The organism is Rhizobium sp. TH135 (assembly GCF_002855515.1).
Lineage (GTDB): Bacteria > Pseudomonadota > Alphaproteobacteria > Rhizobiales > Rhizobiaceae > Allorhizobium.
In genome coordinates, this window is record NZ_PKRP01000001.1 from 335,334 (window position 1) to 447,314 (window position 111,981).

Sequence of the window (111,981 nt, forward strand, 5' to 3'; positions counted from 1 at the left end):
ACTTGGGAAGAGCTCGAGGATGGCGATTGCATCTTGCGCTGGCGCGAAAATGGCGGTCCAACGGTTGGGCCGATTGGACGCAAGGGTTTCGGAACGGCACTGATCGAGAGAAGCATCCCTTACGATCTTGGCGGCACGAGCAGTCTCGACTACCGACCGGAAGGCCTCTATGCAGAGTTTCGTCTGCCCGGCCGGTTTTTGACTTGGGAAAACGAACCAACGCGTTCGGGGAAGGGTCAGGCCATGGATAGCCAGGCAGCGGTTGAACCCGTCAGCATTGCAGGTCTGCCGGTCCTGCTCGTGGAGGATCAGGTGCTGATCGCCATGGACGCGGAGATGATGCTTGCCGACGCTGGCATCGACGTCATCGTGACGGCAAGTTCGAGCACCGACGCGCTGAACCGCCTGAAGACCTTCACGCCCTCGATTGCCATTCTCGACATCAATCTCGGACGCGACACCTCAGTCCCGGTGGCCGAGGAACTGCAGCGACGCGGAATCCCCTTCGTCTTTGCCACCGGTTACGATGACCGGTCGGTGGTGCCCGACGAGCTTTTGTCGATCCCGGTCGTGCGCAAGCCCTATGACGCAAACGCCCTCGTCAAGGCGCTGTCGGACCGCCTGGCGGCAACAGACCCCGCGCACTGAAGGCACGAACTCGACGTCAAACCCTTGGATTGACAGGGTTGTCACCAACCAACATAAACCCTACGTTCTCTTTACGTTCCAGAACAGGAGGGAAACATGGAGGCGTTGGAGATCTTCATCGTCGAGGCCAAGGCCGTCACCTATGTGAGCGGCAAGCATCAGGCCTCCGTATCCACCCGTCCCGGTGCCTGCGACATCGCCTATGAGCGGGGCCGGTTTCGCTATCTCGACAGCTATTTCGGCGGAACGGACTTTCTCGGCCAGGAAGTCATTTGGGAAGACGCGACCCCGGTCTGGGCTATGAACTGTTACGGCCGCATCCTCGATCCGCAAAACTTCGATGGCGAACGCGCCGGCACCGTTATAAAGCAGGCGCTCAGCGCCCTTTATCAGGAAAAGCGCTTCCTCGGCGGCTTCGCCTACCAGCATGCTCTCGGGGAATATGTCGATCAATCCGTGGGCGACTACAGCAGTTTCCTCGGTGTCGAGCGCATTCTGGTCAACGACCGGGTCGTCTATCAGCTCGACTATCAGGGAGGCCTGATCAAGCCCTGACGGCCCTTGCTATTCTGGACAATCCCGTGAAAATGCCTAAAGGAAAGCCAATCCAACAAAGGCGCTAGATTTTAGGCATGCCGGCACGCCAACGCATCATCCCCGTCCGTCGCGAATACAATCGCTGGGTTGCGAACCAGACGCTGGAAGACTATGCGCTGCGCTTTACCGCCAAGAGCGCCCGCAAGTTTTCCTCAAGCCGGATCTCCCAGACCGCGATCGGCGCCATCTCGTTTCTCGCGCTGGAGGCGATCGGCGGCACGATCACCATTGCCTATGGCACGACCAACGCCTTCTTCGCCATCATCGTCGCCGCCATCCTGATGCTGCTGGTCGGGATCCCGATCAGCAAATACGCGATCCGCCACGGCGTCGACATCGACCTTCTGACCCGCGGCGCCGGCTTCGGCTATATCGGCTCGACCATTACTTCGCTGATCTATGCCGCCTTCACCTTCATGCTCTTTGCCATCGAGGCATCGATCATGACCAAGGCGCTGGAGCTCGCCTTCGGCATTCCGCTCTGGCTTGGCTACATCATCTCGGCGATCGTCGTCCTGCCGCTAGTCACCTACGGCATCCGGATGATCTCGAAGTTCCAGCTGCTCACCCAGCCCTTCTGGATCGTGCTGAACATCCTGCCTTTCGTCTTCATCGCCTTCCTGGACTGGGAAAAGATCGATCTCTGGCGCGCCTTTGCCGGCATCAACCATTCCAACGCCCATCTTGGTCAGGCGGCTCCCTTCGACCTCCTGGAATTCGGCGCCGCCTCCGCCGTGATCCTGGCGCTCATGCCGCAGATCGGCGAGCAGGTCGACTTCCTGCGCTTCCTGCCGCCCGAGGGTGCGCGCAAGCTGCACCACCGCATCGCGATCTTCCTCGCCGGCTCGGGCTGGGTAGTGCTCGGCGTGCCGAAACTGCTCGCCGGTTCCTTCCTCGCGGTCCTCACGCTCTCGACCGGCGTGCCCATCAGCGAGGCAGCCGACCCAGCACACATGTATGTGGCCGCATTCGGCTACATGCTGCCGAACGAGACCGCGGCCATGCTGCTGATGGCCGGCTTCGTGGTCATCTCGCAGCTCAAGATCAACGTGATGAACGCCTATGCGGGGTCGCTCGCCTGGTCGAACTTCTTCTCGCGCCTGACCCACAGCCATCCGGGCCGCGTTGTCTGGCTCGTCTTCAATGTGGCGATCGCCCTTCTGTTGATGGAACTCGGCATCTACGGCCTGCTCGAAGAGACGCTTGGCATCTTCTCGATCATCGCCATGAGCTGGCTCTGCGCCATCTCGGCCGATCTCTTTATCAATAAGAAGCTTGGCCTTTCACCACCGGGCATCGAGTTCAAGCGGGCCCATCTTTACGACATCAACCCGGTCGGCTGCGGCACCATGGCGCTTTCGGCTGGCCTTGCGCTCGCCGCCCATTTCGGCGCCTTCGGCGACCTCATGGCGTCGCTCTCGACCTATGTGACCCTGGTCGCCTTCCTCATTTCACCGCTCATCGCCTGGTGGACGGAAGGCAAGTTCTACCTCGCCCGCAAACCGCGCCACAGCTGGAAGAACCAGACCGGCATCACCTGCTCGATCTGCGAACATCCTTTCGAGCCGGAGGACATGGCCTGGTGCCCCGCCTATGCAGCACCGATCTGTTCGCTCTGCTGCACGCTCGACAGCCGCTGCCACGACATGTGCAAGCCGCATGCAAAGATCAACGCACAGGCCGCGACCGTGGCGCGCGCCTTCCTGCCCGAGGCGATGCTCGAAACCTTCTCGACCCGTCTCGGACGCTACGCGCTGACCGCCATGGTCTCGATCTCCGTCATCGGCGGCATCCTGGCGCTGATCGCCCATCAGGTGAATGCCGCGACGCCCGACATGACCGACGTGGTCAACCGCACGGTCACCGTCGTCTTTTTCATCTTCGCCATCATCGCCGGCATCGTCTCCTGGTTCTACGTGCTCGCCCATGACAGCCGCGTCGTGGCCGAAGAGGAATCCTCCCGTCAGAACACGCTGCTGCTCAAGGAAATCGCTGCCCATCGCAAGACCGACGCAGCACTGCAGAACGCCAAGGAGACCGCCGAGGCCGCCAACCGCGCAAAGAGCCGCTATGTCGTCGGCTTGAGCCACGAGCTGCGCACACCGCTCAATGCCGTGCTCGGTTACGCCCAGATCCTCGAGCGCGACGAGACGATCCCCGTGCCACGCCAGTCGGCGATCAAGGTTATCCGCCGCTCCGCCGACCACTTGTCGGGTCTCATCGACGGGCTCCTTGATATCTCCAAGATCGAGGCCGGCCGCCTGCAGGTCTTTTCCAACGAGGTCAACATCCAGGATTTCCTCGACCAGCTGATCGACATGTTCGCCCCCCAGGCCGCGGCCAAGGGCATTCTGTTCGAGCACCAGCGCTCCCGGAACTTGCCGCTTTATGTCCGGACCGACGAACGCCGGCTGCGACAGATCCTCGTCAACCTGCTCTCCAATGCGATCAAGTTCACCGATGAAGGCACGATCCGCTTCGGCGTCGACTATCGCAGCCAGGTCGCAACCTTCACGGTCAGCGACACCGGTCGCGGCATTTCGGAAAAGGACCTGAACCGCATCTACGAACCCTTCCAGCGCGGCGAGGCCGACAATGTTCGCCCGATGCCGGGGCTGGGCCTAGGTCTCACGATCACCAAGCTCTTGACCAACACGCTTGGCGGCGAGATCTCGGTCACCAGCGAGCGCGACAAGGGCTCGACTTTCAAGATCCGTCTGATGCTCTCGACCATCGACCGTCCGAACACGGCGCCGGCCCCGGAGCGAAAGATCGTCTCCTATACCGGCCCGCGGCGCACCATCATGGTCGTCGACGACAACGAGGACCACCGCGAACTGATGCGGGAGGTTTTGGCCCCACTGGATTTCGTCGTGCTGACCGCCGCTGGCGGCCCGGAATGCCTGACCCTCATCGAAGGTGTGAAGGCAGACCTCTTCCTCGTCGATATCTCGATGCCGGGGATGAACGGCTGGCAACTGGTCGAGAAGCTCCGCGATGCCGGCCAGAAGGCACCGATCCTGATGCTGTCCGCCAATGTCGGCGATGCCCCTGCCCCAGGCGGCGAAGGTCATGATGACGCAATCACCAAACCCGTCGACATCACCCGGCTGCGCGACAAGCTCGCCCGCTTCCTCGGGCTGGACTGGATCTATGCCGACGATCCGCGCCTGCTGATGCCGGCAACGCTGCCCGACAAGCCGGTATCTCCGGGCGCCGGGCATATCGAGGAGTTGATCAGCCTTTGCGATATCGGCTATGTGCGCGGGATCGAGGCAAAACTCGCCGAACTCGGCGGGCTGGGAAACAACACGGCCTTCGTCGACGCGGCCCGCGCTCATGTGCAGGCCTTCGATCTTGCAGGCCTTCGCGGTTTCCTGACCTCCTTTGAAACCGGCAGGGAGCCGATCCATGGCTGAGGCGAACCGCCGCGATATCGTGCTTCTCGTGGACGACAGTCCCGATGCGCTCGGCTTTCTCACCGAAGCCTTGGAAGCATCAGGCTATTCCGTGCTGATTGCGACCTCCGGCCACGGTGCCCTCTCGATCGTCGCCCGCATCAGCCCGGATCTCATCCTGCTCGATGCCGTCATGCCCGGCATGGACGGCTTTGAGACCTGCCGTACATTGAAGGCCGATCCGATCGTCGCCCAGGTGCCAGTCATCTTCATGACGGGCCTGACGGAAACCGAACACGTCGTCAAAGCACTGGAATCCGGCGGCGTCGATTATCTCACCAAGCCGATCAATATCGACGAGCTGCGCGCCCGCATCCGCGTTCATCTGTCCAATGCCCGCTCGGCCCAAAGCGCCCGCGTGGCGCTTGATGCTGCGGGTCGCCACCTGCTCGCCATCCGTGGCGACGGCCAGGTGCATTGGACCACGCCCCAGGCAAACCGGCTGATCGAGACCGCGACGGGCCACGCAGACGGTATCGGGGATGTCGCGAAGGCCGCCGCCGCATGGCTCTCCGTCCGCCGTGCCGGCAGCCCTGCTCAGGGCGAGTCGAGCTTCGCCTTCGCAGGCGCCACCGGCCTGCCGCTGACGCTCTCCCTGCTTGGCACGATCGGCGCCGACGAATATCTCTTCCGCCTCACCTCCGCCAACCGGCAGAGCGAGGACGAGATGCTGCGCGAACGCTTCGGCCTCACCCATCGCGAAAGCGAGGTCCTCTTGTGGATCGCCAAGGGCAAGGCCAACCGCGACATCGGCGAAATCCTGGGCTTGTCGTCACGTACGGTGAACAAGCATCTGGAGCAGATCTACTCCAAGCTCGGCGTGGAAAACCGCGCCTCTGCCGCCGTAAAGGCAGCGAATGTGCTGCGCGAGACGTAACCGTCCAAAGCACTGACGCGCCCATACCTTCACCACAGAACTCGACCTGACACCGTCGCTCCGCCGACGGGTGAGCAAACGGCGAGACGCTGATGAAGGCCGCTTTCGGCCAATCACAAAACTTGGAAACCAGAGGAGGCATGACCATGGACAACTTCGTTGTCATCACCGGTTGTTCTGGTAGCGGCAAGTCCACGCTCGTCGGGGAACTGCAGCGCCGAGGCTTCAACATCGTAGAAGAGCCGGGGCGCAGAATAGTGGCGCAGCAGTTGCCCGACGGCGGCAGAGCTCTGCCGTGGATCGACCTCGCCGCTTTCGCCGAAGAGGCAATCAAACTCGCGACCGAAGATCTTGAGCGGATGGCCGCCAAGCAGGAGTGGGTCTTCTTCGACCGCGGCCTGAACGATGCCGCATCCGCCTACGCAGTCGCGGCCGGGGATGAGGGACCGCTTGATCGCCTGATCAAGAAACACCGATATCATCCGCGTATCTTTGCTCTCGAACCATGGCCCGAGATCTACGTTCAGAACGCAGAGCGTCGGCATGGCATCGAGCAAGCAATGGAAGAATACGATCGCCTGGCCAGTCTCTATCCAAGGCTTGGCTATGAGTGGATCATTGTGCCCAAGTTACCGGTTGATGCACGCGTCGACTTCATCCTGCAGGTTTTGTCGACTTGATCGCCCAAAACGCAGAAAACCCGGCGCAAGGCCGGGCTTTCCGTCGTTCCAGGACTGGATCGATTAGTTCTGGAAGTACGAGTACTTGCCGTCCTCGCCCTTCTTCCAGGTGTACATCACGTAGTCCGGACGGGTGATGTCGCCCTTGGCGTCGAAGCCGAGTTCGCCGATTACGGTCGTGTACGGACCCTTTTCCTTCAGAGCCGTAGCAACGGTTTCCGGGTCGGAAGAAGCAGCAGCCTTGGCAGCTTCTGCGATAACCTGCAGAGCAGCGTAGGAGTACAGCGTGTAAGCTTCCGGCTCGAAGCCAGCGTCGCGGAACTTCTTCACGGCGTCGGCAGCGTTCGGGTTCTGGCGCGGATCCGGCGGGAAGGTCATCAGCGTGCCGTCAACTGCGTCACCGGCGATCGAAGCAAGTTCGTTCGAGGTGATGCCGTCGCCGGACATCAGGGTTGCTTCCAGACCCTGGCTGTCCATCTGACGCATGATCAGGCCAGCTTCGGTGTGCAGACCGCCGAAGTAGACGACCGATACGCCAGCTTCCTTCATCTTGGCGATGAGGGCCGAGTAGTCCTTTTCGCCGGCAGTGATGCCTTCGTAGATGACTTCGGTAACGCCGAGTTCGTTCATTGCCTTCTTGGTTTCGTCGGCAAGACCCTGGCCGTAAGGTGTCTTGTCATGAACGACAGCAACCTTGGCGTCCTTGAAGTTGTCGGAAATGTACTTGCCGGCAACTGCACCCTGCTGGTCGTCACGACCGCAGGTGCGGAAGGTGTTCCACAGGCCGCGCTCGGTGAAGTTCGGGTTGGTCGAAGCAGGCGTGATCTGCAGGATGCCGTTTTCGGCATAGACTTCAGAAGCCGGGATCGAAACGCCCGAGTTGAAGTGACCGACGACGAACTTGACGCCGTCAGCGACGAACTTGTTGGCGACCGAAACGCCCTGCTTGGCGTCCGAGACGTCGTCGCCGAGAACGATCTTGATCGGCTCGCCGTTGATGCCGCCGGCGGCATTGATGTCGGCAGCAGCCTGCTCGGCACCCTTCTGGAGCTGAGCGCCGAACGCAGCGTTCGGGCCAGTCAGCGGGCCGGCAACGCCAACGAGGATTTCGGCGTAAGCGTTGCCGCTGAAGGCAACCATGGCCGTCAGCGCAACTGCCGAAAGAAGAGACTTCTTCATATTGTGACTCCCAAGTTTTTTATGCGGGTTAGGATTGAAAACCCTGCGCAATACCCGCTGTGACTGCGCCGGAAAACTGTTCCACTCTTTGTATACGGCCGAGGCCTTGTCTTATTGCAAGTCGACGCCCTCTGTCGTCAATCTGCGACAGAAAACAACAGCTTGTCAATCTTTGTTCTTCCACGAGAAATACGAGGTTCTCTCATAGAGCCAGTAGTAGTTGTCGACCATCTGCGTGGTGCGGCGGGACTGGAAACCAGCCACGGCAAACACCATCAGGATGACCACGTCGAGGACGTAGAAGAAGGGGCTGACGAACGGTCCTGCAAACAGCGAATAATGCAGGAAACGCATCGCGAACCCCAAGCCCAGCACGTAGACGAACACCGTGCCATAGCCGTTCCAGCCCTCGGCTGCGGCCTTGCCGGTCCGCCATGCGGTCCAGAAACCCAGCAGCATCACGAGGAACCGCAGCACGAGCCGAACGGTGGTGTCGCTTTCGAAAAACAAACCTTGCATGTCAAATTCTCCCCGCGCTCAGTGATGGCCGCCTTCGAGATAAGCCGCGCGGACCGACGGATCGGCCAGCAGTTCCTTACCCGTGCCACTCATCGTCACCTTGCCGTTGACCATGACATAGGCACGGTCCGACAGTTTCAGTGCGGCGAAAGCGTTCTGCTCGACGAGGAAGACGGTCAGCCCCTCTTCCTGGTTGAGCCGCTTGATCTGTTCGAAGATGCCTTTGACGATCAGCGGCGCAAGGCCGAGCGAAGGCTCGTCGAGGAGAAGCAGCTTCGGGCGCGACATTAGCGCACGACCGATGGAGAGCATCTGCTGCTCGCCACCCGACAGTGTGCCGCCGCGCTGGCTCTGGCGCTCCTTCAAGCGTGGGAACATCGTGAAGATCTTCTCCACGTCTTCCTTGAAGTATTTCAGGTCATCAAGGCCGGCACCCATCTGCAGGTTTTCGAGCACCGTCATGCGGGGGAAGATGCGGCGACCTTCCGGCGACTGAGCGATGCGGCGACGGGCGATCAGATGGGTTGGGATCTTGGTGATGTCTTCACCGTCGAAGATGACTTGTCCGGAGCGCGCCTGTGGGCTGCCGCAGATGGTCATCATCAGCGTCGACTTGCCGGCACCGTTGGCACCGATAAGCGATACGATCTCGCCCTTGTGGACCTCGACGTCGACACCGGCGAGCGCACGGATATTGCCGTAGTAGGTTTCGACATTGGAAACCTTGAGAAGCGGTTCAGAGGACATCAGGCTTCCCCTCCGGCAATCGCTTCGACTTCGTGGATCACTTCTTCCAATTCTTCATCCTCGACACCCAGATAGGCCGCGATGACCTTCGGGTCGTTCTTCACGTGATCAGGCGTGCCATCAGAGATCTTCTGGCCATATTCCAGAACCACGACGTGGTCGGAAATCTGCATGACGACGGACATGTCGTGCTCGATCAGGAGCAGCGACGTGCCTTCATCGCGAATGCTGCGCAACAGCGTGTTGAGCGCCAGGGATTCCTTCGGGTTCAGACCGGCTGCCGGTTCGTCGAGGCACAGGAGTTCCGGCCCCGTGCACATGGCGCGGCAGATTTCCAGACGACGCTGTGCGCCGTAAGGCAGGTCGCCTGCCGGGTCATCGGCACGATCGGTGAGATCCGCCTTGTCGAGCCAGTAGCGAGCCTTCTCGATCGCATCGTTTGCCGCCTTCTTGTAGGCCGGCAGGCCGAGGAGACCGAGAACGGTGTAGCCCGACGCCTTCATCAGCGCATTGTGCTGAGCAACCAGCAGGTTTTCGAGAACGGTCAGACCCGAGAAGAGCCGGATGTTCTGGAAGGTACGCGCCACCTTTGCCTTCTTCGGGATTTCGAAATCCGGCAGGCGTTCCAGCAGGAACTGGTCGCCGGACTTCTGGGTCAGCGTGATCATACCCATCGTCGGCCGATAGAAGCCGGTGATGCAGTTGAAGACGGTGGTTTTGCCGGCACCGTTGGGGCCGATCAGCGCGGTGATCTCGCCGCGCTTGGCTTCGAAAGAGAAGTCGTTGATGGCCATCAGACCACCAAATCGCATCGACAGATGCTCGACCTTCAGGATGGTGTCATTGCTCATTGTCGTGTTCCCGGAAGTCATCAGCCGTGACCTTCCTTGGTAAAGCTGCCCGAGACGGCCTTGCGCTCCTTGAGGAAGGCCGTCGGCTCTCTGCTGCCGACGAAGCCGCGCGGCTTGAACAGCATGACGACGACCATGGCGAGGCCGAAGAGGATCATGCGGTACAGTTCAGGCGTGAAGTCGGGGCCGAAGATGTGCTTGAGGAACTCCATTTCGCGCAGCGCTTCCGTGCCGCCGATCATGACAATCGCCGCAATCGCGATACCCGTCAGCGAACCCATGCCGCCGAGAACGACGATGGCGAGGATAACCGCGGATTCGAGGAAGACGAAGCTTTCCGGCGAGACGAAGCCCTGGCGGGCAGCGAAGAACGAGCCGGCAAAACCACCGAACATCGCACCGATCGCAAAGGCGGTCAGCTTGGTCGTCACGGTGTTGATGCCAAGCGAACGGCAGGCGATCTCGTCTTCACGCAGCGCTTCCCACGCACGGCCGATCGGCATGCGGCGAAGCTTGATCGTGACATAGGCCGTCAGGCAGCACAGCGCCAGGATCACGTAGAAGAGGTAGATCTTGTAGTAGGCGGACGACATCGGCAGGCCGAATGTCTTGGCAAAGCCGTCAGCCGAGGCATTGAACTCGATGCCGAAGAAGGTGGCCTTCGGAATGCTCGAGATACCGAAGGTACCCTTGGTGACGTCCTGCCAGTTGATCAGCACCAATCGGATGATTTCCCCGAAGGCGAGCGTCACGATGGCAAGATAGTCACCCCTGAGCCTCAGAACCGGGAAGCCAAGGATGATGCCCCAGAAGGCAGCCAGAATGCCGGCGAGCGGCAGAAGCAGCCAGAAGGACAGGCCGAAGTTCTGTGCGAGCAGCGCGTAGGAATAGGCACCGACCGCGTAGAAGGCGACGTAACCGAGGTCGAGCAGGCCGGCGAGACCGACGACGATGTTCAGACCCCAGGCCAGCATGACGTAGATCAGGATCTGGATGCCGAAGTTGTCGACATATTTCAGCGAACCCTGAACGCCTGTGAGAGCGAGAATCACCGGCGGGTAGAGAATGAGCGCCAAGAGCGCGATCTTCAGGAAATGCGTCTTGAAGAAGGACGGCTTGGCATCGATGTCGTGCACCGGCACCGCCGCCGACTTCTTCTCCTTGCGGGCGGCGAACCACGGCGCAATGAAGGCGACCATGGCGAAGCGACCGAAGGCGGCGATAAGGACGAAAATCGCCAGCAGGCCGGGACGCGTGTACCAGACCAGCTCGTTCGCCATGTTCTGATCGGTCTTGATGCCGATGTAGAGGACGAAGAGACCGAGCGAGATGACACCTGCGAAGATGCCTTCCTTGATGGCGCGCGCGAGCGTGCCGGACGAAGCGGCACCGTTTACGTTTGCAGAAGTGGTCATGGGATCAAACCTTCTCGACTTCCGGACGTCCGAGGATGCCGGTGGGCTTGAAGATCAGCACGAAGGCCAGGATGCCGAAAGTCGCGACGTCCTTGTAGGCGATGCTGAAATAAGCGGACCAGAGCGACTCGATGAGGCCGATCAACAGGCCACCGAGAACAGCGCCCGGGAGCGAGCCGATACCACCGAGAACCGCGGCCGTGAAAGCCTTGACGCCCGGGATGAAGCCGTCGTGGAACGAGGCAACACCATAATACATCAGGTACATCGTACCGGCGACGGCGGCGAGTGCTGCACCCATCACGAAGGTGATGGAGATGGTGCGGTCGACGTCGACGCCGAGCAAAGCTGCCATCTTGCGGTCCTGTTCGGTCGCGCGCTGGGCACGTCCGAGCGGCGTCTTGTTGACGAGGTACCAGAAGGCGGCAAGCAGGATGGCGGTGATGACGACGATGATGACCTGCTTCACGGCGATGGTGACATTGCCGAAATGCAGGACGTCGCTGACCAGCGGCGGGATCGGCTTGTTGCGCGGACCCTGCGAGATCTGGATGAAGTTGGACAGAACGATCGACATGCCGATCGCGGTGATCAGCGGCGCGAGGCGGAACGAACCGCGCAACGGCCGATAGGCCACACGCTCGATCGTCCAGTTCCACAGACCCGTCATCAGCATGGCAATGATCAGCATGATCAGCAGCGCGAGCGCCACTGGAATGCCGGCAAAGAAGGATGTCAGGATGAGGAAGACGATAAGAGCGGCGAAGCCGCCAAGCATGAAGATATCGCCGTGGGCGAAGTTGATCATGCCGATGATGCCGTAGACCATCGTATAGCCGATAGCCACGAGGCCATAGATGGATCCAAGAGTCAGCCCGTTAATGAGCTGCTGGATGAAGTACTCCATATATTATCCCCCGGACGCGCCTGATTGATGCGTCTCATTTTGTTGTCCCTTTCGGGCATAGGCGTCGGAGGATTCCATATCGCTTTGTCCGAAAATGTGAAGCCAAAAAGGCATCCGTCAGACAAAATGTTACTGTTAACAGGCGCTTTGACCCGGGAAATGACAGGTCACACAAAAAAGAAGCAGAAAAAGCTTAGGAAATCAGCAGGTCGCGCGAGGCGACCCGCCGTTCATTCTCGGGAACTAATGCAAGCCCACTTTTGTGGAAAACGGTTCAGTTTCTCATTCGCGACCCGTTCGCGTCAAAAAGCGACTGAGGCTGCAGACGGGCGGGCAGGATTTCCCCAAGAATTTCCACGCCCCAGCCATCGATTTCGTCGGCAATCTCCTTCGGAACATAGCCGATGGCGACCGACACGCCGCTCGGATGGGCAAAGCCGCCCGAGGTGACCCAGCCGCGCACCTCGCCGTTGAACGAGATCGGTTCGTCGCCGATGACGTCGGCATCCTTGGCCTCGACGATGAAGGTGCGGAGCCGAAGCGTGCCGCCCGAAAGCTTCTCTTCCAGAGCCGCCTGCTTGCCGATGAAGCTCGCTTCTTTCTTGAGCGCCACGAAACGCGACAGCCCGGCTTCGAGCGGCCCGTAGAGCGGGCGATATTCGCGCGACCAGCTGCCGAAGCTTTTCTCCAGTCGGAGCGCATTGAGGGCTCGCAGACCGAACAGCGAGATGTTGAATTCGGCACCCGCCTCCATCAGCGTATCGAACACATAGCGCTGATATTCGGGCCGCATCCAGATCTCATAACCGAGATCACCGGTATAGCTCACGCGGCCGAGCATGACAGGCGCCATGCCGAGATCCATCTCGCGGATCGCCATGAAAGGCAGAGCCTCGTCCGAGACATCGAGATGGGTGAGCTTGGCGAGCACCTCGCGCGACTTCGGCCCGGCAATCGACAAGCCGACGAGGCTGAGGTTGAGGGCCTCGACATCGACCGAACCATCCTCCGGCAGATGGCTCTCGAACCAGCGCATGTGATAGTCCTCGGCAATGCCGGAACCGATGATCAGGAAATCCTCGTCGTCGAGATTGGCAACGGTGAAGTCGCCGATCAGCTTGCCGGCCTCGTTCAGCATGGGTGCCAGCGCCATGCGCCCGACTTCAGGCAGCTTGCAGGCAAGCATCCGGTCGAGCCAGGCCCGAGCCCCCTCCCCGCTCACCATGTATTTGGCAAAGCCCGAGGTCTCCATCAGGCCGACGCTCTCGCGCACGGCCTTGGCCTCACGGCCGACCGCCTCGAAATCCGTTGACCGGCGCCAGGAAAAGGCGTCTTCGACACCTTCAGGCGCAAACCAGAGCGGCGTTTCCAGACCATAGGATGCACCGAAGACGGCACCGGCCGCCTTTAGCTTATCATAGACAGGCGTGGTCAGCAGCGGACGTGCGCCCGGAAGCTCTTCGTTTGGATAGCGGATCGAGAAGCGGCGGGAATAGTTCTCGCGCACCTTGGCATTGGTATAGGCGAGCGTCGCATAGTCGCCGTAACGGCAGACATCCATGGCGAAGACATCGAAGCCCGGATCGCCCTCGATGATCCAGTTGGCAAGCGCCAGACCCACGCCACCGCCCTGAGAGAAGCCGGCCATGACCGCGCAGGCCGACCAGTAATTGGTCATGCCGCGCACGGGACCGACCAGCGGATTGCCGTCAGGCGAGAAGGTGAAGGGGCCGTTGATGATCTTCTTGATGCCGGCATTGTTGAAGGCCGGGAAATGTCGGAAGCCGATTTCAAGCTCGTTGGTGATGCGCTCCAAATCTTCCGCCAGCAGTTCATGGCCGAAGGTCCAGGGCGTCTCGATCGGCGACCAGGGACGGCAATCCTTTTCATAGGTACCCATCAGCATGCCGTTGCGCTCCTGGCGGATATAGATCTCGCCGTCGAAGTCGACGCAATGCATGAGTTCCTTGCCGGTCGTCTTATTGAACTCGATGACCTCGGGCATGTCCTCGGTGATCAGATACATGTGCTCCATGGCAAGCACGGGCAGCTCCAGCCCGACCATGCGCCCGACTTCGCGCGCCCAGAGGCCGGCGGCGTTGACCACATGCTCAGCCCGGATTTCGCCCTTGTCGGTGATCACCCGCCAGGTGCCGTCTTCCAGCTGCACCAGATCCTCGACCTTGGTGTGCAGATAGATCTCGGCGCCATTCTTCTTGGCTGATTTCGCATAGGCGTGGGTCGTGCCGTAAGGGTCGAGATGCCCCTCATGCGGATCGAAGACCGCACCTACGAACTGCTTGGGATCAAGCAGCGGCATCATCTCATAGGCTTCCTGCGCCGAAATGAGCGTCGCCTCGCCGCCTGCATACTTGCCCTTGGCCAGCAGCGACTTCATCCAGTCGAAGCGCTCCTTGGTGGCAGCCAGCATCAGGCCCGATGTCATATGCAAGCCGATGTCCTGGCCGGAATACTCCTCGATCTCCTTGTAGAGCTCGACCGTGTATTTCTGCAGCTTGGCAACATTCGGATCGCCATTGATCGTGTGCATGCCGCCGGCCGCATGCCAGGTGGAGCCGGAGGTCAGCTCCGAACGCTCCAGAAGCACCACATCGGTCCAGCCGAACTTGGTCAGGTGATAGAGGACCGAACACCCGACGACACCCCCGCCGATGACGACGACACGCGCATGGCTCTTCATGGAAAACGCTCCCTTGGCGGCAAAGATTGATCCGACAAAGCTAGATTGCCCGCATGAAAGCCAGAAGACCATGCTGCGACGAAACATGTCGCATGAGTGACAGGCAGTGTTCTCTCGGCGGCGTCGCGGTTGCGACTTTTGTGTCAATCAAACACGACACGCGGCTGTCATTTTAAGAGTTCAGTAAGTTAGCAAATATAATCATATCATATCGGCCCATTTCCCCCGCCGCCGCCCCAAATCAGAGATCCGCATGTCATTTTTCGCCTTCGGCAGCGATGCCCGCTCTATTCTGAACGCCCTCGAAAAATCCCAGGCCATCATCGAGTTCGACCTCGAGGGCCGCATCCTTCATGCCAACGACAACTTTCTGAAAGCCATCGGATATCAGCTGAGCGAAATCGTCGGCCGGCATCACCGCATGTTCGTCACCCAGACCGAAGCCAACTCTCCCGAGTACCAGCAGTTCTGGCGCCATCTGGCCGCCGGAAACTTCGACCAGCGCCAGTACAAGCGCATCGCCAAGGGCGGCCGCGAGATCTGGATCGAAGCGACCTACAATCCCGTCTGCAAGGGCGATCGCCCCTATAAGGTCGTCAAGTTCGCGACCGACATTACGGCGATGAAGCTGAAGTCTTTGGACGCCGAGGGCAAACTCACGGCTCTCGACCGGGCACAGGCCATCATCGAGTTTTCGCCCACCGGCGAGATTCTGCATGCCAACGAGAACTTCCTCGGCGCCATGGGCTACGCGCTGTCCGAGATCGTCGGGCGCCACCATCAGATCTTCTGCGACGCGGACTACGCTTCATCGGCAGAGTATCGCGACTTCTGGCGCGAACTGGGACAGGGCCGTTTCGTCTCCGACCAGTTCACCCGCTTCGGCAAGGGCGGCAAGAAGATCCACATCCAGGCCTCCTACAACCCGATCATGGATGCAGACGGCAAGGTGCTGAAGGTCGTCAAGTTCGCAAGCGACGTCACCGAACGCTTCCGGGTCATCGAAGAACTCGGCGCAGGCCTCGGCCGCCTTGCGGACAGCAATATCCGCATCACGCTCGACGAGCCCTTCGGCGCGGAGTTCGAACCGCTGCGGCGGGACTTCAACGCCTCGATCGGCGCCTTTCAGCAGACCCTGTCCGGCGTCCTCGACCAGACGCATGAACTGGCACGCAATGGCAGCGCGATGAAGAATTCTGCCGAAGAACTGTCCGACAGAACCCATCAGCAGGTCGTCGCACTTGAGCAGACGGCAGCGGCCTTGTCGGAAGCAACCACCAAGCTTCGGGCGGCAACCGAGCGAACGCGCGAAACCCGCCAGATGGCAACGGATGCCCGTGCCGCCGCAACCTCCTCTGTCGCCGTCGTCCGCGACACGGTCAGCGCCATGGAGCGCATCGAGGGTGCCTCCAACGAAATCGGCAAGATCATTGGCGTGATCGATGAGATTGCCTTCCAGACCAACCTGCTCGCGCTGAATGCTGGTGTCGAGGCAGCACGTGCCGGCGAGGCCGGCAAGGGCTTTGCCGTCGTTGCCCAGGAAGTGCGCGAGCTTGCCCAGCGCTCGGCCAATGCGGCGAAGGAAATCAAGGCATTGGTGAGCACCTCTGCTAATGAGGTGCAGGAAGGCGTACGCCTCGTTGGTGAGACGGGCCGCGTGCTGGAAGAGATCGAGAAATTCGTCTCGGCCATCGACAAAAATGTCGACCGCATTGCGACCTCCGCCGCTGAAGAGACGGCAGCGTTGGAAGCAATCAACGGTGCCGTGACCGATGTCGATGGCATGACCAAGGCGAACGCCGCCATGGTCGCCCAGTCGACCGAAATCAGCCGGGCGGTCTCCGATGGAGCAACCGTACTCGCTGATCTCGTAAACCGCTTCAAGCTCAACCGGCGCAACGGTATCCGCGAGGATGGCAAGGAGGTCTGGACGCCGGCCGAGAGGGCAGCCCGTCTGCGCATGCCCTACCGCGCCGCATCCTGACGCCTGCAGCGCAAAGCCTTCGCCACGGAAAACGCCTCCGTTGAAACTCCAAATCGCCCGCGCTTCCCAGTGCGGGCGGTTCTCATCTCCCCTGCCCGCGGCTCAGCGCGCCGGCAAGCTCCGGACAATCAGATCCATCACCAGCGGCACCCGCCCGCGCAATTCCTCCTCCAGGGCTTCACGGGACAGGTTGAGCATCAGAGCGCGCAGATGGATCGAGCCGAGCAGCGTCGAGACGAGCATGTCGGCGAAAGTCTTGTTATCGAGGCCAGGCGGCAGGCGGAGTGACGGATCGCTGGCCAGAGCCTGTGCAACATGGCTCATCGTCTTCTCGACGCAATCCCGATAGAAGCGCTGCGCAAGCTCCGGATATTTTATCGACTCCGCGATCACCAGCCGTGTCAGCGTGATCTGCCGGGGCGACAGGATCGCCGCCGCGACATCCTCCAGGAGCCGGATCAGACGCACCTCCGACTGCTCTTCACCAGTCGCAGCGCGGCTGTCGATGACGGCCACATCATGGCTGTCGACCAGCGCGCCGAAGAGCGAGGCCTTGTCCGGGAAGAACTTGTAAACCGTCTTCTTAGCCATGCCGCAGGCGCGCGCCACCTCTTCCATGGTTGCATCGCCGTAGCCGAGACTGTCGAAAACGGTTTCCGCCGCCTGCAATATCAAGGCCTTGCGATCATCGTCCGCGAGGCTTGGGGGCCGTCCCACCGTTGCTGAAGCCGTCGTCATGCCTGCCATCCCAAAAGATTCCGGTTGACAATAAGAAACGATTGCGTTTCCTATCTCCTCAAGGAAACGATAGCGTTTCCAATTCCGCGTTTCAACCCCTCGCCGCTGAAGAGACAAGGACCATGCAGAACAAGAACACCACACTTGCGATCGCGCTGGGAGCCGTCTGTGCTCTCGGCCCTTTCGCCACCGACATGTATGTCGCCGCCATGCCCCGCATGGCAGAAGACCTCGCCACAACGGATGCCAACATCCAGCTGAGCATGATGACCTATTTCACTGGCTTCACGCTCGGCCAGCTGTTCTACGGTCCCGTCTCCGACAAGACCGGTCGCAAGCCGATGATCTATCTGGCGCTGGTGATCTTCGTTCTCGCCTCGATCGGCTGCGTGCTCTCCACCGGCGCCACGGAACTGCTTATCTTCCGCTTCCTCCAGGGCATCGGCGGCTCGATCGGCATGGTCATCGCCACCGCCTCGATCCGTGACGTGCATACCGGACAGGCTGCCGCCCGTCTGATGTCCATGGTCGTGCTTGTGCTCGGCATCGCCCCGGTGCTGGCGCCCCTGCTCGGCAGCCTCGTGCTGCAGATGGGCGACTGGCGCATGATCTTCGCGCTCCTCGGGAGCCTCGGCGTAATCGTCGCGGTCATCACCGTCACCATGCTGCCGGAAACCCGCATGCCCGAACTGCGCGCCATGAGCCGCCCAGGCGACGCCCTGCACTGGTATGGTCGCCTGCTCTTCACCCGCAGCTTCATTCCCTATGCCGGCGCACTCGCGCTCGCCCAGGGCGGCTTCTTCGCCTATATCGCCGGCTCGTCCTTCGTGCTGATCAATGTCTATGGCCTCTCGCCGCTCGCCTATTCGGTCATCTTCAGCCTGAACGCCATCGGCATCGGCATCGGCGCGCAGCTCGCCCCGCGCCTGGCAGAGCGGATCGGCGTACGTGGCGTGGTCAAGCTGAGCGCCACCATCTACGCGGCCGCCGGCCTCATTCTGCTCGGCCTGCAGCTGGCCGGCATCGCCTCGCTGGTCCCGGTCTGCATCCTGCTGTTCATCATGGTCATGGGCGTCGGCGGCATCATGCCAACCTGCAACATCCTAGCAATGGAATCCCATGGCGCGATCTCGGGCACGGCAGCGGCCTTGATGGGTGCCCTCGGCTTCGGCGCCGGCGCGCTCGGCAGCTTCGCAATCGGCGTGCTCGATGATGGGACAGCCCTTCCCATGATTGGCGTCATGGCTGCCTGCGCCGTGGCAACAGCCGCGATCGCCATCGTCACCTTCGGCCCGTCCAACGTGACCAAAGCGGCGGCAGCTGTCTGACACGACCTCCGAAAAGCATCAGCCGCCAGTCAAAAGCCGGCGGCTGATGCTTTTTCGTTGTAATTGTGGATGGCCTACATCGGCCTGAGCGTGAATTCCGTCAGCTCCGCCGGCACCCCTATCCTGAGCGCAAAGCCCGGCCAGAGGCCCGTGCCATTGTTGACATAGAGCTTCATGTCACCGACCTGGTAGAAGCCGGAGACATAGCCATTGTTCGCCCGGGCGACGATCTGGTCGAGGCCGCGCACCATACCACCATGAGTGTGGCCGGAGAGCTGGAGCGCCACACCCTTTTCGGCAGCCCGCTGCGCAAGCCGCGGCTGGTGATCGAGAAGGATGATCGGCGCGCCCGCAGGCGCGTTGCGCAGGGCAGCCCCGAGATCCGGCTCGAGCGAACCCGTCGAGCGCGCCGAAAGATCGGTGACACCTGCAATAACCAGCCGGCCCTCGCCGCGCTCGATCACCGCATGCTCATTGGCGAGGATGCGCATGTTGAGTACGGGGAAGTGCTTAAGCCACCGATCGACCTCGAAGAAGTATTCGTGATTGCCAGGCACGGTCAGCACGCCGTCACGGGCGCTCAGACCCGCAAGCGGCGCGACGTCCTCCCGTCGGATATCGAGACTGCCGTCGATCAGGTCACCGGTGATGACAATGAGGTCTGCATCGAGCGCATTGGCTTTCTCGACGACGGCACTCGCCCATCGTCCGGTGAACAGACGGCTGATATGCAGGTCGGTCAGCTGCACCATTCGGTAGCCGTCGAATTCAGGTGCGAGCCCGGGGATCGCCACCTCAATCCTCTTGATCGGCGGCACGCGGATTGCCTGGCTGATGCCGAAAGCGGCGAGGACCAGCGCCGCAACTCCCATCGTATATCGCACTTCGGCCGGCACCGCCGGAAACGACCATTTGACGGCGAGAATCAGGATGCTGACGAGATCCAGCACCACCTGCATTGCGGCCAAGAGCACGATCGCCCCGAAGAACAGGTTGAACCCGATCACCAGCGGACGCGGGAACTCCGGCGCAAAGACCGACCCGGACGTGAACCGGCTGAACAGATGATATTGCGAGGCCAACAGCAGGAAGGCGGCAAGCAACAGCTTTACCATCCAAGGCCATGGCAAAGGGGCGATGAAGCGGGTTGCCACGATGAGCCATGGCAGGGAAAACATCAGATGAAACATGCGGGCGGGGGATCCTTTGCTTCGATAACGCCAAAAAGTCCCTGCCGGTTCACATCTAAAGCGATCACTGCACGGAGAAGGTCAGGCAAACCCCGCCGTCAGCGCAAACTCCCGCCCCATCTCGCGGATCTCGTCGAACAGGAAGCCCGCGAAACTGCGCATGACGATGATCTCGAACGTGTCCTGCCCAGTGCGGGCAAGGTTGGCGGCGACATGGCAGATCTGGCAGTTGGTAGATTGGCCGATTTCGAACAGGTCGGCATACAGGTCGAGCGCCGTGCATTTGGCAAGGATCGCCCGCACCTTTGGTCCCTGAATACGCAGCACCACGCGACCGTCGCTCTGGTCGACGAACGACGCGCAGGTCGCCCCGAGGTCTGCCAGCTGCCGAGCAATCGTGTCAGTTGCGACCGTCTCGCTGAGCAGGAGCCACTCGCCGGGCCCGCAGACGCGAACATGCACATCTTCGAGATTGGTCAGCGCCTCATCGATATCAGCCTCGTGCCCCGGATGGGCAAGCACGGAGAAGACAGACACTGCCCGCAGAATGGCGAGATGATGCGGATTGGGCGTCGCTTCGAAACCGGAAATGTGGTCCTCGAGCACGTGACGGGCGGCATAGGTCACCGGCATGGCAGGATCCTCACAGGTTCAGTTTCTTGTTGTCGGGGTCGTAGAAGACGGGGCTGACGACTTCCGCCAGCACTTCCGAACCGCGCAAGCCGTCCCAGACGACGATCTTCTCGCCCAGCCGCTCGCGGCCGGATTTGAGGAAGGCAAGCCCGATCATATGCCCGAGCGTCGGCGAGTGGCAGACAGAGGACACCCAGCCCTGGTCGTTCAGCGTCGACGGCTTGATGTTTTCCTTCAGAAGATGCGCACCGGCAGCGAAACTCTTGTCGCGGTCGACAGGCTTTAGGCCGACAAGCTGCGGACGGTCGGCAGCGGTCAGGCCGAAGCGACTCGACAGCCGCTTGCCGATGAAGTCGGGCTTCTGGGTCGAGAACATTTTGCCGAGGCCCACATCGTCGGGCGTCGTGCGGCCGTCGATTTCGCTATGGGTGATGAAGCCCTTTTCGATGCGCAGCACGTTGAGCGCCTCGACGCCGTAAGCGCAGATGCCATGCGGCTTGCCGGCCGCCATGATCGCATCGGCGACCGCTTCGCCATAGTTGGCGGGCACTGCGACTTCGAAGGCGAGTTCGCCGGAGAAGGAAATGCGGAAGAGCCGCGCCTTCAAGCCACCCTTGAGCAGCACTTCGCGCGCCGACAGGAAGGGGAAGGCCTCGTCGGAGATATCGTCTTCGATGATCTGCTCGAGGATGATCCGCGCCTTGGGTCCCGCGACCGACATCTGCGCCCACTGATCGCTGGAGGAGACGAAGCGCACATCGAGATCCGGCCAGAGAACCTGGGAGCAGAATTCCAGATGCGTCATCACCTCGCCGGCATAGGCCGTCGTGGTGGTCATGAAGAAATGCTCGTCCGACAGCCGGCTCGTCGTGCCGTCATCGTAGATCATCCCGTCTTCGCGCAGCATCAAGCCATAACGCGCCTTGCCGACAGGAAGCTTGAGGAAGGCGTTGGAATAGACCCGGTTGAGGAATTCCGCGGCATCCTTGCCAAAAATCTCGATCTTGCCGAGCGTCGAGACATCGCAGAGACCGGCATTGGCCCTGACGTTCAGCACTTCCCGGTCGACCGCTTCGCGCCAGGTCTTCTCGCCATCGCGCGGGAACCAGGAGGAGCGATACCAGAGGCCGGATTCGACGAAGACCGCACCGTTCTTCTTCGCCCAGCCATGCAGCGGCGAGGTGCGCACGGGCCGAGAATGTTCGCCCCGCGAAGTGCCCGCCATCGCCCCGAAGGAGACGGGCGTGTAGAACGGTCGGAAGGTCGTCGTGCCGATTTCGGCGGGCGACACGCCGCGCATGCCGGCCATAATGCCGATGGTGGCGACATTGCCGAGCTTGCCCTGGTCGGTTGCCATGCCGCCGGTCGTGTAGCGCTTGGTATGCTCGACATGGCCCATGGCCTCGCGCTGGGCAAGGCTCAGGTCCTTCACATGCACGTCGTTCTGGAAGTCGACAAAGGCCTTGGACTTGGCGCCCGGCACATACCAAAGCGGCGCAAAGCTCGCGTCGAATTCACCTTCGACTTCCGGCACGTCGACCGTGCCGACGAGCCGACCGAGATCGCCGATCGCCTCATGCGCCTTGTCGGCGCCGTCACGCAGAACAGCAGCAAGCGCGGCATGACCGGCAGCAGAGCCGGCAATCCGCAGCCCCTGCCCCACATCGGGCGCCAGGAAAGCCTGATACTCCTCCGACCAATATGGCTTGGCGCCGCGCTGGCAGGCGAGATGCACGATCGGGCTATAGCCGCCGCTCATCGCCAGCGCATCGCAGGCAATCTCCTCCTGGTGGCCGACGCGTTCGGCGATCAGCCCCTTGATCCGGAAATACCCCTTGGTGTCGATGACGGAGCCGCCACGAATGACCCGCACGCCTGATGGAGCAACATCCGAAGACTGTGTCCGCCCGTCGATGATGGCCGCAACGCCAACCCCGGCAGCGACCAGATCGGCCGCCGTGCGATAACCCGCACCGCCATTGGTGAAAATCGCGACGTTCTGGCCGGCGGCCACACCGTAGCGATTGACATAGGTCCTGACAGCGCCTGAGGTCATCACACCCGGCTTGTCATTGCCGCCGAACACCAGCGGCCGCTCTTCCGCACCCGAAGCTAGGATCGCCCGCCTTGCGACGATGCGCCAGACGCGTTCGACCGGCAGCTCGCCCGACGGCTGCGCGACATGCTTCTGCACCTTTTCGACGGCACCGAAGACATTGTCGTCATACCAGCCGAACACGGTGGTGCGCGGCATCAGCGTGACATTGGAAAGGCTCTTCAGCTCCTCGACGACGGAGGCGGCATACTCGGCTGCCGACACACCGCCAACGGTGACGCGCTCGGACAGCAGCGATCCGCCAAGCCGGAAACCTTCATCCGCCAGAATGACGCGGAGCCCGGCGCGCGCCGCAGCCCGCGCCGCCATCAGGCCGGCAGGGCCAGAGCCGATGACCAGCAGGTCACAATGCGCCCAGGCCTTTTCGTAGCGATCGGGATCGGCGATGAACGGTGTCTTGCCGAGGCCGGCGGCTTTCCGGATGATCGGCTCATAGAGCTTTTCCCAGAAGGCCTTCGGCCACATGAAAGTCTTGTAGTAGAAGCCGGCCGAGAGGAACGGCGACAACAAGCTGTTGACCGCGCCGATATCGTATTTCAGCGACGGCCAGCGGTTCTGGCTATTGGCTTGAAGCCCCTGATAGAGCTCGGCGACGGTGGCGCGCGTATTCGGCTCGGTGCGGCCTTCGCTGCCGATCGTGACAAGCGCATTCGGCTCGGCCGCACCTGCCGTAACGATACCGCGCGGGCGGTGATATTTGAACGAGCGCCCGACCAGCAGTTGGTCGTTGGCGATCAGCGCAGACGCCAGCGTATCGCCTTCATAGCCCGTATAGGTCTCGCCATCGAACGAGAAGGAGATGGTGCGCGCGCGGTTGACGAGCCCGCCGGAAGACAGCCTGAAGCCACTCATCGTGCGGCCTCCTTCGCGTAATCGCTGGCATCCGTCACGCTATAGACCTCGTGGCTCGCGGCATTGTCGCGCTCGACGACCAGCCAGCGACGGCAGCCAGCCGAATGGTGCCAGTGCTCGGTAATCCGGCCCTTCGGATTGTCGCGGATGAAAACGTAACGATACCACGCATCGTCAGGCGCGCCGGCGGCCGGGCGGACCGGGCTGGCATCACCGCGAATGCTGAACTCTTCCTTGGGGCGAACGCCGCAATGCGGACAGGTGATCAGGCTTGCCATGGCGATGTCTCAATGCAGGTTCGGTTGGGGACCCTTGCCGCCTTCGTCGACGGCGAAGCCGCGTTCGAAGCGATCAAGGCGCAAGAGGCGAGCCACGGGATGGGCCTCGTTCTTGGCGATCAGATGGGCAAAACAGAAGCCGGACGCCGGCGTCGCCTTAAAGCCGCCGTAACACCAGCCGCAGTTCAGGTAGAGATTGTCGATCGGGGTGCGGTCGATGATCGGCGAGCCGTCCATCGACATGTCCATGGCGCCACCCCAGGACCGCAGCACCCGGACGCGCGAGAGACCGGGGATCAGCGACACGCCCTCCTCGATCGTATGCTCGACTGTCGCGAGATTGCCCCGCTGGGCATAGGACGAATAGTAGTCGATGTCGGCACCGAAGACCAAGCCACCCTTGTCGGACTGCGAGATATAGAAGTGCCCCGCGCCATAGGTGATGACATTGTCGATCACGGGCTTGATGCCTTCCGACACAAAGGCCTGCAGCACATGCGTCTCGATCGGCAGATCAAGCCCCGCCATCTTGCCGGTGACGGAGGTGTGGCCGGCGGTCGCCAGCGCCAGCTTGTTGCAGCCGATGAAGCCCTTGGTCGTTTCGACGCCGGTCACCTGGCCGAGTTCGTCGCGGCGGATGCCGGTCACTTCGCAATGCTGGATGAGATCGACGCCGCGCTCGTCCGCACCGCGCCCATAACCCCAGGCAACCGCATCATGGCGGGCCGTGCCGCCGCGCTTCTGCAAGAGGCCACCGAGGATCGGGAAGCGCGCGTGGTCGAAGTTGAGATAGGGCATCATCGTGCGCACCTGCTCGCGGTCGAGCAGTTCGGCAGCCACCCCATGCATCATCATCGCATTGCCACGCCGTGCATAGGCATCGCGCTGGCCGTCGGTGTGGAAGAGATTGACGATGCCACGCTGCGAAACCATGGCATTGTAGTTGAAGTCCTGCTCGAGGCCTTCCCACAGCTTCATCGACAGCTCGTAGAAGGGCTCGTTGCCCTCCAGCATGTAATTCGAGCGGATGATCGTGGTGTTGCGCCCGACGTTGCCACCGCCGAGATAGCCCTTCTCAATCACGGCGACATTGGTGATGCCGAATTCCTTGGCGAGGTAATAGGCAGTGGAAAGACCATGCCCGCCGCCCCCGACGATAACAACGTCGTAATGCGGTTTCGGCTGCGGCTCACGCCACATCGGCGCCCAGTTCCGGTTGCCGGAAAGCGCCTGGCGGAAGATCGAAAGGGCGGAATAACGCATCGAACAACCTCTGCAAATGTCGCGTCACATTCGCATAGGCGTCACAAAGAGCAAGCGCGATCAGGACAAAATCTATGCTGTTTGAGACATGCAACACAGGTTTGATCGCAGTGCAGCACAGAAACATCAGCCGGCATTCCCATGCTGCGGCAAGGCGCACTTCCAAACGGCGGGCCATGGCAGTAAACCGGAGTGTGACATGATCGGGAGCCCGGTTCAGGTGCATCAGACGACAGACATTCTGAGACTGTTCGAGGAAAGCGCGATTGCCGCTGGCCGCGTCATTCTCGACATCTACCGCGCCGGCGCAAAGGTGCGCATCAAGGGTGACAAGTCACCGGTGACGGAAGCCGACGAGGCCGCCGAATGGCTGATCCTCGAAGCGCTCGCCCGCGATTTGCCTGATGTGCCCGTGGTCGCAGAGGAAGAAGTCGCCGCCGGCCGTATCCCCGATGTCAGCGGCGGGCGCTTCATCCTGGTCGATCCGCTCGACGGCACCCGTGAATTCATCGGCGGCCATGACGACTTCACGGTCAACATCGCGCTGATCGAAAACGGCACCCCCACCCTCGGCGTGGTCCATGCGCCCGCGCTCTCCACGCTCTATCTCGGCGGTGACGGCAAGGCCGAGAAACTGGTGATAGACGATGAGGACCGCGTCTCCGCCCGCTATCCCATTGCGGTGAGGCAAAAGCACGCCTCGCCCTCGGCACTCGTCTCCCGCTCCCACAATTGCGATGCGACCGACGCCTATATCAAGAAGGCAGAGATCCTGGAGCGCAAGGCGGTCGGCTCTTCGCTCAAGTTCTGCCTCGTCGCCGAAGGCGTGGCCGACATCTATCCCCGCTTCAGCCCCACCATGGAATGGGATACGGCAGCCGGTGATGCCGTGTTGCGGGCTGCAGGCGGCATGGTGGCGACCGAGGACGGCGCACCGCTCACCTATGGCAAGCGCCTGATGGGCCTGCGCCCCTTCGAGAATCCGGCCTTCATCGCAACAGGACGCCCGCAAGAGCGGGGATGACTTCCAAGAAAGAGGGAGCAAATTCAACGGGGGCCTGCGATTTTCATCCCCCGCCTTCAGGCATGTCCGAGACTTCTCCCTTCGAACCCGCGCTGCACCTGGCAGCCAAACGAGAAGGAGAGACCATGCCCGATACGACCACCAAGCTCGCTTTGCCCTTCATCATGCCTGCACAGGCGCAGAAGCATGTGACCCACAATGAAGCGCTGCTGCGCCTCGACGCGCTCGTGCAGCTCGTCATCACCAGCGGCCTCTCAAGTCCGCCGACAGATCCCCTCGACGGCCAGATCCATTCGGTCATCACTCCCGGGACTGGTGCCTGGAGCGGCCACGAAGGCACACTGGCCCTTTTCCAGGATGGCATCTGGGTTTTCATCACACCGCGTGCGGGCTGGACCGCCGTCTTCCTGGATGAAGAGAGACTGAAACTCTTCGACGGCACCGACTGGATCGAGCTGCCCCTCCCCTCTGGGGCTCAGTTCGAGCGGCTGGGCATCGCCGCCATGCCGGACAGCTATAACCGGCTCTCCCTCTCCTCGCCTGCCAGCCTCTTCAACCATGCCGGCGACAGCCACCGGCTGACGATCAACAAATCAGGCACGGCTGAGACCGCGAGCCTGATCTTCCAGTCGAACTGGCAGGGGCGTGCCGAAATGGGGCTTGCGGGGGAAGACCGCTTCTCGCTCAAGGTGAACGGCGACGTGACCGGCTGGCGTCAGGCCGTCAGCATCACGCCGGAGGGTTATGTCCGCCACGACCAGCGCCCTCACGCCCGCGCCTCGCTCAATACAGCAACACTCACCCCGGCTGCCGGCAGCTTCACCGGCTTCGATGTCCTGCATCTCTCGGGCGGCGATGTGGCGCTCGGCTCTCCGCTTGCCTCCGGCAATGGGCGTCCCCTCGTGGTATCCGCGTCTGGTCTCTATGTTCTGTCGCTGACCGTAGACGCCAACAGCACCGGCACTCACACCGTCCATGTCAGCCGCAATGGCTCGATCGATGTTGCAAGCCATATCGGCGGCGCTGGAGTATCAAGCACGGTGGCTCTGGTCTGGCTCGACGCAGGCGACACCCTGGCGCTGCGCCACCTCGGCACGATCCAGTATGACTTCGGCTACGGGAAGACAGAGCTCAGCCTGACCTTGCTTTGAGACCATAAACGATAAAAGGCGCCACAGCTCGTGTGGCGCCTTTTGTCAAATACAGAGATCCGCTCTCAGAGCAGCCTGTAACGACAGGCACGGGCCACCGCCTGCATCCGGTTGACCGCTTCGAGCTTGCGCATGGCGCTCTTGAGGTAGCTGACGACGGTATGGCTAGAAATGTCGAGAATGATTGCGATCTCGTCGCTGCTCTTGCCCGCCGCCGACCAGCGCAGACATTCGATTTCGCGCGCGGAAAGCTTTTCCTTCGGGCCGAGCCGTGGAACGAGCGCCTCGACGCCGGCATCGAGCAGCTCCATCAAGCTCAACTGCAGTTCTGCAATCTCTCTGCGGTCGGGCGCGCTGGCACGTCCGGAAAGCACCAAAACATACTGGGTCTGGTTCCGGTCATGCAGGCTGTAGACCAGGAGAGCGCCAAGCTCGAACTGCTGGAACACCGGCGCCACAGGCTGCCGCGCTTCCGAGCCTGGCGTGCCGAGAAAGAGGTTGTCCTCTGTGTAGATCGGCAGGATCGACTGCTTGATGCGCGCAACGAGCTGGCTTCCGGCGTAGACTTCGGCTGCCTCATAAGCCAATCGCAGCTCGTCTGGCCAGGTGCAGACGATCAGATTGGCCGCAAATTCCGGGCTGTCAGCCTTCGGAAACCTGGCAAGAAGACAGTGCCGAAACCCGTGAGCACGACCCAGCGAAAAGAGGTCACGCCCCCACGACCCCGTGGAGAGCGCTTCGCTCTGAAAAACGGCAGCGCCGTCACCAAGATTGTGACTGTGCGTCACATCGGTTGGCCTGAACATACAACTCCTTTCGACCGAACATTCCGTCCGATCGGGATCTGAATATTTATGGACATTGAGTCGTTCCATGAAGGAACGGGTATCAGCTGGGCCTGTCGCCGATCTTGCGGCTCAAAAAGAGAGCCGACTTGCGCGACATCTGCCCTTCTGGACGACGGATCGTCCTCGGCATGGATATTGATGAGCGCCCAATGCCACAGATGCGCGACGCGCACCAGTCGCGCCGTTCGCATAACTCCTATGCAATTGCCGCAAGTTTACTCAAGTTGCAGCAAAAAGGGCGAATCCCGGCGCGGCTTCGTCGCTAAAATTATTATCAAATGCTTACAATGGGCTTAGGCAAATTTTAAAGCATCGGTCCTAGTATGCGGGTGTGTGGTCTTGAGTTTGTATAGAGAGTCCAATGACCGAAATGATCCGCCCACGAGTGAAATATGTCATCGGCCCCGATGGCAGCCCCCTGACGATTGCCGATCTTCCGCCGGCCAATACACGCCGCTGGGTGATCCGCCGCAAGGCTGAGGTTGTCGCGGCAGTGCGTGGCGGCCTGTTGAGCCTGGAAGAGGCCTGTGAACGTTACACGCTGACGGTCGAGGAGTTCCTCTCCTGGCAGTCTTCGATCAGCGACCATGGCCTGCCGGGCCTGCGCACCACCCGAATCCAGCAGTATCGCCATTAGTACCTTTGGTGCCGGTTCGCCGGCACACTAAGTTTTTTGACAAGACCCATCCTGAACCGGCACGGCCCAGCCTGCCGGTTTCATGCTTTCTGGGGCACAGCCCTTCGGCCAAGAGCACTCAAGGCAACTACCGCCAAGCTCGATCCCGCATAAAACCAGAGTCCCGGCTGGGTAAACGCCTGCGCCAGCCCGCTCGTTTTCGTCGCAAAGATGACGATGGCAACAAGCAGCACATCCATCATCGACCACTTCGATAGCACCGGCACCAGACGATCGAGAAACCCGGTCTGCTGAAGGCTATCCTCTGCCACCTGTTCGGCAGCGACAAGCAGAAGCTTGGCGAGCGGAAAGACGATGGAAACCAGGCCGACGAGCACGGCAAGCGCCGCATCCCCGCCCGTCCACAGAGACACAATGACCTCGGCCAGGGAGGCATCGGTGGAAAAAACGTAAAAGCTCTCGAACCGCATGAGCGGAAGCGTCACCCCAAGGGCGAAAAATGCCGGGGCACCGACAAGGAGAAGCGCCTTCAACCAGACCAGCAACGAGGTTCCCCTTGCGATATCGAACACTGCGTGTCCGGCTCTATCGTTGCCGGTTCGCAAGCGCCGATGTTAAGCAGAAGCACGAAACGACGGCAACAGGAGGCCAGGATGCACATCACCAGTGAGGAAGCAGGGTCCGGCGGACGCTATATGGGCCGCGTCGATGGCATAGCAGAACCCGCGCTCATGACCTTCTCCCGCGCCTCCCCCACTCTGATCATCATCGATCATACCGAGGTGCCGGGCGAGATGCGCGGAACCGGCGCCGGTCAGACGCTTGCCGAGCATGCGGTCGCAGAGGCGCGCAAGGGCGGCTGGAAGATCATCCCGCTCTGTCCCTTCATGAAGGCGCAGATGGACCGCCACCCGGACTGGAATGACGTTCGACAGGGGTGATCCCTAGGCTATAAACGAACAAAGGCGGACGCGAGAGTAACCCGCGACCGCCTTCCTTTTCGAAATCTCAACCAGACTGAATAGCGTTATTCAGGCCCGGACACGCATCTGGCCATCGCGCTCTTCGAGAGCCGCCGCCTTCTGGTATTCCGCTTCTGCCTCTTCCAACGCCAGTTCTGCTGCTTCCTGCTGGACCTTCAGTTCCCGAATGGAGACCTGAAGATTATCCGCGCGCTGGCGAGCTGCCTTGGCGAAGGTGGGATAGGCGAAATGATTGGGATCAGAGATACCCGACTTCTTTTCCTCGATGCCGATCTGAGCTTCGAGCTCCTTCGCCATCCGTTCGAACTCGGACATCATCGACTGCAACTGCTGCAATTGCCGACGCTTTTCGGTAACCTGAAAACCCTTCAGGCGTACCAGGCTCTCACGCGACTTCATACGCAATACTCCCGTGATGCGAGATCCCCCGCCACACTTGCTACTCAACACGCCCGCCACCGATTCGTCCAAAAAAAGTCCGCGGCGTTAACAAAAAGCTACCTTTGGTAACCTTTCGTTTACGGGCATCGTTAATGATAAGGCCGATCACTTAAGGGTCAGTAAATGCCAGAGCCCGAAAAGAGCTCCCGACAATGATGAGTCAAATGAATCGGTTACAGGGTTTTCCTGAGGCGCAGATTCAGGTGTGGCGATGACCGAAACACATGAAGAATCAGGAGGCTGAAATCTTTGCTTAATAAATTCGATACACCTTGCCAGAGGGAATCAGAATTTGTTAACCAATTGGTGGCAGCCTTCAAATCAGGCAACGACTGGATCCGTATCGCGTAGGGGGCCATCTTGACCTTTCGGCGGCGGTAAAGGGGATAAATATGCGGGTTCTACTCATTGAAGACGATAGCGCGACGGCGCAGAGCATCGAACTGATGCTCAAGTCCGAGAGCTTCAACGTCTACACCACCGATCTCGGCGAAGAAGGTGTCGACCTCGGTAAGCTCTACGACTACGACATCATTCTGCTCGACCTGAACCTGCCCGACATGTCCGGTTACGAGGTGCTGCGTACCCTTCGCCTGTCCAAGGTGAAGACGCCGATCTTGATCCTGTCCGGCATGGCAGGCATTGAAGACAAGGTGCGGGGCCTCGGCTTCGGCGCCGACGACTACATGACCAAGCCGTTCCACAAGGACGAGCTGGTTGCCCGCATCCATGCGATCGTCCGCCGTTCCAAGGGCCACGCCCAGTCAATCATCATCACGGGCGAGCTGATCGTGAACCTGGATGCCAAGACGGTCGAAGTCGGTGGCCAGCGCGTTCACCTGACGGGCAAGGAATACCAGATGCTGGAGCTTCTCTCGCTCCGCAAGGGTACGACACTGACCAAGGAAATGTTCCTGAACCATCTCTATGGTGGCATGGACGAGCCAGAACTGAAGATCATCGACGTCTTCATCTGCAAGCTGCGCAAGAAGCTCGCAAATGCCGCCGGTGGCGCAAACTACATCGAAACCGTCTGGGGCCGCGGCTACGTGCTGCGCGAGCCGGATGGCGCTGAATACATGGAAACGGCATAAGCCTTTTCCCAATCCCCTTGCCGGAGGCCCGCGTTCATGACGCGGGCCTTTTGCGTTCTAGACTTTACCCGCCCCACGCGGGCGTCCCGGATTGCGGCCACGAAAAAAGGCGGCACCGATGGCACCGCCTTTTTGATATTGGCTTCAGTTCCTGGCAGATCAGGCAGCGATCGCCTTGTCGCCGAACGTCTTGGTCAGGATTTCGCGATCGAAGGGCTTGAGCAGGAAGTCGTTGGCACCCGCACGCTTGCCGGCCATCATCACCTTCAGCTCGGCCTCGACGACGCAATAGTAGATCTTTACGGCCTTGCCGTCGGGAAGTGCGCGTACGTTGGAAATCAGATCGAGCGCGTCGTCCATGCCGGCATCCACAATCATGACATCGGGAAGCTCCCGTTCGCAACGCGTCAGACCCTCACGCCCGGAACCAGCTTCCGTCACCTGGTAGCCAAGCTCCGACAGGATCTTCTTGCCGACCTTGCGAACGATGTCCGAGCCGTCTGCGATCATCAAGCGCTTCATGGTCAACTCCCCTCCCCTCAAACCGGGGAATACAATTTTAACCGCCATGATACCGGGCCTGACCTAAGGAAAGGTTACCGGTTGTAACAGCCCATAGTCCCGGATTGGGACAGTTCACGCGGTCAGTTCTGCGGTGAAAGCGATCTCGCCTTCGCTCGGCACACATTTCAGTTCCATGCCGCATTCATCCGCGAGCAGCACCGTGTAATAGGGCTGGATGGTATGGGCATCGACCGCCTCTTCCAGGTGGCCGGACAGGATTTCCTGATACTTCGGCGGCACGCGCAGCATGCGGCCCTTGGCGACGATCTTGAACTTGGCGTCCGTCTCCGGGTTCTCGAGCGAGATATCGAGCGAGCCGCCACGCGGGATGGCGCCATAGGCGACGAGGAAGAGGTTGAGCAGCAGCTTGACGCGGTTCTTGGCGATGATGGCGCGCGGGCCGCTCCAGGTCACCTCGGTCTTCTTCTCGGCCTGAGCGAAATCCTTGGCAGCCTTCTCGGCCTCACCGGTGTCGATCGAGGCGCCGACAGAGCCGGAAGCCCCGAAGGCAAGACGGGCAAACTTCAGACGAACCGAGGCATTCAGCGCGCTGGTGCGGATCAGATCCATCGCATCGGCGTCGGCACCGCCCTCGTCGAGCAGTTCGAGGCCGTTGTTGATCGCGCCGACCGGCGAGATGACGTCGTGGCAGACGCGGCTGCAAAGCAGCGCCGCGAGGTCGGGACCTGCAAGCGTGAGGTTGGGGTTCTTCGCCATGGTCGTCTCCAGAAGATGTGGACCCTGAGCGCAACAGGCGGACACGCGTCCGCAGGCCGCGACTTGGTCGGATGCCGTTCGGCCATAATGACACCATATTTGGTAAACCGATTATTAAGACGATGCCCGCTAGGTTTAATTACCCCCAAGGAAGACGCCGAATCCGTCGGCTTCGCATTCAGGAGGCACCATGATTCCCTCGTCCATTCGCTCCCTGCCGGTTCTGCGATCGCTGTTCCTGGCCACCATGGCTATCATCGGCATTGCGATCAGCGAACGGCCAGCCGCGGCTGCCGGAGAATACACGATCCAGGAAGTGGTCGATGCCGGTCACGGCTTCTTCGGCGAAACGAGCGGCGCCCTGGCAAAGGTGATTGAACAGGCCTTCGAACAGTATGGCCTGCCGAACGGCTACATCCTGGGCCAGGAAGGCTCCGGCGCCCTGATCGCCGGCCTCACCTATGGCGAAGGCACGCTCTACACCAAGAATGTCGGCCAGCACGACGTGTTCTGGCAGGGCCCATCCCTCGGCATCGATTACGGTGGCAACGGCACGCGCGCGATGATGCTCGTCTATGACCTGCCTGATGTCGACACGCTCTATGCCCGCTACGGCGGCGTCAGCGGCTCGGCCTATATCGTCGCTGGCGTCGGCATGACGGTCCTCAAAAGCCGCGATGTGATTCTGGTGCCGATTCGCACCGGCCTCGGTGCACGTCTCGGCGTGAACGTTGGCTATCTCAAGCTGACCCGCGCGCCCACCTGGAACCCCTTCTGAGCCCACAGGTTGCGTGGCTCAGGCTCACGCAAGCTCGATCTGGTCTGTCGTTAGGCTTATTCGTGGAAGGTACCGGCCGGGTCCGTCGTTCCGCTTGCCGCCTGACGGCGGCCATGCTTAACTAACTGCTAATCTTCAAGAGTTCCGTGGCGCGACCGTGATTGAATATGCCCTGATTTTCGGAATGGGATTTATGGCGGCGGCGCTGCTGGTGATGCTTGTCGCCCCGGCAATCCATCAACGCGTCGTGCTCTACACGGAGAATCGGCTGAAGGCGACCATGCCGCTGAGCCCGCAGGAGATCCGCGCCCAGAAGGACATGGTGCGCGCCCTCTATGCCGCGGAAAATGCCAGGACCCAGCACGAGCTCACCCGCGAACGGGAGAAGTCGATCGGCCTCAAGCTGCAGAATGAGACGCTGAGTGCGGACGCCGCCAGACTTCTGTCCGACAGCAAGGACCTCAAGGTTCAGATCGAAGAGATGAGCACGGAAGCCGCTGATCTTCGCTCCAGGCTGCGCCGCGGCGATGTGGAGATGGGTTCCATCCGCGAAACGCTGAAGCGCGTCGAGATCGCCGCAGCCGCCAAGGATGTCGAACTCGAGGAACGCGCCCATCGGATTGCCCGCCTCATCAGTGACATGGATACGATGCGCATCGAGGCGATGAGCCGCGACACCGAGATCGACACGCTGAAGACCCGCATCCAGGGCATGCGTGACGAGCGCGAAGAACTGCGCCGTGAGACCAAGCTGCTCGCCAAGCGCGCCAAGGACGCCGAGCTGCGCCTGGCTCAGGAAGAGCACAAGGTTCTGCGACTTGAGGATATCCTCGCCCGCGACGCCGCCGAGCGGGCCGATGCAAGCTCGCTCGTTGAACGCCGCACGCGGGAACTGACCGATCTGCGTGCCAAGTTGAAGACCTCCAATGCCCAGCTGCGCAATGCGCAACGCGCGCTGCGGGAAGCCGGTATCGCCCTGCCCGACACGAAAGAGCCGTCCATGGTCGAAGACGAGATCGCGAATTCCAACCTCGCTGCCGATCCGGTCGTCCTCGAAAACGACATCCGTCGCAGCCAGACGGTCCTAACCGAACGCTTGCTCAAAGCCAAGGCATCGACCGAAGACGATGCGCTGCGCGAGGAACTAGGCGACATTGCCGCCAAGATGATCGTCTTGACCGCAGCCCGCGAGGACGAGCGGTCTGTCATCACCGACCTGATCGGCGCGCAGCCGAAGGGCGGCGACAAGCAGAAGAGCCTTGTCGACCGGGTTCTCGCCATGGACCCGTCGATCGGCCGCGCCTCCGGCATGGCAACGCCTGCCGAGTAAGGCCACCCATCATCTTCCGAGAATTTGAAACTGCGTGTAGCGCAGTGCGTCAGCCAAGCCGCCCCATGGCGCGCGCGATGGCGTAGAGCGCGATCCCGCTTGCGGTGCCGACATTGAGACTATCCAGCCCCGGCGCTTGCGCGATGCGCGCAGACCGGAAGCGATCGAGGATCGTCGCCGGCAGTCCCTCGCCTTCCGTGCCCATGACCAGAGCCACGCGCCGCCCGGGAGCGATGGCGCCGATCTCGACAGTGCCCGAAGGCGACAGCGCCCAGATCTCGAAACCAGCCTCCGCGAGAGTGCCGAGAACCTCCTCTGCGCTGCCCTGACGCGCATAGGGTACAGCCAGCACCGCACCGACGGAGACGCGCAGTGCCTTGCGATAGAGCGGGTCGCAGCACGTCTCGTCGAGCAGGACGGCATCGGCCGTGAAGCCAGCCGCATTGCGAAACAGCGCGCCGATATTGTCGTGATTGGAAATGCCACAGCCGACCAGCACGAGCGCGCTTTCCGGCAACTCGGCGATCAGGTGCCCGAGATCAGGCGGCGCAGCACGGCTACCAAGCGCAAGCACCCCGCGATGCAGATGAAAGCCGGCAATCGCATCCAGCACAGAGGCCTCCGCGACGTAGATGGGCAGATCATCCGGAAACTGCCCGATCAGATCGGAAAGCCCCGCCACGCGGTTCTTCAGGAGCAGGAGCTTTTCCGCCCGCACTGGGCCGGACCCGCCATGCGCCTTGGCGAGCATCGACAACACAACCGTGCCTTCGGCAATGAACTTGCCCTGGCGACCCGTCAGGTCGCGCTCGCGGATCGCCGTGAACTCGGCGATCCTCAAATCGCCGGGATCGGTAATCTCGATGAAGCGATCCGGCCCCACGCCGTCCTCAATCGCCGGCAAGCGTCACGTCGGCGATGATGCGGCCGAGCGCGAGATCGAAGACGAAGGCTTTGCGTTCACCCGCAGCCGTTTCGCCGTAGATCAGCATCTGGCTGCCCGAGAGCGAGGTTTGGGCGACACGGAAGCCGGCCGGCAGATTGGCGGTCAGGCTGAGCGGCTGGTCGGACGGAACGGCGAAGGTCGACGACGACGTTGCAGCCACAGGTTCGGCGCCACCCTCATCGCGGGTCAGCTTGTAGAAGATCGACACCAGCACGGCGAGGAAGAGCACCGCCATGATGCCGCCGGAGATCAGCTGCAGCTTGACCATCTTACGGCGAACGCCTTCCATGACCGGATCGAGCGGCTTGTCTTCCTGGTTCTCGTCGTCGATATGCGCCATCGCTGCTGCCGTTTCCCATCGTGTTCGCCCTGATCCCGACGCTTTCCCCGGGGCGAACGAACCGGAGAAAATCGCCGGGCGAACCGGCTGTCGATTGTCGAAGCCCCCGGTCTGTGCCAAATGGCAGCGACAAAGGCCGCAGCATCGGCCGCCGTAAGACGGGATGACATGATGACCGACCCCTTTAACGAAGCCGCCGCATCAAGGAAAGAGCTGATTGCCGAGGACGATGCCTCAGGCCGCATCGACGCCTGGCTGACGGCAGCACTCGGGGCCGAGTTCTCGCGCAATCGCGTCAAGGCGCTGATCGAACAGGGCGCGGTGCAGCTGAACGGCGCGCCGCTGGATTCCCCCAACCGCAAGATCAAGCCGGGCGACACCGTAGTCATTGACCTGCCGGCGCCCGAAGATCCGCAGCCGAAGGGCGAGGATATCCCGCTGGAGGTTCTCTATGAGGATTCTGACCTGATCGTGATTGCCAAGCCTCCGGGCCTCGTGGTCCATCCCGGGGCCGGCAACTGGAACGGCACGCTGGTCAATGCGCTGATCTATCACTGCGGCGACAGCCTTTCGGGCATCGGCGGCGTCAAGCGCCCCGGCATCGTGCATCGCCTCGACAAGGATACGTCGGGCGTGATGGTTGTCGCCAAGAACGATATCGCCCACCGCCATCTCTCCGACCAGTTCTCCGACCATGGCCGCACCGGCCCGCTGGAGCGCGCCTACCGAGCCGTGGTCTGGGGCCGCCCGCGCGCGCTTGCCGGCACGATCGATGCGGCGCTGGGCCGCTCCGGCGCCGACCGCACCAAGCGCACGGTCAAGCGCGAAGACACCGACGACGCCCGCGAGGCGATCACGCATTACACCGTGCTGGAGCGCTACGGCGAAAAGCCCGACGCCACCTGCCTTGCCTCGTTGGTCGAGTGCCGCCTGGAGACGGGTCGCACCCATCAGATCCGCGTCCACATGGCCCATATCGGCAATCCGCTGATCGGCGACCAGGAATATGGCGCCGCCTTCAAGACCAAGTCGAACCTCCTGCCCGAGGACGCCAAGCGGGCGGTGAACAAGTTCCACCGCCAGGCGCTCCATGCCTATCTCTTGGCGTTCGAACATCCGACCACGGGCAAGACCATGCGTTTCGAGGCTCCCATCCCGGCGGATCTTCAGAAGGTCATCGATGCGCTGAAGGTGATGTAACGAAACCTCTATCAGGCGCTAACGGTCGATGGACGGCACGGCCACGACCACTGGCGCATTGCGCGCCAGCAGGACGTGGCCGACGACGGCCGCAAGCACGACTATGCCGCCGATCAACGTCGTCAATGCCGGCACGTCGCCGAGGAACAGCCACACCCAGAACGGTGCAAGCGGCGCATCCAGCGCTCCGATGAGTGCCGATTCCACGGGCGGAACGTCTCGGGCACCAATGGTCAGCAGCAGAAAGCCCAGCGAGAAGGCCAGCACCCCGAAACCGAGAACGACCAGGAGATCGTGCGACGAGGTGGCCAACGGCGTCGCGAAGGGCAGTGCCACGGTCGCGCTCAGGAAGCAGGACACAACGGTGCAGGGCAGCGCCGGCTTGTCCGGATAACGGCGCACAAGCACGGTCCAGAGTGCGACCATGGCGGTCATGGCAAAGGCCAGCAGATCACCGAACAGCGTGCCTTCCTCGCCACTGCCGATCATCACCGCCACGCCAGCCATCGCCACACCGCTGGCAATCAGCGCCACTCTGCCCGGACGTTCGCCAAGCAGCAGGAAACCAAGGCCGGCTGCGAGAAACGGGCATGTTGCAAAGATGATCGCCACATGCGCGACGGACGTTGTGTAGAGCGCGCCAATGAACAGGACGGCGCAGGCAGCCGATGTCGCGCATATCAGAAGGCCCGGCCACCCGAGGCGGACGAAATCGGCGATGATCCGGCGTCGTGCGGTAACCGCCAGCACGGCAAGCAGGAAGACCCCGGCGATCGTACCGCGCAGGAAAAGAAGCGTGGGCCCATCGATCGACACCAGCCGGGTCATGAGCCCTGCCGTGGACAACGCCACGGTGGCGGCACTGACAGCAACGAGCCCGCGCGAATAGGCAGACAGGGACATGGGAGAACTTTCGAAGAGCAGACGATAGACCCTTATAACATTCCGCAACTGACACCATATCGTCAGCAGCCGACAAGGCCTGACGCCCGAGTGGTGTCATTGAATCGCGAACACTCCGTCACGGCCTCGTGAGGGAACACAAGGCTTGTATCGCCGTTTTGCCATACTTATCTGTCATATGGATTTCCGTGGGGAAGTGAGATCCACGGAGATCGGGTTCGCCGTTGCTTTGGGAGCCCAGTAGGAAAAAGGGGGTGCTTTATGGCCCGCAGTAGTTTGCCATCGATCACAGCCGGCGAAGCCGGCCTCAATCGCTATCTCGACGAAATCCGCAAGTTCCCGATGCTGGAGCCGCAGGAAGAATACATGCTCGCGAAGCGTTACGCCGAGCATGGTGACCGCGACGCCGCACACCGTCTCGTAACCAGCCATTTGCGCCTCGTGGCGAAGATTGCCATGGGTTATCGTGGCTATGGCCTGCCGATCGGCGAAGTCGTCTCGGAAGGCAATGTCGGCCTGATGCAGGCCGTGAAGAAATTCGATCCCGAGCGCGGCTTCCGCCTGGCGACTTATGCCATGTGGTGGATCAAGGCCTCGATCCAGGAATACATCCTGCGCTCCTGGTCGCTGGTCAAGATGGGCACGACCGCCAATCAGAAGCGCCTGTTCTTCAACCTGCGTCGCCTCAAGGGCAAGATCCAGGCGATAGAAGAAGGCGACTTGAAGCCCGACCAGGTCACCGAGATCGCAACCAAGCTCAAGGTGTCCGAGGAAGAGGTTATCTCCATGAACCGTCGCCTCTCCGGCGACGCCTCGCTCAACGCACCGCTGCGCGCCTCCGAAGGCGAAAGCGGTCAGTGGCAGGATTGGCTGGTCGACGACCACGAGAGCCAGGAAGCCGTGCTGATCGAGCAGGACGAGCTTGAGACCCGCCGCAGCATGCTGAAGCGCGCCATGAGCGTGCTGAACGAACGCGAGCAGCGCATCTTCGAGGCCCGCCGTCTGGCAGAAGATCCGGTGACACTCGAAGAGCTGTCCGCCGAATTCGACATCAGCCGCGAACGCGTGCGCCAGATCGAGGTTCGCGCCTTTGAAAAGGTCCAGGAGGCCGTCCAGAAGGACGCGCTCGAACGGGCCAAGGCACTGCGGGTAGTCGAGGCTTAAGGGCCGTCGACCCTGGTGACAATTGTTCAAGCCGTCCGGGCAACCGGGCGGCTTTTCCTTTGAGGTCGTGCCGCGCGTTATTCGGCTGCCAGTTGCTGCCGCGAGAAGACCGCAAGTCCAAGTCCGGTCAGGACGCAGAACCAGCCGAGAAGCACGGCAACACCGACCAACGCCGCAATCGGCGCCCCTCCCGCCAGCAACCAGTCCCGCAGCGCCTGGGCCGCATAACTCGGCAAGGGCAGCCTGTCCGCATCCGCTCCCAGATAGAGCTGCAGCAGTGTCGAACCGATCGCCAGCAGAAAGGCCGGGATGACGGCTGCGATCATCGACCGGAAGGCAACGACGAGCAGACCAGCGAGCGCCGCCAGCACCGCGAGTTCAAGGAATGCGATGCCGAACGCCGCTACCAGCGTAATCAGCGAGGATGCGGAGAGGTCGAGACCTTGCCCCTGCAAAACACCAAACAGCACACTGAGCAGTATGTCCCCGACCGCGGCCAGCAGCAGGGCCAGTGCGAGCCACGCCAGGCACACGAGCAGCTTGGCGGCGAAGAGCTGCACGCGCGCGTGCCTCGGCACCAGCAGCCTCCAGGTCGCATAGCGATATTCAAGAAAGAAGACGGTAGCGATCCCGAGCGCGAACAGCAGGTGCCCCAGCGAATTCCCCGAGAGACTGAGGCTCTTGGCCGCCGACAGGAAAACATCGACATCACCGGACTGCCGCCCTAGACGCAGATAGACGAAGCCCGCGATGACTAGCTTGACCAGAAGTGCTGCCAGCGGGACGGCCATGAAACCCCAGAACAGTATGCCCGGTTGACGGACGAGCTTGAGCATTTCGGCAGAGAGAAGCGGCCTCATGAGCGTACCTCCCGCGTCTCCGACAGGAAGACGGTTTCGAGATCCGGCTTGATCCATTTGGCTTCGTGAATGCGAACGCCTGCATTGGCGAGCGACAGGATGAGGTTGGGCACCTCCGTCCGCTCGACCCGCACATAGACGCCACCATCCGCTTCCTCGGCCGCATCTCCGAGACGAGAAACAAGCGCGTCCGGCGCGTCCACCTTCAGCCAGAAGCGTCCGTCACGATCGAGCAGATCGGCAACTGCCCCTTCAGCCACCAGCCTCCCCCGCTGGAGGATCGCCACCCGGTCGCAGACCCTTTCCACCTCGTCCAGCAGATGACTGGACAGAAGCACCGTCAGGCCATCGCGATGCGCCAGATCGTGGATGAGGGCACGCATTTCCAGAATGCCGTCGGGATCGAGGCCATTGGTCGGTTCGTCGAGGACGAGCGCCTCCGGCTGCCCGATCAGCGCACAGCCGATACCGAGCCGTTGCTTCATGCCGAGCGAGAAGCCCGACACGGCCTTGTCCGCCGCCTTCTCAAGCCCGATACGCTGCAGGACAGGCTCCACCAGCGCCAGGGTGCCGGTAGCGCGCGCCAGCATCTGCAGATGCTCGCGGGCCGTCAGAAAGGGATAGAAGCTCGGCGATTCGATCAGCATGCCGAGCCGGCTACGCTGGGCCGGGCCTGCAGCCTCGCCGAAGATCCTGATCTCGCCGCGATCGGGGCGTAACAATCCGGCAAGAATGCGCAGAAGCGTGCTCTTGCCCGCCCCGTTCGGCCCGAGCAGGCCGTAGACCACGCCTCGGGGGATGGAGAGGCTCAAGCCATCGAGCGCCTGGACGGCCACGCTGCCGCGACCGAACCCCTTGCTGACGGAGAGAAAGGCAATGGCCGAATCCCCGCCCGGACCGGCAGAGGGGATGGTCGAAACTCGCTGCGCCTGCGCTGACATGACGTCTTCCCTGCCCTTGATCCTGCATGGGTCGCCGGCGGATGATACTGCCGACGCACACCCCTCAACTCGAAAAGAAAAATCCGCCGGGAGATACCCGACGGATCCTTGGAAAAGCGATAGGAACGAGCCTCAGTTCGCCGGTGCGGCGGGCGTCAGAGCCGCCCATTCGCGCAGCACCTGCTCGAAGACGTTTCCGCCCGTCGTGCCCTTGTCCAACGTGATCAGAGCGCGACGACCGTTGCGATAGGTGACGGGAATGTCGATCCAGCCGCGGGTCGAGAGAAGCTCCATGTTGCGCTTCACAACATCCTCGAAGTCGTTGAGCGCCACGAGGTAGGTGTCGTCCGTCACCTTGGCCGTGACGGCCACGAGCGGGTCGCCACGGTCCTGCTCGGTGCGCTTCATGGCGATCCGCTGAAGGTTCTCGATGGCACCGCCTTCGAAATCAGCGGGCACGGAGAAGACCACTTCGATGATGTGGCTCGCCGGCAGCGAGTTGTCGGTGTTGCGCTTGATCGTCAGCAGCGCGGAGATGCCACGCTCCGGCACGTTGATGCGTCCCTGGATTTGCGGGTCAGGCCGGCCATCAGCACCGTTCTCGCGCACGGCACTCCAGCTGATCGAACCGGGGACGGCAACCGGCGTCGCCTGGCCGATGCGCTCTTCATAGAGGAAGAGCTTCTCGCCACCGGCAACCGGCGCCGTATTGGCAGCAGTACCCGGCGTCTGTGTTGTAGCAGTGCCGCTGGCAGCCGCCGGAGCATCAGTGGGTTCAACCGTCGAGGCAACCGTCTGGGCCGAGACCGAGCGTCCTTCGGCGGGTGCACCGGTGATCGGGGCGGAACCCGCACCTTCATCGATCTCCGTGCCATCGGCGCGCAGCCGCTGGGTAAACTTCTGTTCGGCCTCGCCATTGGCAGCGGCAGGAGCGGCCGCCGTTTCGGCTGCCGGTGCCTCGGTCGACGGCTGCGGATCGGCAGGCGTCGTAGCCGGCGGGGCAGTCGCTTCTTCGGCAGGCGCGACTTCGCCGGTCAGATTGGCGACCATGCTGCCGATATCATCCCGCATGCTCCAGGCCAGATACCCACCACCGGCGAGCACGACGAGGACCAGAGCGCCGACGATCAACGGCGCGAAATTGCGACGCTTCTTAGGCTCAAGACGATAGGCCGGCTGCTGGCCGTAGCCGCCAACCAGGGCTTCCATGCCGTCGGCCTGGTTGGCCAGGTCGACCTGTGCGCCCTTGGCACTCGGCGCAAAGCTGTTGATGTGGTCGTCCCATTCGGTCGAAGGGATTGACGCGCCTGCGGCAGATCCAGCTTCGGCATCGCGTGCCGGCGTCCCGTCCGCATGCTCCTGGAACCACTGGCTGAAGTCGTCGGCATCGACTGATGCGGCAGCCGGAGTGGCCGCAAGTGCGCCAAGCACCACCGGATCTGCGGGTGGCAACTCAAGGCCCTGCGGCGCGACATAGTCGCGGCTGGCTTCGACATGAACCGGTTCTTCATAGGCCGGGAACTCGTCCGTCGGCGTATAGGAAATGGCAGTCGGGCCCGGTTCGATTTCCGGCAGTTCCGGCACGCGGTTCGCGGCAGTTTCCGTGGCGACCGGCATGTCCCAGCTTGCCTGGGGAATGCTGGGTGCCGGATCGAGCGCACGGCTTTGCAGCCAGTCTTCGACCGAATCGACCCGGATGCCGAGCGCCGGTGCTTCCGGTTCAAGATGGGCCTCGACCTTCGGCTCCTCGACGGCTTCAGGCTCGAAAACCATCGGCGCGACTTCAACTGCGGGCGCGATATCCCATGCAGGCTGAGCAGGCTCGGGCTCTTCGGCCCGGGACCAGTTTTCCTCGGCCGTCGGCGCATTGCTGAATGTCGCATGTTCGACGCCCGGTTCAAACGCATCCGCGGACTGCGGGGTCGGCTCCTCGACGATCTCAGGCTCGACCTGCGGGGGCTCAGCCATCTCCGGCTCGGTCCGCGTTTCGTAGATACGGGCGAAATCAGCTTCAGGAGCGTCATGGCCGAAGGTCGGCTCGGTCCGCCAGGAGGTCTCCTCCGATGCGGCCGGCACGATCGGCTCAAGATCTTCCTGCGGTGCTGCGTCGACCTCATCTACCTGTTCGGCAGCGTAGGGAGCCTCGGACGCAGGCTCCTCCTGATACGCGTCGATCGTCTCAGCCTCAGGCGCAGGCGCGGCAGGCTCCGACATATGCGCATCGGCCCAGTCGTCCCCTGTTACGGCAGGTGCGGCCTCGACCGAATCCATCTCGGCAGCCTGGACTTCGTCGTGAGGAGCGGCCTCTACAGGTGCTTCGGGCTCCGGCGCGGGCTCGGCCCATGCGGGTGCGGCGGCAGCAGCAGCTACAGTGGTCGCAGCAACTGCAGTCGGCATGGCGACCGGCGGCGCATCGTCGAGCGGCGCCAAGGCTTCCGCATGCTCTGCCTCGACCTCCAGGATAGCCTGATCGAGCTTGTCCAGCTGGCGCTGAAGCATGTGCTCGGGCGGGCGCGGTGACATGTTCTCGAGCTGCCGAACGACAGCGGCGCGAGCCTTTTCATAGACCCGCGCACGCATCTCCGGGGTATTGTTCGAGAGCCCGTCAACGGCCCGTCGAATCACTGCGATAAAGTCAGCCATCAGCACTTTCTCTAAGGCGCCGGCCCGCTGAGGGCCGGCAGAAATTTATTAAATTCCGAGATTAGTCCTCGAAGGGGTCCGTCACAAGTATTGTGTCGTCGCGTTCGGGACTTGTCGACAAGAGGGCGACCGGCGCACCGATCAGTTCTTCCACCTGGCGGACATACTTGATCGCCTGAGCCGGCAAATCCGCCCATTTACGGGCGCCGACAGTCGACTCCTTCCAGCCTTCGAGCGTGATGTAAACAGGCTCGACTCGCGCCTGGGCAGCCTGAGCCGCCGGCAGATAATCGATTTCCTGGCCGTCGAGCTTGTAGCCGACGCAGATCTTCAGCTCTTCCAGACCGTCGAGAACGTCGAGTTTGGTCAAAGCAATGCCGGTGATTCCATTGGTTGCCACCGACTGGCGCACAAGGGCGGCGTCAAACCAGCCACAACGGCGCTTGCGGCCCGTGACCGTGCCGAACTCATGGCCCTTCTCGCCGAGGAACTGGCCGATTTCGTCATGCAGCTCGGTCGGGAACGGGCCTTCGCCGACGCGGGTCGTGTAGGCCTTGGTGATCCCAAGGATATAACCGAGCGAACCCGGGCCCATGCCGGAACCGGCAGCGGCCTGACCGGCTACCGTGTTCGACGAGGTGACGAAGGGATAGGTGCCGTGGTCGATGTCGAGCAGCGAGCCCTGCGCGCCTTCGAACAGGATGCGCGAGCCCTTGCGGCGCTCCTTGTCGAGCAGAACCCAGACCGAATCCATGAAGGGCAACACGCGATCGGCGATCGAGGTCAGCTCTTCCATGATCGTCTTGTGCTCGATTTCGGCAACGCCGAAACCGCGACGCAGCGCGTTGTGGTGGGTGAGGATTCGCTCGACCTTGCCTTCCAGCGCGTCGAGATCGGCCAGGTCCATCACGCGGATCGCGCGACGACCGACCTTGTCCTCATAGGCCGGGCCGATGCCGCGGCGAGTCGTGCCGATCTTGGTGCCGCTGTTGGAGGCTGCGTCTTCGCGCATGCCGTCCAGTTCACGGTGCAGGGAGAGAATCAGCGTGGCGTTCTCGGCGATACGCAGATTGTCCGGCGTCACTTCAACGCCCTGATCCTTCAGCCGGCCGATTTCAGCAATCAACGCATGCGGATCGACGACGACGCCATTGCCGATGACAGCCTTCTTGCCGGGACGCACAACGCCCGAAGGCAGAAGCGAGAGCTTGTAGGAAACGCCGTCGATGACGAGCGTATGGCCGGCATTGTGTCCGCCCTGGAAGCGAACCACGATGTCCGCACGTTCGGAGAGCCAGTCGACAATCTTGCCCTTGCCCTCGTCACCCCATTGCGAACCAATCACCACGACATTCGTCATCACATAATCCTGTATATCGCGCAGCGTCTGCGCCCTACCCAAACCCGCGCATCTATACTGTGTTGTTTTTGGGAAATCGACCCGTCTTGACGGGCGATTTGGCTTTTTGCGTGACAAAGCATGCCCCCTCGCCTATTTCGGAGGCAATTCGCGCTGAGCCGGACCGGGAGGAAACGGGTTCGACGACCGGTGCCAGCCCGCAGGGAAGAGACGCCTTTGCCCATTCGCGCATACAGCTTTCTCGTCATCACCACATTGCTTTGGGGCGGCAATACCATCGCCGGCAAGCTGGCGCTCGGCCATGTCAGCCCCATGGTGCTGAGCTTCGGACGCTGGGCGCTCGCGACCCTCGTCATCGCGTCGATCGCGATCCCGCAGATCCGCAAGGACTGGGATGTCCTAAAAGCCAACTGGAAGCTGCTGATTTTCTACGGCGCCGTCGGCTATGCCGCCTTCAACGGTTTCCTCTACACAGCGCTGAAATACACGAGCGCCGTCAACGGCGCGATCGAACAGGGCGCCATCCCCGTCCTGATCTTCGTCATCAACTTCCTGCTGTTCCGCATCCAGGTCTCGGCGATCCAGATCCTCGGCTTCCTGATCAGCTTCGTCGGCGCGGCCGTCACCGCCTCGCATGGCGACCTGCAGACGCTGCTGACGCTGACCCTGAACTACGGCGACCTGTTGATGCTCTTTGCCGGCATTTCCTATGCGATCTACACGGTCTCGTTGCGCTGGAAGCCGCCGGTGCACTGGAAGAGCCTGATGGCCGTGCCGGCACTCGCCGCCGCCCTCACCTGTCTGCCTCTTCTCTGGTGGGAAGCTGGCCGCGGCGAACTCATCCTGCCCGACACGCGCGGCTGGCTGATCATTCTCTATGCCGGCCTGTTCCCCTCGCTGATCTCGCAGATCCTCTACATCAAGGGCGTCGAAGGCATTGGCGCCAACCGCGCTGGCCTCTTCATCAACCTGGTGCCGGTCTTTGGCACTCTGCTCTCGATCACCATCCTCGGAGAGACCCTGGAAGTCTTCCACATCGTGGCACTCGTTCTGGTCCTCGGCGGCATCGCGATCGCCGAATGGGGCAAGCCGCCAGCTGACAAGCCTGCAGCCGACAAACCAGCCAACTGACCGGATCAATCGTCCGCCTCTGCCTCGCCTCCAACCGACAGGATCGTGACCTCGCCGGACATCAACCGCGCTGCGGTCAAGAGGCCCGTGCGATAGCAATGGGTGTCGAGGCTCACCCGATCCGGCCCGACATGCGGGAGCCGCATCGGCGTGTGGCCATGGAAGACCCGGACAGGCAGCCCTGGCCCGAGCTCCAGGAAAGATCGCCGGATCCACATCAGATCATCGTCGCTCTGCTCTGAAAGTGGACGCCCTGGCCGGATGCCGGCATGGGCGAAAACATCCGTTCCAACGGTCAGCAAGACCGGCAGCGTCCGAAGAAACGTCAAATGGCTATCCGGAACGGCGGCCCGGATCGCGGTGCGCAGCGGATGAATGGCGCGAGGGCCATCGCTGTCGATCTCAACGCCGTAAGATTGAAACGTCTCCACCGCGCCATGATCGAGGACCCAATCACCTGCCGGATCTCCTTCGAGGAAGGCGAGGAACGCGTCATCATGGTTGCCACGCAGGCAGACCCGCTCAAACCCGGCCGGGGGTGCAGCGATCAGGTGATAAAGGACGGTAGCTGACTGCGGTCCGCGATCGACATAATCGCCCAACATCACGATCAGCTTGCGCCCATCGATGGCGTCGGCATCTTCGACAATCCGCTTCTCGAGTTCGAGCAGGGCATCGAGACAGCCATGCACATCGCCGATGGCATAGATTGCCGCATAGTCCGACGGCTCCGCCATGAGGCGTGAAGCCCGCACGCCGTCAGCGGAACTGAGCTCTTCCATCATGATCCATCCCCTCGGTGCCCATAACTCAGAGCAAAGCCCAGCCAAACGAAAAAGGCCAGCCCCCAACGGGAGCTGGCCTCTTTAAGTATGCCCTATTGGATTAAGGCGTGGTCGTCGGCGGCGTAGCCGGAGCCGGAGCGGCCGGAGCAGTGTCCGTAGCCGGCGGCGTGGTCGGAGCCGTATCGGTGGCCGGCGGTGTTGCCGGAGCAGCCGGGGCAGCCGGAGCCGTATCGGTCGCAGGCGGCGTTACCGGAGCGGCAGGCGGCGTCGCGGGCTCTGCAGGCGCCGTCGTGCTGGTCGCCGGCGTCGTCGCGGTATCGGTGTCTGCGCCTCCGCCGAAGACGAAGAAGGCACCGGCAGCGATGACGACAACCAGCAGGACTGCGATGCCCCAGGTTGCGCCACTCGACGTGGTCTGCTGCGTTACATTCGGACGCTGGTCAATGCGTGGATCGGGACGTTGGTCCATGGTATTTCCTCCTGGATGGGCCGCCAACCGCTATGCGGCTGGCCGCTAGTTCATGTTTTCATGCAAGTCTTGGGTAATCCGTTTGTGGATCGCTTACTGAACGATGCCGACAACCACATAGGTCTTCGGATCGACGATCACGCGCTGGTTGTTGACCACCGCATAGGCATAGGTCGGATCTTCAGGGATCGTCGTCAGAACGACTTCCTGCGGAAGAGGCTCACCGACAACCACCTGGCGTTCGATCACGACAGTCTGCGCCGGAACCGGCTGCTGCTGAACATATGTGACGACTTTCTGCGGCGGCGGATCAATCGCGGTGCCGGCAATCGCGCCGACAACACCACCCACGGCAGCACCAACCGGACCACCGACAATGGCACCCGTGACGGCACCACCTGCAGCGCCCGTAACAGTGCCTTCCTGCGCCACAACAGGCGAGGCCACCGCACCAATGACAATGGCTCCAAGAGCAATGATCTTCGTCTTCATGGCTGGATCCTTTCCGTTGTCTGCCAGTGACGGAAAGAACGGGCATCACAGGAAATTGTTCCACGAGTGCCTATAGCGCCTGTGTTGCAAGCGACTGGAAAAATAGACAAAATTGAGGCAGGCGTGCAATTTATGGCCTACGCTTTACTTCAAGCTGCAGACGAAGACTTGTAAAGCGGACGAGAATTCAAGTCTCAACGTCAGCGCTCGTCTTGCTCCTACAGGCGCAGATCCACACGGCCGGCTGGTGGTCATCAACCCCAGCCGACGATGCCCTTGATTTCGAGGAAATCGTGAATGGCCCAATCGGCATATTCCCGACCATTGCCTGACTGCTTGTAGCCACCAAAGGGTGCCGCGGTATCCCAGTCCGGGTAGTTGAGATAGACCGAGCCCGCCCGCATGCGTGCCGCCACCCGCCGCGCATGCTCGACATCCTCCGACTGCACGTATGCCGCCAGGCCATAGACGGTGTCGTTGGCGATCTCGATCGCCTGCTCTTCCGTCTCGTAGGGCATTATGGACAACACAGGTCCGAAGATCTCTTCCCGCGCAATCGTCATGTCGGGCGTCACATGGCCGAACACGGTCGGGCGAACATAGTAGCCACGGTTAAGCCCCTCAGGTCTGCCAGGCCCACCGGTGACCAGCAGCGCGCCCTCCTCGATGCCCATTTCGATCAGCCGCTGGATCTTGTTGTACTGGACCTCGCTGACCACAGGACCGAGCACGGTATCCTCGGCCTGCGGGTCGCCCACCTTGTGGGTCTCTGCCGCCTGCCTTGCGATCTGCAAGGCCTCGTCATGGCGATCAGCGGGCACCAGCATGCGCGTCGGCGCATCGCAGGACTGACCGGAATTGCCGAAACAGCCCTCGACACCTTTGCTGACAGCCGTGACGAGATCCGCATCCGGCAGGATGATGTTGGCGGACTTGCCGCCGAGTTCTTGGGCCACGCGTTTGACCGTATCCGCCGCCGTCTTGGCAACCACGATGCCGGCGCGCGTCGAGCCGGTGAAGGAGACCATGTCGACATCGGGATGCCCCGCCATCACCTGGCCCACCTCCGGACCCCGTCCATTGACGAGGTTGAAGACGCCCTCCGGTGTGCCCGCTGCTTCCATGACCTCCGCAAAGATAAGGCCGGAAATCGGTGCGATTTCGGAGGGCTTCAGAACCACGGTGCAGCCGGCAGCAATTGCCGGCGCAACCTTGCAGACGATCTGGTTCAGCGGCCAGTTCCACGGCGTGATCAGGGCACAAACCCCGATCGGCTCCCGGACGATGCGGGTCGTGCCGCGCTGCTGGGAGAATTCGAAGGATTTGAACGCGGCGATGGTCGTTTCGAGATGCGCCCGCCCGGCCCAGGCCTGCGATTCCCGGGCGAAGGCAAGCGGCGCGCCCATTTCCCGGCTCACCGCCTGGGCAATATCCTCAAAACGCTCGTTGTAGGCAGCAAGGATGCGCTCAAGTAGAGCCAGCCGCTCGGCCCGATCGGTGACGGAGAAAGTCGCAAAGGCCCGTTTGGCGGCAGCGACGGCGCGATCGACATCGGCCCGGCTGCCGATCGAGATCGTCGTGAAGGCTTCTTCGGTGGAGGGATCGATCACATCGAGAAGCGCCGGCTCCACCGGGTCGACCCACGCACCGTCGATGAAGAACTTAAGATACTTGGACATGCGGGCTCCGACGGAGAAAGGGGTGATGCTTCGGCACTATTCGCCACATGCAGGAACTCGGCAAGCACGCAAGGGGATGCGGACCGCCTTTCCCCAACCAGAATGGGGAGATCAGCGTTCCAGGCCATCGAGCAACCTGTACCAGGCAACATGGGCAGCAACGCCCAATCGCCTGAATGGGTGCAACGGTATGGCATGAATGGGGGTGATCGGCAGCGGAAGGACGGAGGGATCGCCACCCGCAAGGTATCGCGCAAGCGGCTCGCCGAGCGATACCATCAGCCCGATGCCGCGCCCCTGGCAACCAGCGGCGATGACGAGGCCGGGCTCCGGCTCGTGCAGATGCGGCAGATGATCCGACGTCATGGCGACCCGACCGAACCAGCGATGCGAAATCCGGACGCCTGAAAGCATCGGATAGACCCGGTGCAGCGCCCGCTCCAAATGCGCCCAGTCTTCCTCCGAGCGGGGCTGGCGCATCGGACCGCGACCGCCCAGCACCAGACGCCCATCCGGACTGCGGCGATAATAGACGAGTATCCGGCGGCTATCCGAAACCGCCTGGCCACTCGGCAGAACGAGGTCGAACTCCGCCGGCAGCGGCTCGGTGGCGATCTGGAAAGAGTGAAGCCAGACGAGACTTTGGGCAAGCTTGGGGACGAGCCGACCGGAATAGGCATTCGTCGCGACGAGCACCTTTTTGGCCCGAAGCATACGTCCGCTCGCGGTCACCACGCGCCAGACGGTCCCGTCACGGACAAGCTCTGTCACCGGATCATGTGTGACGAGCCCCGCGCCGGCCTCCGTCGCGATCCTCGCCAGCTCATGCACGAGAGCAAGCGGATTGACGACGCCTGCCCGTCGATCGAGGAAGCCACCACGATAGCCTTCGGCACCGGTCAGCAGCGCGATCTCCGCCGGATTGAGCAGCGCGACATCGGCCCCTTGCGCGCGCCATTGGCGATTGCGCTGCATGGCCGCCTGCATGGCGGTCTCGGTATGAGCTGCCTGGATCCAGCCGCAGCGCATGTGGTCGACATCGAGCCCTTCCCGCGCAATTAGGTCGAAGACGGTATCGGCGGTCTTTGCCGCGAACCGCGTCAGCTTCTGCCCCGCCGCCTCACCGAACAGGGAGATAAGCGTCTCGGGATCCTGCTTCAGCCCCGGGATCACCTGACCGCCATTGACACCCGATGCGCCGGCGCCGATGTCTCCGGCCTCGATCACCTGCACCGACAAGCCCGCCCGTGCAGCATGAAATGCGGTCGACAGCCCCTGATAACCCGCACCGACGACCACGAGGTCGACGGCATCATCGGCAAACCGACAGACGATCGGTGAAACGGGTCGTCGCCACACAGGCGAGACCGTTACGGGGGACTGCATGAAGCTTAGACCTGCGTCGCGATTAAAAAGATCGGCACGCAATCTGCATGGCGTCACCGAAATAGACAATAAACGTCAGGCTGTATTTTGGCGCAACGGTAGAATGATGATCTCCTTACTTAAGAAGAACAAGAATAAGACTTTATGAAGAGACGCTAGGGTGTTTCGGGCAATTGCCAATCAATGGCGTTTCTGCCCTGTGAAACGAGATATTCGTTCGCCTGGGAGAAATGCCGGGAACCGAAGAAGCCGTTATGCGCTGACAGAGGCGAAGGATGTGGCGCCTTGAGCACCAGATGCCGCGACCGGTCGACAAAGGCCGCCTTCTTCTGCGCGTAGGATCCCCAGAGCATGAAGACGACATGCTCGCACTCCTCGTTGACCGCGCGGATCACCGCATCGGTGAACTGCTCCCAGCCTTGCCCCTGATGCGAGGCGGCTCGCGCTTCTTCAACCGTCAGCACGCTGTTGAGCAGCAGTACGCCCTGCCTTGCCCAATGTTCGAGAAAGCCATGCCGGGCCGGCGGAATGCCCAGATCGGTCTGCATCTCCTTGTAGATGTTCACCAGCGAGGGCGGAATGCGCACGCCGGGCTGCACGCTGAAGCACAAGCCATGCGCCTGCCCTGCCCCGTGATAGGGATCCTGACCGAGGATGACGACCTTCACCTCATCGAGGGGCGTTAGATCGAGTGCGCGAAAATACTCAGACCCTTTCGGAAAGATCTGCTTGCCGTCAGCCTTCTCCCGCTGCAGGAAGGCCTTGAGCTCGCCCATATAAGGACGGCTGAACTCCGCACCCAGCACCGCTTTCCAGCTGTCTTCGAGCCTGACTTCCGCATCCGCCATTGCCGCTGCTCCGCGTTCTCGCTTACATGGATGCGGACGATAGAAGCTGCAGGCCGGGATCTGTCAACCTTGAGACAAACGGAGCACACAAGAGAACCGTGAAGCCCTTCCTCAGACTGTGGCGCCGTCACCGCATCCTCACCTCCGCCTTCCTGCTGGCCATGGCGCTTGCGCTCTTCTTCGCCGGACGGACGATCTTCTTTGTCGCCTACTGGAGCGATCCGGCCCGCCAGGACCTGCCGCCCGAACCCTGGATGACGATCGGCTATGTCGCCCATTCCTGGCATGTGCCCGTCGAGAAGCTCGCCCGCGACCTCGACCTGCCGCCACCGCCAAAGGATGGCCCGCGCCCCTCACTGGAGCGGCTGGCCGAAGACCGTGGCCAGGACTTCGACGAGTTCAAGGCGGAGATCGAGGCCTCCCTTGCAGAGCTCCGCCGTCTGGGTCCGCCGAAATGACCCTGACGGAGACGCTGCTCGCGTCGCTTCCATCCTATGGGCTCTCGCTGCTCGGCATTGTCGTCTGCGTGAGCTGCCTCGGCGCGCCACTGCCCGCCTCGATCGTCATGATGCTCATGGGCGCGCTTGCCGCCGCCGGCGACTTCACCCTTTGGATCGTCATCGCCGTGGCACTGGCCTGCGCTGTCGGCGGCGACCAGCTCGGCTATATCCTCGGCCGCACAGCCGGGCGGCGACTGGTGCCGATCGTCGCCCGCAATCCTGCGCGCCGAAAGGCGATCGAGCGGGCGGAACGGGAAATGGACGAGCGCGGCAATGTCGCGGTCTTTCTCACGCGCTGGCTTCTGTCGCCGCTCGGCCCCTATCTCAACCTGATGGCGGGGGCCTCCGGTTTTTCGTGGGTGCGCTTCACGCTGGCCAGCATCCTCGGAGAAGCCGTCTGGGTCGGCCTCTATACTGGCCTCGGCGCCACCTTCAGCGACAGCGTCACCCAGATCGCCGAGATCAGCGGCAGCATCAGCGGCTTTCTGGCGGCCGGCGCGGTCGCCGCGATCCTCGGCTACAAGCTGCTGCAGGCCGTGAGAGCCAAGGACTGACGATCCCGCGGCGTCCGAATACTGGGCTTCGCCGAACTGTCACACAGCGGTGCTATCCGGAACGGAAAATCCGGAGACTCGCCATGACATTTCTGATCTGGTTCGCAGCGATCGCGCTTCTGGTTCAACTTGCAAGCATCGCCTTCGTCATCTCCGTCAAGCAGCGCCACCGCAATAGCGAGAAGACGCCGTCACCCCGTCCGCCGGTCACGCTGATCCGCCCGGTCTGTGGCCTGGAAAACAATCTCGAGCGCTGCCTCGCCTCATCCTTTCGCCTCGACTGGCCCACATACGAAATCCTCTTCTGCGTCGCCAAGGCGGATGATCCCGCGGCGTCGCTTGTGCGCCGCCTGATGGCCGAACATCCGCAGACGCAGGCGCGGCTCCTGGTCGGCGAAGACCTGTTCAGCGCTAATCCGAAGCTGAACAACGTGGTCAAGGGCTGGCGCTCCGCCCGCCATGACTGGATCGTCATGACCGACAGCAACGTGCTGATGCCATCAGACATTTTCGAGAAGATGATGGCGCGCTGGGACGGCCAGACCGGCCTCGTCTGCTCGCCACCGGCCGGTACCGAGCCGGAAAACTTCGGCGCCTGCCTCGAAAGCGCCTGGCTCGACAGTTTCCAGGCCCGCTGGCAGCTCTTTGCCGATGCCCTCGGCTTCGGCTTTGCGCAAGGCAAGTCGATGCTCTTCAATCGTCAGCTGATCACCAAGCTCGGAGGCTTTGAGCGCCTCGGCGACGAGGTCGCCGAAGACGCCGCTGCCACGCTTCTGATCCGCAGTGCGGGTCTCAAGGTCCGGCTCGTGCATGAGCCCTTCCCGCAGCCGCTGGGCGCCCGCAAGATCACGCCCGTCTGGAAGCGGCAGCTGCGCTGGGCACGCCTGCGCCGTGCCTCTTTCCCGCTTTACTTCCTGCCGGAGATCTTCACCGGTGCCGCCCTGCCCGCAGCCGCGACGATCGCGCTTTCCGCAATCGGCCTTCTGCCGCCGCTCGCTCCGCTTGCCTATCTTGCTCTCTGGTATGCCGGCGAACTCGTACTCGCCCGGGCCTATGGCTGGCCAGGCGGCTGGCGCATGCTGCCGACCATGGTCACCCGCGATCTGCTGTTGCCGGTCCTCTTCATCGCCGCCTGGTTCGGCAGTGGCTTCGAATGGCGCGGCAATGCGATGACGGTTGCGGACAACGACAATGGCCGCACCGCCCGTCTGCGCCAGGCTGTGGCCCGCACCCGCGACAAGGCGCGCGCGCTCGTCGCCGCCCGGAGCCACTGAACCTCGCCTTCCCACGAAAAAGCGGGCAGGACCGCTCGTCGCGATCGCTGCCCGCAGGAGGGAGGTAGTCTTGCCGCTCAGATCGTGCCTTGGCCCATCTGTTCGGCGATGTAATCCGCCTGGCGGATCGCAAGAGAAACGATCGTCAGGGTCGGATTCTCGGCTGCTCCGGTGGTGAACTGGCTGCCATCGGAGACGAAGAGGTTGCTGATGTCGTGGGTCTGGCCCCACTTGTTGACCACACCATCCTGCGCCTTCTCGCTCATGCGGTTGGTGCCAAGATTGTGGGTCGACGGATAAGGCGGCGTCGGGAAGGCGCGGGTTGCCCCGACCGCCTCGTAGATTGCCACACCCTGCTTGTAGGCATGGTTGCGCATCGCCTCGTCGTTCGGGTGGTCGGTGAACCAGACATCCGGGATCGGCATCCCGTATTTGTCCTTCAGCTCGGCATGCAGCTTCACCGCATTCTGCTCCTGCGGCATGTCTTCACCGACGATCCAGAGACCGGCCATATTCGCGTAGTTGTCGAGCGCCGAGGTAAACGAACGGCCCCAGCCGCCTGGGTCGAGGAAGGCCGCCATGAAGGGCAGACCAAGTGCGAGCGTTTCCAGCTCGTAGCCACCGACGAAACCGCGCGACGGATCGTGACGGGCTTCGTCGCGGATAATGCCGGCCATGGTCGTGCCGCGGTAGAAGTGCACCGGCTTGTCGAAGACGGCATAGACCGAACCCGTGGTATGGCGCATGTAGTTCTTGCCGACCTGGCCGGAGGAATTGGCAAGACCATCCGGGAACTTCGACGAGGCGGAGTTCAGAAGCAGGCGCGGGCTTTCGATCGAGTTGCCTGCAACGCAGACGATGCGCGCCTTCTGGCTCTTCATGTTGCCGTCCTTGTCGGCATAGACGACGGCATTTACCTTGCCATTGGCGTCATGCTCGATCTTGATGACATGCGACTGCGGACGTACTTCCAGTTTACCGGTCGCTTCGCCCTTCGGGATTTCCGTGTAGAGCGTCGACCACTTGGCGCCCCATTTACAGCCCTGGAAGCAGAAGCCGGTCTGCTGACAGCTCATGCGATCATCGCGATCGGCCGAGTTGATCGCCATGTTGCCGGTATGACATTCCTTGTAGCCGAGCTTGTCGGCACCGGCTTTCAGGATCTTGAAGTTGTTGTTGCCAGGCAGCCCTTCGATGCCGTTGGTACGGGTCACGCCCATCTTGTCTTCGGCCTTGGCATAGTAAGGCTCGAGATCGGCGAGCGTGATCGGCCAATCGAGAAGGTTCGCACCCTCGACCTTGCCGTAATGGGTCAGCGTCTTGAACTCGTGCTCCTGGAAGCGCAGCGACGCGCCCGCCCAGTGGGTCGTGGTGCCGCCGACCGCCTTGACGATCCAGGCCGGCAGGTTGGGGAAGTCTTTCGACACCCGCCAGCCACCGCCGGTCGTGCGATGATCGAGCCAGGCGAGCTGGGCGAAACTGTCCCACTCGTCGTTGATGAATTCCTCGTGTTCGATGCGGGCACCGGCTTCGAGCACGACCACGTCGATGCCCTTCTGGGCAAGCTCGTTGGCGAGCGTGCCGCCACCTGCACCGGAACCGATGATGACGACCACGCTGTCGTCGTTGAGATCATAGGGCGCTGCCATGTTTTCCTCCCGGGAAATCGGTCAATTTGGGTAAGCGCCGCCGTTCCCATCCGCGATGGGCCTCCTTCCGGCGACGATGAATGCGTGTCTGGGGTAGCTCAGAGCCAGGTGATGTCGTCGAACCCGCGCTCGATATAGCCGCCCTTGGAATAGGACTCGCCCTCGTAGCCGAAGATCGGCCAAATCTCCTTCTGGTTATAGAGGCTGACCACGAGGTCGCCGCGCACCGCCTGGAAGAAGGGAGTCGTTTCGATATCGCGCAGGATTGCCACGCGATCGTCCTCCCAGCCGAGGCCGCGATAACCGCCGGCACCGGCGCGCTCGTCGAGATCGGCGATGCCGTCCTCAATCAGCGCCTTGTGCTTCTCGTCCTTGGCAGCCATCGTGTCCTGCCCCTTGACGGCTGCAGCATAAAAGCGCTCGGCGAGCTGGTCATGCGGGTAGATGTCGCGCGCCATCTTGATGAGCGTCGCGAGCGTGTCCGGCTTCAGGGCAGTCGCCTCCAGGCCCCAGGCCTGGTCGGGACAGATCACCGCAGTCCCGGTGACCATCAGCACGGCACTTGCCGCACCCGTCTTCAGAAGCTGGCGACGGGACATGCCCCCGGTCTTGTCGAGTATCGTAACCACGTCATTCTCCTCCCATGAGATGAAGTGCGACGGCTTTGGCCGCCACCCCAGGCAGGCGCGATGATCGCGCCGACCGTCTGCGAAACAGGAAAGGCCGGGGACTCCTCTTCCCGGCCTCCCGATCATTTGTACCGGCCGTGCCGCTGCAAGACCTCGATCTTGTAGCCATCGGGATCGGTGATGAAGAAGAAGCGGGCGAGAAGCGCTCCATCCCGGTTGAACTCGACGATCTTGTTCGGGTTCAAGCCCAGATCGGTCAGCCGCTTGTGCTCGGCATCGAGATCCGAAACGCTCAAGGCCAGATGGCCATAGCCATTACCGAGGTCGTAAGCCTCTTCACGGCCCTTGTTGACCGTCAGCTCCAGCTCGAATTCGCTCTTCGAATTGCTGAGATAGATCAGGGTGAAGGTTTCGAAATCGAGACGTTCCGCAATCTCCAGCCCGAAGGCCTCGGTGTAGAAGGAGAGCGAGCGCTTCTCCTCCAGGACGCGGATCATCGAATGGATCATTTTCGCCAATGGGCTGCTCCTCGCATGCTGACAGATGTCATGAAGAGAGGATGTCGCGATTTGCTGGAAGGCTGGTAGCAGCCCATTACCGCAGGCGATTTTTTTCGCCGACAGATGTGTCCATTCTTCGCACCCGGGCGAGGCAGTTTAGAAAAGACGGAAATTGACCGAAGCCACGGCGCGCAACATAATGCCTCAAAAGACTGCAGACCGAAAAAACTTAAAATCAGGGAGGAGCATGCCATGTGTGAAGTCTTCGCAGGACAGGATCCGGGCCGCTATCGCGCGGTCAACCGCTCCGTCCGCATCGGTGGTCATTCAACAAGCATCCAGCTCGAGGCCGCCTTCTGGGTGCTGATCGACGAGATCGCAGCCAGCCAGAATTTCTCGACATCCCGCTTCCTGTCGACGCTCTACGACGAAGCCCTTGAGATCAACGGCTCGGTGTCGAACTTCGCATCGCTGCTGAGAACGAGCTGTCTCATCTATCTGATGAGCAAGGCCCAGAATCCGGGCACAGCCCAGGAATTCCACATCATCGCCGCCGAGTAACGCCAAACAAAAAGCGCGGCCCGACAAATGCCGGGCCGCGCTTCAGTTCCGATCGCCGTCTTGGGTCGGCGCGGAAGTATTACTCCGCCGGCTGCAGTTCCGGCTGGATGTCGTCCTCTTCGAGAACCTTGCCACCGAGTGCGGCATGGAAGAGCGTCTGGTCGAGTTCACCTTCCCAGCGCGCGACGACCACGGTTGCCACCGCATTGCCGATGAAGTTGGTGAGCGCCCGGCATTCCGACATGAAGCGGTCGATGCCGAGGATCAGCGCCATGCCGGCAACCGGCACCGAGGGCACGACCGAAAGGGTCGCAGCCAGCGTGATGAAGCCAGCACCGGTGATGCCGGCAGCCCCCTTCGAGCTCAGCATGGCAACGGCCAGCAGCAGGATCTGGTCGCCGAGCGGCAGCTGGATATCCGTCGCCTGGGCGATGAAGAGTGCCGCCAGCGTCATGTAGATATTCGTGCCGTCGAGATTGAAGGAATAGCCGGTCGGGATGACCAGGCCGACGACCGAACGCTTGCAGCCGGCCTTTTCCATCTTGTTCATCAGGCCCGGAAGCGCTGCTTCCGAAGACGACGTACCGAGAACCAGTAGAAGCTCTTCCTTGATGTAGCGGATGAGGGCCAGGATCGAGAAGCCGTTGTAACGGCAGACGGCACCGAGGATGACCGCCACGAACAGGAAGGACGTGAGGTAGAAGGTGCCGATCAGCATGGCGAGGTTGGTGACCGAGCCGATGCCGTATTTGCCGATCGTGAACGCCATGGCACCAAAGGCACCGATGGGTGCGGCCTTCATCAGGATGGCGACGAGTTTGAACACCGGCGCGATGACCGCCTGCAGGAAGTCGGTGACCGGCTTGCCGCGCTCGCCGACCAGCGCCAGCGAGATGCCGAACAGGATCGAGAAGAACAGCACTTGCAGGATGTCGCCATCCGCGAACGCCCCGACGATCGTCGTCGGGATGATGTTCATCAGGAAGCCCACGATCGATGAGTCATGCGCCTTTTCGGTATAGGTCGCGACAGCCGCGGCATCGAGCGTCGCCGGATCGATATGCATGCCCGCACCCGGCTGCACGACATTGGCGACCACGAGGCCGACGATAAGTGCCAGGGTCGAGAAGGTGAAGAAGTAGAGCATCGCCTTGCCGGCAACACGGCCGACTTTCTTCATGTCGCTCATGCCGGCAATGCCGGTCGCGACGGTCAGGAAGATCACCGGCGCGATGATCATCTTGACGAGCTTAATGAAGGCATCGCCCAGCGGCTTCAACTGCGCGCCGATCTCGGGATAGAAGTGACCGAGCAGGATGCCGGCAATGATGGCCGCCAGAACCTGGACATAGAGATGCTTGTAGAAGGGCTGCCGGCCCTCGGGCGCGGGCCCTGCGGTATCGATATGCATGCTTTCCTCCATGATCGCCCTGACGGAACGAGTTCCGGCCTCCCGGGCGGTTGCTGATCTGAATGGGGAGCGGCGCGGCCGCTTGGAGAAAAGGTCAGCAAGGCGCGTGCCAGTTCGAGAAGAATCGTTCAAACCATTGAATCTCCAAGACTCTCTCGGCGAACACACTTGATTCATCACGTGAACCAGTGTGATTATCCGCACAGATGTTCTGTGCTATAGTGCGATTTCACGCACAATCGCCGACCCGACCGAGGCATCCACCCATGCTGAAATCCCGCCGCAACGGACGCATTCTCTGGCTGGCCTACGCGGCCTTTGCGATCACCGTGCTGGTGGCCGGCCTCTTCTATGCCGGCGAGCGCGGACAGGCCTCGGCACTCGACGCCCTGGCGGAAGACGCGGGCTCGGATGCCGCCTTGAAGCAGGCTCTGCTGCTCACCGCGCTAGACCGATCGCGCACCTTGCCGCTGGTGCTGGCAAGCGACGCGGACCTTGCGGAAGCGCTTGGTGCACCCTCACCAGGCACCATCACTCAACTCAACGAAAAGCTCGAGGCTCTCATACCCGGCACCGGCGCTTCGGTGATCTACGTCGTCGGCCTCGACGGCACCGCGATTGCCGCGAGCAACTTTCGCCAGACCGACAGCTTCGTCGGCAGCAACTACGCCTTCCGGGAATATTTTACGGGCGCCCTGACACGAGGCACCGCCGAACATTATGCCCTGGGCAATGTCAGCCGTCGGCCCGGGCTCTACCTGTCGCGTCGCGTCAACGACGAGACCGGGCGAGCGTTGGGCGTGGTGGTCGTCAAGGTCGAGTTCGAGGCACTTGAGCAGAACTGGCAGCGCTCCGGCCGCATCACCTATGTGACAGATCCCAAAGGTATCGTGCTGATCACCAGCCGTCCCGAATGGCGCTTCCTGACCGTGACGGACATCCCCCAAGAGGAGCGGATCGCGATTCGGGAGAGCCTGCAGTTCGGCGAAGCGCCGCTTTTGCCCATTCCCATCTGGTCGCTGGAAGATCTCGCCGGGCATAAGATGGTGGCGACCGACACATCCGGCACGGTCCCGCGCCAGCCGCATTTTGCCCAGGCGCTGCCTCTGCCAGGCACACCGTGGACGCTGCACATCCTGACCCCCGCCGCCGCCGCCATGGATGCCGGCATCCTGCAGGAGCGGCTTGCATTCGTAGCCATCGCCCTGCCCCTGCTCGCCGCAGCCGGCCTGCTGCTCCATCGCTTCGGTCGCGCCGCCCGTCGCGAGGCCGAAGCGAAAGCCGCCCAAGCCGAGCTAGAGCGGCAGGTTACACTCCGCACCATCGAACTGACCGAGGCACGCGACCGCCTTCAGGCCGAAATCACCGAACACCGGGCAACCGACAGCCGCCTGCAGGGCGTGCAGCAGGATCTCGTCCAGGCCAATCGCCTGGCGATCCTTGGTCAGGTCGCAGCCGGCGTAGCACATGAGATCAACCAGCCGGTCGCCACCATCCGGGCCTATGCCGACAATGCCAAAGCGTTCCTGGATCGCGGCGATGGCGAGACTGCAAAGGAGAACCTTGGCCTGATCGCCGAGCTCACCGACCGCATCGGCGCGATCACCGGCGAGCTGAAGGGCCTTGCCCGAAAGGGTCGCCAGGCCGCCGAGCCCGTTGACCTCAAGGCCGCAATCGACGGCGCGCTGTTCCTCTTGAAGAGCCGCTTTGCCGGCAGCTTCGACCGGCTTGATATCGCCGACATACCCTCAGGCCTCGCTGTTCTCGGCCAGCGTATCCGCCTCGAACAGGTGCTGATCAATCTCCTGCAAAACGCGCTCGAAGCCATTGACGACAAAGCGAATGCCACCATCACCATCGGGCTTTCCCGCCTGACGGACGACGAAGTGGATCTCTCGGTCAGCGACACCGGTCCTGGCCTGCCGGATCACGTCAGGGAAAACCTCTTCATCCCCTTCACCACCTCCAAGGAGGGAGGCTTGGGCCTTGGCCTCGTGATCGCCCGTGACATTGTCACCGAATATGGCGGCCGGCTCTCCATGGATACGAGCAAGGACGGAACGACCTTCACCATCACCCTGAAGAGGGCCAGCGCATGAGCATCGACATCATCCTCGTTGACGACGATCAGGCGCTGCGCCGCGCCACCCGCCAGACGCTGGAGCTTGCCGGTTATGCCGTGCGCGATTTCGGTGCCGCCCCGCAGGCCCTCGCGCAGCTGTCGCGGGAAAGCGAGGCAGTGGTCGTCACCGACATCCGGATGGCAGGCATGGACGGGCTGGAACTCTTCGCCCGCCTCCGCAGCCTCGACCCCGATCTGCCGGTGCTGCTCATCACCGGTCATGGCGATATCGACATGGCGGTCCGGGCTCTCCACGACGGCGCCTACGACTTCATCGCCAAACCCTTCCCCGCCGACCGCCTCGTCCAGAGCGTCGCCCGCGCCACCGAGAAGCGCCGACTGGTCCTCGAAAACCGCCGCCTGCGAGAGGCAGCCACCACGACGCCGGACGATCTGCCCCTCATCGGCCAGACGCCGGCCATGGAGCATCTGCGCCAGACGCTGCGGCAGATCGCGGATACTGATGTCGACGTGTTGATCGCCGGTGAGACCGGAAGCGGCAAGGAAGTGGTGGCGACACTCCTGCATCGCTGGAGTCGACGCTCAAGGGGCAATTTCGTCGCACTGAATTGCGGCGCGCTTCCTGAGACAGTGATCGAAAGCGAACTCTTCGGCCACGAACCGGGCGCCTTCACCGGCGCCCAGAAGAAGCGCGTCGGCCGCATAGAACATGCCAGCGGCGGCACGCTGTTCCTCGATGAGATCGAGAGCATGCCGCTTTCCACCCAGGTGAAGATGCTGCGGGTTCTGGAAATGCGGGAAGTCAGCCCGCTTGGCACCAACGAGGTGAGGCCCGTGGACCTGCGCGTCGTCGCCGCTGCCAAACTCGATCTCGGTAATCCGGCCGAACGCGGCGAATTCCGCGAGGACCTCTATTATCGCCTGAACGTCGTGACGATCTCGATCCCGCCGCTCAGGGAACGGCGCGCCGACATCCCTGTGCTCTTTGCCCATTTCGCCACCCGCGCCGCCGAGCGCTTCCGTCGCGAAATCCCCAGCATGACCACCGAGGTGCGACGCCATCTCGAAAGCCACGACTGGCCGGGCAATGTCCGCGAGCTCTCGCATTTCGCCGAACGCGTCGTGCTTGGCATCACCCCGCCGCCGAAGCAGGCCTCACAAGCTGCGGGACCAAGCCTTAGCCTCCCGGCGCAGATGGAGAGCCACGAAGCGAACCTTATCCGCGAGGCGCTGACCGCCAACAAAGGCGACGTCCGCTCGACGATCGAGGCCCTCGGCATTCCGCGCAAGACCTTCTACGACAAGCTCCAGCGCCACGGCATCAACCGCGCCGATTACGAATAGCCGCCAGCACCCTTGGCAGGGGCAGATGCGGCGCCGCCTGTATTCCGCATCTCGGCCGCCATGGAGGCGGCAGCGCGCGCAAGCAGCCCCGTATCCGTGCCGTTGGCCATGAAGCGCACGCCGGCGCGGCGCGCGAGCGCGATCATCTCCGCGTCGCCCGTCATGATGCCCGCCGGCTTGCCCGCGGCCTTGATCTTGCCGATCAGCACCTCGACCGTCTCCATCACCTCCGGCACCGTCGCCTTGCCGCGATAGCCCATGTCGGCGGAGAGATCGGCAGGCCCGATCAACACGGCATCCACGCCGTCGACAGCCAGAATCGCTCCGGCGTTCTCGACGCCCAGCCGGCTCTCGATCTGCGCGATCAGGCAGACCTGATCATTGGCCGTATCGGCATAGTCGCTCACCCGGCCGAAATCGGAAGCGCGTCCGAGGCTTGCGCCCATGCCGCGAATGCCGAAAGGCGGATAACGCAGCGCCTTGGCCAGCATCGTGGCCTGTTCAGGCGTCTCGACCATCGGGATCATCAGCGTCTGCGCGCCGATATCGAGCGCCTGCTTGATCATCCAGGGCTCGCCGACCGGAAGCCGCACCACAGGATGGGCGGCATGGCGCGTGACGGCCGCAAGCTGTGCTGCGATCAGCGGAATGTCGTTCGGCCCGTGTTCGGCATCGATGAGGATCCAGTCGAAGCCGGCCCCGGCGCAGATCTCCGCCGAATGCGGATTGGCGAGCGCCACCCAGAGGCCGGTCAGGAGACCGGTGTCTTCGCGGAGGGCTTTCTTGAAGGGGTTCACGGGGGCGGGCATGCGCTTCTCCTCAGGCAATCACCAACCGACCATCTGGCCGGAGACCACAAGCTATCCCCGGAAGCGATGGAGACCGCAAGTCTCGTTCTCTGTCTCCGGTACGCCCGCGACATTGAACCTGAGGGCGTCGCCGTGATACGGGGCAGCCACAAACCCACGCGCAGGAATTGAACCATGCTCCCCTGGATCCAGCTCGACACGGCCAAGATACCCGGCGGCGGCGAATTGCGCCTGAAGCAACGCGGCACGGAATTCTCCATCATGCTCGGCACCAACGAGCTGATGAATAGCCGCCTCAGCGGCTCCGAAGAAGCGCTCGCCACCCTCGCCTTCGAACGTATCGGCACCCACAAGCGCCCGCATATCCTGATCGGCGGCCTCGGCATGGGCTTTACGCTCCGCGCCGCGTTGGCCGTCCTGCCTCAGGATGCGAAGGTGACCGTCGCCGAGCTCGTGCCCGCCGTCGTCGACTGGGCACGCGGCCCGATGGCCGAGATCTATGCCGGCAGCCTCGACGAGCCGCGCGTGGCTATTCACGTCGGCGATGTGGGCGCACTGATTGCGAAGTCCAAGGGCCAGTTCGACGCCATCCTGCTCGACGTCGACAACGGGCCAGACGGGCTCACTCGCGAAGCGAACGACAGCCTCTATTCCCATGACGGGTTACGCAAATCCAAGGCAGCGCTGACCTGCGGCGGCGTGCTCGGCGTCTGGTCGCAGGGTCCAGATCCCTACTTCACGCGCCGCTTGAAGGACTGCGGCTATGGCGCAGAAGAGATTCCCGTCCGCGCCGGAAAAACCGGGCGCGGCAAGAAGCATGTGATCTGGATGGCGAAGAACGGGCCGTTGCCTCAGAAGGGGTGACTTTAGCCCCACAACCCACGTGGCGGCAGGGGCATGATGGCACCGTCATAGGCAATCGCCGGCTCGCGATCGCGCGCCAGAAGCAGCGGCCCGTCGAGATCGACAAACGCCGCCCCTTGCCCGATCAGAAATGCCGGAGCCATGGCAAGCGATGTGCCGACCATGCAGCCGACCATGATCTCGAAGCCGGCTTCGACCGCCGCATCGCGCATCAGCAGCGCTTCCGTCAGCCCGCCCGTCTTGTCGAGCTTGATGTTGACGGCATCATACTTGCCCTTCAGGCCAGCCAGCGATGCTGTGTCATGGCAGCTCTCGTCAGCACAGACAGGCAGAACGCGGTCCAACCCAAGCAGCGCATCATCAGAACCCGCCGGAAACGGCTGCTCGACGAGCTTCACCCCGAGATCGAGCAAGACGGGCGCCAGCGCCTTGTATTGATCGAGGCTCCATCCCTCATTGGCATCGACGATAATGGCAGAGCTCGGCGCACCCGCCCTCACTGCCCGGATACGCTCGACATCACCCTCGCCGCCGAGCTTGACCTTCAGAAGCGGCCGGTGAGCCTCCTTCTCCGCCGCAGCCTGCATGCTCTCTGGTGTGCCCAGCGACAGTGTGTAGGTGACCGACAACGGCTTCGGCTCTTGTAACTTGAGAAGTTGCCAGACCGGTTGCCCCGCACGCTTGGCCTCCAGATCCCAGAATGCACAGTCGAGCGCATTGCGCGCAGCCCCCGGCTTCAGCCGGCTCTGCAACCCCTTGCGGTCCAGCCCCTGGGCCACCTCAGGCACAAGCGCGGACAGCACCTCGACGACGCTCTCTGCCGTCTCGCCGTAACGCGCATAGGGCACGCATTCGCCCTGGCCCACATGAACGCCATCCGTCAGCCGCACGGTGACCACCTTCGCCTCGGTCTTTGACCCGCGCGAAATCGTGAAGCTGCCAGCGATCGGAAAGCTCTCCGGCGTGACGGTCATCTGGACGGGCATGGGGAATCTCCTACCGCGGACAATCCCCGCGAATCGCTGCTCTTGCACGAAGATGCAATCCTTTCTATATCCGTCAACTAAAGGACCGGTACCGGCAGCGGGCCAAAAACCCTGCAAAGCCTGCCTCAGATCCCCGCAATGGGCGGGATGAACGGTCGCATGAAGCACAGAGACGAAGCCCGTGAACACGCTGGATTTTGACAAGAGACCGGAAGATACGCGCGTTGTCGTCGCCATGTCGGGCGGCGTGGATTCGTCCGTCGTCGCCGGCATCCTGAAGCGCGAGGGCTATGACGTCCTCGGCATCACGCTGCAGCTTTACGACCATGGCGCCGCCGTCCATCGCGCCGGCTCCTGCTGCGCCGGCCAGGACATCGACGATGCCCGCCGCGTCTGCGAAACCCTTGGCATTCCCCATTACGTGCTCGACTACGAACAGCGTTTCCGCGACACCGTGATCAACCCGTTCATGGAAAGCTATGTCGCCGGCGAAACGCCGATCCCCTGCGTGGCCTGCAACCAGACGGTCAAGTTTGCCGATCTGCTTGCGACCGCCAAGGAGCTCGGCGCCGATGCGCTGGCGACCGGCCATTACATCCGCTCGAAGTCGGTGCCGCTCGCCAATGATCCCGGCCACCGCGCCCTCTTCCGCCCGATCGACAGCGAACGCGACCAAAGCTATTTCCTCTTTGCCACCACCCAGGAGCAGATCGACTATCTGCGCTTCCCGCTCGGCGCCATGTCGAAGGCGGAAGTCCGCGTGCTCGCCGAAGACATGGGCCTCGTCGTCGCCCAGAAGGCCGACAGCCAGGACATCTGTTTCGTGCCCCAGGGCAAATATGCCGATGTCATAAACAAGCTGAAGCCGAATGCGGCACTGGCCGGTGACATCGTCCATCTCGATGGCCGCGTACTGGGCAATCACGAAGGCATCCTGCATTACACGATCGGCCAGCGGAAGGGTCTGGGCGTCGCCACCGGCGAGCCGCTTTACGTCATCTATCTCGACGCCCGCTCGCGCCGCGTCATCGTCGGCCCGAAGGAAGCGCTGGAGACACACCGCGTCTACCTGCGCGACATCAACTGGCTGGGCGACCGCACGCTGGCAGAAGATGCAGCCGACGGCATGCCCTGCTTCGCCAAGGTGCGTTCCACCCGCCCGCCGACCCCGGCCGTGCTGCATGCCGACGAGCGCGGCGTCTATGTCGATCTTGAAATCGGCGAAGCCGGCGTCGCCCCCGGTCAGGCTTGCGTGCTCTATTCGGCAACCGGCGCCGACGCCCGCGTCTATGGCGGCGGCTTCATCGAGCGCTCGGAACGTTCAGGCACCGCAGAAGCCTCGCTGAAGGCGCTTCTGGCAAGCCCCGTCGCGGCCTGAAGCCTGAGCTTTCGGGCCGCGTCCAAGGTCTTGGCTCAAGCCGGTGGAAAGCCACACTGTTTTTGGCCAAACCGCGCTTGACTTTGATCGGAGCCTCGCCTTATAAGCCGCCCATCGCTTCGGACGGGCTGCCACGGCCCACAAGGTTTCCGAATGTGTGGCGGGATAGCTCAGGTGGTTAGAGCGTGGGATTCATAACCCCAAGGTCGGCGGTTCAAGTCCGCCTCCCGCTACCAAAAATCTTTAACTTTCCAAGTACCTACAACGAAGAACGCGGATCGAACTGCTAAATCAGCGTTTAGCCGAGCCCCACGTCCTCCTCTGGCATCCGGCCATACTTTTAGCTCGTATTGGAAAGTGACCAGCGAAAGGGTTTCAACGCTTTCTGGAGCCATCTAACACGGCCCCAAGAACCTTTTTTCGCCAGAACTGACTGCCGACGAGTGATGTGCCCTGGACGGTGATATTCCGGCATCCAGGAATATCCCTGATCGTTTCTATCACCGATTGCCTCAACGCGACCGGCATCCATGGGCTCAGTATCACCCGTTTGATCCAACTGATTTCGATTGGGACATCAAACGTCTCAACTTCTTCAGTTGCGGAGGAGTAGATTATCCGCAATTCCTGCTCGGGCTCGTAGGGCGCCCGCTTCAAAAATGGCAGCTCACTGACAAGCCATTGCTTCGGAGACGGACGAAGCATGTCGAGTTTGCGGTATTCAACATTTTGCCATCTGATGCCCTCTAAGCCGCTTAAGCTTTTGCACAGCTTATCCCGATCGAACTCAAAGCACACGCCGGATGCCCCGACGGTGAAAACACGCCAATGATGGTAAGTTTCTTTGCAGTCGGCAAAGCATATCGCGAGAAGCGTTCGGAGCTTTAGTGCTTCTTTGTATCGCTCCATACATACGCGGTCATTCCCGTCGTCCCAACGGGACGGGTCCAACAGCGTAATTTTCTTTGCCCGAAGCGTGTGTAAGCCCGATGCAAGATCTGTATAGCGACGCAGCCTCTGTGGTAATTTTTTGATAGACGTCACTACCACCCCTCCCTTGAACCCATCTTAAACTTAGGGCTTCGAGATGGTTGTAACAGCTTGTCACATTTCGCGCCAAGCGGGCCTACCGGCAATCGCCTTGAAAGAGTGCAATAGCGGTGGCACATTTGAAGCCATGGAACAGCGCGTCAAAGCTCTCGAAGACGACATGAAGCGGATCGTGCAGGATACCGCCGAGATCAAGGGCATGCTGCGCGGCGCCCCGTCTGCGATCGAGTTCGGCGAGCTGAAAGGCCGCGTCAATAGCCTGCCGACCATGGGCAAGGCAGCCGCGATGCTGTCGATCGCAACTGCTGTCATCGTCATCCTGAACAACTGGACGGCCGTACGTTCCTGGCTCGTCGGTTAACCCGCCCTCATCGCGCCGCCCAAACCAACCCTCTCCGCACAATCTCCCGCATCTGCGGCACCTCGAACTCCGCCGCCTGGTGGCCGAGCGAGGAGTAGAACACCCTGCCCTGCCCGTGGCGGCGCTTCCAGACGACCGGCATCACATGCCCGTCGATCCACTCATCGTGCTCGCCGGTGAAGGTGGTCGTCGCCAGCACTTCGTTGTTCGGGTCGACATGCATGTAATACTGCTCGGAGCGATAGGGAAAATCGCCGATGCCGGAGACCAGCGGGTCATCCGGCTTGGTGATCTCGACCGTGTAATCATAGATATTGCCGGGATGGGCGACCCACTGGCCGCCGATCATGTATTGATACTGCACGCAATCGCGAAAGCTGTCGCCGGCCTGGCCGTGAAAGCCGCCGAGGCCGACGCCGCCACGGATGGCGAGTTCGAGGTTCTCGATTTCGGGCTTTTCGATCTTGGTCATCGTCAGCATCGGCACGATGAGGCTGTAGTCGCGGATCGCAGGATCGGCAAAGGCTTCCGTGCCGGCTTCGACGCGGACGGAAAACCCCTCCGCCTGCAGCATGTCGGAGATGACGGCGGCGCATTGTTCGGGCTGGTGTCCATCCCAGCCGCCCCAGCAAATCAGAACCTGACGCATGTGAATTTCCCTGTTGTTGTCTTCAGCGGCCGATCAGGCCATCGATGAGCGACTGTTCGAGCGGCGCCGGCCGCTCGACGCTGGTGGTGATCTTGACGGTTTCGCCCCGGTCGGAAGCCGTCTGAAAGGCTTCCATGACCTCAAGCACATGCAGCGCGAGATCGCCATTTGCCCGATGCGGCCGGTTGGACAGGATGGCATGCGCCATGTCGGCGACGCCGAGCGAGCGCCAATTGCCTTCGGTATAAGGCAGCGTCACCGGGCGCCCTTGCGCCTCGCCGGTCAGCGGCAGGACAAAGACGTCGCCGCCGAAATGATTGGGATCCGGCACGATCAGGGTGCCCTCGGTGCCATAGACCTCGAGCGGCTTGTGCCAGTGCGCGGCGACATCGAAGCTCATGGAGATCTGCACCACCGCGCCATTGGCGAAGGACATCAACCCTGCGACATGCGTCGGCACATGCACCGGGATCGTCTCGCCCCGACGCGGCTCGCTGCCGATCTTTCTGTTGTCACGTACCTTGGTGGCAAAGCCCGCCACCTTTTCGACCGGACCGAAGAGATTGACGAGATCGGTGATGTAATAGGGCCCCATGTCGAGCATCGGCCCGCCACCGGCTTCGTAGTAGAAGTCCGGATTGGGATGCCATCGCTCATGGCCGGGGCACATGAAATAGGCCGTGCCGCCGATCGGCTGGCCGATCACGCCCTGGTCGATCAGCCCGCGCGCCGTCTGATGCGCGCCGCCGAGAAAGGTGTCGGGGGCAGAGCCGACCCTGAGGTTGAGGGATCTGGCCGCCTCGACGAGCCGCTTGCCCTCGGCGAAGGTTACGCCGAGCGGCTTCTCCGAGTAGACATGTTTGCCGGCGGCAAGCGCCTTCAGCCCCACCTCGACGTGCGCCTTGGGGATCGTCAGGTTGACGATGATCGCAACCTCGGGATCGGCATGAAGCTCGTCGATCGTGCGCGCCGGCACACCGAATTCCGCAGCCCGCGCTGTGGCCAGATCACTGTTCAGATCGGCGATGCCGCAGACTTTCAGGATAGGAAAATGCTGGAGCGCCTTGAGATAAGCGCCTGAAATATTACCGCATCCGATGATGCCGATGCCGACCTGCTGCATGTCTTGAAGATCCTCGCTCCCGGACGAATGTCCACCTGCGATCGCCGGGCAAGAACGCAACCGTTCCTCCTCGCTGCCTTGCGATCGCCAGGCAGACTGGGTGCAAATGCGACTGAGGTCAACGCCTCATTGTATGGGGTTGACCGTCTGTCGACAGGCATCTTCACAGGCCCGGCAGGCCTCGGCGCAGATGCGGCAATGCGGGTGCATCTCGGCATGGCGGCCGCATTCTTCGGCACAGGCTGCACAAGCGCGGGCACAGGCTTCGACAAGCCCCTGCAGCACCTGCGCGTTGCGTCCGGTGCGTCGGATGGAGGCCCGGCCCGTGGCAAGGCAGATGTCGGCGCAATCCTCGTTCAGTCGGATGCATTGGCGAAGTTCGTCCACCATGTCTTCCCCGAGGCAGGCATCCGCACAGGAGATGCAGGTCTGCGCGCAGTCGAAGCAGGCCTTGATACAGGCGATCAGCGCATCATTCGCCTCTCCGTTCGTCATCGGGTGGGTCTCGATCATGGCTCGAATGGACATGGTTCTCGCCTCCTGTTTGCGATTGGTGATGCAATTGAAACAGAGCGAGGCGCCAAGAGTTCCCCACCCCCGATCGGGGGGTGCTAGATCCGGGGGCGGTTAAGAAAACCTTTCGTTAAATTTTAATGAATAGAATGGCCGGCCTGTAGCGAGGTTTTGTCATGCGTACCGCTCTTATTTCCACCCTCGGCGTCATGCTGATGCTGACGGCCTGTGCCAAGCCGCCATCCCAGACCCGCAATGCCTGCGCGATTTTCGAGCAGCGCGACGGGCTGTTCAACAACTGGCGCCGCGCCGCCGTCGACGCCGAACGCGAATACGGCGTGCCGGTCCCGATCCTGATGGCGACGATCTATACGGAATCGAGTTTCCGCCATAACGCCAAGCCGCCGCGCAAGATGATCCTGGGTTTCATCCCCGGCAAGCGCGCCTCTTCGGCCTATGGCTACTCCCAGGCCCTCGACGGCACCTGGGAACGCTACCAGCGCGAAACAGGCCGCTGGGGCGCCCGCCGCACCGATTTCGCCGACGCCATTCGCTTCATCGGCTGGTATCACCGCGAGAGCGCGACGAAGGTCAACATCCCCTTGAACGACCCCTACAAGCTCTATCTCGCCTATCACTCCGGCCACACCGGCTATCTCCGCGGCGCCTACAACAAGCGCCCGGAGGCTCTGCGCGGTGCTAAGCGGTTTACCGAGATTACCTATACTTACGCCAAGCAGCTGCAGCAGTGCCCGGGCTGAAGCTGGGGCACGCGATCAGAGTACCGCACTGAAACGAAAAAGCCTCCCCATCGTGACCGATGGGGAGGCTTCTTGCAATCAGTACCGCTGGAGATCAGTTGGCGCTCTGGATCGCGGAAATCTGCCACTGGGTGTTCGGGCGGCGGGCGAAGGTCCAGATCTCTACCGATTCGACCGGCGTGTTCGGATCACCTTCGACAACGTCGCCGCTCTGGCGGTCGACGACATAGTCGATCGCTTCGTAGCGCATCGCCACCGTCGCGTATTCCATCTTGTCCTCGGCCCAGCTTTCAGAGACATCGCCCTGGACGAGATTAATGTCACGCACCGTGTTCTTCACACCCTTGGTCGCGTTCTCGCTAAGCTCTTCGGCGAGATAGGACATGGCTTCCGGCGTGGTGATGCGGCGGAGTGCACCATAGTCTTCCTCGGCATAGGCCCGCTGCATTTCCTGCAGGAGCTGTTCGAAACGCTCAAGATCCTTCGGCGTGATGCCGAGTTCATCGGCCGGTCCCGAACGGGCGGCAGAGGCGCTGGCCGCAGCACCGCCACCCAGCTTCGGAATCTGGAAGCTCGGACGCGGCTGGTCACCGCTCTGATTGTCGCGCGCCATCCCGCCAAAGCCGCCGAAACCGGGGCCGCCGCTGGGGCCTGATGCCGGCGCCTGGCGGTTGGCGAACATGCGCATGGCAAAGCGGATCAGGAAGAAGATCAGCAAGCCCTGCAGGAGCAGGCCGAGGAAGCCGAAGCCACCGCCAAAGCCCGTGCCCATCAGCATGCCGAACAGACCACCGAGCAGCAGGCCGCCCATGAGGCCACCGGCGAGACCGCCGAACAGGCCACCCGGACGCGCTGCCTGGTTGGCGGCCGTCGACTGGGCCGCACCCGGCTGGGTCGCATTGGTGCGCGGCGTCATCGTCCGCTCGATCGGAGCAGCCGGTGCCGGCGCCGTGCGGGTGATCGCCGGCTGATTGAAGGTGCGCGTGCCACGGCTGCCGAAGCCGCCTGAAGCGCGACGGGCTTCAGCGAAATCGACGGCCACAAGCGTGACCATCATGCCGAGCGCGAGCGTCGCTAATATCTTTGCGTTGTGCCGCATGGGTGTTTCCTGTCCTCCTCGAAACAGTCTCGATGCCCTTTGGTGGGCTTGGCTCCCATATGGAGAGAGCTCACCCTCTTTTGAAGAGTGAGCCCCGCAATTTCCATTGAATTTCAAGTGATCGGGATCAGCCGTTGAGCCAGAACTTGATGATCAGGCCGACGATCGTGATCGCAAGGACCCCGCCGGCCCAGAGGCCGACAAACCACAAAAGACGGCTCGCAATCAGGCGCTTGTCCATCAGTGATAGCCCTCGTCCGGATTGAGCTTGCCGCGGAAGACCCAATAGGCATAGGCCGTGTAGCCCAGGATCATCGGCACCAGGATGACCGCACCGTAGAGCAGGAAGGCAAGGCTCTCATCAGGTGCGGCAGCTTCCCAGATCGTCAGCGAGGACGGCACGATATAGGGATAGAAGCTGATGCCGATCCCGGCATAACCGAGCACGAAGAGCCCGAGCGCCGCGATGAATGGCCGCGCGTCATGTCCCACCTTCAACCCCGAGACGATCAGGTAGAGGCAGCCAAGCACCAGGGCCGGCACGATGACGGAGAAGATCATCGTTGGATAGCCGAACCAGCGCTCGAAATAGGGCGCTTCCAGGAACGGCGTCCAGAGGCTGAAAATCCCCATGGCCCCGACGGTCGCAAAGGACAGGGGAAGCGCGAGAGAGCGGGCGCGCCTGCATATGTCACCCTCCGTCTTCATGACGATCCATGTCGCCCCGAGCAGGGCATAGCCAATGACCAGTGCCACGCCCGTCGCCACCGAAAACGGTGTAAGCCAGTCCCACCAGCCGCCGGCATAGGCGCGGTCGGTGACCGGGATGCCTTGAACCAGTGCCCCGAGCGCCACGCCCTGGAAGAAGGCCGCAACCACCGAGCCGCCGGTAAAGGCCCAGTTCCACAGATGCTCCGCCCTTTGCGTCCGCCAGCGGTATTCGAAGGCGACGCCACGGAAGATCAGACCCAGGAGCATCAGGATGATCGGGGCATAGAGCGCCGGCAGGATGGTCGCATAGGCGAGCGGGAAGACGGCCAGCAGCCCTCCCCCGCCGAGCACCAGCCAGGTCTCGTTGCCGTCCCAGACGGGCGCCACCGAGTTCATCATCAGGTCCTTCTCGTGCTTCTCCGGAAAGAAGGGAAAGAGGATCCCGACGCCCAGATCGAAGCCGTCGAGGATGACATAGGCAAGCACGGCAAAGGCGATGATGCCGGCCCAGATGAAGGGGAGATCAATGGGCATGTTTGCCTCCATGGTGACCGGGCTGGGCAGCCGGCGTGATGCCGGAGGTGCGGATCGGGCCATCGTCGAGATCCGGCATCGGGTCACGCGGCAGGCGGCCCATCAGGCGCAGGATGTAGAAGGTGCCGGCCCCGAAGACGATGAAATAAACCACGATGAAGGCGATCAGCGAGGCCGCAACCGCGGGTGCCGCGATCGGCGAAATCGAGTCGGCCGTGAGAAGATGGCCGTAGACCGTGTAGGGCTGGCGCCCGACCTCGGTGGTGATCCAGCCGGCCAGCACTGCGACGAAGCCGGAAGGACCCATGACGAGGGCAGCCCGGTGCAGCCAGTGATTGGAATGCAGCGTCCCCTTCCAGCGACACCAGAGCGAGAACACGCCGACGCCGAGCATGGCAAAGCCGATCGCCACCATCACGCGGAAGGACCAGAAGACGATCGCGACCGGCGGCTCCTTGTCGTCCGGGATCGTATCAAGACCGGCAAGCGGTGCGTTCAGGTCATGCTTGAGGATGAGGCTCGAAAGCTTGGGGATTTCAAGCGCGTAGTCGATCCTCTTCTCTTCCGTGTTCGGGATGCCGAACAGGATCAGCGGCGCGCCCTCCGGATGGCTGTCGAAATGGCCTTCCATGGCCATGACCTTGACCGGCTGGTGCTCCAGCGTGTTGAGGCCATGCGCGTCGCCGGCAGCAATCTGGATCGGCGCGACGATCGCCGCCATCCACATGGCCATCGAGAACATCACGCCAGCGCGGCGTGGTGCAGTCCCTTTCAGTAGATGCCAGGCGCCGACGGCACCGACGACAAAGGCGGTGGTGAGATAGGCGGCGATGACCATATGAACGAGGCGATAGGGGAAGGACGGATTGAAGACGATCTTCCACCAATCAACAGGCACGAACTGGCCCACATCGTTCATGGCGAAGCCTGCAGGCGTCTGCATCCAGGAATTGACCGACAGGATCCAGGTGGCCGAGATCAGCGTGCCGAAGGCGACCATCAGCGTGGCAAAGAAATGTAGCCCCGGGCCGACGCGGTTGCGACCGAAGAGCATGACGCCCAGGAAGCCCGCTTCCAGGAAGAAGGCGGTCAGCACCTCGTAGCCCATCAGAGGACCAATGACCGGCCCCGCCTTGTCGGAGAACACCGACCAGTTGGTGCCGAACTGGTAGGACATGACGATGCCCGACACGACCCCCATGCCGAAGGCGACCGCAAAGATCGTCTTCCAGAAGTCGAAGAGCTCCAGATAGACCTTGTCCTTCTTCCAGAGATATAGGCCCTCGAGCACCGCGAGATAGCTCGCAAGCCCGATGGAAAAGGCGGGGAATATGATGTGGAACGATACGGTAAAGGCAAACTGTATGCGTGCCAGGAGTTGCGCGTCGAAGTGCTCGAACATGGGATGTCCTTTCCTTCTCTCCTCCCGGAGATGATAAACATCAACTATACCCTTGCACCGACAAGGCAATGCGACAACCCGCCATGCGTCAGTTCAACGCATAATATTTTTCATATGTTTCTAATCTACCGCCGCTTCCGGCGACAAACGCAAACGGCGCGGGTTTGATCCCGCGCCGTCTTTGTCGATGATATCTAGAACGTCGATCAGTCGACGTTGAACACCAGCGGCTTGGCCTGCTTGACCGCCGGGTTGGCGGTGAGCTGGTCGAGAACCGCCTGCTCCACCGGGCCATCGACGTAGAGAAGCGCGATGGCATCGCCGCCTTCCTTGTCGCGACCGAGCTGGAAGTTCGCGATGTTGACCTTGGCATTGCCGAGCGTGGTGCCCATGAAGCCGATCATGCCGGGAACGTCGGTGTTGGAGATGTAGATCATGTTCGGACCGACATCGGCATCCATGTTGATGCCCTTGATCTGGATGAAGCGCGGCTTGCCATCGGAGAAGACGGTGCCGGCAACCGAGCGGGTCTGCTTCTCGGTGGTGACGGTGAGCTTGATGTAACCGTCATAGACGCCGGTCTTGTCGCGCTTCACTTCCGAGACGATGACGCCCTTTTCCTTGATCATGATCGGCGCCGAAACCATGTTGACGTCGGCAACCTGCGGGCGGATGAGGCCGGCCAGCAGCGCAGACGTCAGCGCCTTGGTGTTCATGCCGGAGGTCACGCCGTCATAGAGGATCTCGATCTCCTTGATCGGGTTCTCGGTCATCTGGCCGGCAAACGAACCGAGCACGTCAGCGAGACGGATGAACGGCTTCAGGATCGGCGCTTCCTCAGCCGTGATCGACGGCATGTTGATGGCGTTCGAGACGGCACCCTTCATGAGATAGTCGGACATCTGCTCAGCGACCTGCAGAGCAACGTTTTCCTGGGCTTCCGTGGTCGAGGCGCCGAGATGCGGCGTGCAGACAACGTTTGGCAGGCCGAAAAGCGGGCTTTCGGTGGCGGGCTCGACTTCAAAGACGTCAAAGCCTGCACCGGCGACATGGCCGGACTTGATGGCGTCGGCAAGGGCTGCCTCATCCACGAGACCACCACGGGCGCAGTTGATGATGCGCACGCCGGGCTTCGTCTTGGCAATGTTGTCCTTGCCGAGAATGCCGCGCGTCTTGTCGGTCATCGGCACATGCAGCGTGATGAAGTCTGCGCGCGGCAGGAGCTCGTCGAGCTCGACCTTTTCGACACCCATTTCCTGGGCACGTTCAGCCGAGAGGAAGGGGTCATAGGCGATGACGGACATTCCAAGGCCGATCGCCTTCTTGCAGACGATGCCGCCGATATTGCCGGCGCCGATGACGCCGAGCGTCTTGCCGGTGATTTCGACACCCATGAATTTCGACTTTTCCCACTTGCCGGCCTGGGTCGAGGCATCGGCCTGCGGCAGCTGGCGGGCAACGGCAAACATCAGGGCAATCGCGTGCTCTGCCGTCGTGATCGAGTTGCCGAACGGCGTGTTCATCACGATGATACCGCGCTTCGACGCAGCCGGGATGTCGACATTGTCGACACCGATGCCGGCGCGGCCGATGACCTTGAGGTTGGTCGCAGCGGCAATCAGCTTTTCCGTCGCCTTGGTGGCCGAACGGATGGCGAGACCATCATAATTGCCGATGATTTCGGCGAGCTTTTCCTTGTCCTTGCCGAGCTTCGGCTGGAAATCCACTTCAACGCCGCGATCACGGAAGATCTGGACGGCGGTTTCAGACAATTCGTCGGATACGAGAACGCGAGGTGCCATGACGAGGCCTCCTTCAGAGAGTTCGTTTGAATGAGATGAGGAAATTTCGGGGCTCCGCCGCTGTGGCGGAGCCGAATTGATCAAGGATCAGGCGGCAGCCTTGGCCAGAGACGCCTTCTGCGTCTCATAGGCGAAGGAGAGCCACGGCATGAGAGCCGCCATGTCGGCAGTCTCGATTGTGGCACCCGCCCAGATGCGAAGGCCGGCCGGCGCATCGCGGTAAGCACCGATGTCGAAGGCGACACCCTGCTTTTCCAAGATGCTGGCAATACCCTTGGCAAACGCAGCCTGAGCGTCGGCATCGAGCGCCGTGACTTCGGGGTCGACGATCTTGACGCAGACCGAGGTGTTCGAGCGCGTCGCATCGTCAACGGCGAGATTGGCGATCCAGTCGTTCTTTTCGATGAAGTCGAAGATCACCTTGGCATTGGCATCGGCACGAGCGATCAGGGCTTCAAGGCCACCGATCGACTTTGCCCACTTCAGCGCATCGATATAGTCCTCGACGCAGAGCATCGACGGCGTGTTGATCGTCTCGCCGACGAAGATGCCCTCGATCAGCTTGCCGCCCGAGGTCATGCGGAAGATCTTCGGCAGCGGCCAGGCCGGCACATAGGTCGTCAGACGCTCGACAGCGCGCGGGGACAGGATGATCACGCCATGACCGCCCTCGCCGCCCAGAACCTTCTGCCAGGAGAAAGTGGTGACATCGAGCTTGGAGAAGTCTAGGTCCTGCGCGAATGCTGCCGAGGTGGCGTCGCAGATGGTCAGGCCCTTGCGGTCAGCCGGGATGAAATCGGCATTCGGAACGCGAACGCCCGAGGTCGTGCCGTTCCAGGTGAAGACGACGTCGCGGTCGAAATCGACGGCGGCGAGATCCGGCAGCAGGCCGTAATCAGCGTTGAACTTGCGGACATCAGCAAGCTTCAACTGCTTCACCACATCGGTGACCCAGCCGGCGCCGAAGCTTTCCCAGGAGAGCATGTCGACGCCGCGTTCGCCGAGCAGCGACCACATCGCCATTTCAACGGCGCCCGTGTCGGAGGCCGGAACGATGCCGATGCGGTAGTCAGCGGGAACGTTGAGAATTTCGCGGGTAAGGTCGATGGCCAGCTTCAGCTTTTCCTTGCCGACCTTGGCGCGGTGCGAACGACCGAGCGGGGCATCGGAGAGCGCATCGAGCGACCAACCGGGACGCTTCGAGCAGGGGCCAGACGAAAAATGAGAGTTTGCCGGACGCGCGGCGGGGGCGATCACATCAGCCATATAGATACCCTTCCAGGTAATTAGCCTCTCGTTGGGGAGAGGTGTCCCGCCGTCGGAACTACTCCTGTCGCCCATATCAGTCAAGCGGGGTTGCGTCGCGATGAGCAAAATTTTTGTTCCGTCCGCGCCAGAGGTGACGCAGCCCGGCAGCAATGACTGTCATCAATCCGTCATCCATCGGGCGCATCTGCCTCAAGACCCACCGCCTCCAGTCCCGCCACCACGGAGCCCGCATCGATGTTTCCCCTGAGCAGCGCAATTCCGGGCCTCGTCTGGGCCTACCGGATCACCCCCGGCCTGCGAAGCGAACGACTGCCGGCGGAATGTTCCATCGAGCAGGCACAGCCGGGGGATGGCTTCATCTGGCTCCACCTCAACCTGGCGGACGGACGTGTGCCAGCGTTTCTCGAACAGTTCCAGGCCCTGACACCCCCGGCGATCGCAGCGCTGACCACCCATGACACGCATGCAGCACTTTCGGTGGACGAGGGCCTGCTGTTCGGCACGCTGATCGATTTCCAACGCGAATTCGATTCGACCACAAGGGACATCGGCTGGCTGCATGTCGCCCTGTCTGGAAATTTCATCATCACGACGAGGCTGCAACCGATCCGTTCGGTCGACAAGGTTCGCGCGGCGGTCGAAAAGAACGCCGCACGCTACATCTCGCCGCTTCAGATCTTCGAACTGCTCGTGGCCGAGTTTCAACGCGGGCTGATCGCCGTAGTTCTGGAACTGACGGAAGAACTGAACCAGATCGAAGACCATGTCTACGGCACGGAAATGCGCGACGAGCGGCGGCGACTGACACCGGTGCGGCGGTTGATCGTCAGGCTGCACAGGCACTTGCGCACCATGCTGCTGGTCATGCGGCGGGCCGCAGCCGCCGATGACGAGGACTTGCCGGAGGAGATGGAAGACAGCCTCGCGCGTCTCGCAGCAAGGCTCGAAGCCGTCGATCAGGATGTCTATGCGCTGGCCGACCGGGCAAGGCTCCTGCATGAGGAACTGGATTCCAAACAGAGCGCCGAGACGAACCGGCATCTCTACATTCTGTCGCTGATGACGGCGCTGCTCCTGCCGCCGTCACTGGTCACAGGCTTCTTCGGCATGAACACCACCGCCCTCCCCTTTGCGGAAGGTTTGCACGGCACGGCCTATGCCTTCGGTTTCATCCTGATCTCGGTGATGCTGTCCTGGTGGATCCTGCGCAGAACCGGAATTCTCTGACCCCAGACGCGCGAAAGGGCCCGAAGTGGGCCCTTTCTGATCTGTGACGCTAGACGTCCGTATCCGGATTACTTGTAGACCGGCAATTCCGGCGGCGGCTCATAGGCGACGGGGGTTTCGCAACCACCGAAGACATAACGGGCGCCAGCATGGACGCTGTGGCTGTAGAAGCCCTTGTCGTAGCCCGGACCGCCGTTCGAGGCGTAACCGAACATGTCGCCACCCATGGTGTGGCGGAAGCGGTAGCCGAGATCGGCCTTGACGTTGCATGTCACGTCGATCGAGGCACCAGCCATGAGCTGATAGGCGAAACGCCAGCTGCCCTTGCCGCCATGTTCGACGGTAGGATCGCAGTTCGACGGATCACCGGTTTCGCAGGACGTGTTCCGCAGCTTGTCCCACTTGACGTAGGAGCCACCGATACCGCCACCGATGTATGGCGTGAAATAGGCGTAAGTGCCGAGGTCAACGTAAGCGTTGGCCATCAAGGTGTAAGCCTTGAGGGCAGCCAGATCGGTCGACGTGCACGCTACGGCAACACCGCAGGAACCCGTCGTTGAGCCCTTGAAGTCAGACTTGAACATGTAGTCGAACGTCAGGTCTGTGCGCAGATAGCTGTTGACCTGGTAACCGACACCGCCGCCGACCCAGAAGCTGTCCTTGATGGAGGACGTCGTGAAGCTGGCTTCGTCAGCATTGGAGCCCTGGAAAAACTTGGCGCCACGCAGCTTGTTGAAATTGTAGCCGAGATCACCGCGCAGGTACCAGCCAGACGCTTCCGCAACCGCAACTTCCGGTGCATCGACATAGGCCGGCTGCGGTTCGGCCTGATAGACATCAGCGGCATAGGCGGCCGAGCTGGCAAGCAGGGCAGCCGTGACCGCGGCAAAAATGGTTTTCGTCATGACAGGATACTCCAAATCCCAGCGTTGTCGCGTCAGGGCGTCCCAAGCCAGACATCCTGAATTGGGACGGATAATGGAGTGGAAAGGTTAAGTTGCGATTAACTACAGATCTTAACTCTAACCCTTATCCATTTGCTAACCTTGATACTTGCAACCACATGGAGAGCAAAAAGAAAGGGAGCGGCTCCCTGGAGAACCGCGCCCTGACCTGCATCGAATAGGCTCGCCTTGGCGCCGCTCAGGCGGCGTGGCGACCCTGGCTGGTGCGCATGGCACCGAGATTGAATAAGCCCAGCCGCTGATCCATCTCGGCAGCCTCACCGGCAAGCCGGTGAATGGCGGCGGTCGTTTCCTCGACCATCGCGGCATTCTGCTGGGTCATGGCATCGAGCTGGTTCACCGATGTGTTGATATCGACAAGCGTCTGCGCCTCTTCCCGGGTGGATTCCATGATCTCGCCGATATGGCTGTTGATCGACAGCACGTGGGAACCGATGCCATCCAGCGCATTCCCGGCTTTCTCCACCAGCTTGACGCCGTGGTCCACTTCGCCGCGTGACTTCGACAGCAGGTTGGCGATCTCCTTGGCGGCATTCGACGAGCGCTGAGCAAGCTCACGCACCTCCTGTGCCACCACGGCAAAGCCCTTGCCACTCTCGCCCGCCCGTGCCGCCTCGACACCGGCATTGAGCGCCAGAAGGTTGGTCTGGAAAGCGATCTCATCGATCACACCGATGATGTTGGATATCGACTGCGACGACCCCTGGATCGCCTCCATGGCAGCGATCGTATCGCGCATGATGAGACCCGACATCGCGGTATCGTCCTTCGCGGCACGCGCAATCCGCTCGGCTTCTTCGGCACGCGCGATCTGCGTCTTGACGGCGCTGGTGATCTCCTGGATCGCTGTTGCAGCCTGCGAGATGGCAGCCGCCTGGCGCTCGGTCCGCTCAGCGAGCTGGTCGGCGCCCGCGCGCATCTCCTCGGATCCCTCGCGGACCGCGACAGAATTGCCGCCGATCCCGCCAAGCGTCGCGCTCAGCGTCTCGATTGCCTTGTTGAAATTGGAGCGTAGTCCTTCGAGATCAGCCGGGAAGCGGCGCTCGATCCGGAAGGCGAGATCGCCGGCAGCCAGCCTGTCCAGCCCCGTATCGAGGGTCTCGACGACCTCCTGCAGGGTCCGGGCTTCAAGGTCCCGCTCTTCCATACGCTGCCGACGCTCCTCCTCGGCGCGGGCCCGTTCGTCCCGACGCTCCGCAGACTGCCTCTGTTGCTCGATGAGCGCCTGGCGGAAGCGTTCGAGCGCCCGCGCCATGCTGCCGATCTCGTCACGACGGTCCTGGTTTTCGACCGGCTGCTCGATCGCACCGTCGGCAACGGCACCGGTGAAGGCAACGAGACGGTCGAGCGGCGCAAAAAGACGGCGGGTGAAGACCCAGGTGGCAGCAGCGAGAATGGCAAGAGCGATCAGACCCGTGATGATCAGGATCGTCGCGATGCGGATAGAGCCGGCTTCCAGTTCGGCCTTGGTCAGGCTCTCGGTCACCACGAAGTCCTGACCGGCAAAGCTGATCCGGCGGCCATAGATCACCGCGGCACCTTCCGGACGCTGACCGTCCTGAACGGCGATACCATCGCCCGAGATAGAGAAGTCGGCACGGACATCGGTCAGCTTGCCCGAAGCGTCGAGCGCAATGCCGGCCCCATTGCCCGAAAGAATGGCCGCCGTCTGGCTGCTGCCGGCAATGATGCCCTTGGACAACAGATTGACGAAGACCTCCGCCTTCACCTGGAACATAAGGCTGCCCTTGAAGCCGCCGAGCTTCACGAGGGGAACGGCGAAATAGATATCCGGCGCACCCGCATCGCCACCGACGGAAAGGCCTGAGAAATTCACGCCGACGACATCGTCTACGGCCTTCGCCGCAGCCTCGGCGGACTGCTGGTAAACGCGTCCGAGCCCGGTCGCTGCGAAGCTGCCCTCCTTCAGGTTCTCACCGAAGGCTGGGCCCTTCTCGAAGGAATAGATGACATTGCCGTTCTGGTCCGCGATCAGCATGTCGCTGAAGTTCGTGCCTGCAAGATAGGCAGCAACCTGGGCCTGGGTCGTCTCATGGGTGGAATAGTAGAAGCCGCTCGGCCCCTCCGGCTTGATCAGCTTCTCGCGCTCACCGGCCGGATGCGGGTTTTCGGTGACGAAGACGCGCTGCAGCTCCGCCTTGGCGTCGCCGGTGCTCTTGGCGATCGTGTTCCAACCGCTCTTCAGGCCCGTCAGCGACTGCTGCAATGTCTCGATCTTGGCGATCGAAGCGGCCTGATTCTCCAGCGCCTGCAGCTTCTCCGTGAGAAGGTCTCCGCGGAAGGTCAGCGTGCTGGTCATCGCCTTTTCCGTCTGCTCGCCGAACAGCTGGCTGGAGCTGCGATAGGCGAAGACGTTGAGTAGAGCGATGGTAATGAGTGTCAGCAGCAGAAAGACGGCAATGACTTTGAACGAAAGCGAATGGATGCGAGCTGTCATGGTTTTTGTTCCCGCTGGCCGGCCGGACAAGTCCGGTCGCGGCCAGAATTTCGATCTGCTGCGAAACACAGCAGATTCCCCTTTTATCCAGGAACAATCACTCTCCGCCCTTAATTGGCCGTAAAGATATTAGGCGAAACCCCGTAATACCAAGGGGTTCAGACGGGCTGCGCCACGCGCTGCCGGAGGCCCGCAAAGAGCTCGACGGAACGCAGACGGGCGTTCAGATCGTGGACCGGCGTCGAGACGATAACTTCATCGGGCCTGACCTCGGCGACAAAGCGGCCAAGCTTGTCCGCAGCCGTCTCCGGCGATCCCACGATCGCATAGCGCAGGGTGTGCTCCACACCGATGCGCTCAATATCCGACCAGAAGCCTTCCATCGTATCGACAGGACGCGGGAACGGCCGACGGACGTTGCGGCGAAGGTTGACGAACTGCTGCTGGGCAGACGTGAACAGGCGTTCGGCCTCCCGATCCGTCTCCGCGATCGCCGCCATGGTGCCGACCATCACATAGGGCTTCTGTAAGGAAGCTGACGGCTGGAAGCGCTCGCGATAGATCTCGACCGCATCGAGGAGCTGATCGGGCGCAAAATGCGAAGCAAACGCGTAAGGTAGCCCAAGCGCGGCAGCGAGATGCGCGCTGTAGAGGCTCGACCCGAGAAGCCAGATCGGCACGTGGCTGTTCATGCCGGGAACGGCGATCAGCCCGCCTTCTTCATCCGGCTCACCCATCAGGCGCTGCAGTTCGAGAATGTCGTGCGGGAAGCTCTCGGCACCGGCATCCATATTGCGCCTGAGGGCACGCGCGGTGCGCATGTCGGTTCCCGGCGCACGGCCAAGACCGAGTTCAATGCGCCCAGGGTAGAGCGCTTCCAGCGTTCCGAACTGCTCGGCAATCACGAGCGGCGAGTGATTGGGCAACATGATGCCGCCGGAGCCGACACGTATTGTCTCTGTGCCTGCCGCCACATGGGAGATCACCAGTGCCGTGGCCGCACTTGCAATGCCCGGCATACCATGATGCTCGGCCAGCCAGAAGCGGCGATATCCGTTCTTTTCCGCCATCTGCGCAAGCTTTCGCGACGCATCCAGCGCCTCGCGAACCGAATGTCCCTCGGAGATGGGAGAAAGATCGAGAATGGAAAACGGTATCATGGCGGTGGCTCTGTTCTATGTACCTCCCTCATGTAGTCAGGCGCTGCCGAAGTCCCAAGAGGTGACGATCATAAATTATAATCACTTCGCTTGTTTTCTGTTTGTTCACATTTGACTGGCACACCAACCCACATCTGCATTAGGGTTTCGCATGACATCCACGATTCGCATCATCGGTATAGATCCGGGCCTCCGCCGCTGCGGTTGGGGCGTCATCGAGACGCTCGGCAACTCGCTGCGCTTCGTCGGATCGGGCACTGTCACCTCCGACGGCGACATGGATCTCGCCTCACGCCTGTGCCAGCTGCATGATGGTCTGGCCGAAGTGGTGCACGCCTACAAGCCCGATGAGGCAGCCGTCGAACAGACCTTCGTCAACAAGGATGCGGTCGCGACCCTCAAGCTCGGCCAGGCCCGCGGCATCGCCATGCTGGTCCCTGCCCGCGCAGGGTTGCCGGTGGCGGAATATGCGCCGAACGCCGTGAAAAAGGCCGTCATCGGCGTCGGCCACGGCGAAAAGGCGCAGATCCACATGATGCTGAAGATCCTGATGCCCAAGGCCGAATTCAAGGGCAACGACGCCGCCGATGCGCTCGCCATCGCCATTTGCCACGCCCATAACAGGGGCGGCGACCGCATGCGCAAGGTGCTGGCCTCAGCCTGATTTGTTCTTGACTTGTTCCGATCGCCTCAGTAAGTAATACTCAAGAGGTATTACAATGCGCGTCACTGAAAAAGGCCAGGTCACAATCCCCAAGGACATCCGCGATCGGCTCGACATCAAGCCGGGATCGGACGTCGATTTCGTTGTTGCCGAGACGGGCGTCATGCTGGTCAAGAACGGCGATGCCAGCGATGCATTCAAGGATTTTGACGCCTGGGCGAGAAGTGTCGAGGGGACTTTCGACACCAATGGCATGACCTCAGATGAATATGTCGATTGGCTTCGAGGGCCGCGTGATGACCTCGACCATCATTGACACCAATGCACTGATCGATGTGCTCGGGCCGAATAGCGCGACGCGGGCGTGGTCAGTGGACGCAATGCGCCGCTGCTTCGAGGAGGGGCCGTTGGTGATCAATCCGGTCATCTGGTCCGAACTCGCAGCCTCGCTACTTACCGAGCAACAGCTCAGCCAGGCGCTCGATTGGCTCGACCTGAAGAAAGAACCCTTGTCCTATGACGTGGCCTTCCGCGCGGGCAAGGCGCACCTGCTCTACCGAAGAAACGGTGGCCAGCGCGAACGCACCCTGCCGGACTTCTTTATCGGCGCTCACGCAGCAGTTCGGTCGCATCGCCTGCTGACGCGGGATGCTGCGCGCTATCGCAGCTACTTCCCAGACCTCGACATCATCTCCCCCGAAACCCATCCCCTGTAACGCGACGGACGCTCCCATGATCGGCAAACTCAAAGGCACCATCGACGAGATCGGCGACGACTACGTCCTCGTCGACGTCCACGGCGTCTGCTACGTCGCCCACTGCTCCTCGCGCACTCTGGGGCGGATCGGCTCTGCCGGCGAAGCGGTTGTCCTGTTCATCGAGACCTATGTCCGCGAGGACCAGTTGAAGCTCTTCGGCTTCATGAGTGCGCTGGAGCGCGAGTGGTTCAACCTCTTGCAAAGCGTCCAGGGTGTCGGCGCGAAGGTGGCGCTTGCCGTGCTATCCACCCTCACCCCGTCGGAACTCGCCAATGCCATCGCGCTGCAAGACAAGGCAGCGATCTCCCGCGCCCCTGGCGTCGGACCGAAGGTGGCGCTTCGCCTCGTCACCGAACTGAAGAACAAGGCTCCCGCCTTCGCCGGCGAAGCCTCCGCCAATATCGGCCTCAAGCAGGAACTCGGCGAGGGCGTAGCCTCCGTGCCGGTAGCCGATGCTGTCTCTGCTTTGACCAACCTCGGCTATTCCCGCGACCAGGCCGCCAATGCCATCGCAGCGGCCCTGAAGAACGGCGGAGAAGGGGCTGATAGCGCCAAGTTAATCCGTCTGGGGCTGAAGGAGCTGTCGCGGTAGGAATTGGTGCAAGAACGAAATACTGATATGCTTCTCGTAAGAATTCCATGAGGACGTAAGACATGGGTGCATTTACCACCATGACCTCCAAAGGTCAGATTACGATTCCGAGTGAAGTGCGAGATGCGCTGAAGCTGGAACCAGGCACGAGGTTCTATGTCGCTGCTCGCAATGGCCAGGTGGTGGCGATCCCGAAAAACAAGAACCTGATGGATCTCGCCGGCATCGTAAAACTGCCACCGGGGTTAAGCTTGAGTCTGGAAGACATGGAGGAGTCGGTGGCCGACGCCGCAGCGGAAGACGATAACCGCATCCTGCGCGAAACGGCAGAGCGATTGAAATGATCGGCGTCGATACCAACGTGCTCGTCCGATTTCTTGTCGAGGACGATCCAAAGCAAAACGCACTTGCGCGAGATTTCTTCTCCGAACGAAGCGCGGAAGACCCGGCTTTTGTCAGCGCGATTGTTCTTGCAGAAACTGTTTGGGTTTTACGTCGGAATTTGAAGCTGCCCTTGGCAACCGTGTGCGACCTCATTCAAAATTTGGTGGCAGCGGATCGCCTCGTGGTGGAATTTACCGAGGAACTGGACGCACTCCTTTCTCAAAATACGCCACAATCAGATATCGCCGACTACCTGATTGCCTGGTCGGCCAAGCGTGCCGGCTGCAAGGCGGCCGTAACTTTCGACAGAACCTCGGCTGAGGCGATACCCGGCATGGAACTTCTCGCATGATGACCAACAACCCGATCCTGACCCCGGAAAAGCGTGGCGAAGACCTCGATGCAGCGCTGCGCCCGCAGACGCTCGACGACTTCACCGGTCAGGCCGAGGCCCGCGCCAATCTGAAGATCTTCATCGAAGCGGCCAAGAACCGGGGCGAGGCGCTCGACCACGTGCTCTTCGTCGGCCCACCCGGCCTCGGCAAGACGACGCTTGCCCAGATCATGGCCAAGGAGCTCGGCGTCAACTTTCGATCGACGTCAGGCCCTGTGATCGCCAAGGCAGGCGATCTGGCGGCCCTTTTGACCAATCTCGAAGAGCGCGACGTGCTTTTCATCGACGAGATCCATCGCTTGAGCCCCGCCGTCGAGGAAATCCTCTATCCGGCCATGGAGGACTTCCAGCTCGACCTGATCATCGGCGAAGGCCCCGCCGCCCGCTCGGTGAAGATCGACTTGTCGAAGTTCACCCTTGTCGCCGCCACCACCCGTCTGGGCCTTCTGACGACGCCGCTGCGCGACCGTTTCGGCATCCCGGTGCGGCTGAATTTCTACACCGTCGAGGAACTGGAATCGATCGTCCGCCGTGGTGCCCGCCTCTTGAACTTGCCGATGACCGAAGACGGCGCCCGTGAAGTTGCCCGCCGCGCGCGCGGCACGCCCCGCATCGCCGGCCGTCTGCTGCGCCGTGTCCGCGACTTCGCCGAAGTCGCCCGTGCCGAGACCGTCACTCGCCAGATCGCCGACGAAGCCCTGACGCGGCTCAACGTCGACAATATGGGCCTCGACCAGCTCGATATGCGCTACCTCTCGATGATCGCCGTCAATTTTGGCGGCGGCCCTGTGGGCATCGAGACCATCGCCGCGGGCCTGTCAGAACCGCGCGACGCCATCGAGGATATCATCGAGCCCTACATGATCCAGCAGGGCTTCATCCAGCGCACCCCGCGTGGCCGTGTTTTGACGGCCACCGCCTGGAAACACCTCGGCATGACACCGCCCAAGGATCTCGAAGCGGCGCAATTCCGGCTCACGCTCGAGGATGATTAACCCGTGTCTAAGCGCACCCTGATCACCATCAAGGACGGCAAGCGGCGCTTCAACCACCGTATCGCCGGCCTCGCCTTCCGCGACGGTCATGTGCTGGTCCACCGCGCGACCCACGAGACCTTCTGGACTTTCCCCGGTGGCCGCGCCGAGATCGGCGAGACCTCGACGGAAACGCTGGTCCGCGAAATGCAGGAAGAACTGGGCGTGGAGGCCGTCGTCGGCCCCCTGCTCTGGATCGCCGAGAACTTCTTCGATTACGAAGGCAAGACCTGGCACGAACTGGGTCTCTATTATCGGATGGAGATCCCGAACAGCTTCCCCTTCCACCCGACCGACATCATCCACCGCAATGAGGACGGCAAGAATTCTCTGGAATTCAAATGGGTGCCGGCGACGCGGGAAGCGCTGAAGGCCTTGGATATCCCACCCTATTTCATCGCCGAAGAAATCGAAAACCTGCCGGCCTCGCCGAAACACGTGGTCTGGCACGATGGGGACCTCGACACGCCATGACAGAGGCCACACGGTTCATCCGCAAGCTCGCCTATGCCAATATGCTGGCCAACGACCGCCTGCACGAGGCCGTCTCGCAGCTGGAGCCCGGAGAATTCAAGGCACCCCGCACGAGCTTTTTCCCTTCGCTCGTCGCCACACTTAATCATATCCTGATCATCGACTGGTTCTACGTCGACGCCATCGAAGGCGGTGATCTTGGCCCGAAGGCCTGGGCCAATCAGATCCCCTTTCCCGACCACGCCGACCTTCGCGCAGCGCAATTGGCATCCGACCGACGCCTGCTCGCCTTTTGCCTGGCTCTAAACGACGAAAACCTCGACCGCCCTGTGAGGATCCATCGCACAGGCCGCATCCAGGTGGAGCGCTGCGACGACGTGCTCTCCCACCTCTTCCAGCACCAGACCCATCATCGCGGCCAGGCGCATGCCATGCTGGCTGGCACCACAATCAAGCCACCACAGATCGACGAGTTCATTGTGGCCGATGACGCGGCAAGTCGTTCGGATGTTCTTCAGCGGCTCGGGATGACGGAAGCCCAGGTCATGAGCCTGGGCGAAGCCTGAAAAGCCGGTCGCGCCGCATCTGCCGAGCGCGTGCATCAGACAATCTGCATATCATAATGACGCCACATGCCAGCCCCTTTTCCGTCCAGATACGCTAGTAATGAGGCGGCGGACCTAAGGTTAAGTGCGGCCCCTTAAGTCGACGCAATGAGTAATTCCTGATTTCACAGTCAGCATACGCCCGGCGTTTGCGGAAATGGTTCCGCGCGTCTGTAAAACTGGACAGAAGGAGGAAGTGGGGGCCTCGCACAACCTGAAGGATTCCCGTTATGGGTCTCATGTACCTTATCGATACATTACGCCTCGATCCCGTCGCATCCATCAAGACGGGGTTGCGTATCGTCCACTTCATAGGCCTTGCCTTAGGACTCGGGGCGGCAACAGTTCTCGACCTGATGATCCTGAAGTTCTTCCTCAGGAGCAAGGTGACGTCCGACCAGTGGAATGTCTTCCATTTCGGCTCCCGGATCGTCAATGCCGGCTTGATCCTCCTGTGGATCACAGGGCTTGGCTTTCTCGCCTATTACAGCGCCTTCGATCCGATCCGGCTCGGCAATGAAAAGGTCTGGGCCAAGATGACGATCGTCCTCATCCTGACGATCAATGGGATCTTCCTGCACATGGTCGTGCTCCCCAAGGTGAAGGCTCAGATCGGACGCTCGCTGCTCGACGGCATGTCGACCGGACAGCGCAGCCTGTTTTTTGCCTCGGGCGCCCTGTCGGCCACCTCCTGGTACGTCCCTCTGCTTCTCGGCGCGATGCCGCAGCTCAATTTCGTCGTCCCGATGACGACGATCCTGCTTGCCTATGCCCTGCTGCTGACTCTTGCCTTGCTGGCAACGCAGCTCCTCTTTCTGGCACTTGGAGACGACCGGCGCTCTGAGCTGCCCTCCAGCCTGCGCGATCGGTCGGAACCGGTCATGGGGCTTGCCTGATCAAGACTGAAACGGAAGGCCGGCGCGTAAGAGCCGGCCTTCTACCCAGCCGAGCGAATGCCTGAAACGCGATCCCGGTTTGCGAAACTCCGCCACTTTCTGCTATGCGCCTGAAGACAATACCACCGGGCCAGGCATCAGGCAGTGCCCACCCATGCAGGACCAGGGACGGCAATGTCTTCGATGGAAATATCGCTCTCCGGCAGGCTGACTGCAGATGGTCATCACCTGACCCAGCGCGTCTACTATGAAGACACCGACTTCTCCGGCGCCGTCTATCACGCCCGCTACCTGCATTTCATGGAACGCGCCCGCACGGATTATCTCCGCTGCCTCGGCGTCGAACAGTCCACGCTGTTCCAGACCTCGGACGAAGGCCTCGCCTTCATGGTCCATCGCATGGAGATCGACTTCAAGGCCCCTGCCCGCATGGACGACATCATCACGGTCGTGACGGTGACCGAAAAGGCCGGCGGCGCGAAGATGATCCTGCAGCAGGAGATCCGTCGGGGGGAGCAGATCCTGATCGCAGCCAAGGTTGTGATCGCCGTCGTCAACCGAGCCGGCCGCCCCAGACGCCTGCCGGATGCTCTCGCCAAACAGTTCCTCGCCTGAATTCACAAAGCCCTGATCGAGGCCTTTGGTAACCCCTTTTTAACCTTAATCGGGTCTTACTCGGCGCTTGGAAGTTTGTGCAGCGCACGCCTTCCTTTGACCAAATTTTCATCCCAGAAGCACTCCGGGAGCTAAGGCGGGAAAAGGGTTTCGGCGGCTGCGACCGCACAAGTTTTCCACCAGTAAAGCTCATGTCGCCGCCCGGTCCAACCCACCGGGCGTTTGGATATTCGGGGAATTGAAGGCGATGGAACAAGTTGGAATGGCTGCTGCGACCCATGACGTGAGCCTTTGGGGCCTCTTCATGCAGGCGGGCCTGATCGTCAAGCTCGTCATGATCGGCCTGATGGCTGCCTCCGTCTGGACCTGGGCGATCGTCATCGACAAATACTTGAGCTACGCCCGCGCCCGCCGCCAGTTTGATCAGTTCGAGCAGGTCTTCTGGTCCGGCCAGTCGCTGGAAGAGCTCTATCGCACCCTCGCCGAGCGCAACAACACCGGCCTCGCCGCCATCTTCGTCGCCGCCATGCGCGAGTGGAAGAAGAGCTTCGAGCGCGGCGCCCGCTCGCCGATCGGCCTTCAGATGCGTATCGACCGCGCCATGGACGTGACCATGGCACGCGAGTCCGAAGCGCTCGAATCGCGCCTGTCGTCGCTCGCCACGATCGGTTCCGCCGGTCCCTTCATCGGTCTCTTCGGCACCGTCATCGGTATCATGACCTCGTTCCAGGCCATCGCCGGCTCGAACAATGCCAGCCTCGCGGTCGTCGCACCGGGTATCGCCGAGGCGCTGCTCGCAACCGCAATCGGCTTGATCGCCGCTATCCCCGCGGTTATCGCTTACAACAAGTTCTCCGGCGAAGCGGGCAAGCTCTCTTCGCGCATGGAAGGCTTCGCAGACGAATTCTCGGCCATCCTGTCGCGTCAGATTGACGAGAAGCTGCAGCCGCGCCAGGCGGCACAGTAAGGCCCGGAAGGCAGGAGACGCATCATGGGTATGTCGGTCGGATCGGGTAGCAAGGGTGGCGGACGCCGCGGACGTCGCGGTGGCAAGAAAGCCCTCGTCAGCGAAATTAACGTCACGCCCTTCGTCGACGTCGTACTCGTGCTGCTGATCATCTTCATGGTTGCCGCACCGATGATGACGGTTGGCGTGCCGATCGACCTGCCGCAGACCCAGGCCAAGGCGATGAGCAGCGAAAACCAGCCGATCACCGTCTCGGTCAATCCCGCCGGCGAGATCTACCTGCAGGAAACGGCGATCCCGATCGAGGAAGTCGTGCCGAAGCTGCAGGCGATCGCCACCACCGGCTACAATGAACGTATTTTCGTCCGCGCCGATACCGCCGCCACCTATGGCATTGTCATGCAGGTCATGGCGCGGATTTCGTCGGCCGGCTTCACCAATATCGGTCTTGTGACCTTGCAGGAACAGCAGAATTGATCGGACGGACATGAAGGGCAGCCTCTTCACATCCTCGTTTCTGCACACACTGGCGCTCTCTGCAGCCCTGGTGAGCCTCGGCTCGCCTGAAAAGCTTGAGATCGCCCCGATGGAAACACTCCCCGTCGACATCGTGCCGATCTCGGAATTCACCCAGATCCAGCAGGGCTCCAAGACGGCACCGATGGCGGAGACATCCGCCCCCGTGCCGACAAAAAAGCCGCCGATCGCCGAACCGGCTGAAAACTTCGGCGACAATGAAGTCGACCTGAAATCCCCGCCGACGCCCTCGCAGCGTCCGGTCGAGCAGGAAGTCGCGGCTGCACCGAAGAAGGTGGAAACGCCGGCACCGACGCCTGATCCGGAAATGAACGAGGTCAAGGAAGTCGTGCCCGAAGAGACGGCTCCTCCGCCGGAGCCGGAACCGAAGCCGACCGAAGAGGCCGTGCCCGAAGAGACGGTTGCCGAAGAGATCCCCCTGCCCGAGAAGGCGCCGATCCCGGCTGCCCGCCCGCAGCCAGAGATCGCCAAGCCGGCTGAAAAGAAGCCGCCGAAGCCTGACGCCAAGAAGGACACCAAGGCCCAGGAAACGGCAAAGTCGAAGCCGCAGATGGAAAGCGACTTCAACGCCGATGACGTGGCGGCCCTCCTCAACAAGACAGACGCAGCCGGCGGCGGCGCGAAACGCTCGACAGCCCCTGAAGCGCTCGGCGGCAGCACAAACACCGGCGGCTCGACGCTGAGCCAGAGCGAACTCGACGCGTTGCGCGGCATCATCCAGAACAACTGGCTGATCACGCCCGGCATGGCCGATGCCGCCGACGTCCGCGTTCGCGTCACTTTCCGCCTCGACCAGAATGGCGAGCTCGTCGGCGAGCCCGAGGCGACCGCGACCGGCGGTTCACCGTCGGCTCAACAGGTTCTCATGAGCGGTGCCGTGCGCGCCGTTCGAAAGTCCGCCCCGTTCACCAATCTTCCCCCGGACAAATACGACGCTTGGTCTGAAGTTGTCGTCAATTTCGACCCCAGCGAACTGATGTAAGAGCTGAAAGGCTTGGTAAGCATGAAAACTCTCCTCCTCCGCATTCTGCTGGTCTGTGCCGGCATGGCAGGCGCCTTCGTGGCACCTGCAAACGCAGCCGTTGAAATCAACATCAACCGCGGCAACGTTCAGCCGCTGCCGATCGCGATCACCGACTTCATCTCCGCCGATGGCATCGGTGCCCAGATCTCCGCCGTGGTCGAAGCCGACCTGAAGCGTTCGGGCCTCTTCGCCCCGGTCAGCCGCGCCGCCTTCATCGAGAAGATCTCCAATCCCGACCAGCCTCCGCGTTTCGAGGACTGGAAGGTCCTGAAGGCAGAAGCCCTCGTCGTCGGCCGCATCGTCCGCGAGCCCGACGGCCGCCTGCGCGCCGAATTCCGCCTCTGGGACACCTTTGGTGGCCAGCAGATGACGGGCCAGCAGTTCTTCACCGACCCGAAGAACTGGCGCCGCGTCGCCCACATGATCGCCGACGCCATCTATGAGCGTATCACCGGCGAAAAGGGCTATTTCGACACCCGCATCGTCTTCGTCTCCGAAAGCGGTCCGAAGACCGACCGCAAGCGCCAGCTCGCGATAATGGACCAGGACGGCGAAAACATGCGTCCGCTGACGAGCTCGAAGGACCTCGTGCTGACCCCGCGCTTCTCGCCGAACCGCCAGGAAATCACCTACATGTCCTTCGAGGGCGACCAGCCGCGCGTCTATCTGCTGCAGCTGGAAACCGGTTCTCGTGAGGTTGTCGGCAACTTCCCCGGCATGACGTTTGCGCCGCGCTTCTCGCCGGATGGCCAGCGGGTCATCATGAGCCTGCAGCAGGAAGGCAATGCCAACATCTACACGATGGACCTGCGCTCGCGCACCACGACCCGCCTGACCTCGACGGCGGCCATCGATACCTCGCCATCCTACTCGCCTGATGGCAGCCAGATCGTCTTCGAAAGCGACCGTGGCGGCCGCCAGCAGCTCTACATCATGGGTGCGGACGGTTCCGGCCAGCGCCGCATCTCCTTCGGCGACGGTTCCTACTCGACCCCGGTCTGGTCTCCCCGCGGCGATCTGATCGCCTTCACCAAGCAGTCGGGCGGCAAGTTCTCGATCGGCGTGATGAAGACGGACGGTTCGGGCGAACGCATCCTGACGACGGGCTTCCACAATGAAGGCCCGACCTGGGCACCAAACGGCCGCGTGCTGATGTTCTTCCGTCAGAACGCCGGCGCCGGCGGTCCGCAGCTCTACTCGATCGACCTCACCGGTTACAACGAGCAGCTGGTCAAGACGCCGTCCTTCGCGTCTGACCCGGCCTGGTCGCCGCTGATGGAATAGTGATCGGAAAGAGGCGCATTTGCGCCTCTTTCTCGCCGCAAACGGCCTGCAATCGCCATCTTCGACGCGTGATTTGACAGTTTGTTAACCATGATTGTTTGAAGCCGGTTAACCGCGATTGGTTAAGGTCCGGCAACCCTAACAGAGAATTCAAGGAGACCGGCGATGAGCCGCATTCATTCCCCGGCCACGAGCCGTCTGCAGAAAATGGCAACCAACCCGGCCATGATCGCATTTGCCGTGGCTCTTGCCCTCGCAGGCTGCGCCAACAAGAAGAACCTGCCCAACAGCGCTGGCGAACTCGGCCTCGGCGCCGGTGGCGCTGGTGCCGCAACCCCGGGCTCAGCCCAGGACTTCACCGTCAACGTCGGCGACCGCATCTTCTTCGACACCGACTCGACGTCGATCCGCGCCGACGCAGCCCAGACGCTTGACCGTCAGGCCCAGTGGCTACAGCGTTACCCGAACTACGCGATTACGATCGAAGGCCATGCCGACGAACGCGGCACCCGCGAGTACAACCTGGCCCTCGGCGCACGCCGTGCTGCCGCCACCCGCGATTACCTCGCACAGCGCGGTGTTCCGGCTCAGCGCCTGAAGACCATTTCCTACGGCAAGGAACGTCCGGTCGCCGTCTGCGACGACATTTCCTGCTGGTCGCAGAACCGCCGCGCCGTCACCGTTCTCGGTGGCGCCGGCATGTGATCCGGTCCACCCGGCAATCACCAGCACGTGAAGGCGGCCCCTGGGCCGCCTTTTACTTTTCTCCATACTTTGGCCGAACTTGGTTGCTTTTTGCAGGCAATTGGGAAAACTCCTGTCGGCGCTGGTTCGGCGCAATTCGCCGCGAAAACAGGAAAAAGGAACATGAACAAACTTGTGATGGCCGCTCTGCTTGCGACGGCCTCGCTCATGGGACTGCATGGCAACGCGAACGCGTTCCAGCTGTTTCCAAACGTCCAGTTCGGCCAGAAGACTGCGCCCGAGCATTCGCCGAAGGCCGAGGTGCATCTCGCCCAGGCAACAGACCCGACCCTGCGTGTTCAGCAGCTTGAGGAAGAGATTCGCGCCTTGAACGGTCGGATCGAGGAAATGAGCTTCCAGCTTCTCCAGATGCAGGAAACCATCCGCAAGCAGCAGGAAGACAACGAGTTCCGCTTCCAGGATCTCGAAAAGAAGAGTGGATCTCTGACCCGCCCCGTCCAGGGCGGCCAGCAACAGGATTCCGTTGCCGAGATCATCACCGAAACACCGGACGTCGGCGCAACCGCCGACGCTTCCTCGGCCGGCCGAGCGCCGGGCACCGCGCCCGCCGAACAGACCCTCGGTTCGATCGCCCTCGACGAAAGCGGCATGCCGGTTACGGCTACGCTCAATCAGGACGCGCTCGACAATGGCTCAACCGCCCTGCCCGGCGTGACCGCACCCTCGACCACCGGTCAGGCCGCCCCCCAGCAGACTGCTTCGCTGAATTCCGAAAGCGACGTCTACCAGGTGGCCTATGCCCATGTTCTCTCCGGCGACTATTCGCTGGCCGAGAGCGAGTTCCGCGATTTCATCGCCGCCTATCCTAGCAGTGCCAAGATCGCAGACGCCAACTTCTGGCTCGGCGAGGCCCTCTACTCCCAGGGCAATTATAACGAGGCGGCCAAGACCTTCCTCAACGCGCACCAGACTTACAACACCTCTCCCAAGGCGCCTGAAATGCTGCTGAAGCTCGGCATGTCGCTGGCTGCCCTCGACAACACAGAGACCGCCTGCGCCACACTGCGCGAAGTCTCCAAGCGCTACCCCAAGGCTTCCCGCGCCGTCGTTTCCAAGGTCGCGAGCGAACAGAAGCGCCTCGGCTGCTGATGGCCGCGCGCCGCGCGGCAGGTTCGCCTGTGCCCGACCTCTCGCCCGAAGCGGCGATCGAAGATTTCCTCCATGCCCTCCGCCGCCCGACGCGCCTGCTGGTCGCCATTTCCGGTGGCAGTGATTCGACCGGCCTTCTGCTTTCCCTGCAGCGCGCGATCGAGACGCAGCGCTTTCCCCATCAACACACCCTGACGGCCGCAACCGTCGACCATGCTCTGCGCCCCGGTTCGGCCGACGAAGCGGGCGCGGTCGCCACCCTTTGCGAAACCCTTGGCATTCCCCACCGCATTGCGCGATGGTCAGACGCGAAACCTGAGCACGGTATACCCGCCGCCGCCCGCCAGGCGCGTTACCGGCTGCTCGCGAACGTAGTTGAAGCGCTCGGTGCCGATGCGATGGTGACTGGCCATACGCTCGACGACCAGATCGAAACCGTAGCCATGCGTGCCGATCGCTCGACAGAAGGCGCCCTCGGCCTCGCCGGCATGGCACCCGCTACGCTTTACGCCGGTCGCCTCTGGATCCTCCGCCCTTTTCTGCGCACACGCCGCAGCGCGATCCGCACCTATCTGGCTGGTCTCGGCCAACGCTGGATCGACGACCCCAGCAATGAGGATCCCCGTTATGAACGCATCCGCATTCGCCAATCGAGTCCGACAATCTCAGCCTCAGCAATCGACGAGGCCGGTCGCAAACGGGAGGCCCTCTCCCGCGGTGCAGCGCAGTGGCTTGAGGCTGCGGCGCAGGTCTTCACCGGTCCCGTTGTGAAGATCGAGCTTTCGAGTGATGCGACACCATCAGCCGAAGTCCGCGATCACGCACTCTCGACACTGACTGCCATTCTCGGGGGCAAACCGCACCGGCCGGCGGCCACGAGCCTTGCGCGTCTGGCCGATGCACTCGACGCTGGCAACGATTTCCGGCTCACATTGTCGGGCTGCCTGGTGCTGCGTCGGGGCAAGGACCTTTTTCTGCTGCGCGAAAGGCGCGGTTTTTTGCCGCTGTCCATGCCACCATCCGCCAGAATGGTTTGGGACGGGCGCTACCTGATCGAGAACCGCAGCGCGGGAGAAGTGACCGTCACTGCCGGACCGGCCACCGAAATCGCATCAGAACTTCCCGGAGCAGTGCGCTCTGCGCTCGCCGCAAACTGCCCGCAAGTCATTGTGGATAAAGAGCTTTCGGGAAAGATCGGCGACAGGATCACCATCGCGCCACGCCTCTCGCTCTTCGCAGACTTCATGCCCGGCTTCGACCAGCCACTCGCCGATGCTATCGCCCGCATTCTGGGCGCGGAACCGGCCCCGCCCTCACCCATTTAAGACTTATTGACGGAAAACGATCTGCGAGGGTGCGTTTGCCTTGGCAAGGATGCGCCACGATCCTATGTTAGGAGATAATTCTGCGGGGCTCCGTCCCGCACCACAGGTTCGGGGAGTTCAATGAACCCAAATTTTCGCAATTTCGCGCTCTGGGCGATCATCGCCCTTTTGCTGATCGCGCTGTTCAGCATGTTCCAGACGTCGCCGTCGCAGACGGCCTCGAGCGAGATCCCCTATTCGCAGTTCCTGCGCGAAGTGGACGCTGGGCGCGTTCGTGAGGTGACGGTCACAGGCAACCGCGTTCTCGGCAAATATGCCGAATCCGGCACCGCCTTCCAGACCTATGCGCCCGTCGTTGACGACAACCTGCTCTCCAAGCTGGAAGCGGAAAACGTCATGATCGTCGCGCGTCCGGAAACCGACGGCTCCTCGGGCTTCCTGAGCTATATCGGCACGCTCCTCCCCATGCTGCTGATCCTCGGCGTCTGGCTGTTCTTCATGCGCCAGATGCAGGGAGGCTCCCGCGGCGCCATGGGCTTCGGCAAGTCGAAGGCCAAGCTGCTCACCGAAGCGCATGGCCGCGTCACGTTTGACGACGTTGCAGGCGTCGATGAAGCCAAGCAGGACCTCGAAGAAATCGTCGAATTCCTGCGCGACCCGCAGAAGTTCCAGCGCCTCGGCGGCAAGATCCCGCGCGGCGTTCTGCTTGTCGGCCCTCCGGGTACGGGTAAGACGCTGCTCGCCCGCTCGGTTGCTGGCGAAGCCAACGTCCCCTTCTTCACCATCTCCGGTTCTGACTTCGTCGAAATGTTCGTCGGCGTCGGTGCAAGCCGTGTCCGTGACATGTTCGAGCAGGCGAAGAAGAACGCGCCTTGCATCATTTTCATCGACGAAATCGACGCCGTCGGTCGCCATCGTGGTGCCGGCCTCGGCGGCGGTAACGATGAACGCGAGCAGACGCTGAACCAGCTGCTCGTCGAAATGGACGGCTTCGAAGCGAACGAAGGCATCATCCTGATTGCCGCGACCAACCGTCCCGACGTTCTCGACCCTGCCCTTCTGCGTCCGGGCCGTTTTGACCGCCAGGTCGTCGTGCCGAACCCTGACATCATCGGCCGCGAGCGCATCCTCAAGGTCCATGCCCGCAACGTACCGCTCGCCCCGAATGTTGACCTCAAGGTCCTCGCTCGTGGCACGCCCGGCTTCTCCGGTGCGGACCTGATGAACCTCGTCAACGAAGCAGCCCTAATGGCCGCCCGCCGCAACAAGCGCGTCGTCACCATGGCCGAATTCGAAGATGCCAAGGACAAGATCATGATGGGTGCGGAACGCCGCTCCTCCGCCATGACCGAAGCCGAGAAGAAGCTGACCGCCTATCACGAAGCCGGTCACGCCATCACCGCTCTGCAGGTGCCGGCAGCCGACCCACTGCACAAGGCAACCATCATTCCGCGCGGCCGTGCACTCGGCATGGTCATGCAGCTCCCCGAGGGCGACCGCTACTCGATGAGCTACAAGTGGATGGTCTCGCGCCTCGTCATCATGATGGGCGGCCGCGTGGCTGAAGAGCTGACCTTCGGCAAGGAGAACATCACCTCGGGTGCATCCTCCGACATCGAGCAGGCCACCAAGCTTGCCCGCGCCATGGTCACCCAGTGGGGCTTCTCCGACGTCCTCGGCCAGGTCGCTTACGGCGAAAACCAGCAGGAAGTTTTCCTCGGCCACTCCGTGTCGCAGTCGAAGAACGTCTCGGAATCGACCGCCCAGAAGATCGACATGGAAGTCCGTCGCCTCATCGACGAGGCCTATACCGAGGCCCGCCGCATCCTGACCGACCACCACGATGCTTTCGTCGCGATCGCGGAAGGCCTGCTCGAATACGAAACGCTTTCGGGCGAAGAGATCAAGGCGCTGATCCGTGGCGAGAAGCCGTCGCGCGACAGCGGCGACGACAGCACCCCGAGCCGCGGTTCGGCCGTGCCCTCGACCGGCCGCAAGGACGCTCCGAAGGGTGGCGAAGCCGAAGGCGGTCTGGAACCCCAGCCGCACTGAGCGCCACAACGCTTCAAGATCAAGGCCACCCCAGCGGGTGGCCTTTTTCGTTTCAGATGATCCTATCAGCAGAATTTAGTGGACGACCGGATGCTCGGTAACGCCGTGTAATCGTTTTTAGCGCTATTTTACGTGTCCTTTACTGCGTTCTGTGGCATGAGCAGCCAACAAGGGATCCCCGCACGATCGCTCACGAATGATGACGTTCTGCAGCGGCCGAGATCCATAGGACTTGAAGGAACACTTGATGACACGTCGTTACTTCGGCACGGACGGCATTCGCGGCCTCTCCAATCGCTTCCCCATGACACCGGATCTCGCCATGCGGGTCGGCATCGCCGCCGGTACGATCTTCCGCCGCGGCGGCCATCGCCACCGTGTCGTGATCGGCAAGGATACGCGCCTGTCCGGCTACATGCTGGAAAACGCCATGGTCGCCGGCTTTACCGCAGCAGGCCTCGACGCCTTCGTTCTTGGCCCGATCCCGACACCCGCCGTGGCCATGCTGACACGCTCGCTGCGCTGCGACCTCGGCGTGATGATCTCGGCCTCGCACAATCCCTTCGCCGACAACGGCATCAAGCTTTTCGGCCCCGATGGCTACAAGCTCTCGGACGAGCTGGAGCTGCAGATCGAGGACATGCTGGAAAAGGACATCTACGGCCAGCTCGCAGCGCCGAACGACATCGGCCGCGCCAAGCGTATCGACGGCGTGCATGACCGCTACGTCGAGTTCGCCAAGCGCACCCTGCCCCGCGACGTTACCCTGCATGGCCTGCGCGTCGCGATCGACTGCGCCAACGGCGCCGCCTACAAGGTGGCCCCCGCAGCCCTCTGGGAACTCGGCGCCGAAGTCGTCACCATCGGCAACGAGCCGAACGGCACCAACATCAACCTCGAATGCGGCTCGACCCACCCGGAAACGCTGCAGAAGAAGGTGCATGAAACCCGCGCCGACATCGGCATCGCGCTCGATGGCGACGCCGACCGCGTCATCATCGTCGACGAGAACGGCACCGTGATCGACGGCGATCAGCTGATGGCGGTCGTTGCCGAAACCTGGGCGCAGGACGGACTGCTGCGCGGCAATGGCATTGTCGCGACCGTCATGTCGAACCTCGGCCTGGAACGCTTCCTCAGCGACAAGGGCCTGACGCTCGCCCGCACCAAGGTCGGCGACCGCTATGTCGTCGAACACATGCGCAGCCACGACTTCAACGTCGGCGGCGAGCAGTCCGGCCATATCGTGCTCTCTGATCACGGCACCACCGGCGACGGCCTCGTGGCCGCTCTGCAGATCCTGGCCGCCGTCAAGCGTACCGGCCGGACGGTCAGCGAGCTCTGCCATCGCTTCGAGCCCGTGCCGCAGCTCCTGCGCAATGTCCGCTTCTCTGGCGGCAAGCCGCTGGAAGACGCCGTGGTCAAGCAGGCGATCGCCGATGCCGAAGCCGAACTCGCAAAGTCCGGCCGTCTGGTCATCCGCCCCTCCGGCACCGAGCCCCTGATCCGCGTCATGGCGGAAGGCGACGACCGCGAGCAGGTCGAGCGTATCGTCAACGAATTGGTTGATGTCATCGGCAGCGTGCGCAGCGCCGCCGCCTGAGCCGTCGCCAAATCCCTGAAAAGCAATAAGCCCGGCTGCGATGCAGCCGGGCTTATTGTTTGTCTAGATCGGCCCAGAAAATCAGGCCGAAAGTTTCGCCATGACTTCGTCGGACACTTCGAAGTTCGAGTAGACGTTCTGTACGTCGTCATCGTCTTCCAGCGTGTCGATGAGCTTCATCAGCGAGGTCGCCTTTTCTTCGTCGACTTCGATCGTGTTCTGCGGCTTCCAGATGGCCTTGACCGATTCCGCGCCACCGAGCACGGCTTCGAGCGCCTTGGACACTTCGTTCATGTCTTCGAAGGCGCAGTAGATCGTATGACCATCTTCATCGGACACGACGTCTTCGGCACCGGCTTCGATCGCCGCTTCCATGACCTTGTCGGCATCGCCGACCGCAGCCTTGTAGGTGATCTCGCCGACATGGTCGAAGGAGAAGGATACCGAACCGGTTTCGCCGAGTGCACCACCGGCCTTCGAGAAGGTCGAGCGGACGACCGAGGCCGTGCGGTTGCGGTTGTCGGTCAGCGTCTCGACGATGACTGCAACGCCGCCCGGACCATAACCCTCGTAACGGATCGCGTCATAGGTCTCGGCATCGGCACCGGAGGCCTTCTTGATGGCGCGCTCGATGTTGTCCTTCGGCATCGACTGTGCCTTGGCGTTCTGCACAGCGAGGCGAAGTGCCGCATTCATCGCTGGGTCAGGCAGACCGGTCTTTGCAGCCACCGTGATTTCGCGCGCGAGCTTGGAGAACATCTTGGAACGGATACCGTCCTGCTTCCCCTTGCGGTGCATGATGTTTTTAAACTGTGAATGGCCAGCCATGGCACCCCTGATCAGGTCTGTATGTTGGGAATGGGCGCCTTATACGGGCGAAATCCGCCCGGTTCAAGGGTCATCAACCCTCTGCAAAGCGCCTCCGGCTAAGGAACATCTGACCTTGATCTTCGTTGCCTCCACGGCAAAACCCAAGGAGACAAAAGATGGCAAGCTTCACTGAAGCCAAGGAAAATCCCGTAGAACAGCTTTGGGAGGAAATCGACGACGTGCATGCCGGTATGCTCGGTCTGGTCGGCTCCGATCTTCTCATGCGGCCCATGGCACCGCAGGCCGATCGCTCGACACATATCATCTGGTTCTACACCAAGACCGACACCGACCTTGTGAAGGCAATTCGTCAAGGCAGCCGCGGCCAGTTCTGTCTCGTCGGCAAGAACCACGACTATCATGCCTCGCTGACCGGCAGCCTGACGGTGGTCAAGGATCAGGCAAAGATCGATGAATACTGGAACTCGGTCGTGGCAGCCTGGTACGAGGGCGGCAAGTCCGATCCCCTCCTCACCATGCTGGCGCTTTCCCTCGACGAAGGCGAGATCTGGGCCTCGACCGGCAACACCATCAAGTTCGGCTGGGAAATCGCCAAGGCGAACCTCAACCCGGAAAAGATGCCTGACGTCGGCGTTCACCGTCACGTCCGCTTCGCCTGAGGCGAAGGGGTCGGGTCAGACCCCCTGAAGCACGAGGATCAGCGGCTTCTTCGGCAATGTCCGCATGGACACGGTGAAGCCGCGGTTATCCGAGATCTGCGTGTCGAAACTGTCGTCGAACATCGACAGAAAGGTTTCGATCGGCGGACCCCGGCGATGCATGGGCAGGATCACGGCGGAGCGTAACCGTTTGACGATCCGGCTCATGCTGTCGGCGCCGAGCGTCAATCCACCGTCGACAGGCACCATCAGAATATCCAGGCGGCCGATCTCGCCATAATGCGTATCGGTGAGTTCATGATGCAGATGGCCGAGATGCCCGATGCACAGACCCGCCACTTCAAAGATGAAGATCGAATTGCCGTTTGCCTCCATCGATCCGCCCCAGTCGCGGATATCTGTCGGCACATTGCGGATATAGGCGTCACCCACCACCAGGCGATGCTCTACGGGCTGTCCCGGCTGCGTCTCGTTCCAGCCCTGCAGCACAGCGCCGATCCCCGGATCCGGATTGAGCGTGTAGTGGCTCGAATGCGCCTTGTTCATCGTCACGACATCAGGCGTGCGCGATGTCCTCAGCCATCCGTTGAAGTCAGTGGCAATCGAAATGCCGCCGGGCGTATCGATCTGGAAGGTGGAATGCCCCACGAAGGTAATGACAACGTCTTCCTGCACCTGCGCGAGAGTCAGCGCCGGAGCCCCTGAGGCAGGCGGGGTGAAATTCGCATATTGGACGTTCGGGATCTTCTCGGCGATCAGCTGACACTGGCTGACCTGTGGCCGATTGGCTTCCTGTGCAAACACGCTGCCGGCCAAAGCCGTGAGCGCCATCGTGGACAACACCAGTCTCAGCATCATGCCGCTCCCTGCACCGTCTTCCCTGCGGCTCAGAATGCGGGAGCGTCGGGAAAGCGTAAAGCGGCCTCCCCGTCTGCGAGCGTCACAATGGCGTTATCGCGGGACGCTCAGGCCCAGAACGGCGGGATCGTCTCGGCGAGGCGTGGCCCGAGCCGGAGCGGCGCGATCTTCTCGGCCAGTCCCGTTGCATCGGAAATCTCGACCCCGACGCCGCAGATCGTCGCCGGACCGCTCGCCGCCTCGAAACGCCCCTTCGGCATCTTCGAGATGAAACGGTTGAGCGGCTCTTCCTTCTCCATCCCGAGTGACGAGTCATAATCGCCACACATGCCGGCATCCGACATATAGGCCGTGCCACCATTCAGGATCTGGTGGTCGGCGGTCGGCACATGCGTATGGGTGCCAACAACAAAGCTTGCTCGGCCATCGACGAAATGACCGAAGCACTGCTTCTCGCTGGTCGCTTCCGCGTGGAAGTCGAACACGATGACGTCGGCCTGCTCCTTGAGCGGACAGGCGGCAAGGATCGTCTCGGCCGACTTGAAGGGATCATCGAGTTCGGGATGCATGAAGACGCGGCCCATGATGTTAGCGACGAGCACGCGCGCGCCGTTGCGGGCATAAAACAGGCCGGAGCCCTTGCCCGGCGTGCCGGCCGGATAGTTTGCCGGGCGCAGGAACTGGTCATGCCGCGTGCAGAAGGAAACGGCCTCCTTCTGGTCCCAGACATGGTTGCCGGTGGTAACGACGTCGGCCCCGGCATTGATCGTCTCGAGATAGATGTCCTCGGTGATGCCGAAGCCGCCGGCAGCGTTCTCGCCGTTGACGATGACGAAATCGAGCTTCAGGTCGGAGATCAGGCCCGGCAACCGCTCCCATACAGCCGTACGTCCGGTCTTGCCCACCATGTCTCCGAGGAACAGAAGTCGCATTTTCGTCCAATCACTCCATGAATCTTTTGAGGCCGCTTTCGGTCAGCACGGCCTCTAGCCGGACATCATGGGCCTCGAAGGGCACTTCTGCCACCTCCTGACAGTCGAATGCAATGCCGATCAGCCGCGGATGCCGGCCTTTTTCCCGCAGACGAGCGATCGCGCGGTCATAATGGCCTGCACCATAGCCGATCCGGTTGCCGCCAGCATCAAAGGCGGAGAGCGGAACCAGGAGCAGATCCGGGTCGAGAACGGCAGCCTCCGGCCCCGGGCCACGGGTGCCGAAGCCAGTATTGACGAGTTCTGCACCGGCCACGAGTTCGCGAAAGACGATCGTCTCCTTGTCCATAACGACGGGCAGGCAGAGGCGCGCGCCCCGTCCCTTGAGCCGCGCCATCAGCGGGCGGATATCCGCCTCGGAGCGGATCGGGAAAAAGCCCGAGACCACGATCCCCGGCTCCATCTCCAGAGCGTCGCCGGCATGCTCTGCCATCGCAAGGCTGTGCTCCAGCCTCAGCTCCGCCGGGATCGCATCCCGGACCGCCAGTCGCGCCTTGCGGATGTCGGCCTTCAATTCCCGCTTTTCCACCACCTGCAGCCTCTTTCTTCGCAACCTCGCCAAATATGGGGAGGCAAGACACCAGAAAATCGTGTTTTTGCCCTTCGTCAACTTGGTTTGAAATTACCCTAAAAAACCAAGGATTAACTCAAAGCGCTTAGACTAAGGATCAAGACAACGTTCAAGGGGCATTTCTATGCAGTTCTTTTCGCGCTTCGGCATCACGAAAACAATCACCGCGACGACGGTCATGATCTTGATCGCGGCACTCGGAGCCGTGGCGTGGGTCATCTCCGGCAGCATCGAGACGCGCATCCAGCAGCAGGCGATTGCCGGCCAGGACGCAAGCCTTCGTACCGCCGCCACCATCATTGAGCGCGACCTGCCGGGCACCAAGGTGACCTGGGCGAAAGACGGCAATGTCGAGCGGATCGTGATGGAAGGGATCCCGAAGGAATTCACCGAACACACGATGATCGACACGATCGGCCGCATGACTGGCCAGACGGCGACGATCTTCGCCTGGGACGCCGAGAGCAAGGACTTCTGGCGCCGCACCACCAACATCATCAAGCCTGATGGCAACCGTGCCGTCGGTACGGCACTCGGCCAGACCGGCGCCGTCTATCCCTTCTCGGTCAAGGGTCAGGTCTATCGCGGCGAAGCCGTCATCCTGGAAACGCCCTACTACACGATCTACCAGCCGATCTTCTCGCCGGCCGGCGACGTGCTCGGCATCCTCTATGCCGGCGTTCGCAAGGCCGACATCAACAGCATCGCCACCGAGATGACCTATGCCATCGGCACGACAGCCCTGATCGTGCTTCTGATCGCAGCCACGCTCGTGGGACTGCTCGTTCGCCGTATCGTCGGCTCGCTGCCCCGCCTGACCGCCGTTGCCGACCGCCTCGCCTCCGGCCAGCTCGAGACCTCCGTTCCGGATCAGCACCTGCACAACGAGATCGGCGCCCTCGCCCGCTCGATCAACGTTTTCCGTGAAAGCGCCATCCAGAAGATCGAAATCGAGCGCCGCGCTGCAGAAGCAGCCGCCCAGGGCGAACGGGACCGCGCAGAGAACGAGAAGGCGAAGGCTGAAGACTCGCGCATCGTCCAGGAAGCCGTCGACGTTCTGGCCGACTGTCTGAACCGACTGAGCGACGGTGACCTCACGGTCCGCATCGATCGCACCTTCACTGGCAACCTTGATCGCCTGCGCGTCGACTTCAACGCGTCCGTCGAGAAACTCAGCAGCACGCTTGCTGAAATTCGCGTGGAAACCAGCGGCATCGAGGCAAGCTCTGCCGAAATGCGCTCTGCCACCGACGATCTCTCGAAGCGTACCGAACAGCAGGCTGCCTCGCTGGAAGAAACCTCCGCCGCCCTCGAACAGATCACCTCGACCGTGCGTGGCTCGTCTTCCAAGGCCGACGAAGCGGCGGCCATGGCAACCAAGGCGCGCCAGAGCACCGAGAATTCCAGCAAGGTCGTCTCCAACGCGATCGAGGCAATGAGCCGCATCGAGCAGGCATCCAGCGAAATCTCGAAGATCATCAACGTGATCGACGAAATCGCCTTCCAGACCAACCTGCTGGCGCTGAACGCCGGTGTTGAGGCCGCACGTGCCGGTGAAGCCGGCAAGGGCTTTGCCGTCGTCGCTCAGGAAGTCCGTGAACTGGCTCAGCGCTCTGCGAATGCTGCCAAGGATATCAAGGCGCTGATCAACAAGTCGGGCGAAGCCGTCGCCGGTGGCGTCTCGCTGGTCCAGCAGACCGGCAACGCTCTGGGTGAGATCTCCACCCAAGTGGCCGTCATCAACGACCACATCACGTCCATTGCGTCAGCCGCACGTGAACAGTCGACTGCGCTCAACGAGATCAACGGCTCGGTCAACCACATGGACCAGTTCACCCAGAAGAACGCCGCCATGGTGGAAGAGGCAACAGCCGTCACGCACCGCCTTGCCGACAGCGCCCGCAACCTCGCAGGCCTCGTCTCGCAGTTCCGCATGGCCGGCGCGGCAACCTCTGCCGCCCGCTCGTCTGCTGCACCGACCTACTCCGCATCGGCACCTGCCTACCGCCCGGCCGCACGCCCAGCTGCTGCTGCAGCCGAAACCCGGCCCGTTGCCTCCCCGGCCCGCAAGATGGTCGGCAACCTCGCCAAGGCATTCGGCGGCGGCAACACGGCCGCAGCCGCATCGCAGGACAACTGGGAAGAATTCTGATCCCAGCCGCCCAACCAACAAAAAGCCGTCGCGAGCGATCGCGGCGGCTTTTTTGTATGATCTCGATGAGATGAAAAGGTGCGATCCACGGCAACCGATGGAGATTTACGATCCTGGGTGCCTACAAACGTAGGTGGGCGCCATATGTCCGAGCCCACGGGCCCGGCCAGGGACAGCTCCCTTTGGATCGAGTATGGCCCCAGGGATTGTGGTTCCTGTCGTGAGGCGCAGACCGCAACTCAGATATAGGCGCTTCGCGGGCAATGCGCCAGTGGCCTTGGCAAATAGTCCTCAGGCCTGAGGCTGGGGAGCGGGCCGTTGGGTGAGTTTGCGGGTAATGCCGTTCAGACGCTCTGCAAGGTCTGATATAGCATGCGCGACGGCTTCTTCGCGGTGATGCACGCCTAAAAGGACGGTATCGCGCCCGTCGCGGAAACCGGCAAGCTCGGCTTCGGCGGCCGCCAGACGGCGATTGATCTCCGCCATCTCGTCCATGACCATGATCCCGGCCATGACGGTGATCCGGAGATCGCCGATTTCGCCGAACTGTCCCTTGAGATGGCCGACATAGCGATCGAACTGGCTCGCAAGCTCGGTGAGATGGGCCTCCTGGCCCTCCTCGCAAGCCATGCGATAGGCTTTTCCGTCGATCGTGACTGTCACCTGCGACATCGGCCTTCCAACTCTTTCTCACACGCGGCGTTCTGGCGCCGGAAGCAACTAACGCTTTTGTCGACCGTTCAGCGGTCGAGCACCGCCCGGATCGTTTCCATCGCCGTTACGAGACGGCGGGAAACCTCGCGGTTGACTTCTTCGAGGCGGTTCGCCCGAAACTCCGACTGATCGAGATCCTGGGCGAGACGCGCCCGGTCGGCATGAACGCGCCGAACCTCGCCGTCGATCTCCGTGCTCTCGCGCTCTGCTTCGAAACGCATGTCGACGGCGTTCTCCAGCCCGGCGACAGCCTGCCGTAGCGCTGCGAGTGCGGCATCAACCGAATTTTCCGCCGGCATTCGTTCGCCCCTGCCTCAGTGATGTCTGTTCGCTACACGAATCGTCGTGGCCGCCCCGACCATGTGTGCCGGGACAGTAAGCCCCGGGCTTGCCGCGCGTCAATAAAGCGCGGGCCCTTGGAAGAAGCCAATTCTGTGGAAGACTGTCCCCATTTGCTGCTCCCGAAGTCATCTTCCGAACTCGCACAGGAAAGAGGCAAAGAGATGTTTTCTTGATCCCAGAAACGCCCGAAGCCGGCCCATTTGTTGACTTGCGCGATGCACCTGCTAAGGATCACCCCCGTTCAGGCGGCCCACCCCGGCGGGCCGTATCTCGAAGCCCCGGAACAAGCGGATAAGCCATGATTTCTCCCGAAAAACATCAGCGGATGGCGAATGCGATCCGTTTCCTCGCCATGGATGCAGTGGAAAAGGCCAATTCCGGCCATCCCGGCATGCCCATGGGCTGCGCCGATGTCGCAACCGTTCTTTTCACCCGCTACCTGAGCTTCGACCCGAAGAACCCGCTCTGGCCCGACCGCGACCGCTTCGTGCTGTCAGCCGGCCACGGCTCCATGCTGATCTACTCGCTCCTCTATCTAACCGGCTATGAGGACATGACGATCGAGGACATCAAGTCCTTCCGTCAGCTCGGTGCAAAGACCGCCGGTCACCCGGAATATGGCCACGCCTCCGGGATCGAAACGACCACCGGTCCGCTCGGCCAGGGCATTGCGACCGCCGTCGGTATGGCACTCGCGGAGAAGAAGCTCGAAGACGAGTTCGGCTCTGAGCTGCAGAACCACTACACTTATGTGCTTGCCGGTGACGGCTGCCTCATGGAAGGCATCAGCCAGGAAGCGATCACGCTCGCCGGCCACCTGAAGCTCAACAAGCTGATCGTCTTCTGGGACGATAACGGCATCTCGATCGACGGCGCGATCTCGCTCGCCGACTCGACCGACCAGCATGCCCGCTTCCGCGCGGCCAACTGGAACACGATCGCCATCGACGGCCACGATCCGGAAGCAATCGCCGCTGCCATCGAGACCGCCAAGAAGTCCGACAAGCCGACCATGATCGCGGCGAAGACCGTGATCGGCTTCGGCGCGCCGAACAAGGCCGGCACCCACAAGGTTCACGGTTCGCCGCTCGGCGCCGACGAAATTGCAGCGACCCGCAAGGCGCTCGGCTGGAACGAGGAAGCCTTCTCGATCCCCGCTGACGTGCTCGACGCCTGGCGCCTCGCCGGCCTGCGCTCGACCAAGACCCGCAAGGACTGGGAAGCCCGCCTCGCTGGTGCCGACGCCGAGAAGCGCGCCGAATTCAACCGCCGCTTCGCCGGCGAACTGCCCGGCACGCTCGCCGGCGCCGTCGACGCTTACAAGAAGAAGCTCGCTGAAACCAAGCCGACGGTCGCAACCCGCAAGGCTTCCGAGGATGCGCTCGAAGTCATCAACGGTGTCGTCACCGAAACGCTCGGCGGCTCCGCCGACCTGACCGGCTCGAACAACACCAAGACCAGCCAGACCAAGTCGATCACGCCGACCGACTTCTCCGGCCGTTACATCCATTACGGTATCCGCGAGCACGGCATGGCAGCTGCCATGAACGGGATTGCGCTGCATGGCGGCCTGATCCCCTATTCCGGCGGCTTCCTGATCTTCTCCGACTATTGCCGTCCGTCGATCCGTCTGGCGGCCCTCATGGGCATCCGCGTCATCCACGTCCTGACCCATGATTCCATCGGTCTTGGCGAAGACGGTCCGACCCACCAGCCGGTAGAGCACATGGCAGCGCTCCGCGCCATTCCGAACCTGATGATGTTCCGCCCGGCTGACGCCACGGAAACGGTGGAATGCTGGCAGGTTGCGCTCGAAACAAAGGATCGTCCGTCGGGCATCGCGCTCACGCGTCAGAACCTGATCCCGGCCCGCACCGAATACGAAGAGCGCAACCTCTGCGCCCAGGGCGCCTATGAGCTGATCTCGGCCAGCGACGCCAAGGTCTCGATCTTCGCCTCCGGTTCGGAAGTCGAGATCGCGATGAAGGCCCAGCAGCAGCTGGAAGCCAAGGGCATCTCCGCCCGCGTCGTTTCCGTTCCCTGCTTCGAACTTTTCTTCGAGCAGGACGCTGACTACCAGGAAGCGATCATCGGCAACGCGCCGGTCAAGATCGCCGTCGAAGCCGGCATTCGCCAGGGCTGGGACGCGATCATCGGCTCCACCGGCACCTTCATCGGCATGAAGTCCTTCGGCGCCTCCGGTCCTGCCAAGGAACTCTACAAGCACTTCGGCATCACGGCGGACGCCGTCGTGGCCGCCGCCGAAGCCAAGCTTGCCTGACACAATCCCGCCAGGGCGTCCCCCAAGGCGCCCTGACATTGCCCAAGAGCTCAATATTCAATCGGGAGTGCACCAATGACTGTGAAAGTTGCCATCAACGGCTTCGGCCGTATCGGACGTAACGTTCTCCGCGCCATCGTCGAATCCGGCCGCACCGACATCGAAGTCGTCGCCATCAACGATCTCGGCCCGGTCGAGACGAACGCGCATCTGCTGCGTTACGACTCGATCCACGGCAAGTTCCCGGCCACGGTCAAGGTCGAAGGCGACACGATCATCATCGACGGCGGCAAGCCGATCAAGGTCACCGCGATCAAGGATCCGGCCACGCTTCCCCACAAGGAACTCGGCGTCGACATCGCCATGGAATGCACGGGCATCTTCACCTCGCGTGACAAGGCTGCCCTTCACCTTCAGGCTGGCGCCAAGCGCGTCATCGTCTCGGCTCCGGCCGATGGCGCCGACCTGACGGTCGTCTTCGGCGTAAACCACGACCAGCTGACCAAGGACCACCTGGTCATCTCCAACGCATCCTGCACGACGAACTGCCTGGTTCCGGTCGTCAAGACGCTGGATGACGCCGTCGGCATCGACCACGGCTTCATGACCACGATCCACTCCTACACGGGCGACCAGCCGACGCTCGACACCATGCACAAGGACCTGTACCGCGCTCGCGCCGCAGCCCTGTCCATGATCCCGACCTCGACGGGTGCAGCCAAGGCCGTTGGCCTCGTGCTCCCGCACCTCAAGGGCCGTCTCGACGGCACCTCGATCCGCGTGCCGACCCCGAACGTCTCGGTCGTCGACTTCAAGTTCGTCGCCAAGAAGAACACCACCGCGCAGGAAATCAACGACGCCATCATCGCCGCCTCCAACGGCGCGCTGAAGGGCATCCTCAGTTACACCGACGAGCCGCTGGTCAGCCGTGACTTCAACCACGACAGCCACTCCTCGATCTTCGCGCTCGACCAGACCAAGGTTCTCGAAGGCAACTTCGTCCGCATCCTGACCTGGTACGACAACGAGTGGGGCTTCTCCAACCGCATGTCGGACACGGCTGTGGCGCTCGCCAAGCTCATCTGATCATCAGGACTTCATCTCTGAGGAAGGCGGGCCAGCAATGGCCCGCCTTCTTTCGTTTCGGAGATCAGAAAGTCGGTCGGAAAAAAAGCTGCGCTGCGCGGGAACAATGCGGCACGTCAATGGTTGCCCCTTCGAATTGTGGCGCAAATACGGCTGCTCCGGCAGACCTGCGCCCCTTTCTGGCGCGCGTTCCGCGCCGTCTTCGGGGCCTTGGCCCCACCCATTCGAAAGGATACCGGACCATTGGCCATAACAACCACCGATCCCAATACCGCTGTCGCCGAAGAGGCGATCCCGGCGCCAGAAGGGCGCACCGAGATCATCGACACGACCTATGAGATCGGTCAGGACAACATCAATTTCCGCCGCCGTTTCGTCTTCGAACTCGACATCCACAACGTCGTCTTCAGCGTCTCGGCCCTCGCAATCGTCGTCTTCACCTTCCTGACGCTGGCCTTTCAGACCACGCTCGAGCCAGCCTTCACTGGCCTCCGCGACTTCCTCACCGGCAATCTCGACTGGTTCTTCCTGTTGACCGGCAACGTCTTCGTTCTGGTCTGCATCGGCCTGATCGTCTCGCCGCTCGGACGGATCCGCCTCGGTGGCCCGGATGCGCGTCCAGACTACAGCAACCTCTCCTGGTTCTCGATGCTCTTTGCCGCCGGCATGGGCATCGGCCTGATGTTCTACGGCGTCTCCGAGCCCATGGGGCACTTCACCGCCGCCCTTGGCGGCCCGGTCTTCGAAGATGGCGTGCGGACTGACTGGGCACCGCTCAACGGTGCGGTCGGTGACCCGGAAACTGCTCGTCGCCTCGCCATGGCCGCGACCATCTTCCACTGGGGTCTGCACCCTTGGGCGATCTATGCGGTCGTGGCGCTTTCGCTCGCACTCTTCTCCTTCAACAAGGGCCTGCCTCTTACCCTGCGCTCGATCTTCTACCCGATCTTCGGCGAACGCGTCTGGGGCTGGCCAGGCCATGTCATCGATATCCTTGCGGTCTTCGCCACCATCTTCGGCCTGTCGACCTCGCTCGGCATCGGTGCCCAGCAAGCGAGTGCTGGCCTCGAATTCCTCTTCGGCATTCCCTCGACCCAGACGACGATGATCCTGCTTGTGCTCGCGATCACCT

At 62.0% G+C, this 111,981-nt stretch carries 109 protein-coding genes, 1 tRNA gene and 1 other RNA gene (2 of these 111 running past the window's edge); 55 read left to right on the top strand and 56 right to left on the bottom strand.

Annotation, left to right across the window (positions count from 1 at the left end; genetic code table 11):
- The 5 genes from C0V73_RS01650 to C0V73_RS01670 form a co-directional block, all read left to right on the top strand.
- On the top strand, window positions 1-648 hold the final stretch of the coding sequence (locus C0V73_RS01650) for an HWE histidine kinase domain-containing protein (RefSeq protein ID WP_102018254.1). The gene continues 1,908 nt to the left of window position 1, outside the view; the window shows 648 of its 2,556 coding nt (coding positions 1,909-2,556); its start codon lies off the left edge, out of view; it ends in the stop codon at window positions 646-648.
- Window positions 649-744: 96 nt separating this feature from the next.
- Entirely contained in the window at window positions 745-1,203 is a 459-nt protein-coding gene (locus C0V73_RS01655) for a DUF5680 domain-containing protein (RefSeq protein WP_102018255.1), read from the top strand.
- Between the two features lie 77 nt (window positions 1,204-1,280).
- Entirely contained in the window at window positions 1,281-4,664 is a 3,384-nt protein-coding gene (locus C0V73_RS01660) for an ATP-binding protein (protein ID WP_102018256.1), read from the top strand.
- On the top strand, window positions 4,657-5,580 hold the full coding sequence (locus C0V73_RS01665) for a response regulator transcription factor (protein WP_102018257.1): 924 nt from the start codon (window positions 4,657-4,659) through the stop codon (window positions 5,578-5,580). Before C0V73_RS01660 ends, C0V73_RS01665 begins: the two co-directional genes overlap by 8 nt.
- Before the next feature lie 146 nt (window positions 5,581-5,726).
- Window positions 5,727-6,260, top strand: a complete 534-nt coding sequence (locus tag C0V73_RS01670; protein WP_102018893.1) for an AAA family ATPase — start codon at window positions 5,727-5,729, stop codon at window positions 6,258-6,260.
- A 63-nt stretch (window positions 6,261-6,323) separates the two neighbouring features.
- Here C0V73_RS01670 and C0V73_RS01675 read toward each other — a convergent pair whose 3' ends face one another.
- The 7 genes from C0V73_RS01675 to C0V73_RS01705 form a co-directional block, all read right to left on the bottom strand.
- Window positions 6,324-7,439 (bottom strand): branched-chain amino acid ABC transporter substrate-binding protein, encoded by a 1,116-nt coding sequence (locus tag C0V73_RS01675; RefSeq protein ID WP_102018258.1) that lies wholly within the window; start codon window positions 7,437-7,439, stop codon window positions 6,324-6,326.
- Between the two features lie 165 nt (window positions 7,440-7,604).
- Window positions 7,605-7,958, bottom strand: a complete 354-nt coding sequence (locus tag C0V73_RS01680; protein WP_102018259.1) for a DUF6867 family protein — start codon at window positions 7,956-7,958, stop codon at window positions 7,605-7,607.
- A gap of 18 nt (window positions 7,959-7,976) precedes the next feature.
- Window positions 7,977-8,705 carry an ABC transporter ATP-binding protein gene (locus C0V73_RS01685; protein WP_102018260.1) on the bottom strand — a complete coding sequence of 243 codons (729 nt, stop codon included), beginning with the start codon at window positions 8,703-8,705 and terminating at the stop codon, window positions 7,977-7,979.
- Window positions 8,705-9,577: an ABC transporter ATP-binding protein gene (locus C0V73_RS01690; RefSeq protein ID WP_102018261.1), complete on the bottom strand. Its 873-nt coding sequence runs from the start codon at window positions 9,575-9,577 to the stop codon at window positions 8,705-8,707. The genes C0V73_RS01685 and C0V73_RS01690 overlap by 1 nt, the downstream gene beginning before the upstream one ends.
- A complete protein-coding gene (livM, locus tag C0V73_RS01695; RefSeq protein ID WP_102018262.1) occupies window positions 9,577-10,971 on the bottom strand; it encodes a high-affinity branched-chain amino acid ABC transporter permease LivM in 1,395 nt (464 codons plus the stop codon). The genes C0V73_RS01690 and livM overlap by 1 nt, the downstream gene beginning before the upstream one ends.
- Before the next feature lie 4 nt (window positions 10,972-10,975).
- Window positions 10,976-11,878: a branched-chain amino acid ABC transporter permease gene (locus tag C0V73_RS01700; protein WP_102018263.1), complete on the bottom strand. Its 903-nt coding sequence runs from the start codon at window positions 11,876-11,878 to the stop codon at window positions 10,976-10,978.
- A 274-nt stretch (window positions 11,879-12,152) separates the two neighbouring features.
- Window positions 12,153-14,579: an FAD-dependent oxidoreductase gene (locus C0V73_RS01705; RefSeq protein WP_102018264.1), complete on the bottom strand. Its 2,427-nt coding sequence runs from the start codon at window positions 14,577-14,579 to the stop codon at window positions 12,153-12,155.
- A gap of 253 nt (window positions 14,580-14,832) precedes the next feature.
- Here C0V73_RS01705 and C0V73_RS01710 point away from each other — a divergent pair, with 253 nt between their 5' ends.
- The gene (locus C0V73_RS01710; protein WP_102018265.1) at window positions 14,833-16,563 is read left to right on the top strand and encodes a PAS domain-containing methyl-accepting chemotaxis protein; all 1,731 of its coding nucleotides are present in this window, start codon (window positions 14,833-14,835) and stop codon (window positions 16,561-16,563) included.
- 102 nt (window positions 16,564-16,665) lie between these two features.
- On the opposite strand, the gene C0V73_RS01715 is transcribed toward C0V73_RS01710, so the two are convergent.
- The gene (locus C0V73_RS01715; RefSeq protein ID WP_172449958.1) at window positions 16,666-17,301 is read right to left on the bottom strand and encodes a TetR/AcrR family transcriptional regulator; all 636 of its coding nucleotides are present in this window, start codon (window positions 17,299-17,301) and stop codon (window positions 16,666-16,668) included.
- A 122-nt stretch (window positions 17,302-17,423) separates the two neighbouring features.
- Between C0V73_RS01715 and C0V73_RS01720 the strand changes: the two genes are divergently transcribed.
- Window positions 17,424-18,629 (top strand): multidrug effflux MFS transporter, encoded by a 1,206-nt coding sequence (locus C0V73_RS01720; protein WP_102018267.1) that lies wholly within the window; start codon window positions 17,424-17,426, stop codon window positions 18,627-18,629.
- 74 nt (window positions 18,630-18,703) lie between these two features.
- Here the strand turns inward: C0V73_RS01720 and C0V73_RS01725 are convergent, their stop codons facing one another.
- From C0V73_RS01725 to C0V73_RS01745, 5 genes are all read right to left on the bottom strand, one after another.
- Window positions 18,704-19,819: a metallophosphoesterase gene (locus C0V73_RS01725; protein ID WP_102018268.1), complete on the bottom strand. Its 1,116-nt coding sequence runs from the start codon at window positions 19,817-19,819 to the stop codon at window positions 18,704-18,706.
- Between the two features lie 81 nt (window positions 19,820-19,900).
- Window positions 19,901-20,452 carry a sarcosine oxidase subunit gamma family protein gene (locus C0V73_RS01730; protein WP_102018269.1) on the bottom strand — a complete coding sequence of 184 codons (552 nt, stop codon included), beginning with the start codon at window positions 20,450-20,452 and terminating at the stop codon, window positions 19,901-19,903.
- Between the two features lie 10 nt (window positions 20,453-20,462).
- Window positions 20,463-23,420, bottom strand: a complete 2,958-nt coding sequence (locus C0V73_RS01735) for a sarcosine oxidase subunit alpha family protein (protein ID WP_102018270.1) — start codon at window positions 23,418-23,420, stop codon at window positions 20,463-20,465.
- Window positions 23,417-23,698 (bottom strand): sarcosine oxidase subunit delta, encoded by a 282-nt coding sequence (locus C0V73_RS01740; RefSeq protein WP_102018271.1) that lies wholly within the window; start codon window positions 23,696-23,698, stop codon window positions 23,417-23,419. Before C0V73_RS01740 ends, C0V73_RS01735 begins: the two co-directional genes overlap by 4 nt.
- Window positions 23,699-23,707: 9 nt before the next feature.
- Window positions 23,708-24,961, bottom strand: coding sequence for a sarcosine oxidase subunit beta family protein (locus tag C0V73_RS01745; protein ID WP_102018272.1), 1,254 nt, complete (start codon window positions 24,959-24,961; stop codon window positions 23,708-23,710).
- Window positions 24,962-25,160: 199 nt separating this feature from the next.
- Here C0V73_RS01745 and cysQ point away from each other — a divergent pair, with 199 nt between their 5' ends.
- Together cysQ and C0V73_RS01755 are read left to right on the top strand one after the other, a co-directional pair.
- Window positions 25,161-25,985 (top strand): 3'(2'),5'-bisphosphate nucleotidase CysQ, encoded by an 825-nt coding sequence (cysQ, locus tag C0V73_RS01750; RefSeq protein WP_172449960.1) that lies wholly within the window; start codon window positions 25,161-25,163, stop codon window positions 25,983-25,985.
- A gap of 125 nt (window positions 25,986-26,110) precedes the next feature.
- On the top strand, window positions 26,111-27,136 hold the full coding sequence (locus C0V73_RS01755) for a DUF2793 domain-containing protein (protein ID WP_102018273.1): 1,026 nt from the start codon (window positions 26,111-26,113) through the stop codon (window positions 27,134-27,136).
- A gap of 65 nt (window positions 27,137-27,201) precedes the next feature.
- Here the strand turns inward: C0V73_RS01755 and C0V73_RS01760 are convergent, their stop codons facing one another.
- On the bottom strand, window positions 27,202-27,942 hold the full coding sequence (locus tag C0V73_RS01760) for a LuxR family transcriptional regulator (RefSeq protein ID WP_102018274.1): 741 nt from the start codon (window positions 27,940-27,942) through the stop codon (window positions 27,202-27,204).
- A 128-nt stretch (window positions 27,943-28,070) separates the two neighbouring features.
- On the opposite strand from C0V73_RS01760, the gene C0V73_RS23010 reads away from it, so the two are divergent.
- Together C0V73_RS23010 and C0V73_RS01765 are read left to right on the top strand one after the other, a co-directional pair.
- Window positions 28,071-28,250, top strand: a complete 180-nt coding sequence (locus C0V73_RS23010; protein ID WP_172449962.1) for a hypothetical protein — start codon at window positions 28,071-28,073, stop codon at window positions 28,248-28,250.
- Window positions 28,251-28,345: 95 nt separating this feature from the next.
- Window positions 28,346-28,621: a DUF1153 domain-containing protein gene (locus tag C0V73_RS01765; RefSeq protein WP_007606379.1), complete on the top strand. Its 276-nt coding sequence runs from the start codon at window positions 28,346-28,348 to the stop codon at window positions 28,619-28,621.
- A gap of 80 nt (window positions 28,622-28,701) precedes the next feature.
- Here the strand turns inward: C0V73_RS01765 and C0V73_RS01770 are convergent, their stop codons facing one another.
- Window positions 28,702-29,193, bottom strand: coding sequence for a paraquat-inducible protein A (locus C0V73_RS01770; protein ID WP_102018275.1), 492 nt, complete (start codon window positions 29,191-29,193; stop codon window positions 28,702-28,704).
- An 81-nt stretch (window positions 29,194-29,274) separates the two neighbouring features.
- Here C0V73_RS01770 and C0V73_RS01775 point away from each other — a divergent pair, with 81 nt between their 5' ends.
- Window positions 29,275-29,562 carry a GNAT family N-acetyltransferase gene (locus tag C0V73_RS01775; protein WP_102018276.1) on the top strand — a complete coding sequence of 96 codons (288 nt, stop codon included), beginning with the start codon at window positions 29,275-29,277 and terminating at the stop codon, window positions 29,560-29,562.
- A 90-nt stretch (window positions 29,563-29,652) separates the two neighbouring features.
- Here C0V73_RS01775 and C0V73_RS01780 read toward each other — a convergent pair whose 3' ends face one another.
- Window positions 29,653-30,003: a flagellar export protein FliJ gene (locus C0V73_RS01780; RefSeq protein ID WP_102018277.1), complete on the bottom strand. Its 351-nt coding sequence runs from the start codon at window positions 30,001-30,003 to the stop codon at window positions 29,653-29,655.
- 434 nt (window positions 30,004-30,437) lie between these two features.
- On the opposite strand from C0V73_RS01780, the gene ctrA reads away from it, so the two are divergent.
- The gene (gene ctrA, locus C0V73_RS01785) at window positions 30,438-31,139 is read left to right on the top strand and encodes a cell cycle two-component system response regulator CtrA (RefSeq protein ID WP_054148338.1); all 702 of its coding nucleotides are present in this window, start codon (window positions 30,438-30,440) and stop codon (window positions 31,137-31,139) included.
- 159 nt (window positions 31,140-31,298) lie between these two features.
- Here the strand turns inward: ctrA and C0V73_RS01790 are convergent, their stop codons facing one another.
- Together C0V73_RS01790 and C0V73_RS01795 are read right to left on the bottom strand one after the other, a co-directional pair.
- Window positions 31,299-31,661, bottom strand: coding sequence for a response regulator (locus C0V73_RS01790; protein ID WP_102018278.1), 363 nt, complete (start codon window positions 31,659-31,661; stop codon window positions 31,299-31,301).
- A 114-nt stretch (window positions 31,662-31,775) separates the two neighbouring features.
- Window positions 31,776-32,420, bottom strand: a complete 645-nt coding sequence (locus C0V73_RS01795) for a histidine phosphotransferase family protein (RefSeq protein ID WP_102018279.1) — start codon at window positions 32,418-32,420, stop codon at window positions 31,776-31,778.
- 247 nt (window positions 32,421-32,667) lie between these two features.
- Between C0V73_RS01795 and C0V73_RS01800 the strand changes: the two genes are divergently transcribed.
- Together C0V73_RS01800 and C0V73_RS01805 are read left to right on the top strand one after the other, a co-directional pair.
- Window positions 32,668-33,198 (top strand): EipA family protein, encoded by a 531-nt coding sequence (locus tag C0V73_RS01800; RefSeq protein ID WP_245407875.1) that lies wholly within the window; start codon window positions 32,668-32,670, stop codon window positions 33,196-33,198.
- 193 nt (window positions 33,199-33,391) lie between these two features.
- The gene (locus C0V73_RS01805) at window positions 33,392-34,528 is read left to right on the top strand and encodes a hypothetical protein (protein WP_245407851.1); all 1,137 of its coding nucleotides are present in this window, start codon (window positions 33,392-33,394) and stop codon (window positions 34,526-34,528) included.
- A 49-nt stretch (window positions 34,529-34,577) separates the two neighbouring features.
- Here the strand turns inward: C0V73_RS01805 and C0V73_RS01810 are convergent, their stop codons facing one another.
- Complete coding sequence (locus C0V73_RS01810; protein ID WP_102018281.1) at window positions 34,578-35,432, bottom strand: RNA methyltransferase; 855 nt, start codon at window positions 35,430-35,432, stop codon at window positions 34,578-34,580.
- Window positions 35,419-35,814, bottom strand: coding sequence for a hypothetical protein (locus C0V73_RS01815; RefSeq protein ID WP_102018282.1), 396 nt, complete (start codon window positions 35,812-35,814; stop codon window positions 35,419-35,421). Before C0V73_RS01815 ends, C0V73_RS01810 begins: the two co-directional genes overlap by 14 nt.
- A 171-nt stretch (window positions 35,815-35,985) precedes the next feature.
- Between C0V73_RS01815 and C0V73_RS01820 the strand changes: the two genes are divergently transcribed.
- The gene (locus C0V73_RS01820; RefSeq protein ID WP_102018896.1) at window positions 35,986-37,014 is read left to right on the top strand and encodes an RluA family pseudouridine synthase; all 1,029 of its coding nucleotides are present in this window, start codon (window positions 35,986-35,988) and stop codon (window positions 37,012-37,014) included.
- An 18-nt stretch (window positions 37,015-37,032) separates the two neighbouring features.
- Here C0V73_RS01820 and C0V73_RS01825 read toward each other — a convergent pair whose 3' ends face one another.
- A complete protein-coding gene (locus C0V73_RS01825; protein ID WP_102018283.1) occupies window positions 37,033-37,917 on the bottom strand; it encodes a DMT family transporter in 885 nt (294 codons plus the stop codon).
- Between the two features lie 261 nt (window positions 37,918-38,178).
- On the opposite strand from C0V73_RS01825, the gene rpoH reads away from it, so the two are divergent.
- Window positions 38,179-39,081: an RNA polymerase sigma factor RpoH gene (gene rpoH / locus C0V73_RS01830; RefSeq protein WP_102018284.1), complete on the top strand. Its 903-nt coding sequence runs from the start codon at window positions 38,179-38,181 to the stop codon at window positions 39,079-39,081.
- A gap of 77 nt (window positions 39,082-39,158) precedes the next feature.
- Here the strand turns inward: rpoH and C0V73_RS01835 are convergent, their stop codons facing one another.
- The 4 genes from C0V73_RS01835 to C0V73_RS01850 all read right to left on the bottom strand — a co-directional run bounded on the left by C0V73_RS01835 (window position 39,159) and on the right by C0V73_RS01850 (window position 44,885).
- The gene (locus tag C0V73_RS01835; protein WP_172449964.1) at window positions 39,159-39,941 is read right to left on the bottom strand and encodes an ABC transporter permease; all 783 of its coding nucleotides are present in this window, start codon (window positions 39,939-39,941) and stop codon (window positions 39,159-39,161) included.
- On the bottom strand, window positions 39,938-40,882 hold the full coding sequence (locus C0V73_RS01840) for an ABC transporter ATP-binding protein (protein WP_102018286.1): 945 nt from the start codon (window positions 40,880-40,882) through the stop codon (window positions 39,938-39,940). The genes C0V73_RS01835 and C0V73_RS01840 overlap by 4 nt, the downstream gene beginning before the upstream one ends.
- 132 nt (window positions 40,883-41,014) lie before the next feature.
- Window positions 41,015-43,525: a hypothetical protein gene (locus C0V73_RS01845; protein ID WP_102018287.1), complete on the bottom strand. Its 2,511-nt coding sequence runs from the start codon at window positions 43,523-43,525 to the stop codon at window positions 41,015-41,017.
- 61 nt (window positions 43,526-43,586) lie between these two features.
- Complete coding sequence (locus C0V73_RS01850; RefSeq protein ID WP_054148329.1) at window positions 43,587-44,885, bottom strand: adenylosuccinate synthase; 1,299 nt, start codon at window positions 44,883-44,885, stop codon at window positions 43,587-43,589.
- 216 nt (window positions 44,886-45,101) lie between these two features.
- Between C0V73_RS01850 and C0V73_RS01855 the strand changes: the two genes are divergently transcribed.
- On the top strand, window positions 45,102-46,016 hold the full coding sequence (locus C0V73_RS01855) for a DMT family transporter (RefSeq protein ID WP_102018288.1): 915 nt from the start codon (window positions 45,102-45,104) through the stop codon (window positions 46,014-46,016).
- A 5-nt stretch (window positions 46,017-46,021) separates the two neighbouring features.
- Here C0V73_RS01855 and C0V73_RS01860 read toward each other — a convergent pair whose 3' ends face one another.
- The 6 genes from C0V73_RS01860 to ung all read right to left on the bottom strand — a co-directional run bounded on the left by C0V73_RS01860 (window position 46,022) and on the right by ung (window position 51,675).
- On the bottom strand, window positions 46,022-46,801 hold the full coding sequence (locus C0V73_RS01860; RefSeq protein ID WP_245407852.1) for a metallophosphoesterase family protein: 780 nt from the start codon (window positions 46,799-46,801) through the stop codon (window positions 46,022-46,024).
- A 100-nt stretch (window positions 46,802-46,901) separates the two neighbouring features.
- Complete coding sequence (locus C0V73_RS23015; RefSeq protein WP_102018289.1) at window positions 46,902-47,270, bottom strand: hypothetical protein; 369 nt, start codon at window positions 47,268-47,270, stop codon at window positions 46,902-46,904.
- 93 nt (window positions 47,271-47,363) lie between these two features.
- Window positions 47,364-47,762, bottom strand: a complete 399-nt coding sequence (locus C0V73_RS01870) for a DUF1236 domain-containing protein (protein WP_102018290.1) — start codon at window positions 47,760-47,762, stop codon at window positions 47,364-47,366.
- A gap of 254 nt (window positions 47,763-48,016) precedes the next feature.
- Window positions 48,017-49,441, bottom strand: a complete 1,425-nt coding sequence (locus tag C0V73_RS01875) for an aldehyde dehydrogenase family protein (protein ID WP_102018291.1) — start codon at window positions 49,439-49,441, stop codon at window positions 48,017-48,019.
- 111 nt (window positions 49,442-49,552) lie between these two features.
- The gene (locus tag C0V73_RS01880; RefSeq protein WP_102018292.1) at window positions 49,553-50,827 is read right to left on the bottom strand and encodes an FAD-dependent oxidoreductase; all 1,275 of its coding nucleotides are present in this window, start codon (window positions 50,825-50,827) and stop codon (window positions 49,553-49,555) included.
- 155 nt (window positions 50,828-50,982) lie between these two features.
- Window positions 50,983-51,675, bottom strand: a complete 693-nt coding sequence (gene ung, locus C0V73_RS01885; RefSeq protein ID WP_102018293.1) for a uracil-DNA glycosylase — start codon at window positions 51,673-51,675, stop codon at window positions 50,983-50,985.
- Window positions 51,676-51,773: 98 nt separating this feature from the next.
- On the opposite strand from ung, the gene C0V73_RS01890 reads away from it, so the two are divergent.
- The 3 genes from C0V73_RS01890 to C0V73_RS01900 all read left to right on the top strand — a co-directional run bounded on the left by C0V73_RS01890 (window position 51,774) and on the right by C0V73_RS01900 (window position 54,003).
- Window positions 51,774-52,133: a hypothetical protein gene (locus C0V73_RS01890; protein WP_102018294.1), complete on the top strand. Its 360-nt coding sequence runs from the start codon at window positions 51,774-51,776 to the stop codon at window positions 52,131-52,133.
- Entirely contained in the window at window positions 52,130-52,729 is a 600-nt protein-coding gene (locus C0V73_RS01895) for a DedA family protein (protein ID WP_102018295.1), read from the top strand. The genes C0V73_RS01890 and C0V73_RS01895 overlap by 4 nt, the downstream gene beginning before the upstream one ends.
- An 83-nt stretch (window positions 52,730-52,812) precedes the next feature.
- Window positions 52,813-54,003, top strand: coding sequence for a ceramide glucosyltransferase (locus C0V73_RS01900; RefSeq protein WP_102018296.1), 1,191 nt, complete (start codon window positions 52,813-52,815; stop codon window positions 54,001-54,003).
- A 77-nt stretch (window positions 54,004-54,080) separates the two neighbouring features.
- On the opposite strand, the gene C0V73_RS01905 is transcribed toward C0V73_RS01900, so the two are convergent.
- The 3 genes from C0V73_RS01905 to C0V73_RS01915 all read right to left on the bottom strand — a co-directional run bounded on the left by C0V73_RS01905 (window position 54,081) and on the right by C0V73_RS01915 (window position 56,799).
- The gene (locus C0V73_RS01905; RefSeq protein ID WP_102018297.1) at window positions 54,081-55,652 is read right to left on the bottom strand and encodes a GMC family oxidoreductase; all 1,572 of its coding nucleotides are present in this window, start codon (window positions 55,650-55,652) and stop codon (window positions 54,081-54,083) included.
- Window positions 55,653-55,750: 98 nt separating this feature from the next.
- On the bottom strand, window positions 55,751-56,281 hold the full coding sequence (locus tag C0V73_RS01910) for a twin-arginine translocation signal domain-containing protein (protein WP_102018298.1): 531 nt from the start codon (window positions 56,279-56,281) through the stop codon (window positions 55,751-55,753).
- A gap of 122 nt (window positions 56,282-56,403) precedes the next feature.
- Complete coding sequence (locus C0V73_RS01915; protein WP_102018299.1) at window positions 56,404-56,799, bottom strand: VOC family protein; 396 nt, start codon at window positions 56,797-56,799, stop codon at window positions 56,404-56,406.
- 234 nt (window positions 56,800-57,033) lie between these two features.
- Here C0V73_RS01915 and C0V73_RS01920 point away from each other — a divergent pair, with 234 nt between their 5' ends.
- The gene (locus tag C0V73_RS01920; protein WP_102018300.1) at window positions 57,034-57,342 is read left to right on the top strand and encodes a ribbon-helix-helix domain-containing protein; all 309 of its coding nucleotides are present in this window, start codon (window positions 57,034-57,036) and stop codon (window positions 57,340-57,342) included.
- A gap of 79 nt (window positions 57,343-57,421) precedes the next feature.
- Here the strand turns inward: C0V73_RS01920 and C0V73_RS01925 are convergent, their stop codons facing one another.
- Complete coding sequence (locus C0V73_RS01925; RefSeq protein ID WP_102018898.1) at window positions 57,422-58,753, bottom strand: dicarboxylate/amino acid:cation symporter; 1,332 nt, start codon at window positions 58,751-58,753, stop codon at window positions 57,422-57,424.
- Between the two features lie 266 nt (window positions 58,754-59,019).
- Here C0V73_RS01925 and C0V73_RS01930 point away from each other — a divergent pair, with 266 nt between their 5' ends.
- A complete protein-coding gene (locus C0V73_RS01930) occupies window positions 59,020-60,852 on the top strand; it encodes an ATP-binding protein (RefSeq protein ID WP_102018301.1) in 1,833 nt (610 codons plus the stop codon).
- The gene (locus C0V73_RS01935; RefSeq protein WP_102018302.1) at window positions 60,849-62,180 is read left to right on the top strand and encodes a sigma-54 dependent transcriptional regulator; all 1,332 of its coding nucleotides are present in this window, start codon (window positions 60,849-60,851) and stop codon (window positions 62,178-62,180) included. Before C0V73_RS01930 ends, C0V73_RS01935 begins: the two co-directional genes overlap by 4 nt.
- Here C0V73_RS01935 and C0V73_RS01940 read toward each other — a convergent pair.
- Complete coding sequence (locus C0V73_RS01940) at window positions 62,171-62,989, bottom strand: HpcH/HpaI aldolase/citrate lyase family protein (RefSeq protein ID WP_102018303.1); 819 nt, start codon at window positions 62,987-62,989, stop codon at window positions 62,171-62,173. The two genes, C0V73_RS01935 and C0V73_RS01940, sit on opposite strands and share 10 nt — an antisense overlap.
- Before the next feature lie 174 nt (window positions 62,990-63,163).
- Here C0V73_RS01940 and C0V73_RS01945 point away from each other — a divergent pair, with 174 nt between their 5' ends.
- A complete protein-coding gene (locus tag C0V73_RS01945) occupies window positions 63,164-63,853 on the top strand; it encodes a hypothetical protein (protein ID WP_102018304.1) in 690 nt (229 codons plus the stop codon).
- 2 nt (window positions 63,854-63,855) lie between these two features.
- Here the strand turns inward: C0V73_RS01945 and dgcA are convergent, their stop codons facing one another.
- Entirely contained in the window at window positions 63,856-64,839 is a 984-nt protein-coding gene (dgcA, locus tag C0V73_RS01950; RefSeq protein WP_102018305.1) for an N-acetyl-D-Glu racemase DgcA, read from the bottom strand.
- A 181-nt stretch (window positions 64,840-65,020) separates the two neighbouring features.
- Here dgcA and mnmA point away from each other — a divergent pair, with 181 nt between their 5' ends.
- Together mnmA and C0V73_RS01960 are read left to right on the top strand one after the other, a co-directional pair.
- Entirely contained in the window at window positions 65,021-66,217 is a 1,197-nt protein-coding gene (gene mnmA / locus C0V73_RS01955) for a tRNA 2-thiouridine(34) synthase MnmA (protein ID WP_102018306.1), read from the top strand.
- A gap of 159 nt (window positions 66,218-66,376) precedes the next feature.
- Window positions 66,377-66,453: transfer RNA gene (locus C0V73_RS01960), tRNA-Met, on the top strand.
- A 139-nt stretch (window positions 66,454-66,592) separates the two neighbouring features.
- Here C0V73_RS01960 and C0V73_RS01965 read toward each other — a convergent pair.
- Window positions 66,593-67,261 carry a DUF2971 domain-containing protein gene (locus C0V73_RS01965; protein WP_143708297.1) on the bottom strand — a complete coding sequence of 223 codons (669 nt, stop codon included), beginning with the start codon at window positions 67,259-67,261 and terminating at the stop codon, window positions 66,593-66,595.
- Between the two features lie 133 nt (window positions 67,262-67,394).
- On the opposite strand from C0V73_RS01965, the gene C0V73_RS01970 reads away from it, so the two are divergent.
- A complete protein-coding gene (locus C0V73_RS01970; protein ID WP_102018308.1) occupies window positions 67,395-67,628 on the top strand; it encodes a hypothetical protein in 234 nt (77 codons plus the stop codon).
- Window positions 67,629-67,635: 7 nt separating this feature from the next.
- On the opposite strand, the gene C0V73_RS01975 is transcribed toward C0V73_RS01970, so the two are convergent.
- From C0V73_RS01975 to C0V73_RS01985, 3 genes are all read right to left on the bottom strand, one after another.
- The gene (locus tag C0V73_RS01975) at window positions 67,636-68,277 is read right to left on the bottom strand and encodes a ThuA domain-containing protein (protein WP_102018309.1); all 642 of its coding nucleotides are present in this window, start codon (window positions 68,275-68,277) and stop codon (window positions 67,636-67,638) included.
- Between the two features lie 22 nt (window positions 68,278-68,299).
- Window positions 68,300-69,400 carry a Gfo/Idh/MocA family oxidoreductase gene (locus tag C0V73_RS01980; protein ID WP_102018310.1) on the bottom strand — a complete coding sequence of 367 codons (1,101 nt, stop codon included), beginning with the start codon at window positions 69,398-69,400 and terminating at the stop codon, window positions 68,300-68,302.
- A gap of 126 nt (window positions 69,401-69,526) precedes the next feature.
- On the bottom strand, window positions 69,527-69,928 hold the full coding sequence (locus tag C0V73_RS01985) for a four-helix bundle copper-binding protein (protein WP_102018311.1): 402 nt from the start codon (window positions 69,926-69,928) through the stop codon (window positions 69,527-69,529).
- A 161-nt stretch (window positions 69,929-70,089) separates the two neighbouring features.
- Here C0V73_RS01985 and C0V73_RS01990 point away from each other — a divergent pair, with 161 nt between their 5' ends.
- Window positions 70,090-70,674 (top strand): transglycosylase SLT domain-containing protein, encoded by a 585-nt coding sequence (locus C0V73_RS01990; protein ID WP_102018312.1) that lies wholly within the window; start codon window positions 70,090-70,092, stop codon window positions 70,672-70,674.
- Window positions 70,675-70,768: 94 nt separating this feature from the next.
- Here C0V73_RS01990 and C0V73_RS01995 read toward each other — a convergent pair whose 3' ends face one another.
- The 5 genes from C0V73_RS01995 to C0V73_RS02015 all read right to left on the bottom strand — a co-directional run bounded on the left by C0V73_RS01995 (window position 70,769) and on the right by C0V73_RS02015 (window position 77,488).
- Entirely contained in the window at window positions 70,769-71,773 is a 1,005-nt protein-coding gene (locus tag C0V73_RS01995; protein WP_102018313.1) for a TIM44-like domain-containing protein, read from the bottom strand.
- Between the two features lie 240 nt (window positions 71,774-72,013).
- Entirely contained in the window at window positions 72,014-73,018 is a 1,005-nt protein-coding gene (gene cydB, locus C0V73_RS02000; protein WP_102018314.1) for a cytochrome d ubiquinol oxidase subunit II, read from the bottom strand.
- Window positions 73,008-74,420 (bottom strand): cytochrome ubiquinol oxidase subunit I, encoded by a 1,413-nt coding sequence (locus tag C0V73_RS02005; protein WP_102018315.1) that lies wholly within the window; start codon window positions 74,418-74,420, stop codon window positions 73,008-73,010. Before C0V73_RS02005 ends, cydB begins: the two co-directional genes overlap by 11 nt.
- 206 nt (window positions 74,421-74,626) lie before the next feature.
- Complete coding sequence (gene serA, locus C0V73_RS02010; protein ID WP_102018316.1) at window positions 74,627-76,222, bottom strand: phosphoglycerate dehydrogenase; 1,596 nt, start codon at window positions 76,220-76,222, stop codon at window positions 74,627-74,629.
- 87 nt (window positions 76,223-76,309) lie between these two features.
- Window positions 76,310-77,488 (bottom strand): phosphoserine transaminase, encoded by a 1,179-nt coding sequence (locus C0V73_RS02015; protein WP_102018317.1) that lies wholly within the window; start codon window positions 77,486-77,488, stop codon window positions 76,310-76,312.
- A 237-nt stretch (window positions 77,489-77,725) separates the two neighbouring features.
- Between C0V73_RS02015 and C0V73_RS02020 the strand changes: the two genes are divergently transcribed.
- The gene (locus tag C0V73_RS02020; RefSeq protein WP_102018318.1) at window positions 77,726-78,718 is read left to right on the top strand and encodes a transporter; all 993 of its coding nucleotides are present in this window, start codon (window positions 77,726-77,728) and stop codon (window positions 78,716-78,718) included.
- Window positions 78,719-78,786: 68 nt separating this feature from the next.
- Here the strand turns inward: C0V73_RS02020 and C0V73_RS02025 are convergent, their stop codons facing one another.
- The 3 genes from C0V73_RS02025 to C0V73_RS02035 form a co-directional block, all read right to left on the bottom strand.
- Entirely contained in the window at window positions 78,787-79,623 is an 837-nt protein-coding gene (locus C0V73_RS02025; RefSeq protein ID WP_102018319.1) for an outer membrane protein, read from the bottom strand.
- Between the two features lie 238 nt (window positions 79,624-79,861).
- Window positions 79,862-82,141 carry a methyl-accepting chemotaxis protein gene (locus C0V73_RS02030; protein ID WP_102018320.1) on the bottom strand — a complete coding sequence of 760 codons (2,280 nt, stop codon included), beginning with the start codon at window positions 82,139-82,141 and terminating at the stop codon, window positions 79,862-79,864.
- Window positions 82,142-82,299: 158 nt separating this feature from the next.
- The gene (locus C0V73_RS02035) at window positions 82,300-83,301 is read right to left on the bottom strand and encodes an LLM class flavin-dependent oxidoreductase (protein WP_102018321.1); all 1,002 of its coding nucleotides are present in this window, start codon (window positions 83,299-83,301) and stop codon (window positions 82,300-82,302) included.
- A 151-nt stretch (window positions 83,302-83,452) separates the two neighbouring features.
- Here C0V73_RS02035 and ruvC point away from each other — a divergent pair, with 151 nt between their 5' ends.
- From ruvC to glmM, 20 genes are all read left to right on the top strand, one after another.
- Entirely contained in the window at window positions 83,453-83,965 is a 513-nt protein-coding gene (gene ruvC / locus C0V73_RS02040; RefSeq protein WP_102018322.1) for a crossover junction endodeoxyribonuclease RuvC, read from the top strand.
- A gap of 55 nt (window positions 83,966-84,020) precedes the next feature.
- A complete protein-coding gene (locus C0V73_RS02045; RefSeq protein WP_102018323.1) occupies window positions 84,021-84,281 on the top strand; it encodes an AbrB/MazE/SpoVT family DNA-binding domain-containing protein in 261 nt (86 codons plus the stop codon).
- Complete coding sequence (locus C0V73_RS02050) at window positions 84,262-84,681, top strand: type II toxin-antitoxin system VapC family toxin (RefSeq protein ID WP_172449966.1); 420 nt, start codon at window positions 84,262-84,264, stop codon at window positions 84,679-84,681. Before C0V73_RS02045 ends, C0V73_RS02050 begins: the two co-directional genes overlap by 20 nt.
- A 16-nt stretch (window positions 84,682-84,697) precedes the next feature.
- Window positions 84,698-85,315, top strand: coding sequence for a Holliday junction branch migration protein RuvA (gene ruvA, locus C0V73_RS02055; RefSeq protein WP_102018324.1), 618 nt, complete (start codon window positions 84,698-84,700; stop codon window positions 85,313-85,315).
- A gap of 62 nt (window positions 85,316-85,377) precedes the next feature.
- Window positions 85,378-85,659: an AbrB/MazE/SpoVT family DNA-binding domain-containing protein gene (locus tag C0V73_RS02060; RefSeq protein ID WP_102018325.1), complete on the top strand. Its 282-nt coding sequence runs from the start codon at window positions 85,378-85,380 to the stop codon at window positions 85,657-85,659.
- Window positions 85,656-86,051 (top strand): type II toxin-antitoxin system VapC family toxin, encoded by a 396-nt coding sequence (locus C0V73_RS02065; protein WP_102018326.1) that lies wholly within the window; start codon window positions 85,656-85,658, stop codon window positions 86,049-86,051. Before C0V73_RS02060 ends, C0V73_RS02065 begins: the two co-directional genes overlap by 4 nt.
- Window positions 86,048-87,088 (top strand): Holliday junction branch migration DNA helicase RuvB, encoded by a 1,041-nt coding sequence (gene ruvB / locus C0V73_RS02070; RefSeq protein WP_102018327.1) that lies wholly within the window; start codon window positions 86,048-86,050, stop codon window positions 87,086-87,088. Before C0V73_RS02065 ends, ruvB begins: the two co-directional genes overlap by 4 nt.
- Window positions 87,089-87,091: 3 nt before the next feature.
- Window positions 87,092-87,601, top strand: coding sequence for an NUDIX hydrolase (locus tag C0V73_RS02075; protein ID WP_102018328.1), 510 nt, complete (start codon window positions 87,092-87,094; stop codon window positions 87,599-87,601).
- Window positions 87,598-88,167 (top strand): DinB family protein, encoded by a 570-nt coding sequence (locus C0V73_RS02080; RefSeq protein ID WP_102018329.1) that lies wholly within the window; start codon window positions 87,598-87,600, stop codon window positions 88,165-88,167. Before C0V73_RS02075 ends, C0V73_RS02080 begins: the two co-directional genes overlap by 4 nt.
- A gap of 269 nt (window positions 88,168-88,436) precedes the next feature.
- The gene (locus C0V73_RS02085; protein WP_210200145.1) at window positions 88,437-89,102 is read left to right on the top strand and encodes a hypothetical protein; all 666 of its coding nucleotides are present in this window, start codon (window positions 88,437-88,439) and stop codon (window positions 89,100-89,102) included.
- 174 nt (window positions 89,103-89,276) lie between these two features.
- On the top strand, window positions 89,277-89,717 hold the full coding sequence (gene ybgC / locus C0V73_RS02090) for a tol-pal system-associated acyl-CoA thioesterase (protein WP_172449968.1): 441 nt from the start codon (window positions 89,277-89,279) through the stop codon (window positions 89,715-89,717).
- A gap of 247 nt (window positions 89,718-89,964) precedes the next feature.
- The gene (gene tolQ, locus C0V73_RS02095) at window positions 89,965-90,684 is read left to right on the top strand and encodes a protein TolQ (protein WP_102018330.1); all 720 of its coding nucleotides are present in this window, start codon (window positions 89,965-89,967) and stop codon (window positions 90,682-90,684) included.
- 24 nt (window positions 90,685-90,708) lie between these two features.
- Window positions 90,709-91,161, top strand: coding sequence for a protein TolR (gene tolR, locus C0V73_RS02100; protein ID WP_102018331.1), 453 nt, complete (start codon window positions 90,709-90,711; stop codon window positions 91,159-91,161).
- A gap of 10 nt (window positions 91,162-91,171) precedes the next feature.
- A complete protein-coding gene (locus C0V73_RS02105) occupies window positions 91,172-92,203 on the top strand; it encodes a cell envelope integrity protein TolA (RefSeq protein ID WP_102018332.1) in 1,032 nt (343 codons plus the stop codon).
- Window positions 92,204-92,224: 21 nt separating this feature from the next.
- Window positions 92,225-93,529: a Tol-Pal system beta propeller repeat protein TolB gene (gene tolB / locus C0V73_RS02110; RefSeq protein ID WP_102018333.1), complete on the top strand. Its 1,305-nt coding sequence runs from the start codon at window positions 92,225-92,227 to the stop codon at window positions 93,527-93,529.
- Window positions 93,530-93,694: 165 nt separating this feature from the next.
- Window positions 93,695-94,234, top strand: coding sequence for a peptidoglycan-associated lipoprotein Pal (gene pal / locus C0V73_RS02115; protein WP_102018334.1), 540 nt, complete (start codon window positions 93,695-93,697; stop codon window positions 94,232-94,234).
- A gap of 162 nt (window positions 94,235-94,396) precedes the next feature.
- On the top strand, window positions 94,397-95,383 hold the full coding sequence (ybgF, locus tag C0V73_RS02120; RefSeq protein WP_102018335.1) for a tol-pal system protein YbgF: 987 nt from the start codon (window positions 94,397-94,399) through the stop codon (window positions 95,381-95,383).
- Complete coding sequence (tilS, locus tag C0V73_RS02125; RefSeq protein ID WP_102018336.1) at window positions 95,383-96,708, top strand: tRNA lysidine(34) synthetase TilS; 1,326 nt, start codon at window positions 95,383-95,385, stop codon at window positions 96,706-96,708. Before ybgF ends, tilS begins: the two co-directional genes overlap by 1 nt.
- Before the next feature lie 120 nt (window positions 96,709-96,828).
- Window positions 96,829-98,760, top strand: a complete 1,932-nt coding sequence (gene ftsH / locus C0V73_RS02130) for an ATP-dependent zinc metalloprotease FtsH (RefSeq protein WP_102018337.1) — start codon at window positions 96,829-96,831, stop codon at window positions 98,758-98,760.
- Between the two features lie 247 nt (window positions 98,761-99,007).
- On the top strand, window positions 99,008-100,363 hold the full coding sequence (gene glmM / locus C0V73_RS02135; protein WP_102018338.1) for a phosphoglucosamine mutase: 1,356 nt from the start codon (window positions 99,008-99,010) through the stop codon (window positions 100,361-100,363).
- Window positions 100,364-100,444: 81 nt separating this feature from the next.
- Here glmM and C0V73_RS02140 read toward each other — a convergent pair whose 3' ends face one another.
- The gene (locus C0V73_RS02140; RefSeq protein WP_102018339.1) at window positions 100,445-101,191 is read right to left on the bottom strand and encodes a YebC/PmpR family DNA-binding transcriptional regulator; all 747 of its coding nucleotides are present in this window, start codon (window positions 101,189-101,191) and stop codon (window positions 100,445-100,447) included.
- 158 nt (window positions 101,192-101,349) lie between these two features.
- On the opposite strand from C0V73_RS02140, the gene C0V73_RS02145 reads away from it, so the two are divergent.
- Complete coding sequence (locus C0V73_RS02145; RefSeq protein ID WP_102018340.1) at window positions 101,350-101,853, top strand: pyridoxamine 5'-phosphate oxidase family protein; 504 nt, start codon at window positions 101,350-101,352, stop codon at window positions 101,851-101,853.
- 15 nt (window positions 101,854-101,868) lie between these two features.
- Here C0V73_RS02145 and C0V73_RS02150 read toward each other — a convergent pair whose 3' ends face one another.
- The 3 genes from C0V73_RS02150 to C0V73_RS02160 form a co-directional block, all read right to left on the bottom strand.
- The gene (locus tag C0V73_RS02150; protein WP_102018341.1) at window positions 101,869-102,711 is read right to left on the bottom strand and encodes an MBL fold metallo-hydrolase; all 843 of its coding nucleotides are present in this window, start codon (window positions 102,709-102,711) and stop codon (window positions 101,869-101,871) included.
- A gap of 107 nt (window positions 102,712-102,818) precedes the next feature.
- Window positions 102,819-103,643, bottom strand: coding sequence for a TIGR00282 family metallophosphoesterase (locus tag C0V73_RS02155; RefSeq protein WP_102018342.1), 825 nt, complete (start codon window positions 103,641-103,643; stop codon window positions 102,819-102,821).
- 10 nt (window positions 103,644-103,653) lie between these two features.
- A complete protein-coding gene (locus tag C0V73_RS02160) occupies window positions 103,654-104,232 on the bottom strand; it encodes a 5-formyltetrahydrofolate cyclo-ligase (protein ID WP_102018901.1) in 579 nt (192 codons plus the stop codon).
- Between the two features lie 166 nt (window positions 104,233-104,398).
- On the opposite strand from C0V73_RS02160, the gene C0V73_RS02165 reads away from it, so the two are divergent.
- Complete coding sequence (locus C0V73_RS02165; protein ID WP_102018343.1) at window positions 104,399-106,426, top strand: methyl-accepting chemotaxis protein; 2,028 nt, start codon at window positions 104,399-104,401, stop codon at window positions 106,424-106,426.
- 78 nt (window positions 106,427-106,504) lie between these two features.
- On the opposite strand, the gene ssrS is transcribed toward C0V73_RS02165, so the two are convergent.
- From ssrS to C0V73_RS02180, 3 genes are all read right to left on the bottom strand, one after another.
- Window positions 106,505-106,663: non-coding RNA, 6S RNA (ssrS, locus tag C0V73_RS02170), on the bottom strand.
- A 54-nt stretch (window positions 106,664-106,717) separates the two neighbouring features.
- Window positions 106,718-107,098, bottom strand: a complete 381-nt coding sequence (locus tag C0V73_RS02175; RefSeq protein WP_102018344.1) for a cell division protein ZapA — start codon at window positions 107,096-107,098, stop codon at window positions 106,718-106,720.
- A gap of 68 nt (window positions 107,099-107,166) precedes the next feature.
- On the bottom strand, window positions 107,167-107,439 hold the full coding sequence (locus C0V73_RS02180) for a DUF4164 domain-containing protein (RefSeq protein WP_102018345.1): 273 nt from the start codon (window positions 107,437-107,439) through the stop codon (window positions 107,167-107,169).
- Window positions 107,440-107,780: 341 nt separating this feature from the next.
- Here C0V73_RS02180 and tkt point away from each other — a divergent pair, with 341 nt between their 5' ends.
- The 3 genes from tkt to C0V73_RS02195 form a co-directional block, all read left to right on the top strand.
- Window positions 107,781-109,763 (top strand): transketolase, encoded by a 1,983-nt coding sequence (gene tkt / locus C0V73_RS02185; RefSeq protein WP_102018346.1) that lies wholly within the window; start codon window positions 107,781-107,783, stop codon window positions 109,761-109,763.
- A gap of 75 nt (window positions 109,764-109,838) precedes the next feature.
- Window positions 109,839-110,849: a type I glyceraldehyde-3-phosphate dehydrogenase gene (gap, locus tag C0V73_RS02190; protein WP_102018347.1), complete on the top strand. Its 1,011-nt coding sequence runs from the start codon at window positions 109,839-109,841 to the stop codon at window positions 110,847-110,849.
- A gap of 243 nt (window positions 110,850-111,092) precedes the next feature.
- On the top strand, window positions 111,093-111,981 hold the 5' portion of the coding sequence (locus C0V73_RS02195) for a BCCT family transporter (RefSeq protein ID WP_102018348.1). The gene runs 770 nt beyond the window's last position; the window shows 889 of its 1,659 coding nt (coding positions 1-889); it begins with the start codon at window positions 111,093-111,095; its stop codon lies beyond the right edge, outside the window.

Excerpts from the sequence above, each read along its gene's own strand:
- pal (WP_102018334.1), top strand. The coding sequence starts at position 93,695 with ATGAGCCGCATTCATTCCCCGGCCACGAGCCGTCTGCAGAAAATGGCA.
- C0V73_RS02175 (WP_102018344.1), bottom strand. The coding sequence starts at position 107,098 with ATGTCGCAGGTGACAGTCACGATCGACGGAAAAGCCTATCGCATGGCT.
- C0V73_RS01820 (WP_102018896.1), top strand. The coding sequence starts at position 35,986 with ATGACCGACCCCTTTAACGAAGCCGCCGCATCAAGGAAAGAGCTGATT.
- C0V73_RS01995 (WP_102018313.1), bottom strand. The coding sequence starts at position 71,773 with ATGCGGCACAACGCAAAGATATTAGCGACGCTCGCGCTCGGCATGATG.
- ruvB (WP_102018327.1), top strand. The coding sequence starts at position 86,048 with ATGATGACCAACAACCCGATCCTGACCCCGGAAAAGCGTGGCGAAGAC.
- C0V73_RS01765 (WP_007606379.1), top strand. The coding sequence starts at position 28,346 with ATGACCGAAATGATCCGCCCACGAGTGAAATATGTCATCGGCCCCGAT.
- C0V73_RS01760 (WP_102018274.1), bottom strand. The coding sequence starts at position 27,942 with ATGTTCAGGCCAACCGATGTGACGCACAGTCACAATCTTGGTGACGGC.
- tolB (WP_102018333.1), top strand. The coding sequence starts at position 92,225 with ATGAAAACTCTCCTCCTCCGCATTCTGCTGGTCTGTGCCGGCATGGCA.
- C0V73_RS01845 (WP_102018287.1), bottom strand. The coding sequence starts at position 43,525 with ATGGCTGACTTTATCGCAGTGATTCGACGGGCCGTTGACGGGCTCTCG.
- livM (WP_102018262.1), bottom strand. The coding sequence starts at position 10,971 with ATGACCACTTCTGCAAACGTAAACGGTGCCGCTTCGTCCGGCACGCTC.
- C0V73_RS02165 (WP_102018343.1), top strand. The coding sequence starts at position 104,399 with ATGCAGTTCTTTTCGCGCTTCGGCATCACGAAAACAATCACCGCGACG.
- ybgF (WP_102018335.1), top strand. The coding sequence starts at position 94,397 with ATGAACAAACTTGTGATGGCCGCTCTGCTTGCGACGGCCTCGCTCATG.
- C0V73_RS01880 (WP_102018292.1), bottom strand. The coding sequence starts at position 50,827 with ATGCAGTCCCCCGTAACGGTCTCGCCTGTGTGGCGACGACCCGTTTCA.
- C0V73_RS01790 (WP_102018278.1), bottom strand. The coding sequence starts at position 31,661 with ATGAAGCGCTTGATGATCGCAGACGGCTCGGACATCGTTCGCAAGGTC.
- dgcA (WP_102018305.1), bottom strand. The coding sequence starts at position 64,839 with ATGCCCGTCCAGATGACCGTCACGCCGGAGAGCTTTCCGATCGCTGGC.
- C0V73_RS01935 (WP_102018302.1), top strand. The coding sequence starts at position 60,849 with ATGAGCATCGACATCATCCTCGTTGACGACGATCAGGCGCTGCGCCGC.
- C0V73_RS01805 (WP_245407851.1), top strand. The coding sequence starts at position 33,392 with ATGGCGGCGGCGCTGCTGGTGATGCTTGTCGCCCCGGCAATCCATCAA.
- C0V73_RS02105 (WP_102018332.1), top strand. The coding sequence starts at position 91,172 with ATGAAGGGCAGCCTCTTCACATCCTCGTTTCTGCACACACTGGCGCTC.
- C0V73_RS01780 (WP_102018277.1), bottom strand. The coding sequence starts at position 30,003 with ATGAAGTCGCGTGAGAGCCTGGTACGCCTGAAGGGTTTTCAGGTTACC.
- C0V73_RS01920 (WP_102018300.1), top strand. The coding sequence starts at position 57,034 with ATGTGTGAAGTCTTCGCAGGACAGGATCCGGGCCGCTATCGCGCGGTC.
- C0V73_RS01665 (WP_102018257.1), top strand. The coding sequence starts at position 4,657 with ATGGCTGAGGCGAACCGCCGCGATATCGTGCTTCTCGTGGACGACAGT.
- C0V73_RS01725 (WP_102018268.1), bottom strand. The coding sequence starts at position 19,819 with ATGTTTCATCTGATGTTTTCCCTGCCATGGCTCATCGTGGCAACCCGC.
- C0V73_RS01685 (WP_102018260.1), bottom strand. The coding sequence starts at position 8,705 with ATGTCCTCTGAACCGCTTCTCAAGGTTTCCAATGTCGAAACCTACTAC.
- tkt (WP_102018346.1), top strand. The coding sequence starts at position 107,781 with ATGATTTCTCCCGAAAAACATCAGCGGATGGCGAATGCGATCCGTTTC.
- C0V73_RS01740 (WP_102018271.1), bottom strand. The coding sequence starts at position 23,698 with ATGGCAAGCCTGATCACCTGTCCGCATTGCGGCGTTCGCCCCAAGGAA.
- serA (WP_102018316.1), bottom strand. The coding sequence starts at position 76,222 with ATGGCACCTCGCGTTCTCGTATCCGACGAATTGTCTGAAACCGCCGTC.
- cysQ (WP_172449960.1), top strand. The coding sequence starts at position 25,161 with ATGATCGGGAGCCCGGTTCAGGTGCATCAGACGACAGACATTCTGAGA.
- C0V73_RS02180 (WP_102018345.1), bottom strand. The coding sequence starts at position 107,439 with ATGCCGGCGGAAAATTCGGTTGATGCCGCACTCGCAGCGCTACGGCAG.
- C0V73_RS01980 (WP_102018310.1), bottom strand. The coding sequence starts at position 69,400 with ATGCAGCAGGTCGGCATCGGCATCATCGGATGCGGTAATATTTCAGGC.
- C0V73_RS02065 (WP_102018326.1), top strand. The coding sequence starts at position 85,656 with ATGATCGGCGTCGATACCAACGTGCTCGTCCGATTTCTTGTCGAGGAC.
- tolQ (WP_102018330.1), top strand. The coding sequence starts at position 89,965 with ATGGAACAAGTTGGAATGGCTGCTGCGACCCATGACGTGAGCCTTTGG.
- C0V73_RS01730 (WP_102018269.1), bottom strand. The coding sequence starts at position 20,452 with ATGCCGGTGACCTATGCCGCCCGTCACGTGCTCGAGGACCACATTTCC.
- C0V73_RS01720 (WP_102018267.1), top strand. The coding sequence starts at position 17,424 with ATGCAGAACAAGAACACCACACTTGCGATCGCGCTGGGAGCCGTCTGT.
- tilS (WP_102018336.1), top strand. The coding sequence starts at position 95,383 with ATGGCCGCGCGCCGCGCGGCAGGTTCGCCTGTGCCCGACCTCTCGCCC.
- ruvA (WP_102018324.1), top strand. The coding sequence starts at position 84,698 with ATGATCGGCAAACTCAAAGGCACCATCGACGAGATCGGCGACGACTAC.
- C0V73_RS01815 (WP_102018282.1), bottom strand. The coding sequence starts at position 35,814 with ATGGCGCATATCGACGACGAGAACCAGGAAGACAAGCCGCTCGATCCG.
- glmM (WP_102018338.1), top strand. The coding sequence starts at position 99,008 with ATGACACGTCGTTACTTCGGCACGGACGGCATTCGCGGCCTCTCCAAT.
- C0V73_RS02030 (WP_102018320.1), bottom strand. The coding sequence starts at position 82,141 with ATGACAGCTCGCATCCATTCGCTTTCGTTCAAAGTCATTGCCGTCTTT.
- ruvC (WP_102018322.1), top strand. The coding sequence starts at position 83,453 with ATGACATCCACGATTCGCATCATCGGTATAGATCCGGGCCTCCGCCGC.
- C0V73_RS01715 (WP_172449958.1), bottom strand. The coding sequence starts at position 17,301 with ATGACGACGGCTTCAGCAACGGTGGGACGGCCCCCAAGCCTCGCGGAC.
- C0V73_RS01800 (WP_245407875.1), top strand. The coding sequence starts at position 32,668 with ATGGCTATCATCGGCATTGCGATCAGCGAACGGCCAGCCGCGGCTGCC.
- C0V73_RS01670 (WP_102018893.1), top strand. The coding sequence starts at position 5,727 with ATGGACAACTTCGTTGTCATCACCGGTTGTTCTGGTAGCGGCAAGTCC.
- C0V73_RS01700 (WP_102018263.1), bottom strand. The coding sequence starts at position 11,878 with ATGGAGTACTTCATCCAGCAGCTCATTAACGGGCTGACTCTTGGATCC.
- C0V73_RS01985 (WP_102018311.1), bottom strand. The coding sequence starts at position 69,928 with ATGTCCATTCGAGCCATGATCGAGACCCACCCGATGACGAACGGAGAG.
- ung (WP_102018293.1), bottom strand. The coding sequence starts at position 51,675 with ATGGCGGATGCGGAAGTCAGGCTCGAAGACAGCTGGAAAGCGGTGCTG.
- C0V73_RS01795 (WP_102018279.1), bottom strand. The coding sequence starts at position 32,420 with ATGGCGAAGAACCCCAACCTCACGCTTGCAGGTCCCGACCTCGCGGCG.
- gap (WP_102018347.1), top strand. The coding sequence starts at position 109,839 with ATGACTGTGAAAGTTGCCATCAACGGCTTCGGCCGTATCGGACGTAAC.
- C0V73_RS01970 (WP_102018308.1), top strand. The coding sequence starts at position 67,395 with ATGGAACAGCGCGTCAAAGCTCTCGAAGACGACATGAAGCGGATCGTG.
- C0V73_RS01825 (WP_102018283.1), bottom strand. The coding sequence starts at position 37,917 with ATGTCCCTGTCTGCCTATTCGCGCGGGCTCGTTGCTGTCAGTGCCGCC.
- C0V73_RS01775 (WP_102018276.1), top strand. The coding sequence starts at position 29,275 with ATGCACATCACCAGTGAGGAAGCAGGGTCCGGCGGACGCTATATGGGC.
- C0V73_RS02050 (WP_172449966.1), top strand. The coding sequence starts at position 84,262 with ATGACCTCGACCATCATTGACACCAATGCACTGATCGATGTGCTCGGG.
- C0V73_RS01710 (WP_102018265.1), top strand. The coding sequence starts at position 14,833 with ATGTCATTTTTCGCCTTCGGCAGCGATGCCCGCTCTATTCTGAACGCC.
- C0V73_RS01705 (WP_102018264.1), bottom strand. The coding sequence starts at position 14,579 with ATGAAGAGCCATGCGCGTGTCGTCGTCATCGGCGGGGGTGTCGTCGGG.
- ftsH (WP_102018337.1), top strand. The coding sequence starts at position 96,829 with ATGAACCCAAATTTTCGCAATTTCGCGCTCTGGGCGATCATCGCCCTT.
- C0V73_RS02155 (WP_102018342.1), bottom strand. The coding sequence starts at position 103,643 with ATGCGACTTCTGTTCCTCGGAGACATGGTGGGCAAGACCGGACGTACG.
- C0V73_RS23015 (WP_102018289.1), bottom strand. The coding sequence starts at position 47,270 with ATGGACCAACGTCCCGATCCACGCATTGACCAGCGTCCGAATGTAACG.
- ybgC (WP_172449968.1), top strand. The coding sequence starts at position 89,277 with ATGTCTTCGATGGAAATATCGCTCTCCGGCAGGCTGACTGCAGATGGT.
- C0V73_RS01840 (WP_102018286.1), bottom strand. The coding sequence starts at position 40,882 with ATGTCAGCGCAGGCGCAGCGAGTTTCGACCATCCCCTCTGCCGGTCCG.
- C0V73_RS02005 (WP_102018315.1), bottom strand. The coding sequence starts at position 74,420 with ATGTTCGAGCACTTCGACGCGCAACTCCTGGCACGCATACAGTTTGCC.
- C0V73_RS01655 (WP_102018255.1), top strand. The coding sequence starts at position 745 with ATGGAGGCGTTGGAGATCTTCATCGTCGAGGCCAAGGCCGTCACCTAT.
- C0V73_RS02015 (WP_102018317.1), bottom strand. The coding sequence starts at position 77,488 with ATGGCTGATGTGATCGCCCCCGCCGCGCGTCCGGCAAACTCTCATTTT.
- C0V73_RS01680 (WP_102018259.1), bottom strand. The coding sequence starts at position 7,958 with ATGCAAGGTTTGTTTTTCGAAAGCGACACCACCGTTCGGCTCGTGCTG.
- C0V73_RS02145 (WP_102018340.1), top strand. The coding sequence starts at position 101,350 with ATGGCAAGCTTCACTGAAGCCAAGGAAAATCCCGTAGAACAGCTTTGG.
- C0V73_RS02060 (WP_102018325.1), top strand. The coding sequence starts at position 85,378 with ATGGGTGCATTTACCACCATGACCTCCAAAGGTCAGATTACGATTCCG.
- C0V73_RS01940 (WP_102018303.1), bottom strand. The coding sequence starts at position 62,989 with ATGCCCGCCCCCGTGAACCCCTTCAAGAAAGCCCTCCGCGAAGACACC.
- C0V73_RS02025 (WP_102018319.1), bottom strand. The coding sequence starts at position 79,623 with ATGACGAAAACCATTTTTGCCGCGGTCACGGCTGCCCTGCTTGCCAGC.
- C0V73_RS02045 (WP_102018323.1), top strand. The coding sequence starts at position 84,021 with ATGCGCGTCACTGAAAAAGGCCAGGTCACAATCCCCAAGGACATCCGC.
- C0V73_RS01900 (WP_102018296.1), top strand. The coding sequence starts at position 52,813 with ATGACATTTCTGATCTGGTTCGCAGCGATCGCGCTTCTGGTTCAACTT.
- C0V73_RS01870 (WP_102018290.1), bottom strand. The coding sequence starts at position 47,762 with ATGAAGACGAAGATCATTGCTCTTGGAGCCATTGTCATTGGTGCGGTG.
- ctrA (WP_054148338.1), top strand. The coding sequence starts at position 30,438 with ATGCGGGTTCTACTCATTGAAGACGATAGCGCGACGGCGCAGAGCATC.
- C0V73_RS01690 (WP_102018261.1), bottom strand. The coding sequence starts at position 9,577 with ATGACTTCCGGGAACACGACAATGAGCAATGACACCATCCTGAAGGTC.
- C0V73_RS01660 (WP_102018256.1), top strand. The coding sequence starts at position 1,281 with ATGCCGGCACGCCAACGCATCATCCCCGTCCGTCGCGAATACAATCGC.
- C0V73_RS01835 (WP_172449964.1), bottom strand. The coding sequence starts at position 39,941 with ATGAGGCCGCTTCTCTCTGCCGAAATGCTCAAGCTCGTCCGTCAACCG.
- C0V73_RS01755 (WP_102018273.1), top strand. The coding sequence starts at position 26,111 with ATGCCCGATACGACCACCAAGCTCGCTTTGCCCTTCATCATGCCTGCA.
- C0V73_RS02140 (WP_102018339.1), bottom strand. The coding sequence starts at position 101,191 with ATGGCTGGCCATTCACAGTTTAAAAACATCATGCACCGCAAGGGGAAG.
- C0V73_RS01675 (WP_102018258.1), bottom strand. The coding sequence starts at position 7,439 with ATGAAGAAGTCTCTTCTTTCGGCAGTTGCGCTGACGGCCATGGTTGCC.
- tolR (WP_102018331.1), top strand. The coding sequence starts at position 90,709 with ATGGGTATGTCGGTCGGATCGGGTAGCAAGGGTGGCGGACGCCGCGGA.
- C0V73_RS01905 (WP_102018297.1), bottom strand. The coding sequence starts at position 55,652 with ATGGCAGCGCCCTATGATCTCAACGACGACAGCGTGGTCGTCATCATC.
- C0V73_RS02080 (WP_102018329.1), top strand. The coding sequence starts at position 87,598 with ATGACAGAGGCCACACGGTTCATCCGCAAGCTCGCCTATGCCAATATG.
- C0V73_RS02150 (WP_102018341.1), bottom strand. The coding sequence starts at position 102,711 with ATGATGCTGAGACTGGTGTTGTCCACGATGGCGCTCACGGCTTTGGCC.
- C0V73_RS02085 (WP_210200145.1), top strand. The coding sequence starts at position 88,437 with ATGGGTCTCATGTACCTTATCGATACATTACGCCTCGATCCCGTCGCA.
- C0V73_RS01945 (WP_102018304.1), top strand. The coding sequence starts at position 63,164 with ATGCTCCCCTGGATCCAGCTCGACACGGCCAAGATACCCGGCGGCGGC.
- C0V73_RS02020 (WP_102018318.1), top strand. The coding sequence starts at position 77,726 with ATGTTTCCCCTGAGCAGCGCAATTCCGGGCCTCGTCTGGGCCTACCGG.
- C0V73_RS01990 (WP_102018312.1), top strand. The coding sequence starts at position 70,090 with ATGCGTACCGCTCTTATTTCCACCCTCGGCGTCATGCTGATGCTGACG.
- rpoH (WP_102018284.1), top strand. The coding sequence starts at position 38,179 with ATGGCCCGCAGTAGTTTGCCATCGATCACAGCCGGCGAAGCCGGCCTC.
- C0V73_RS01930 (WP_102018301.1), top strand. The coding sequence starts at position 59,020 with ATGCTGAAATCCCGCCGCAACGGACGCATTCTCTGGCTGGCCTACGCG.
- C0V73_RS01895 (WP_102018295.1), top strand. The coding sequence starts at position 52,130 with ATGACCCTGACGGAGACGCTGCTCGCGTCGCTTCCATCCTATGGGCTC.
- C0V73_RS01850 (WP_054148329.1), bottom strand. The coding sequence starts at position 44,885 with ATGACGAATGTCGTGGTGATTGGTTCGCAATGGGGTGACGAGGGCAAG.
- C0V73_RS01860 (WP_245407852.1), bottom strand. The coding sequence starts at position 46,801 with ATGATGGAAGAGCTCAGTTCCGCTGACGGCGTGCGGGCTTCACGCCTC.
- cydB (WP_102018314.1), bottom strand. The coding sequence starts at position 73,018 with ATGCCCATTGATCTCCCCTTCATCTGGGCCGGCATCATCGCCTTTGCC.
- C0V73_RS01975 (WP_102018309.1), bottom strand. The coding sequence starts at position 68,277 with ATGCGTCAGGTTCTGATTTGCTGGGGCGGCTGGGATGGACACCAGCCC.
- C0V73_RS01925 (WP_102018898.1), bottom strand. The coding sequence starts at position 58,753 with ATGCATATCGATACCGCAGGGCCCGCGCCCGAGGGCCGGCAGCCCTTC.
- C0V73_RS01875 (WP_102018291.1), bottom strand. The coding sequence starts at position 49,441 with ATGTCCAAGTATCTTAAGTTCTTCATCGACGGTGCGTGGGTCGACCCG.
- C0V73_RS01735 (WP_102018270.1), bottom strand. The coding sequence starts at position 23,420 with ATGAGTGGCTTCAGGCTGTCTTCCGGCGGGCTCGTCAACCGCGCGCGC.
- C0V73_RS02035 (WP_102018321.1), bottom strand. The coding sequence starts at position 83,301 with ATGATACCGTTTTCCATTCTCGATCTTTCTCCCATCTCCGAGGGACAT.
- C0V73_RS01745 (WP_102018272.1), bottom strand. The coding sequence starts at position 24,961 with ATGCGTTATTCCGCCCTTTCGATCTTCCGCCAGGCGCTTTCCGGCAAC.